This window comes from Ruegeria sp. YKSF57, assembly GCF_059612585.1.
In genome coordinates this window covers 1-86,826 of record NZ_JBXWQW010000018.1, presented here as the reverse complement: position 1 = coordinate 86,826, position 86,826 = coordinate 1, and the positions used below count along the sequence as shown (strand labels likewise).

Annotated in this window: 84 protein-coding genes and 1 pseudogene; 30 read left to right on the top strand and 55 right to left on the bottom strand. The window is 60.6% G+C overall.

Annotation, left to right across the window (positions count from 1 at the left end):
- From AC2FLX_RS09585 to AC2FLX_RS09565, 5 genes and pseudogenes are all read left to right on the top strand, one after another.
- A pseudogene (locus tag AC2FLX_RS09585) lies at positions 1-195 on the top strand (hypothetical protein); the annotation flags it as partial.
- Positions 182-931: a 5-oxoprolinase subunit B family protein gene (locus AC2FLX_RS09580; RefSeq protein WP_480749380.1), complete on the top strand. Its 750-nt coding sequence runs from the start codon at positions 182-184 to the stop codon at positions 929-931. The pseudogene AC2FLX_RS09585 and the gene AC2FLX_RS09580, both read left to right, overlap by 14 nt.
- Complete coding sequence (locus AC2FLX_RS09575; RefSeq protein ID WP_480749381.1) at positions 928-1,926, top strand: 5-oxoprolinase subunit C family protein; 999 nt, start codon at positions 928-930, stop codon at positions 1,924-1,926. The genes AC2FLX_RS09580 and AC2FLX_RS09575 overlap by 4 nt, the downstream gene beginning before the upstream one ends.
- Positions 1,927-1,937: 11 nt before the next feature.
- The gene (locus tag AC2FLX_RS09570; protein ID WP_480749382.1) at positions 1,938-2,699 is read left to right on the top strand and encodes a LamB/YcsF family protein; all 762 of its coding nucleotides are present in this window, start codon (positions 1,938-1,940) and stop codon (positions 2,697-2,699) included.
- Between the two features lie 119 nt (positions 2,700-2,818).
- Positions 2,819-3,133 carry a hypothetical protein gene (locus AC2FLX_RS09565; RefSeq protein WP_496810053.1) on the top strand — a complete coding sequence of 105 codons (315 nt, stop codon included), beginning with the start codon at positions 2,819-2,821 and terminating at the stop codon, positions 3,131-3,133.
- 105 nt (positions 3,134-3,238) lie between these two features.
- On the opposite strand, the gene AC2FLX_RS09560 is transcribed toward AC2FLX_RS09565, so the two are convergent.
- From AC2FLX_RS09560 to AC2FLX_RS09550, 3 genes are read right to left on the bottom strand one after another with little or no spacing between them, the layout of a single operon-like run.
- Positions 3,239-4,639 carry a D-alanyl-D-alanine carboxypeptidase family protein gene (locus tag AC2FLX_RS09560; RefSeq protein WP_496810054.1) on the bottom strand — a complete coding sequence of 467 codons (1,401 nt, stop codon included), beginning with the start codon at positions 4,637-4,639 and terminating at the stop codon, positions 3,239-3,241.
- A complete protein-coding gene (locus AC2FLX_RS09555; protein WP_496810081.1) occupies positions 4,551-4,919 on the bottom strand; it encodes a hypothetical protein in 369 nt (122 codons plus the stop codon). The genes AC2FLX_RS09560 and AC2FLX_RS09555 overlap by 89 nt, the downstream gene beginning before the upstream one ends.
- Positions 4,920-4,925: 6 nt before the next feature.
- On the bottom strand, positions 4,926-5,627 hold the full coding sequence (locus AC2FLX_RS09550) for an HAD family hydrolase (protein WP_480749384.1): 702 nt from the start codon (positions 5,625-5,627) through the stop codon (positions 4,926-4,928).
- 91 nt (positions 5,628-5,718) lie between these two features.
- Between AC2FLX_RS09550 and clpS the strand changes: the two genes are divergently transcribed.
- From clpS to hemF, 4 genes are all read left to right on the top strand, one after another.
- The gene (gene clpS, locus AC2FLX_RS09545; protein ID WP_480749385.1) at positions 5,719-6,060 is read left to right on the top strand and encodes an ATP-dependent Clp protease adapter ClpS; all 342 of its coding nucleotides are present in this window, start codon (positions 5,719-5,721) and stop codon (positions 6,058-6,060) included.
- A gap of 85 nt (positions 6,061-6,145) precedes the next feature.
- The gene (locus tag AC2FLX_RS09540) at positions 6,146-7,111 is read left to right on the top strand and encodes a class I SAM-dependent methyltransferase (RefSeq protein ID WP_496810055.1); all 966 of its coding nucleotides are present in this window, start codon (positions 6,146-6,148) and stop codon (positions 7,109-7,111) included.
- Between the two features lie 37 nt (positions 7,112-7,148).
- A complete protein-coding gene (locus tag AC2FLX_RS09535; protein WP_480749387.1) occupies positions 7,149-7,949 on the top strand; it encodes an SDR family NAD(P)-dependent oxidoreductase in 801 nt (266 codons plus the stop codon).
- Between the two features lie 5 nt (positions 7,950-7,954).
- On the top strand, positions 7,955-8,839 hold the full coding sequence (hemF, locus tag AC2FLX_RS09530) for an oxygen-dependent coproporphyrinogen oxidase (RefSeq protein WP_496810056.1): 885 nt from the start codon (positions 7,955-7,957) through the stop codon (positions 8,837-8,839).
- A gap of 3 nt (positions 8,840-8,842) precedes the next feature.
- On the opposite strand, the gene AC2FLX_RS09525 is transcribed toward hemF, so the two are convergent.
- The 16 genes from AC2FLX_RS09525 to AC2FLX_RS09450 form a co-directional block, all read right to left on the bottom strand.
- On the bottom strand, positions 8,843-9,256 hold the full coding sequence (locus AC2FLX_RS09525; protein WP_480749389.1) for a hypothetical protein: 414 nt from the start codon (positions 9,254-9,256) through the stop codon (positions 8,843-8,845).
- Between the two features lie 103 nt (positions 9,257-9,359).
- Positions 9,360-10,463, bottom strand: coding sequence for a molybdenum ABC transporter ATP-binding protein (gene modC / locus AC2FLX_RS09520; protein ID WP_480749390.1), 1,104 nt, complete (start codon positions 10,461-10,463; stop codon positions 9,360-9,362).
- The gene (modB, locus tag AC2FLX_RS09515) at positions 10,460-11,152 is read right to left on the bottom strand and encodes a molybdate ABC transporter permease subunit (protein WP_480749391.1); all 693 of its coding nucleotides are present in this window, start codon (positions 11,150-11,152) and stop codon (positions 10,460-10,462) included. The genes modC and modB overlap by 4 nt, the downstream gene beginning before the upstream one ends.
- Before the next feature lie 4 nt (positions 11,153-11,156).
- Entirely contained in the window at positions 11,157-11,936 is a 780-nt protein-coding gene (gene modA, locus AC2FLX_RS09510) for a molybdate ABC transporter substrate-binding protein (RefSeq protein WP_496810057.1), read from the bottom strand.
- 60 nt (positions 11,937-11,996) lie between these two features.
- Positions 11,997-12,368 (bottom strand): winged helix-turn-helix domain-containing protein, encoded by a 372-nt coding sequence (locus tag AC2FLX_RS09505; protein WP_480749393.1) that lies wholly within the window; start codon positions 12,366-12,368, stop codon positions 11,997-11,999.
- A 137-nt stretch (positions 12,369-12,505) separates the two neighbouring features.
- On the bottom strand, positions 12,506-13,609 hold the full coding sequence (locus tag AC2FLX_RS09500) for an alpha-hydroxy acid oxidase (RefSeq protein ID WP_496810058.1): 1,104 nt from the start codon (positions 13,607-13,609) through the stop codon (positions 12,506-12,508).
- Positions 13,609-14,163: a sulfopyruvate decarboxylase subunit beta gene (gene comE, locus AC2FLX_RS09495; protein ID WP_480749395.1), complete on the bottom strand. Its 555-nt coding sequence runs from the start codon at positions 14,161-14,163 to the stop codon at positions 13,609-13,611. Before comE ends, AC2FLX_RS09500 begins: the two co-directional genes overlap by 1 nt.
- Complete coding sequence (gene comD, locus AC2FLX_RS09490) at positions 14,160-14,666, bottom strand: sulfopyruvate decarboxylase subunit alpha (protein WP_480749396.1); 507 nt, start codon at positions 14,664-14,666, stop codon at positions 14,160-14,162. Before comD ends, comE begins: the two co-directional genes overlap by 4 nt.
- A 49-nt stretch (positions 14,667-14,715) precedes the next feature.
- Positions 14,716-15,126 carry a universal stress protein gene (locus AC2FLX_RS09485; protein WP_480749397.1) on the bottom strand — a complete coding sequence of 137 codons (411 nt, stop codon included), beginning with the start codon at positions 15,124-15,126 and terminating at the stop codon, positions 14,716-14,718.
- 23 nt (positions 15,127-15,149) lie between these two features.
- On the bottom strand, positions 15,150-16,130 hold the full coding sequence (locus tag AC2FLX_RS09480; RefSeq protein ID WP_480749398.1) for an alcohol dehydrogenase catalytic domain-containing protein: 981 nt from the start codon (positions 16,128-16,130) through the stop codon (positions 15,150-15,152).
- Positions 16,127-16,888, bottom strand: coding sequence for an SDR family NAD(P)-dependent oxidoreductase (locus tag AC2FLX_RS09475; RefSeq protein WP_496810059.1), 762 nt, complete (start codon positions 16,886-16,888; stop codon positions 16,127-16,129). Before AC2FLX_RS09475 ends, AC2FLX_RS09480 begins: the two co-directional genes overlap by 4 nt.
- The gene (gene hisD / locus AC2FLX_RS09470) at positions 16,881-18,188 is read right to left on the bottom strand and encodes a histidinol dehydrogenase (RefSeq protein WP_496810060.1); all 1,308 of its coding nucleotides are present in this window, start codon (positions 18,186-18,188) and stop codon (positions 16,881-16,883) included. Before hisD ends, AC2FLX_RS09475 begins: the two co-directional genes overlap by 8 nt.
- Positions 18,189-18,200: 12 nt before the next feature.
- On the bottom strand, positions 18,201-19,529 hold the full coding sequence (locus AC2FLX_RS09465; protein WP_480749401.1) for a TRAP transporter large permease: 1,329 nt from the start codon (positions 19,527-19,529) through the stop codon (positions 18,201-18,203).
- Positions 19,530-19,540: 11 nt separating this feature from the next.
- Positions 19,541-20,053: a TRAP transporter small permease gene (locus AC2FLX_RS09460; RefSeq protein WP_480749402.1), complete on the bottom strand. Its 513-nt coding sequence runs from the start codon at positions 20,051-20,053 to the stop codon at positions 19,541-19,543.
- Between the two features lie 110 nt (positions 20,054-20,163).
- Positions 20,164-21,309, bottom strand: a complete 1,146-nt coding sequence (locus AC2FLX_RS09455) for a TRAP transporter substrate-binding protein (RefSeq protein WP_496810061.1) — start codon at positions 21,307-21,309, stop codon at positions 20,164-20,166.
- A 34-nt stretch (positions 21,310-21,343) separates the two neighbouring features.
- Complete coding sequence (locus AC2FLX_RS09450) at positions 21,344-21,529, bottom strand: hypothetical protein (RefSeq protein ID WP_480749404.1); 186 nt, start codon at positions 21,527-21,529, stop codon at positions 21,344-21,346.
- A gap of 135 nt (positions 21,530-21,664) precedes the next feature.
- Here AC2FLX_RS09450 and AC2FLX_RS09445 point away from each other — a divergent pair, with 135 nt between their 5' ends.
- On the top strand, positions 21,665-22,684 hold the full coding sequence (locus tag AC2FLX_RS09445; RefSeq protein ID WP_496744229.1) for a LacI family DNA-binding transcriptional regulator: 1,020 nt from the start codon (positions 21,665-21,667) through the stop codon (positions 22,682-22,684).
- A 461-nt stretch (positions 22,685-23,145) separates the two neighbouring features.
- Here AC2FLX_RS09445 and AC2FLX_RS09440 read toward each other — a convergent pair whose 3' ends face one another.
- Genes AC2FLX_RS09440 through AC2FLX_RS09425 form a run of 4 tightly spaced genes read right to left on the bottom strand, consistent with a single transcriptional unit; the run spans position 23,146 to position 29,397 of the window.
- Positions 23,146-24,135, bottom strand: coding sequence for a C45 family autoproteolytic acyltransferase/hydrolase (locus AC2FLX_RS09440; RefSeq protein ID WP_480749407.1), 990 nt, complete (start codon positions 24,133-24,135; stop codon positions 23,146-23,148).
- A gap of 5 nt (positions 24,136-24,140) precedes the next feature.
- Positions 24,141-25,592, bottom strand: a complete 1,452-nt coding sequence (locus AC2FLX_RS09435) for a biotin carboxylase (protein ID WP_480749408.1) — start codon at positions 25,590-25,592, stop codon at positions 24,141-24,143.
- A gap of 40 nt (positions 25,593-25,632) precedes the next feature.
- Positions 25,633-28,371, bottom strand: a complete 2,739-nt coding sequence (locus AC2FLX_RS09430) for an aminotransferase class I/II-fold pyridoxal phosphate-dependent enzyme (protein ID WP_496810080.1) — start codon at positions 28,369-28,371, stop codon at positions 25,633-25,635.
- 57 nt (positions 28,372-28,428) lie between these two features.
- Positions 28,429-29,397, bottom strand: a complete 969-nt coding sequence (locus tag AC2FLX_RS09425) for a carbon-nitrogen hydrolase family protein (RefSeq protein ID WP_480749409.1) — start codon at positions 29,395-29,397, stop codon at positions 28,429-28,431.
- Between the two features lie 307 nt (positions 29,398-29,704).
- On the opposite strand from AC2FLX_RS09425, the gene AC2FLX_RS09420 reads away from it, so the two are divergent.
- Both AC2FLX_RS09420 and AC2FLX_RS09415 read left to right on the top strand, forming a co-directional pair.
- Entirely contained in the window at positions 29,705-30,475 is a 771-nt protein-coding gene (locus tag AC2FLX_RS09420) for an SDR family NAD(P)-dependent oxidoreductase (protein WP_496810062.1), read from the top strand.
- 90 nt (positions 30,476-30,565) lie between these two features.
- Complete coding sequence (locus tag AC2FLX_RS09415) at positions 30,566-32,410, top strand: adenylate/guanylate cyclase domain-containing protein (RefSeq protein WP_496810063.1); 1,845 nt, start codon at positions 30,566-30,568, stop codon at positions 32,408-32,410.
- A 61-nt stretch (positions 32,411-32,471) separates the two neighbouring features.
- Here the strand turns inward: AC2FLX_RS09415 and AC2FLX_RS09410 are convergent, their stop codons facing one another.
- Positions 32,472-35,681 carry an AAA family ATPase gene (locus AC2FLX_RS09410; RefSeq protein WP_496810064.1) on the bottom strand — a complete coding sequence of 1,070 codons (3,210 nt, stop codon included), beginning with the start codon at positions 35,679-35,681 and terminating at the stop codon, positions 32,472-32,474.
- A 180-nt stretch (positions 35,682-35,861) separates the two neighbouring features.
- Between AC2FLX_RS09410 and AC2FLX_RS09405 the strand changes: the two genes are divergently transcribed.
- Positions 35,862-36,257, top strand: coding sequence for a DUF1348 family protein (locus tag AC2FLX_RS09405; RefSeq protein WP_496810065.1), 396 nt, complete (start codon positions 35,862-35,864; stop codon positions 36,255-36,257).
- Between the two features lie 103 nt (positions 36,258-36,360).
- Here AC2FLX_RS09405 and AC2FLX_RS09400 read toward each other — a convergent pair whose 3' ends face one another.
- From AC2FLX_RS09400 to AC2FLX_RS09360, 9 genes are all read right to left on the bottom strand, one after another.
- Complete coding sequence (locus tag AC2FLX_RS09400; RefSeq protein ID WP_496810066.1) at positions 36,361-37,851, bottom strand: M81 family metallopeptidase; 1,491 nt, start codon at positions 37,849-37,851, stop codon at positions 36,361-36,363.
- A complete protein-coding gene (locus tag AC2FLX_RS09395; RefSeq protein WP_496810067.1) occupies positions 37,848-39,497 on the bottom strand; it encodes an amidohydrolase in 1,650 nt (549 codons plus the stop codon). Before AC2FLX_RS09395 ends, AC2FLX_RS09400 begins: the two co-directional genes overlap by 4 nt.
- A 12-nt stretch (positions 39,498-39,509) precedes the next feature.
- A complete protein-coding gene (locus AC2FLX_RS09390; protein ID WP_496810068.1) occupies positions 39,510-40,310 on the bottom strand; it encodes an SDR family NAD(P)-dependent oxidoreductase in 801 nt (266 codons plus the stop codon).
- Positions 40,307-41,245, bottom strand: a complete 939-nt coding sequence (locus tag AC2FLX_RS09385) for an ABC transporter ATP-binding protein (protein WP_496810069.1) — start codon at positions 41,243-41,245, stop codon at positions 40,307-40,309. The genes AC2FLX_RS09390 and AC2FLX_RS09385 overlap by 4 nt, the downstream gene beginning before the upstream one ends.
- The gene (locus tag AC2FLX_RS09380; protein ID WP_496744219.1) at positions 41,242-42,222 is read right to left on the bottom strand and encodes an ABC transporter ATP-binding protein; all 981 of its coding nucleotides are present in this window, start codon (positions 42,220-42,222) and stop codon (positions 41,242-41,244) included. The genes AC2FLX_RS09385 and AC2FLX_RS09380 overlap by 4 nt, the downstream gene beginning before the upstream one ends.
- The gene (locus tag AC2FLX_RS09375) at positions 42,219-43,076 is read right to left on the bottom strand and encodes an ABC transporter permease (protein ID WP_480749419.1); all 858 of its coding nucleotides are present in this window, start codon (positions 43,074-43,076) and stop codon (positions 42,219-42,221) included. The genes AC2FLX_RS09380 and AC2FLX_RS09375 overlap by 4 nt, the downstream gene beginning before the upstream one ends.
- A gap of 10 nt (positions 43,077-43,086) precedes the next feature.
- A complete protein-coding gene (locus AC2FLX_RS09370) occupies positions 43,087-44,025 on the bottom strand; it encodes an ABC transporter permease (protein ID WP_496810070.1) in 939 nt (312 codons plus the stop codon).
- Positions 44,026-44,112: 87 nt separating this feature from the next.
- The gene (locus tag AC2FLX_RS09365; protein WP_496810071.1) at positions 44,113-45,675 is read right to left on the bottom strand and encodes an ABC transporter substrate-binding protein; all 1,563 of its coding nucleotides are present in this window, start codon (positions 45,673-45,675) and stop codon (positions 44,113-44,115) included.
- Between the two features lie 28 nt (positions 45,676-45,703).
- The gene (locus AC2FLX_RS09360; protein WP_496810072.1) at positions 45,704-47,680 is read right to left on the bottom strand and encodes a CocE/NonD family hydrolase; all 1,977 of its coding nucleotides are present in this window, start codon (positions 47,678-47,680) and stop codon (positions 45,704-45,706) included.
- Between the two features lie 131 nt (positions 47,681-47,811).
- Here AC2FLX_RS09360 and AC2FLX_RS09355 point away from each other — a divergent pair, with 131 nt between their 5' ends.
- A complete protein-coding gene (locus tag AC2FLX_RS09355) occupies positions 47,812-48,612 on the top strand; it encodes a helix-turn-helix transcriptional regulator (RefSeq protein WP_480749423.1) in 801 nt (266 codons plus the stop codon).
- A 367-nt stretch (positions 48,613-48,979) separates the two neighbouring features.
- Here AC2FLX_RS09355 and AC2FLX_RS09350 read toward each other — a convergent pair whose 3' ends face one another.
- A complete protein-coding gene (locus AC2FLX_RS09350; RefSeq protein ID WP_496744211.1) occupies positions 48,980-49,471 on the bottom strand; it encodes an RNA pyrophosphohydrolase in 492 nt (163 codons plus the stop codon).
- Positions 49,472-49,608: 137 nt separating this feature from the next.
- On the opposite strand from AC2FLX_RS09350, the gene AC2FLX_RS09345 reads away from it, so the two are divergent.
- Positions 49,609-51,636 (top strand): 2,4-dienoyl-CoA reductase FMN-binding domain-containing protein, encoded by a 2,028-nt coding sequence (locus AC2FLX_RS09345; protein WP_496810073.1) that lies wholly within the window; start codon positions 49,609-49,611, stop codon positions 51,634-51,636.
- A gap of 172 nt (positions 51,637-51,808) precedes the next feature.
- On the opposite strand, the gene AC2FLX_RS09340 is transcribed toward AC2FLX_RS09345, so the two are convergent.
- From AC2FLX_RS09340 to meaB, 7 genes are all read right to left on the bottom strand, one after another.
- Positions 51,809-52,180: a YybH family protein gene (locus AC2FLX_RS09340; protein ID WP_496810074.1), complete on the bottom strand. Its 372-nt coding sequence runs from the start codon at positions 52,178-52,180 to the stop codon at positions 51,809-51,811.
- Positions 52,181-52,389: 209 nt separating this feature from the next.
- Positions 52,390-52,830, bottom strand: coding sequence for a copper chaperone PCu(A)C (locus AC2FLX_RS09335; protein WP_496810075.1), 441 nt, complete (start codon positions 52,828-52,830; stop codon positions 52,390-52,392).
- Between the two features lie 51 nt (positions 52,831-52,881).
- On the bottom strand, positions 52,882-53,241 hold the full coding sequence (locus AC2FLX_RS09330) for a hypothetical protein (RefSeq protein WP_480749428.1): 360 nt from the start codon (positions 53,239-53,241) through the stop codon (positions 52,882-52,884).
- An 85-nt stretch (positions 53,242-53,326) separates the two neighbouring features.
- The gene (locus tag AC2FLX_RS09325; RefSeq protein ID WP_496810076.1) at positions 53,327-53,755 is read right to left on the bottom strand and encodes a CBS domain-containing protein; all 429 of its coding nucleotides are present in this window, start codon (positions 53,753-53,755) and stop codon (positions 53,327-53,329) included.
- A 151-nt stretch (positions 53,756-53,906) separates the two neighbouring features.
- Positions 53,907-54,563, bottom strand: coding sequence for a pyridoxamine 5'-phosphate oxidase family protein (locus AC2FLX_RS09320; RefSeq protein WP_496810077.1), 657 nt, complete (start codon positions 54,561-54,563; stop codon positions 53,907-53,909).
- A 123-nt stretch (positions 54,564-54,686) separates the two neighbouring features.
- Complete coding sequence (rpmB, locus tag AC2FLX_RS09315) at positions 54,687-54,974, bottom strand: 50S ribosomal protein L28 (protein WP_480599182.1); 288 nt, start codon at positions 54,972-54,974, stop codon at positions 54,687-54,689.
- Positions 54,975-55,210: 236 nt separating this feature from the next.
- The gene (meaB, locus tag AC2FLX_RS09310; RefSeq protein WP_496810078.1) at positions 55,211-56,188 is read right to left on the bottom strand and encodes a methylmalonyl Co-A mutase-associated GTPase MeaB; all 978 of its coding nucleotides are present in this window, start codon (positions 56,186-56,188) and stop codon (positions 55,211-55,213) included.
- Positions 56,189-56,313: 125 nt separating this feature from the next.
- On the opposite strand from meaB, the gene hrpB reads away from it, so the two are divergent.
- The gene (gene hrpB, locus AC2FLX_RS09305; protein WP_496875417.1) at positions 56,314-58,761 is read left to right on the top strand and encodes an ATP-dependent helicase HrpB; all 2,448 of its coding nucleotides are present in this window, start codon (positions 56,314-56,316) and stop codon (positions 58,759-58,761) included.
- A 47-nt stretch (positions 58,762-58,808) separates the two neighbouring features.
- Here the strand turns inward: hrpB and AC2FLX_RS09300 are convergent, their stop codons facing one another.
- Positions 58,809-60,419 (bottom strand): GMC family oxidoreductase, encoded by a 1,611-nt coding sequence (locus tag AC2FLX_RS09300; protein ID WP_480749433.1) that lies wholly within the window; start codon positions 60,417-60,419, stop codon positions 58,809-58,811.
- 125 nt (positions 60,420-60,544) lie between these two features.
- Between AC2FLX_RS09300 and AC2FLX_RS09295 the strand changes: the two genes are divergently transcribed.
- Positions 60,545-61,459 (top strand): alpha/beta fold hydrolase, encoded by a 915-nt coding sequence (locus AC2FLX_RS09295; protein WP_496811416.1) that lies wholly within the window; start codon positions 60,545-60,547, stop codon positions 61,457-61,459.
- Between the two features lie 39 nt (positions 61,460-61,498).
- Here the strand turns inward: AC2FLX_RS09295 and AC2FLX_RS09290 are convergent, their stop codons facing one another.
- The gene (locus AC2FLX_RS09290) at positions 61,499-62,308 is read right to left on the bottom strand and encodes a class I SAM-dependent methyltransferase (RefSeq protein WP_496744196.1); all 810 of its coding nucleotides are present in this window, start codon (positions 62,306-62,308) and stop codon (positions 61,499-61,501) included.
- Between the two features lie 168 nt (positions 62,309-62,476).
- Between AC2FLX_RS09290 and AC2FLX_RS09285 the strand changes: the two genes are divergently transcribed.
- Together AC2FLX_RS09285 and AC2FLX_RS09280 are read left to right on the top strand one after the other, a co-directional pair.
- Complete coding sequence (locus AC2FLX_RS09285) at positions 62,477-63,235, top strand: hypothetical protein (protein WP_496811417.1); 759 nt, start codon at positions 62,477-62,479, stop codon at positions 63,233-63,235.
- A 161-nt stretch (positions 63,236-63,396) separates the two neighbouring features.
- Complete coding sequence (locus AC2FLX_RS09280) at positions 63,397-63,831, top strand: GNAT family N-acetyltransferase (RefSeq protein ID WP_496811418.1); 435 nt, start codon at positions 63,397-63,399, stop codon at positions 63,829-63,831.
- Positions 63,832-63,926: 95 nt separating this feature from the next.
- Here the strand turns inward: AC2FLX_RS09280 and gnd are convergent, their stop codons facing one another.
- Positions 63,927-65,324, bottom strand: a complete 1,398-nt coding sequence (gnd, locus tag AC2FLX_RS09275; protein ID WP_496811419.1) for an NADP-dependent phosphogluconate dehydrogenase — start codon at positions 65,322-65,324, stop codon at positions 63,927-63,929.
- Positions 65,325-65,486: 162 nt separating this feature from the next.
- Here gnd and AC2FLX_RS09270 point away from each other — a divergent pair, with 162 nt between their 5' ends.
- Together AC2FLX_RS09270 and AC2FLX_RS09265 are read left to right on the top strand one after the other, a co-directional pair.
- Positions 65,487-65,945 carry an NUDIX hydrolase gene (locus tag AC2FLX_RS09270; protein WP_480749439.1) on the top strand — a complete coding sequence of 153 codons (459 nt, stop codon included), beginning with the start codon at positions 65,487-65,489 and terminating at the stop codon, positions 65,943-65,945.
- A 92-nt stretch (positions 65,946-66,037) separates the two neighbouring features.
- On the top strand, positions 66,038-67,516 hold the full coding sequence (locus AC2FLX_RS09265; protein WP_480749440.1) for an inorganic phosphate transporter: 1,479 nt from the start codon (positions 66,038-66,040) through the stop codon (positions 67,514-67,516).
- A 21-nt stretch (positions 67,517-67,537) separates the two neighbouring features.
- Here the strand turns inward: AC2FLX_RS09265 and AC2FLX_RS09260 are convergent, their stop codons facing one another.
- The 4 genes from AC2FLX_RS09260 to AC2FLX_RS09245 form a co-directional block, all read right to left on the bottom strand.
- On the bottom strand, positions 67,538-68,866 hold the full coding sequence (locus tag AC2FLX_RS09260; RefSeq protein WP_496811420.1) for a metal-dependent hydrolase family protein: 1,329 nt from the start codon (positions 68,864-68,866) through the stop codon (positions 67,538-67,540).
- Positions 68,867-68,987: 121 nt separating this feature from the next.
- The gene (locus tag AC2FLX_RS09255; protein WP_496875416.1) at positions 68,988-69,989 is read right to left on the bottom strand and encodes a helix-turn-helix transcriptional regulator; all 1,002 of its coding nucleotides are present in this window, start codon (positions 69,987-69,989) and stop codon (positions 68,988-68,990) included.
- A gap of 217 nt (positions 69,990-70,206) precedes the next feature.
- A complete protein-coding gene (locus tag AC2FLX_RS09250; protein ID WP_496744186.1) occupies positions 70,207-71,202 on the bottom strand; it encodes a 2-dehydropantoate 2-reductase in 996 nt (331 codons plus the stop codon).
- Between the two features lie 62 nt (positions 71,203-71,264).
- The gene (locus AC2FLX_RS09245) at positions 71,265-72,242 is read right to left on the bottom strand and encodes a sterol desaturase family protein (RefSeq protein ID WP_496744184.1); all 978 of its coding nucleotides are present in this window, start codon (positions 72,240-72,242) and stop codon (positions 71,265-71,267) included.
- A gap of 103 nt (positions 72,243-72,345) precedes the next feature.
- Here AC2FLX_RS09245 and AC2FLX_RS09240 point away from each other — a divergent pair, with 103 nt between their 5' ends.
- Positions 72,346-73,323 (top strand): LysR family transcriptional regulator, encoded by a 978-nt coding sequence (locus AC2FLX_RS09240; protein WP_480749445.1) that lies wholly within the window; start codon positions 72,346-72,348, stop codon positions 73,321-73,323.
- Here AC2FLX_RS09240 and argF read toward each other — a convergent pair.
- The 3 genes from argF to AC2FLX_RS09225 form a co-directional block, all read right to left on the bottom strand.
- Complete coding sequence (argF, locus tag AC2FLX_RS09235; RefSeq protein WP_496744182.1) at positions 73,298-74,224, bottom strand: ornithine carbamoyltransferase; 927 nt, start codon at positions 74,222-74,224, stop codon at positions 73,298-73,300. The two genes, AC2FLX_RS09240 and argF, sit on opposite strands and share 26 nt — an antisense overlap.
- A gap of 76 nt (positions 74,225-74,300) precedes the next feature.
- Positions 74,301-75,488, bottom strand: coding sequence for an aspartate aminotransferase family protein (locus tag AC2FLX_RS09230; RefSeq protein ID WP_496875415.1), 1,188 nt, complete (start codon positions 75,486-75,488; stop codon positions 74,301-74,303).
- A 242-nt stretch (positions 75,489-75,730) separates the two neighbouring features.
- On the bottom strand, positions 75,731-75,991 hold the full coding sequence (locus AC2FLX_RS09225; RefSeq protein WP_209598147.1) for a zinc ribbon domain-containing protein: 261 nt from the start codon (positions 75,989-75,991) through the stop codon (positions 75,731-75,733).
- Positions 75,992-76,065: 74 nt separating this feature from the next.
- Between AC2FLX_RS09225 and AC2FLX_RS09220 the strand changes: the two genes are divergently transcribed.
- The 3 genes from AC2FLX_RS09220 to AC2FLX_RS09210 all read left to right on the top strand — a co-directional run bounded on the left by AC2FLX_RS09220 (position 76,066) and on the right by AC2FLX_RS09210 (position 78,734).
- Positions 76,066-76,431, top strand: coding sequence for a MerR family transcriptional regulator (locus AC2FLX_RS09220; RefSeq protein WP_480749448.1), 366 nt, complete (start codon positions 76,066-76,068; stop codon positions 76,429-76,431).
- A gap of 52 nt (positions 76,432-76,483) precedes the next feature.
- On the top strand, positions 76,484-77,362 hold the full coding sequence (locus AC2FLX_RS09215) for a DMT family transporter (protein ID WP_496810487.1): 879 nt from the start codon (positions 76,484-76,486) through the stop codon (positions 77,360-77,362).
- Positions 77,363-77,492: 130 nt separating this feature from the next.
- A complete protein-coding gene (locus AC2FLX_RS09210) occupies positions 77,493-78,734 on the top strand; it encodes an MFS transporter (RefSeq protein WP_480749450.1) in 1,242 nt (413 codons plus the stop codon).
- On the opposite strand, the gene AC2FLX_RS09205 is transcribed toward AC2FLX_RS09210, so the two are convergent.
- Positions 78,731-79,534 carry an ABC transporter permease gene (locus tag AC2FLX_RS09205; protein WP_496810491.1) on the bottom strand — a complete coding sequence of 268 codons (804 nt, stop codon included), beginning with the start codon at positions 79,532-79,534 and terminating at the stop codon, positions 78,731-78,733. The genes AC2FLX_RS09210 and AC2FLX_RS09205 overlap by 4 nt on opposite strands.
- Before the next feature lie 129 nt (positions 79,535-79,663).
- Here AC2FLX_RS09205 and AC2FLX_RS09200 point away from each other — a divergent pair, with 129 nt between their 5' ends.
- On the top strand, positions 79,664-80,239 hold the full coding sequence (locus tag AC2FLX_RS09200; protein WP_480749451.1) for a GcrA family cell cycle regulator: 576 nt from the start codon (positions 79,664-79,666) through the stop codon (positions 80,237-80,239).
- Positions 80,240-80,498: 259 nt separating this feature from the next.
- On the opposite strand, the gene AC2FLX_RS09195 is transcribed toward AC2FLX_RS09200, so the two are convergent.
- Complete coding sequence (locus AC2FLX_RS09195; protein ID WP_480749452.1) at positions 80,499-81,014, bottom strand: YHS domain-containing (seleno)protein; 516 nt, start codon at positions 81,012-81,014, stop codon at positions 80,499-80,501.
- 246 nt (positions 81,015-81,260) lie between these two features.
- On the opposite strand from AC2FLX_RS09195, the gene yghU reads away from it, so the two are divergent.
- Positions 81,261-82,139 (top strand): glutathione-dependent disulfide-bond oxidoreductase, encoded by an 879-nt coding sequence (gene yghU / locus AC2FLX_RS09190; RefSeq protein WP_480749453.1) that lies wholly within the window; start codon positions 81,261-81,263, stop codon positions 82,137-82,139.
- Positions 82,140-82,187: 48 nt separating this feature from the next.
- Here yghU and AC2FLX_RS09185 read toward each other — a convergent pair whose 3' ends face one another.
- A complete protein-coding gene (locus AC2FLX_RS09185) occupies positions 82,188-82,976 on the bottom strand; it encodes an SseB family protein (protein WP_480749454.1) in 789 nt (262 codons plus the stop codon).
- Positions 82,969-83,559, bottom strand: coding sequence for a uracil-DNA glycosylase family protein (locus AC2FLX_RS09180; RefSeq protein WP_496744171.1), 591 nt, complete (start codon positions 83,557-83,559; stop codon positions 82,969-82,971). The genes AC2FLX_RS09185 and AC2FLX_RS09180 overlap by 8 nt, the downstream gene beginning before the upstream one ends.
- A 227-nt stretch (positions 83,560-83,786) precedes the next feature.
- Between AC2FLX_RS09180 and AC2FLX_RS09175 the strand changes: the two genes are divergently transcribed.
- From AC2FLX_RS09175 to kdsA, 3 genes are all read left to right on the top strand, one after another.
- Positions 83,787-84,446 carry an ABC transporter ATP-binding protein gene (locus AC2FLX_RS09175; RefSeq protein ID WP_480749456.1) on the top strand — a complete coding sequence of 220 codons (660 nt, stop codon included), beginning with the start codon at positions 83,787-83,789 and terminating at the stop codon, positions 84,444-84,446.
- Positions 84,424-86,001, top strand: coding sequence for a KpsE/RkpR family capsule polysaccharide export protein (locus AC2FLX_RS09170; protein ID WP_480749457.1), 1,578 nt, complete (start codon positions 84,424-84,426; stop codon positions 85,999-86,001). The genes AC2FLX_RS09175 and AC2FLX_RS09170 overlap by 23 nt, the downstream gene beginning before the upstream one ends.
- Positions 86,002-86,006: 5 nt before the next feature.
- A partial coding sequence (kdsA, locus tag AC2FLX_RS09165; RefSeq protein WP_496875414.1) for a 3-deoxy-8-phosphooctulonate synthase occupies positions 86,007-86,826 on the top strand: 820 nt, incomplete at its 3' end.

The following is an 86,826-nucleotide window of genomic DNA, read 5'->3' as shown; positions in this document are numbered from 1 at the left end:
TTTACCGTTCTACGCCTGCTTGGTCGCCCCGATGCGGTTCCAACGGCGATCATCGCGGGAAACCGGAACTTTGCCCTGTTCTTTGTAGCCCTGCCTCCGGAAACCACCGATCCGCTGCTGATCTTTCTTGGATGCTATCAATTCCCCATGTATTTGACGCCGACCCTGTTGCGGAGGCTTTATGACCCACGCTGATCCTTTCCCCGTGATCCGGAACGTCGGACTGGACGGCATGCTTGTCACCTTTGCCGACACCATGACCGAGCCGTCGAACCGCGCGGCGCTCGCCTTTCGCGGCGCGGTGGAAGACGCCGGCTGGGAGGGGGTGATCGAAACCTCAACCTCGCTGGCCTCGACCTATGTTCGGTTCGATTTCTCGCGGCTGCCCCATACCGAGATGGAACGGTGTCTGCGCGATCTGCTGGCCTCGCGCGACTGGTACGCCGCGCCCCTGCCTGCCGGACGCAAGTTGTGGCGGGTGCCCACCGTTTATGGCACGGAACTGGCCCCGCAACTGGACGAAGCCGCCGCCGCCGCCGGGTTGCCCGTTACAGAGGCCATTCGCCGCCTCAGCCAGACACGCGTGCGCGTCCTGACCATCGGATTTGCACCGGGCCAGCCCTATCTTGGCCCGCTGGGGCCCGAGTTTAACATCCCCCGCTTAAAGGAACTGACCCCGATGGTTCCCGAAGGGGCGCTGGTTCTGGCCATTTCGCAGTTCGTATTGTTTTCGGGGCCGACCCCGACAGGGTGGCGGCATATCGGGCAAACCGCGTTTCGGTGTTTCCGGCCCGAAATTGAGCAGAGCTTTGCCCTCAATCCCGGCGACGAGATGGTGTTTGAATCGGTTCCCCGCGACGAGCTGGAACACATCTGCGCGCATAACGAGGATGGTACAGGCGGCTCAACGGCAGAGGAGATCCCAGCATGAGCCTGATCGTCCGCCGTATCGGCCCTGCTTGCACGGTTCAGGATCAGGGGCGCGACGGGTTCCTTGATCAGGGCTTGTCGCGCTCGGGCGCCGCGGACCTGCTGGCCCTGCACGAAGGGGCCGCACTTTTGGGTCAACCGGCTGCGCTGGCGGCACTGGAGATGGCGGGGATGGGCGGCGAGTTCGAGGCGTTGGAGGACATCCGCATCGCCCTGACCGGCGCGCCGATGCAGGCCAGCATCGACGGCAGTCCGGCGATGTGGAATGCCTCGCACCTGCTGGCCAAGGGGCAACGGTTGACTTTGGGGGCTGTACTCAAGGGTGGTTATGGTTACCTGCATTTGGGCGGCGGCATCGCAACTGAACCGTTCCTGGGATCACGCGCCACACATCTGACTGCCAAAATCGGCAGGGCTGTTGAAACCGGGGACACATTGCCCGGTGGGCCTGACGCGGGTATCACGGGTATGAAACTGGTGCCCGCCGAGCGGTTTTCGGGCGGTGCGCTGCGCATCGTGCCCAGCTTTCAGACCGCGCTTTTCGATCCGGAGACTTTGGCCCGGTTCGAACAGACCGAATTCCGGCGCGGCCCGCGCGCCAACAGGATGGGTATGCAACTGGACAGTGACGGCGAGGGGTTCGCGGCGCAGGGGCAGCTCAACATTCTGTCCGAAGTCATCACCCCGGGTGATATCCAGATGACCGGATCGGGAAACCCTTTCATCCTGCTCCCTGAATGCCAGACCACCGGCGGTTATCCCCGCATCGCCACGGTCGTGCCCTGCGACCTGCCTCGCGCGGCTCAGACACCGGCAGGTGGCAAGATCAGGTTCCAGTTCGTGACACTGGACGAGGCGACGGCCCTTCAAACCGCTTTTGTCAAGGATCTGGCGGGGCTGTCCCGACGGGTCGAACCACTGGTCCGCGACCCGCATGACATTGCCGACCTTCTGTCCTACCAATTGATCAGCGGAGTTGTTTCCGCGACCGACTGAGGAGACTGCCGATGAACCGCGTCGATCTGAACGCCGATATGGGAGAAAGCTTTGGCCCTTGGAAAATGGGCGATGACGACAGCCTTTTGAAAATCATCACCTCGGCCAATATCGCCTGCGGGTTTCACGCGGGCGACCCGGACGTGATGGCAATGACCATGCGGCTTGCTGCGGACAACGATGTGGGGATCGGCGCCCATCCCGGCTTTCCCGATCTGCAGGGGTTCGGGAGGCGCAACATGAAGGTGCCGCACAGCTCGCTGCGCAATCTGGTTCGCTATCAGTTGGGCGCGGCACAAGGTATGGCAAGAGCCGTTGGCACCAGCGTCAGACACCTGAAACTGCACGGGGCGCTGGCCAACATGTGTTCAGCCGATCAGGACATGGCGCGCGCCTGTTATGAGGGCGCACTGGATGTGAACCCGGACATCATCATCATGGTTTTGGCGGCAACCCAGCAGGAAGCAGCCGTGCGCGAACTGGGCTGCAATTGGGTAGGCGAAATCTTTGCCGACCGGGCCTATAACGACGACGGCACACTGGTGGATCGTTCCCTTCCCGGAGCCGTCATTCACGACCCCGAGATCGCCGGGCCACGCATTCTGAACATGGTGCGCGAAGGGGCGATCATCACCGAAAACGGCAAGCGGCTGGAAGCCTCGATCGACACGATCTGCCTGCACGGCGACGGGCCGACAGCGGTTCAGATCGCCAAATCTGTACGTTCCAGTCTGATTGACGGTGGCATCAAGGTAAGCAAGTTCGAGCGTTAGATAGTTGGGCGGTTGGCCAAAACGCAAAACCCTTTGGCGTCTGTTCACAAGCGCGGGCCCAGGCCGCGCTCCATCTATCCGGTGCAGCCGAACAGGCCGCCTGACCCTGGAGGAAATCAATGAACGTCAAAGCCACGCTCGACCAGCCAACCGCGAAATTCCAGCCCGGCAAGACCGTGTTGATCTGCCAAGCGCGCCACCTGCGCAGAAAACTGGCCTTGGTGAAACTGTCGCCATCGGATGCCGGACGTCTGGCCGAAGGTGATACCATTACCCTCATGATCGATCCCACGGACAACGAGGCCTTGGCAACTGAAATGCGCGACCTGACGTCGTGCTGGCGCATCGTGATGATCGAAACCCGTCCTGAGGGACCATTCGCTTATTGCATGCCGCAAGGCCCGTCATTCGGGCGGCCAATGTTATTGATCTGACAATCGGGCGTTAAGAAACGCGGCCCGTTTTCGCTGCGCAATCCAATAAAAAGCGGCTGCGGTTGAGAGCGCAGCCGTCCAGTACCCGTGAGCGAGCGCCAGACCTTAGGATGGTCCGATCATGAAACAGGTGACATTGCGGGCTTTGAGGCGACGGCAGGCCAGATCAGCCTGTTCGCGTGTCATGCCCTGGAAAGTGGCATCATACCCGCGCGACCCTTGATTGACTTTGCGCAGGGTACCGTCGAGCGTGGTCATTTCCGCCAACGCCGTTCTCAGCAGGATTTTCTCTGCCTCGTACCGGCTGGGATAGCGCCCGACATTGATACCCCACAGATGGCCGCCGGACGTGGACAGGCGAGTGACAATTTCTTGTTCGGGCTCCGGCTCGGGGGCCGGTGACGCGGATGCCAGCACCAGTTCTTTTGGGCGTCCCACGGGCCGGGTATCGGTAACCTCGGCGACGGTTTGTGCAGCCGTCGATCCGACTTCGGCAATCGCAGCCTCGATACTTTCCTGGATCAAAGTGCCGTTCTCGGCCGCATTTTCAGCGATGGCGCTGGCAAGCAGCACTGGCTGGGCACCGGAACGAGAAAGCGGGCGAAGGCTCTTTTCGGGGGCGCCAACCAGCCGGATCGTCTTGGTCACGCCGTCGCTGATACCGGTGTTCCCGGCATAGACCGGACGTGCGGGTTTGCGGATCGGCGCGCGCGAAGGCGCCTTGCGGAATCCCAGATCCAAAAGCTCTGCCACCTTGGCATTGCGCGAGGCGCTGGAATTGCCGCCAAAAACCGTGGCGATGATGCGCTCATCCCCGCGTTTGGCCGAAGCCACAAGATTGAAACCTGCCGCGCGGGTGTATCCGGTCTTGATCCCGTCCGCGCCCTTGTAGGCTGCCAGCAGTTTCCGGTTGGTGTTGGGGACGGTCTTGATCCCCGCATTCGTGGATTGGCGCGAGAACAGGTTGTAATACTGTGGATAGTCATACAGCAGGTGCCGCCCCAGGGTTGTCATGTCGCGGGCACTGGACAGGTGCCCTGCCTCGGTCAAACCATGTGCGTTCTTGAAGGTCGTACGCGTCATTCCCATCGACTTGGCGGTGCGCGTCATGCGGCGGGCAAAAGCGGACTCGGACCCGCTGAGCGTGACACCGATCGCCGTCGCGGCGTCATTGGCCGATTTCACCGCAGCCGCGCGGATAAGATAACGAAACGCAATCTTCTGTCCGGTCCGCAATCCAAGCTTCGACGGCGGTTCTGCCGCCGCCTCGGACGGAACAGTCACCATGGTATCCAGGGTAATCTCGCCGTTCCGCACCGCTTCGAACGCGATGTAGAGCGTCATCATTTTTGTCAGAGAGGCAGGATGCAGTCGGGCATCGGCGTTTTTGGAATGCAGGACTTCGCCCGTTCGGGCATCAATGACCATTGCCGCGTAAGGCGCCGCCACCGCGTGAAGCGGCAGCATCAATAGCAGCCACAAAAATGCTAGAAGATATAGCCCCATACGGGCCGGACTTGTCCGCCGAACCTGCACGATCTTTGCCTCTGTCTGCCTCGCGCCGCCGGATTTTCCGGTCAGCAAAATTCATTTTTATTGCCTCAAGCGTAACACAGGGTTTTGTTGATTGAAACCGAAAGCGCCATATTTGCATGATCAATTTCTTGAAACCCCCGACCTGCATATAGTGGCGGGACTTACAAAAGCGCCCCATATCTGGTGTATCTTCGACCTGTCGACGATAATCGCCCCTTAAAATTTGAAAGATGAGGCGCTTTTGCAACAAGCGCAACTAGTCCAGAGAACGCACCAGATCCGCCAAATCGCCCAGATCAGAAATCTCGCGAAACCGGTTGTGATCGTCGGGTGCGTCGGCTTGTTCCACCTCCCACACCAACCCGTGCGGTACAAATACCCCCCATCCCCCGGCTTCGATCGCAGGCAGAACATCCGACCGCATGGAGTTGCCCACCATCATCGATTGCGCCGCGCCATCGCCATGACGGGCAAAAATACCGTGATAGATGTCAGGCGTTTTTTCCGAAACGATCTCGACAAAGTTGAACAACTCCCCCAATCCCGACTGCGCCAGCTTGCGTTCCTGATCAATCAGGTCGCCCTTGGTGATCAGCACGACCTTGTGCGTTTCCGCAACGGCCTCGACTGCCTCGCGCGCATGAGGCAACAACTCGATGGGGTGCGCCAGCATCTCCTGCCCCGCTTCGATCAACTGGCGGATCACCGAGGCAGGTACACGGTCTTGCGTCACCTCGATGGCGGTTTCGATCATCGACAGGGTAAAGCCTTTGATTCCGTAGCCATAGTGCCTGATGTTGCGTCGTTCCGCGGCCAACAGCCGTTCCATCAGGTGATCTTTCTCGGCGTGATCAGCCAGCAGTTCAGCGAAATGCGACTGGGTCAGCTGAAAGAACCGTTCGTTGTGCCACAATGTGTCGTCGGCATCGAACCCGACAGTCGTGAGCATTTGTCCCATGCCAATTTGCCTGCTTTCTCTTTTCCAAAGCTGCGCTAAGGTTATATAAGCTCCCAATTGAATCGAAGGCTGAATCGGAATTTCGAAAGTAATGGTGATCGAACCCCTGTTGATGTCGGACAAATCGGACGAGGATGGAAGCACCTCGATCCTTGTGCAGACGCGCCCAAAAACCAAGCGTCCGCCGCTCTACAAGGTTCTGCTGCTGAATGACGATTACACGCCGATGGAATTCGTGGTGCATGTGCTGGAACGCTTCTTTGGTATGAGCCATGCGCAGGCGTTCGAGATCATGCTTACCGTCCACAAGAAAGGCGTGGCCGTTGTCGGGGTGTTCAGCCACGAGATTGCGGAAACCAAGGTCGGGCAAGTGATGGATTTCGCCCGACGCCACCAGCACCCGCTTCAATGCACGATGGAAAAAGAGGATTGAACCGGTTGACTGGCCGTGACTGCGCCTGCCTCTGTCAATTGCGAAACCGCAATCCATCCCTCTGACACACGACTTGGAATCCTGAATGTCGCCACGCGTTTCACTTGCCCTCGACGCCGGACTGACCCTGTCCGAAAACGTATCAGCCCTGTTGCCCACGCCTGAACATGATCTGTCAGACCTGCCCGGCCAGGCCGAAGTGGTGCAGCCGTTCAAGCCGTTCCACGATCATTTCGCGGCACTGGGGTTTCATGCAGTACCCGCTTCGGACACTCCCTGTACCGATGCGATCCTGTTTCTGCCGCGCGCCAAGGCGCAGGCCAGGGCGATGGTGCAACAGGCGTGCACAAGGGCCGCGGGAACCGTTGTCATCGACGGCGGCAAGACCGATGGCGTGGACGGCCTGTACAAGGATATTCGCAAGAGGGTCGATGTTCGGGGGCCGATCTCCAAGGCGCATGGCAAGATTTTCTGGTTCAAATCCGATGCCGACGCATTTTCCGACTGGGCCGCGCCGGAACACCAGCAGGCCGACGGGTTTGTGACCGCGCCCGGCGTCTTTTCCGCCGATGGCATTGATCCCGCGTCCGAGTTGCTTTTGGCCGCCCTGCCCGCAAAACTGGGCCGCCATGTCGCGGACTTTGGGGCGGGTTGGGGGTACCTGTCGGCGCAGATTCTTAAGGACGAACGTATCGAAAAGCTAGATCTGGTCGAGGCCGATCACCTCGCGCTGAGCTGCGCACGGGAAAACGTGCCGGATGCCCGTGCCCGATTTCATTGGGCCGACGCCGTCACATGGAAATCCGCCGAGCCGCTGGATGCGGTCGTCATGAACCCGCCGTTTCACACCTCCCGGGCCGCCGACCCGTCGCTGGGCAAGGGATTCATTCAGTCCGCCGCCCGCAACCTGGGCAAGTCTGGGCACCTGTGGATGGTCGCCAACCGCCACCTGCCGTATGAGGCCACGCTTGGCGATTCCTTCGCATCCGTGGAAGAAGCGTCGGGAGACAACCGTTTCAAAGTGCTTCACGCCTCTCGCCCTCGCCGGTGATCCCGGTTAACGTGCGCCGCAACTCAGGAGGAACCGGATGTCCTTTTCCATCGCAGGCAAAACCGCAATCGTCACCGGGGGCGCAAATGGCATCGGCCTTGCCATAGGCAGACACTTTGCCGAGGCCGGGGCAAATGTCATGTTCGCGGACATGGACGAGGCCGGATTGGCCAACGAATTGGGAGAGCAGGGCGAAGACAGCAATATCAGGTATTTCGCCGGAGATCTGCGCGAGAAACTGACCATCGCCAATCTGCTGTCGGCGACCATCGACGCCTTTGATCAGGTGGACATCCTAGTCAACGGCGCGCGGCAGGTTCTGCCGACCGATCCCCTGGACCCCGAGGATGACACGGTGCGCGAGTTGCTGAATCAGAATCTCATGCCGGCGATGCGGCTCACCCAGATGGTCGCAAACCGGATGATCAAGCAGACAGAAAAGGACAATGAAAGCCCGGCCGGATCGATCATCAACCTGTCTTCGGTCGCTGCACGCAGGACACATCCCAACCTTCTGGCTTACTCGGTTTCTACCGCGGCCCTCGATCAGCTGACCCGCTCGCTGGCGGTCTCTCTCGCCCCCAAGCGCATCCGCGTGAACGCCATCGCAATCGGCTCGGTGATGAGTGCGTCGCTGCGAACTACCTTGAAGGACAACCGCGAATTCCGTCTGGATATCGAACGGCATACCCCTCTGGCCCGCATCGCGGCGCCGACCGAGTTAACCGAAGCCGCGCAATTTCTGGCCTCGGAAGCCTCCGGTTTCATGACCGGCCAGATCCTGACCGTCGATGGCGGGCGCACCCTTCTCGATTCCGTTGCGGCCCCGGCTCATTGATACCGATGTTCGATACAGAAAAATCCACCGCCTCCGCCTGGTTCCGTCAACTGCGCGACGAAATCGTCGCCGCCTTTGAACAACTGGAAGACAATCATGACTCCGGCCCGTTTTCGGACGCTGACCCGGGTCGCTTCGAAGTCACGGAAACCAAACGCCACTCAGACGACGGAACGGATGCCGGCGGCGGGCTGATGTCGGTCATGCGCGGTGGGCGCGTGTTTGAGAAAGTGGGTGTCAACGTCTCGACGGTGTATGGCACCTTGGGCGAACGCGCGCAGAGCGCCATGGCCGCACGCAAGGGCATTCCGGGGATGAAGGACGATCCGCGCTTCTGGGCCTCGGGTGTCAGCCTTGTCGCGCATATGCAGAACCCGCATGTTCCGGCGGTGCACATGAACACCCGCATGTTCTGGACACCGCATGCCTGGTGGTTCGGCGGCGGGTCCGACCTGAACCCCTGCATCGAGTATGACGAAGATACCGCACATTTCCACGGCACCCAGAAATCCTTCCTCGACCCGCATGGCGTGGGCCACTATCCACGCCTCAAGGACTGGGCGGACGAGTACTTCTATATCCCGCACCGCAAGCGCGCGCGGGGTGTCGGCGGTATCTTCATGGATGATTATTGCACCGACGACTGGCAGGCCGATTTGGCCCTGACACAGGATATCGGCCGGGCTTTTCTACCTGCCTTCGTGCCTCTGGTGGAGAAGCGCAGGGTGCAGGGTTTCACCGACGCAGACAAGAACATCCAACTGATTCACCGCGGGCTTTATGCGGAATACAACCTGGTTTACGACCGCGGCACCAAGTTCGGGCTGGAAACCGGCCATGATCCCGATGCCGTGCTGATGAGCTTGCCACCGCTGGCAAAATGGGTCTGAGCGTTACCGCAGCCACAAATCGTCGGTAAGGTTGTCGTAGCAGTATCCCTGCGCCATCGATGCGGACAGGTTGTCGCCCACGCGCTTGACGGTCAGGGAATAGCCCGGCGTCGTATCCGCGCCCTCCGGGGCCTGCAGCGAGAACTGAACGCCTTTCTTGCCCGGCTGCGACACCGACGGCCCGACCGCATTCCACAAATAGATGCGCTCGTTACCCTTCAGCCTGAGTACCCGGATGCCGTAATCACCCGCACCGCACCAGTAATCCCTTGGGGCCGAGCCGAAGTAATTGACGACTTCGAACACGCCATTGCCGATCGGCGTGACCTCGGATCGGTTCCAGGCGCGGAATGCCAACGCCATTCCCGGGGCTACAATCAGGGCGGTCAGAACGCCCACCTTAACCAACTGTTTCATCCGTATCTCCAGTTTCAATACCCGTGATCCATGAAAAGCATAGCGCATTGTTTCGCGCCGCCCACACTGAAACACGCAAGTGTCAAGTCTCGACACCGCGACTTCAATCTGCACCTTTCAGGATACGCCCTCCCACATCTTCCGGGGCAATCGCCACAGTTTTGATGATTGCATGGCATTCGCTCCCAACTCCTAGCCCAAGGGCCGCCACGGATCGCCGTGTGACACGGGCAAGCACTGTCCCGGCATCGGTCGCGACCGAAACGATTGCCCCCGGCCCTTCACCCGCGCGGATACCCGTGACCGTGCCGGGCAGTACATTGAGCGCCGACAATCCCTCTGGCTTGTGGTTGGCCAGGATCACCTCTTGCGCCGCAATCCGAACTCGCAGGCTTTCGCCGATCCTGTGCGGGATGCGCGGCAGAAACAGGCGGTTCTCACCAGCCTGCAGCTCGGTCAACCCGTCATCATGATGTGTCACGACATTGGCTTGCAGGATTGCCCCGACGGCGCGAATACCCGCAGGCGCGACCGCCGGGTCGGACAGGACTTCGGATGCGGGGCCATGCCGGGCGACACGCCCGTCTTGCAACGCGACCACCGAAGTCGCCAGACGCGCCACTTCGGCGGCAGAGTGGGTGACATACAGAATCGGGATTGAAACCTCGTCCCTGAGCCGTTCGAAATAGGGCAGGATTTCCGCCTTGCGCGCGTCGTCCAGCGCCGCCAACGGCTCATCCGCCAGGATCAGCCGGGGGCCGGCCAACAGGGCACGCCCGATGGCAACGCGCTGCTTCTCGCCCCCGGACAGGTCCGTTGGCCTGCGATCCAGCAGGTGGCCGACACCAAGCATCCCGACCACCTTGTCCTCGCTTTCAAATCGGGTTCCGCGCGGGGCAAACCAGCGACCGTAGGCCAGGTTCTGGCGCACGGTGAGATGCGGAAACAGTCGGCCTTCCTGAAATATATAGCCAAGCCTGCGCCGGTGTGGCGACAGCCACCGCTTCTGTTGCGTGTCAAACAGAACCCAGTCACCCACCGCAACCCGACCCATCTCTGGCCTCAACAACCCGGCCACCGCGTTGACAACCGTGGTCTTGCCCGACCCCGACCGCCCGAACAGAACCGTGACGCCGGGCGGCGCATCAAAGGAAACGTCCAGTTCCATCTCGGGTAACTGGTGCCGGATATGCACCGACAACGTCATGTTCCGGCCACCCGCGCCGCCGCACGCCTGCCGACATATTCCGACAACAGCAAGGCGCCCATCGCGATCCCGATGGAAACCAGCACAAGCCGCGTTGCCGCAGGCTCGCCACCTGGCACCTGCAGAAAGGCGTAAACAGCCGATGGCAACGTCTGGGTCTGGCCGGGGATGTTCGACACAAAGGTGATGGTTGCGCCAAATTCCCCCATCGCCTTGGCAAAGGCCAGTATCGCCCCCGCAATGATACCCGGAAAGATCATCGGCAGCGTCACCGTGGCGAACACCATAAACCGGTTGGCGCCCAGCGTTGCCCCGGCCTGTTCCAGCTTGGGGTCGACCGCCTCGATCGACAGACGGATGGCGCGCACCATCAGCGGAAAGGCCATGATCCCCGCCGCCAGCGCCGCCCCGGTCCAACGAAAGGCAAAGACGATACCGATCTGTTGCAAGGCGCTGCCCAGCGGCCCTTGAGTGCCGAACGTCAACAACAGCAGATACCCCGTGACCACCGGCGGCAGGATCAGCGGCAGGTGAACCAGACCGTTGACGATGTGCCGCCCGGGAAACCGCCACCGGGCAAGAGCATAGGCCACGAATATTCCCAACGGCAAAGCCACCGCCGTCGCCCAAAGCGACACTTTGAGCGACAGTATCAGCGCAGTCCATTCCTGTGGACCCAGCCAACCCATATTCCTAACCCTCCAGCAGGGCGAACCCCTGCGCGACAAAGATGCGGCGAGCTTCGTCCCGCCGCAGATAAGCAAGGAACCTTCGGGCAGCGTCCGAGCATTTTGCAGTCACCGCAGCCGGATAGACGATTTGTGGATGTGAAGCGGCAGGAAAGTGGCCCAGAACCTGAACCCGATCGTCCGCTGCGGCGTCAGTCGCATAGACCACGCCCAAAGGCGCTGCGCCCACCGCCACCAGCGCCAACGCGGCCCGAACATTGTCGGATTGCGCTATACGGTCTGCGACGCCGTCCCACAAACCAAGATACTGCAGCGCCGCCTTGCCATAGACGCCTGCGGGCACCGCGTCCACCAAAGCCATTGCTAGGTGTCCGCCCGCCAACTGATCGCCCAAAGGATAGTCCGGTCCGATCTCGACGGGCGGTTCGCCGGTCGGTGGCCCGATCAGAACAAGACTGTTGCCCAACAGATCCACCCGGGTTTCCGGGTCGATGAACCCTTCCACCTCTAATAAGTCCATCCAGGCGACATTGGCCGAAAGAAAGACCTGTGCCGGGGCGCCAAGCTGTATCTGGCGCGCCAGAACCGAGGACCCTGCAAAAGAGAGGGTAATCGTATGTCCACTTTGCGCCGAATACTCTGCCGCGATGTCATCCAAAGCTGACTTGAGACTGGCCGCTGCAAAAACCAGAACCTCCTCGCCGCGCGCTGGGATGGCCAGCGAAGCGCATATTCCAAGCGCCGCGATCCAGGTTCGGCAAACGCGAGAGAAAGTCGTGTTCATAGGTCAAAAACTCGTTATGTTTTTTCGGGAATATCGGAGCTTCATCTGCATGGGCAACCCCTATTTTTCCACCTCCCGTTCGCGCAGCATCTCGCACAGCTTTTCGATATGTGGATGCGCGGCCTGCCGCGCATCGTGTTCGAGCGCGCGATAGGCAGCCAGGACCTTACGCCCCGTCTGCGTCAGCTCGGCCCCGCCACGATTGGCCCCACCGCGCGTGCTTAGCACGACAGGTTCGGCAAACATCGCATTCATAGTCTCAACCAGTTGCCAGGCCCGCTTGTAGCTCATACTCATTTCGCGCCCCGCCGCCGCAATGGACCCGGTGCACGCGATATGTTCCAGCAATTCCGCCTTGCCAGGTCCGATCATCTCGTCCGGGCTGAACACGACGCGCAATCGGAAGCGGGGATCGGGAAAGCGGTTTGTCATAGCGCGATTGTGCTTGGACAGGGTGCAGAGTTCAACGGTACATCTGACTATGAACCCGGTGGCGGTCAATCATATGCGCAATGGCTGCCGACACGCCTGCTGATCCACGCTGTCGCGGTTTTCCGAATACCGCAACGTCACGCAATACAGCTTTGATCGACTTCAGTGATCGCGCATCGGCCGATTTGCGCCAATGTCTGGTGAAGCTCAGCCTGAAGCACAGCTGCAAACTGCTTGAGACCAGATTCGCCGCTGGCCGCGATTGCATAAAGCAGGGGCCGTCCGAAGAAAACGAAATCCGCGCCCGAAGCATAGGCTTTGACAATGTCTTCTCCCGACCGCAGGCCGCTATCGAAGAACAGCGGGAACTCCGACCCGATGGCCTCGCGAATTTCGCGCAACGCGTCAAGTGCACCCGGCGCGCTTTCCATCTGTCGGCCGCCGTGGTTGGAAACCTGTACCGCATCGACGCCTTCGTTCCGCAATCGCAAGGCATCTTCGGGGTCCATCACACCCTTGACCACCAGATTGCCCTGCCATTCCTGACGCAACCGCCTCAGATAGTCCCAATCGGCCGCCGCACGGCTGGCGTCCCGGTCAAAAGTCCCGAAAGGTCCGCCAAAATTCGCCAGTTCCGGACGGCCCTTGAAAAGGGTGCTCAGCGACCAGCGCGGATGCAGCGCAAAATCGATGAATTGGCGCGGACCCAGACGGAAGGGCATCTTGAACCCATTGCGCAGATCCTTGGGCCGCCGCCCCACCTCAGGCACGTCCACGGTCAGAACCAGCGTCTGGTAACCCGCAGCGCGCGCACGAGGGATCAGACGCCAGGAATCTTCGCCATAGTACAATTGCAGCCAGGCCTGCCCTTGCGCCTGTTCCTGGATCTGTTCGAGGCTGGTCGAGGCCAGCGTTGAAACCACATGCGGTATGCGCAGTCGCGCAGCCAACCGGGCCAGCATCAGATCCGCCCCATGCCCAGCCAGATTGCACATGCCCATTGGACTGATCCCGAAGGCTTGCCCGCACTCCTTATCTAGGACCACGTGATTCAGACTTCGTCGCTGCACGTTGCGAAGCACTCGCGGGCGTAACTGAACCCGGTCCAGCGCCGCGCGATTGCGCCGCGCGCCCTGCTCTTGGCCTGCGGCACCGTCGATATAATCGAACACCATCCAAGGCAGCCCTCGGCGTGCCAACCGGCGCGCGTCTTCGGCGCAATGGATGGCGTTTGTCGCCATCAGGCCTGAACGGCCTTCATGAAACGGTCGCGGATGACCACCGGGTCCATGGTGATGACAGGCATCTTGGCGTTGCCACTTTCGCATTTGCACACGATGACGGTCTTGCGCCCGGCATCCAGAGCCTGCTGCAACACTGCTCCGGTCTCTTCCGCGCGGCACTCGATCACGGTCTCGCACCCCGCCTCGCGGGCCATTCCCGCCAGCGAGGTCCGCTGCCCGGCATAGGTCGGCTGATCCCCGGTCGAGCCATAGGACCCGTTGTCGATGATCAGCAGGATATAGTTGTCGGCCTGATGGTTACCGATGGTGGGCAACGTGCCCAGATTGGTCAGAACCGATCCGTCACCGTCGATCACGATCACCGGCTTGGGCTGCGCCAGTGCCAGCCCGAACCCGATCGACGAGGCCAGACCCATCGTGCCAAGCATGTAGAAATTGGTCGGCTGGTCGTCGATGGCGTGCAACTCCTGGCTGGGGATGCCGATATTGCAGATCACTAGATGGTCACGAATGATCGGGGCGATTTCCCGCAGAATTTCAGAACGGATCATTGGTCGCCGTAGCCTCCCCAGAAATTGGCGTCGGTCAGGACCGCCACCGGCTTGTTGCACATGAAGGTGTATTTCAGGATGTTGTCCAGTTCCCCAACATCCCGCTGATTGTGGAAATGGTAGGTGGGGATGTTAAGTTGCGCCAGAAGCGCCTTGGTATGCACGGCCATCTCGACCTGGCAGGCCACCGGCTCGCGCAACTCGCCGCGATAGGAGATCAGCATCGGCAGGGGCATCCGATAGTACTGGATCAGCGTGGCCAGCGTGTTGATGGTTACGCCAATCGCGGTGTTCTGCATGATGATGGCCGGACGCTTGCCGCCCATCCAGGCACCGGCACACAACCCCATGCCCTCGTCTTCCTTGTTCGAGGGGATGTGTAGGATATCATCGCGCCGATCGATTTCGGCAATGACCCCGGCCAGTTGCTTGCACGGCACCGTGGTGACGAACGAAATGTCGTTCGCGACCAGAGTATCGGTGATCTGTTTGTCTATGTTCATATCCGAGTTCTAGATCCTGAATGATGCGCCCTGGGCGCGATTGACGGGTTTAGGATTGGCGGTGCACATGCACGGCACAGGGTGCATGCCGAACGACGCGCGATGCGGTCGAGCCCAGAAAATAGTCGCTGAGCCCCGGTTTGTGCGAGCCTACAATGATACAGTCGATCTCGTTTTCGGTGGCATAATCGATGATGGCACGAGCCGAATGCCCCCTGACAATAACGGGATGAACGCCGTCAAGGCCCTCGACCTTGTCCACAAGCAGGTTGCGCGCATGGCGAAACGCCTCTTCGACCACGGATTTGTCCAGATAGCTGCTGACGGAACCCTGCGGCGCTTCATAGACATGCAATGCAATGATCTCACCACTTCCGCCGGAAAGGGCCTGGGCCACTTCCAGCGTGTGCTGCGAGATGCCGTGATCCAGCGCCATCGGGACAAGAACTTTTTTGTACATGGTTGCCTCCATTGTTGCCGGGTCTACGCCCACGGTGTCAGGACGATCTTTGGTGCGGCGACCGTACCGGCACGCAAATCGCGAAACGCTTGCGCCCCATCTGACAACGCCCGTTCTTCAAACCAGTCGAGTTGCCCAAGGCGCCCATCAAAGATCGCCTGCGCGGTCTGGCGAAAATCCTCGCTCGTATAGGTATAAGTGCCGATGAAGGTTATTTCCTGCAAGGTCATTCGGCGCACATCCAGCCCGCCCGTGTCCTCGCCCAGCCCGACATGCACGATCACCCCTCCCGGCGCAACGCGGGCTGACGCGCTGTCTCGGGTCGCCGCATATCCGACAGCGTCTATGACAAGCGGAAACGAACCGATCACACTGTCTACCAGTTTCAGTGACCGAAGCTGTTCCAGAAACCCTCGCCTGTGCGCATTCGGTTCGACAATGGTCACGTCATCAACCCCGATCGCCTTGAGCGCCAATGCCGCCGCAACGCCAATGGCCCCGCCACCAATTACCAGCGCACGCCTGTCCATCGCAGGATGCAGGGCCTCAACCCCCAACCTGACCGCATGCCAACTCACTGCGAGCGGCTCGGCCAGCGCGGCCCGGGATAACGGCACGTCATCCGGCACCTTGATCAGATTGGCCTCCGGCATGGTGACATATTGCGCAAACGCCCCCTCACGCGGGGGCATCGAGATGATTTGACGTTCCGGGCACAGATTTTCGCGACCAGACACGCAGGCAAGGCAACGGCCACAGACCACAAGCGGATTGATCGTCACGCGCGTCCCGTCCATGGTCCCGCCGACGACAACTCCCGCCGCCTCGTGCCCCAATATCAGCGGCGCCGGACGCCGGGCGTCGTGACCGAGATACGCATGCATGTCCGAGCCACAGATGCCGACGGCCTCGACCCGGATCAGGTGCTCGCCCAGGACGGGAACGGCATCGGGCACTTCCTCATAAGCCAGCCGTTCTACACCCTCGTAAACCAGCGCTTTCATTTTGCCGTGAACCCCCCGTCGACCATCAAAACCTGCCCCGTGACATAGTCAGACGCCCTTGAGCACAAAAACAGGATTGGACCGTCGATATCCTCCAACCGCCCATTGCGCCGGATGCAGGTTTGCGCGGCATTGCGGGCAGCCCGTTCGGGATCGTCGAATACGGCTTGCGTCAGTTCCGTCGGAAAGAACCCCGGCCCGATTGCGTTGGCGGTGATGCCGAAAGGCGACCATGCCTCGGCCATGGCCCGTGTCAGCTGGCCGATCCCGGCTTTGGTCGCGCCATAGGCGATGCCGCCCGGAAAGGCCCTCGTGGTCTGCAACGACGCGAAGTTCACGATGCGGCCCCAGCCGCGTTCCTTCATTACAGGCACCATCGCCCGGCTCAGAAAGAACGGCGCGCTGAGGTTCAGTGCAAGGGTCGCATCCCAACCTTCGTCCGTGACCTCATCGGCGGCTTCGCGCGAATTCAACCCGGCCGCGTGGACAATGATGTCCGGCGCGCCGAACGGGGCGGATATCCGTTCGACCAGCGCGTCTGTCGCGGCCCGGTCGACCACATCCCCGACCATTGTGGCGACGCTGTCGCCAACCTCGTCACGCAGCTGCGCCAAGGCCCCGGCGCGTCGAGCGACGCCGATTACCCGAGCCCCGGCGGCGGCCAGAACAATCACCGCCCTCCGCCCCAGACCCGAGCTTGCGCCGGTGACGCAGGCAACCCGTCCCGTCAGGTCAAAAAGCGCGCGCGGATCATCCATCGGCGGTCAGATCGAACTGTTCGTCGGGAAAATACTTGGCAAGTCGCACATCGGCAGCCCGTGCATGCCCCTCCATCCCCTCCAGGCGGGAGATGCGGGCAGTGGCCAACGCAATCGGCTTGGACCCCTCACGCGTCGCCCGCTGCCATGTCACGATCTTCATGTATTTGTGCACGCTCAGCCCGCCAGTATAGCTCGCAGCGCCAGACGTGGGCAGCACATGGTTGGTGCCCGTGGCCTTGTCGCCGTAGGACACGGTGGTTTCCTCGCCCAGAAACAGCGAGCCATAGCAGGTCAGGCGGTTCAACCACCAATCCAGATCATCGGCCTGTACCGTCAGATGTTCGGGCGCATATTCGTCGGAACAGGCGGCCATTTCCTCGCGGTCCGAACAGACGATTACTTCGGCATAGTCACGCCACGCAGCAAAGGCATTGTCACGGTTCAGCTCAGGAAGATCGTCGATCAATGCCGGAACCAGTTCCATGACCTTCTGCGCCAGGTCCCGGTCATCGGTCACCAGCCAGACGGGTGAGTTGTATCCATGTTCGGCCTGGCTGACCAAATCGGTTGCAACCACATGCGCATCCGAGGTCGAGTCCGCCAAAATCAGACTGTCGGTGGGACCGGCGATCATGTCGATACCGACCTTGCCATAGAGAATGCGCTTGGCTTCGGCCACGAACTGGTTGCCCGGGCCCACAAGGATATTGGCACGCGGCAGGCCGAACAAACCATAAGTCATGGCGGCCACGCCCTGCACGCCGCCCATGGCTAGAATGCTGTCGGCCCCGCAGATATGCGCGGCATAGACGATCGCCGGGGCGACACCCTCGCCCGGGCGCGGAGGCGAACAGGCGGTGATATGCCGGCACCCGGCCACCTTGGCCGTGGTCACGGTCATGATGGCGCTGGCGACGTGGCTGTATCGCCCGCCGGGCACGTAGCAGCCGGCCGCATCCACCGGGATCGCTTTCTGGCCGGCGACAAATCCCGGCACGATCTCCATCTGCACATCTGACACGGTCGCTTTTTGCGTTTCCGCGAAGCGGCGCACATTGTCATGGGCAAACCGGATATCCGCCTTGAGCTTTTCGGGAACCCGCGCGCAGGCGGCCTCGATCTCTGCCGCACTCATCAGGACGTTGCCGTCATACTTGTCGAACTTGGCGGCGTATTCCTGCGCCTTGGCATCTCTGCCCGCCTCGATGTCGGCAAGGATGGTCTTGACCGTGTCATGCACCTCCGTCGCATGCGATTGCGCCGTCAGGGTCGCCTTTTTCAGATAGTCACGAGGCATATTCAGCAGATCCTATTGGTAGATTTCAGGAAGCAATGTAGTCGAAACCGCCGGAACATAAGCGATCAGAATGACCACGATCAGCATGGTAAGAACGAAGGGCACGGCACGGGCGGCGATCTTGAGGATCGACTCGCCGGTTATGCCCGAGACGACGAACAGGTTCAGACCCAAAGGCGGCGTGATGAACCCGACACCCAGCGCGGTAATCATCATGATGCAGAACTGAATTTCGTTCATTCCGATATTGTCCGCCAACGGTTTCAGGATGGGCGCGAGGATCACGATATTCGGCGTCGTCTCCATGACGCAACCGGCAGCAATCAGGATGCCGATCATCAGAAGGATCAAAAGATAGGGGTCATCGGTCAACGACGTGATCGAGGCGACAAAGCCCTGCGGCACACCCATGATAGCAAGCGCTTCGGCCAATGGGGCCGAAAACGCAATGATCGGCAGGATCACCCCGTTCACCTTGGCCGAACTGACCAACATCGACGGGAAATCAGCCAGCGTCAGCGTACGCAGGATGAAACCCATGATAATGGTGACGACCACGGCGGTCGCTCCGGCCTCGGTCGGCGTCAGGCGACCCGAGAAGATGCCGTAGAAGATAATCCCCGGCACGATGAAGGCGTACCAACCTGACCTGAGAGCCTTGCCCAGATTGGCCAGCCACTCGCCCATGGTCATCAACCCGCCCCCTTCATAGGCGTATAGGCGGTTCATGATGATGTTGGTGATCAGGATAGACACCAGAATGGCAAGACCGGGAATGAGCGCGGCCAGAAACAGGGTCGATGCGGAAATCCCCAGCACAAGGCCGATGATGATATAGGCAATGGACGGCGGGATCAGAATGCCGGTACAGGCCCCTGCGGCAACCAGCGCACACGCATAGGGGCGCGGATAGCCGCTTTCGACCAACCGGTTGATGGTCATGCGGCCCACGGCGGCTGCACCCGCCGCGTCAGAGCCCGAGATGGCGGCAAACATGCCGCAGACCAGAACCGTGGCCGAGCCGAAACCACCCTTGGCGAAACAGGTCAGCGCCTCGGCCACGTCCAGAAACTTGCGTGACAACCCGGTCCTGACCAGTACGTCACCGGTCAGGATGAACAGCGGAACGGCGGTCAGCGCAAACGCGTCGATGCCGGTGAACAGGCTCTCGCCAACAAGGCTGAGCGGCAAGTCACCTGACATCACCAGCATCACGATTGCCGCCGAACCAATCGCGGCCCAGACCGGTACGGCCAAGGCGATGAGGCCGACAAACATGATAACCGGCAGATAGAAATCCCAGCCCAGTTCGACGGATTGATTGAGGGAATTCCAAAGCATCGCAGGTCTCCTCAATCAAACAGCTTGTCGCCTTCAAAGACGGGGGTGCCGTCTCGAAGGGATTTCACGTCGCGCATCAGGGATTGGATCAGCCGCCAGATCATCAGCGCAAAACCGGTTGGAACCGCCATCAGGAACCAGACCTTTGACACGCGCAGGCCATCGGTCACCGATCCGAACTTGGCAGACACGTGAACGGCCTCGTAAGACCAGTATAGCGCGATCACGGCGACGACGAACATCACCAGATCGCCAAATATATACAGCAACGCTTTGGGGCGCGGCCCGAGATAGTGCATGACCACGTCAATGCGGATATGCGCCCGCTCCTTGACGGCGGCAGCCGCGCCAATCCAGGCAAGATAGATGAAGGAATAGCGAACGATTTCCTCGCCCCAGATCGAAGAGAACGCGAAAATCTCGCGCCGCAGAACCTCGATGGCCATCGTGATCACCAGCATCACATAGAACACAAGCAGCAGCCAGCGTTCTGCATTTCGGTCTAAGTTCTGAAGAACGGTCATTTTCCCCTCGGCGTCAAAACGGTCACGCGCAGGCATTCTGCAAGACGTTGCTGTGGGCCACGCTTTTGAAGCTCTCGGCGGACACCCGTTCGGTGCCCGCCGAATTTGTATCAGGCGTCGTGAACGTAGTATTTGCCCTGTGTACCAGCCGCTTCGACCAGCTTTTCAAAGGCATCCATCGACCCCGCCAATTCCGTCTTGAACGGATCCCAATCGGCGTTCTGATAGCCGCCGGCATCCTGCCATTCCGCCAATTGATCTGCGCTGAGCGAGTGGAACTCGACTCCGGCCTTGTTCAACTCGGACATGGCAAAGGCCCGCGCCGAGGGAACCTTGGACAGGTTCTGGTGGCTGGTCATCTCCGACCCCCACATGATGCCTTCCTGCACATCGGCAGGCATCGAGTTGAACCATTCCAGGTTACAGGAATAGACCTGACTGTCCGGCACTGCCTGTGTAAAGGTCACATGGCTCAGAATGTCCTTGAAACCAAAAACATACAGCGCCCCAACGGACGGATCGAGCGCATCCGCGACACCCTGCTTGATGGCCGAAGGTGTTTCGCCCCACGCAACCGGGGTCGGGTTGGCGCCTACCATCCGGTAGTATTGTTGCAGCATCTTCGACCCCGGCACGCGGAACTTGATGCCGCTCATGTCACCCGGGGTCATGACTGCGTTACCGCCCTGACGCACCGCGACGACACGCGGGTCGATCACCACATAGAACAGTGCCTTGAACCCGGCCGCCTCGACCTTGGGGTGAACTTCGTTCTTCCATGTGTCGGAATGCACCAGATTGGTAAAGCGCTGGTTCGAACCGCACAAATAAGGCATGTTGATCAGATCGACGGTCGAGGCAAAGGGCGCGAAGTTCGACAACGAATGCTGCGCCGCCTGAATCGTGCCGCCCTGCACCTTTTGCACCAGCGCGCCGCCCGCGCCCAACTGGCCGCCGGGTGCCAGTTTGACATACACCTTGCCGTTCGTCGCGTTCTGGATGTTCTCTTTGAGGTCCAGTTGCATGATCGGATAGCTGCGCGAGGCTCCCAGCACATAGGCTGTTGCCACGGTCATGACGTGATCGGCCGCATTTTCCCGCTCGCGCTCCTCTTTCGCGGTCTGCGCGGCCGCTTCGGATGACCAAAGCACCCCACCGGCACCTGCGACCAGCGCGGCGGTAAAAGCGCCGCTGGCACTAAGTTTCAGGAAATTGCGGCGCTCTGCGGATGCAAGCTCGTTTCTGTCGTTGTTCATATTATGCCCTCCCATTGGAAAATTCGGCCCCATCTCAACCGCCATTCTTGGCGTCGCGGTCGGCCTCCTTCTTCAGAATTGCGACAACGAACAGGATCGACGCCGCGAACAGAACCAACATCTCCCCTACATCCCCAAGAAATGCGCTGCCCGCAAAAGCACCCAAAGCCACGTTCGCAAAATAGATGGCAAACACGATAATGGACGCTGCAAGAAACATTTCCCGGTCTCCCTGTAGAATCGGCTCTTACCTATTTGTAAGCGCTTACATGACAAATGCAAGCGCTTACATTGTGACTTCCATCCACTCATCAAACCGTCTAGACTTTGGCAAAAGCGAATTGTGAGTTCGAGAATGACAAAACTTCGGTCCGCGCCGACCCTGGATGATGTAGCCAGGAAAGCGGGCGTTTCGACTGCGACCGTGTCGAGGTGCCTCAACGATCCGCAACGCGTCGTCGAGGCGACGCGCAAACGCGTCATGTCGGCGGTCGAGGTCTTGGGATACACACCGAATTTTGCCGCACGCGTCATGGCGGCTAAGAGGTCGTTCACGATCGGCGCGATCATTCCCACGATGGAAAACGCGATCTTTGCTAGGGGGCTGCAGGCGTTTCAGGAAGAGATTCACCAGCGCGGCTATACCCTGCTTGTTGCAAGTTCCGCCTACAAACCCGAGGTCGAGGAAGAGCAGATCAGAAATCTGGTCGCCCGTGGCGCTGATGGGCTGTTGCTCATCGGCCATGATCGCGACCCACGCATCTACGACTATCTCGACCGTCAGAAGGTCCCCGCGATGGTCGCCTGGTCCTTCATTCCGGGCAAGCGTGTTCCTTCCATCGGATTTGACAATCGCGAAGCGATGATGGCACTGGCGAACGCGGTGATCGGTCAGGGGCACACGCGCCTGGCGACGATTTCGGCCATCAGTAAAGGCAACGACCGCGCCCGGTTGAGGATCGAGGGCATCAGGGACGCCTTGACAAAAAACGGCCTGTCCCCCGACGCATTGTCGATCATCGAAACACCATACGAAATCGAAAATGGGGCCGCAGCCTTCAGCAGGTTGATGTCCCGCGCCCCACGCCCGACAGCAGTCTTGTGCGGTAACGACGTTCTTGCCGTAGGCGCGCTGCGCCAAGCCGAAAAGATGGGCCTGCGTGTGCCCGAAGATATATCGATCACCGGGTTCGACGATATCGAGTTGGCCCGGATTGTTCATCCGGGCCTTACGACATTGCATGTCCCGCATCGCGAGATGGGTCGTAGGGCAGCGATCGAGTTGATCAACATGATCGAAACCGCAGCGCCTGGCCAATCCATCCAGCTTCAAACCGAAATCGTGACCCGCGGTTCGCTGTCCCGGCCAATGTGACCCACGTGGGATTGACGGGGCCCTGCCCGGTTTGTCCCAGCCCGGGCGCGTGCCGCATCCGGCGCGCTGGGCAGTTCGGCATTCCCTTTTTCGCAACCCGCCTGAAAGTCGGGTAGCTTGCTGTTGGTCATGCCCGCGCTGTCCGTGCAAGGAATGCCATGGCGTTGCCCCATCTGCGCGCTGACGGCCATCCGCACGCCCAGTTCGGCGCGGCCACCCGAACAGCGCGGGATGACCGGGGTGCAGCAGATTGACATAAACCAGCTCGGCCAGAGCCTCGGCAGTTTGCTGCGCTGTGCCGGTCCTTCTTCAGAGTGTATCTTCTTAAGAGACAGGGTTCGCGCAACGGTTGACAGTAAAAGTTCCTGCAAGGCAATGGCAGGGTTTGACAAACAGCTTGGACGGGGTGGATCGGTCACCTTGCACCTGACCCGAAATGGAGCGTCAGCTCAAGGCGATTGTCAAGTTGCCGACTGCAAAACATCGGGATAGTCGACCCCGAGTTGACCTGTTTCAAACCGGTTCAGGTTCTTGCGCCACGTCCGGTCCGGCCAGATCAGTTCCACGGACAGATCGCAGGGGTGATAGGCGGCTGTGTAGAGGGTGCCAAATCCCCTGTTGAATGCCAGCGAATACAGCGGGGGCTTGAGGAACGACCCGATGAACTTCTCTTTCGTTTCCGGATGCAGCGTCAACCGCTGAAGCAGAAACCGCTCCCGTTCGACTGAGGCCGTCAAACGCGCGTGGCTGGACCATTCAACGCGCTCCTGATGGTTGGTGGCGACTGCCACTCTGGTAATGATGGTGGGGCGATCTGGAGCAAGGTAGGCGGTAAAGTAATTCCTGTCGCGATCCAGAACCGTCACGTTGTAGGTCATGTGACAGGGAACCCGCGTCAGAACCTCTTTTGCCTCATCGATGGTCGAGCAAACTTGCAAAAGGTATCTGAGGATGAGGGGCACGCCAAAGCCGTCGCCAACAGCACGGCGTCCGCCAAAGGTCAGCGAAACGGTGAGGCCCGCGTCGTTGATCCCGTCGAGCAGACCGAACAGCCCATCCGAAGTGCCCATCACCTGACGCCCGTTCCAGACGGTTTTGAGAAATACCCCGTCAAATGCCGACGGGTTGTAATCGTAGTTGCGGACCAAGAGCGGTTCCTTGCCCTGCCAGATCGCCTGACTGCAACCGGCCAGATAGCGTGGCGGGCAATAGAAACTCAGGAACCGCGATTCCAGATCACCGCCCCCAGCGGCAGCGCACAACCGGTCGTAGAGTCCGACGATTTCGGGCATGTGAGTTTGCAAGGCCCGGCGGCATTCCGCATAGGTGGGGCGACCGGACAGGCCTTCGCCCGCCCACCAATTGAGATAGGCCTTTCTGTATTCGGAAAAGAGCCCGGTCAGTTTCTGGCCGGGCTGTGTTTCCTCCACGGCGCGGAATGTCAGTTTCATGCGCCCTACATAATCTTAAATGCCGGATCCTCAAAGGCCTGCGCAGAGGGCAGCGGGCGGGCGGAATAGGCGTTCTTGATTCCGTCGATCCAGCGCTTCGATTTCTCGGTCAGTTTGAAGCCTTTGGTCATCGAGCGCCCCCTGGTCACAAGGATGCCGAGATCCGCGCCCTCATAGCGGTAATCGCCCACATTCGAGATACGCAGGAAGAACGCTTCATCCTCGCTTTCGACCGCGCGGCGGTGGTAATCGAACCGATTGAACACGACCTGACCGTCCGGCAGCATCTTGTAAATGCCGGATTGGGGGGCATGGGTGACAATATCCACGGTGTCCTCGGTATGCTTGATCACCATCTGTGACCAGGAATCGATCATGTCTGGATCCGCCCAGCGGGCGTTCAATTCCTCCACGTCCAGCTTGAACGGTTTTTTCGAGAACTCGAGCAGATGGAAGATGAACAGTGGCGCATCCGCATGGGCAAAGGCCGCGTGGTTGGTCATCGAAGAGGCGCCGGTGATGCGCGGGTTCAGCTCGCCCAGCCAGATGTCGCCTGTTTTCTTGTCGATCAGGAAGTCCAGTTCGAAATAGCCGCGATAGCCTTCCTTGCGCAGCTGTTCGCCGAACTTGAAGGTCAGCTCGCGCGCCTTCTCGCGGGTTTTTGGCGGGAAGGCGGTGGAGAAGATTTCGTTGCCGCACCAGCCGCCTCGATAGGGCGTCAGTTCCTTGAACCCGACAAGCTCGGTCATCAGTGGGCCGACGATGGTGCCTTCGGCGGTGCAGCACGCTTCGATCGCCGAGCCGCGGCAGTCGATCCGCTTCATGATCTTGATTTCGCCCTGGCCGACGATCTCATGCTCGTGCTTGCGAAAATCGGCCTCGGACTTGATAAAGAATGTGGTGTGGCCTGAATCCCCGAACGCGCTTTGCAGCACCAGATCGTCGCCCAGATCCGCCTTCTTGCAGATCTTCTTGAGGTGGTCGTAGCTGTCCACCCTGGACAGTGTGTTGGGCACCGAGGGGACGCCGGCCTTGTTGCCGACACGGACGGTTTCGATCTTGTTGTCCATCTTGGTGCGCAGTTTTGCCTTGGGAAACCAGACCTCACCGCCGATTTCCTTGGCAAGTTTCTCGGTTTTCTCGTCGAACATCAGGAACACGAATTTCGGCTTGCCGCCGCGTGATTTGACGTAGTCGATGACTTCCTTGTGCTGCAGCAGGTAGTTGTTGATATCCTCGATCGACTGGAACTCGTCATGCGGCAGTTCTGACGGAACCAGCACGTTCGGGTGACGGCCGTCGAAACAGTCCATGTAACAGATGTATTTGAAATTCTTCACCCACTCATCAAGCCCAAGAAGATTGAAATTGGTTGCTGAGACAAAATAGATCGGGTCCGAATTGGTGTGAAAGTACCGGCGGATTTCCGAAATATTGTTCAGAACTTTCTTCGGCATGTGTCTTCTCCCCTTTGAAATTATTGTTTTGGGCCGACTGTTATTTCTTGACTGATTGCAGAGCCTCTTTGGTGAACACCCGCAGGCCCAGATCGGCGCGGTAGCCATGGATTTCGCTGACATCCAGCGCCCGCATGAATGACAGGATTTCCGGGCTGATGACCTGACCCGGCACCAGTATCGGAAAGCCGGGCGGATAGGGTATGATGAAGCTTGACGACACCAGTTCCTCGCCGGATTCCAGGCGCTTCAACAGGGTGTCGTCGGTCGGGATGTAATCGCAGTTGTCCTCGTTATAGGCGAGGAAGAAGGCAGTACGGATGTCGCCTTCGGGCGTATCCTTGCCTGTGCGGAACGCGTCGTGGAAACGGCTGAAATCCGGTAGCGGCGGGACATGCTCGACCAACGCTGCCACCCGGTTTTCGAACGAGCGCCGCTCCATCTTGGACGCGTCATCAAGCAACTCGTCCAGATCGTTTGCAATCTCGACCAGTACCTCGATCAGATAGGCGACCGAAGAACGTGTGGTGCCGATATTGGTCATGAACAGCACCGTATTGCGGGACGTCTTGTTGATCTGGATCCCGTATTTGTCCATCAAGATCTTGGTCTTGAACGTATCGCCGTCCCATCCGGTTCCGCCGACGGCCAGAGTGATGCGCGTCGGGTCCAGTACGAACTCGTCCTGGCTCCACATATTCCAGGTGTCGGCCCATCCGTGATCCGGGTCGTAATAGGCTTCCACTCCGCTTTCGCGAAACCGCTCGGGGATCATGTCGCCGGCAGTCAGGATGCGAAAATACTTGTTCAGGAGCGGATTGTCGGAGATTGCGCGGCGGATCGACATCGCGGTTTCGATCTGCTTCTGAACGAACTCGAACCCCTCCAGTTCGACCTGCCGCCGCCCGACATCCAGCGAGGCGATGATCTGGTAGTTCGGCGAGGTCGAGGTGTGGGTCATGTAGGCTTCGTGAAAGGACTGTTCGACCTCGCCCTTGAAGTCCTGATCGTTGACATGGATCATCGAGCCCTGACGGAGCGATGTCAGCGTTTTGTGGGTCGATTGGGTGGCATAGACCCGGACCCGCGCATCGGGCGGCGGTACAAGACGCGTATCGAGCAATTGATCTTCGGTTGCGCCTTTGAGCGCTTGCTGCTGCGCTTCCCATGCGTCGGCGGTTTCCTGACTGCGCAACGTTTGTCTGAGCGTGTTGGCAACCCCCATTGCCGTGCGTTGGCGGTAGGTGGGGTCAAAGCGCGCAAAGCCAAACCAGGCCTCGTCCCAAAGAAAGATCAGGTCTTTCTTGATTGCGAGGCATTCTTCCATGACGCGTTGCACGTTATAGACCACGCCGTCAAATGTGCAGTTGGTCAGCAACACCATTCTGACCTGATCCAGCTTTCCGGCGGCCTTGAGTTGCAGGAGGGTGTGTTTGATTTCCCGCAGCGGTACCGCGCCGTACATCGAGTGCTCATGCAGCGGGTAGCTGTCCATGTAGACAACGTTGGCCCCAGCCAGAACCATGCCGTAATGGTGCGATTTGTGGCAGTCGCGGTCGACCAGCACGATGTCGCCGGGCCGGACTACCGACTGCACCACGATCTTGTTGCAGGTCGAGGTGCCGTTGGTGGCAAAGAATGTATGTTTCGCCCCGAATGCCCGCGCCGCCATGTCCTGCGCTTCCTTGATCGGGCCGCGTGGCTCGAGCAGGCTGTCGAGGCCGCCGGAGGTCGCGGAAGTTTCGGCAAGGAAGATGTTCGAGCCGTAAAACGCCCCCATGTCCTGAATCCAGTGCGAGCGGCTGATCGACTTGCCACGGCTGATCGGCATGGCATGGAACACGCCCGTGGGCTGTTTGGAATACTCTTTCAACGCGGTGAAAAAGGGCGTCTTGTAACGGCGGTCCACCCCCCGCAGGATATTGAGGTGCAGCTCCTGAAAATCTTCCTGATTGTAGAACACGCGGCGGCACCGGCCGAGGTCCAGACCGGCAATATCCTCGGCTGACCGGTCGGTGACCAGATAGGCATCCAGTTCGGGGCGAATTTTCTCGATCAGCCGGCAGGCCTCGGGACCGTATTCATGTGGCTCGATCTCGTCCACGGCTTCGCCTTCGCTGACGCGAGTCAGGTATTGGCTGAGAATCGGCAACTCATTCTTGGACTTGAGCGACAACCCCGGACGTACCACCACGGCCTGAACATTGTGGTTGAACAGAACGCCAATCAGCGCGTCTTCGAGCGAGGGTACGATCACTGGCTCGTAAATGAACTGATCTTCGACACGGCGCATGCGCTGCAGGTTCTGCCGCAGGAACCGTTCCTGAGGTTCGGACACGTCATCTACGATCAGAACCTCGAAATAGGGACGCCCCAGCGCCCGTGCTTCGGGGGCCAGCGAAGCTTCATCCTCGTAATCCTCATTGTCGATCTCGTCAGAAGACAATGGAATCGAGCGACGCCGGTAGGCGCCCGACGTCAGCGCCCTGGCGATGCGCCGGACTGATACGGACAGATCGTCAGAATTGCCATGCAGCAGAAGCCTGCGCAGGTGATCGAATGCGTGTATGCCGGGAAAGGCCCAGTATCGTTCGACCGGTGCAAGGACATCCAGCAGATGCTCTGCGGTGTTCATGAGCTTCTGGTTTTGGCGGCCCTCTTTGCGGTGTCGGACGAGGCCTTCGGCGGCCTCCCGCAATGCGCTCCACCTGTCCGCGCGCAGTTGGGTCGCGCTGTAGTAATCCCGGATCGACGGCAGCTTCTTCTTCCGCGAGTGCAAGTTCAAAACCTGCCTCCTTTTCTGTCGCGTCAGGACCTGCGCCGCCTTCCAGTCCGGTTAATCTGAACCCGTCTTTCCAGGAAAGACGGTAAAATTATGCGGCGAACGTAAGTTCTGCTCCAAATTCTCCAGGGAGCTTCTGGGGTCGGAGGTCTGAAGCCCGCGTGATGACCCTTGTCCGGGGGTTTCCAGCGGCCCTAGTGTCTTGAGATATGCGTCTGCGCCGCTGGTGCGGTCGTAGACGGTGAATTCGGCTTCGCGGTCGCGGAAGCTTTTTAATACCTGACCAAGCCCCTTGAGACCGGTTTCACGCTGACGCCGCACCTGGTCGAGGTCTATTTCGATGGGGAACATATCCTCTTGTCCCGCAGATTGGTGCAGTACGGTTGCCGAGGGGTCGACCACCAGAGAGCGCCCGACACCGCCCGCGCTGAGCCCGTTGACGTCGAAGACATAACATTGGAATTGCGCCGCCGTGGCGCGGGCAATGGACAGTTCCGCCTCCCGGTCGGTGGTGCCGGTCAGCACCGGATGCAACAGCACCTCGACACCCTGACTTGTCAGTTGCCGTGTGGTTTCGGGAAACCAGATATCATAGCAGATCGACAAGCCGAAGCGGCCTACCTCTGGAACATCGAACACACAGAATTCGGTTCCGGCGGAAATTCCGGTCTCATACGGACGGAATGGGAACATCTTGGAGTATTTGGCGACGATTTCGCCTTGGGGGTTGATCACGACGGAGGTGTTGAAGATCCGGCCGTCCTCGGCTTTTTCGAACATCGATCCGGGGATCAGCCAGATACCAAACCGATGCGCGTCTTCCTGAAACTGTGACAAGGCATCGTTCGGAAACGGCTGCGCAAAACGGTCCAGCGGGCCGTAAGGTGCCAATTCGGAAAACAGCACCATCTGCGTCCAGGGGAAACGAGCCATCAGGATTTCAATTCGGTGACGCATGGCCTCTACATTCGAGTGAAGCGCGGCGACATGCATCTGAACACCAGCAATGGCGAAAGGTGTCATATGGGGAGAAACTCCAAAATAATCTGTTAATCCCAGTCTATGACCCCTTTTTTGCATTGGCTAGAGCGTTTCTCAGATCCAATCCATCGGTGCCGCTTGGTCATTATTTGGGCTTCTGCGGGGATCGCCTTGCAAGTTCTGTTTCAAGGCTGGGTGCGCCCCCGACCGCCGGAATGATTGAATGTAAGTGTCTTGTGGCCTCGCCTGATGCGCCATTGCCGCAATCGTCCGCCGATAATTTTCACTGACAGTCCTGTCAAATACTGTGGTAAATTTGCCTGACGGCAGTGTATCGGAGGGAAACCACATGGGCCGGTTTGATGGCAGCGTCGTGCTGGTTACCGGCGCGGCAAGCGGGATCGGTTTGGCGACCGCTGTCGAGTTTGCGGCAGAAGGCGCGGTCCTTGTCGCTACCGACATCAACAAGGATGGCTTGGAAAAGGCGCTTGCCGACAGCGTTTCTGCAGGTCTGCCAATCGAGACGCTATGGCAGGACACCACCGACCCCGACGGCTGGGATGCCCTGATCAAGGACGTGATCAGCCGCCACGGACACCTGGATGTTCTTTTCAACAATGCCGGCGGTGGCCACATGGTCAGGATCGACGAAACGACTCTGGAACAGTGGCGACACGTCACAGCGGTCAATTTCGATGGCGTGTTCTTCGGGATGCAGGCCGCAATTCGTGCAATGAGAGACCGCGGAGGCGCAATCATCAACAACTCGTCCATCGCCGCTTTGATCGGGGAACCGCTGCTTGCCGCCTACAGCGCGACAAAGGGCGGGGTGAGGGCCGCGACCAAGGCCGCTGCCGTCGATTGCGCCCGTCGCGGTTGGCCGATCCGCATCAATTCAATTCATGCCGGCTATACCGATACGCCGTTGGTGCATTCAGCGGTTGCAAGCCTCGGTGACGATGCCGAGGCATTCGTCGCCGCAACCATCGCCAAGATACCGATGGGTCGGCTGGCCCAGCCCCGCGAGATTGCGCGTGCCGTCTTGTTCCTTGCCAGCGACGACGCCTCGTACATGACGGATGCCGAGTTGGTCGTGGATGGCGGGTTTGTCGCCGAGTAGGCATGTCGGATCGTCCCGGGCGCCCAGGGAGCAAGATTTCGTCGTGCGAATTTGCCTCTGGCGGACGACACAGACCTGAGGAGGGCCGGAATGCGCGAGCGAATGTTCACAATTCGGCGCACCGAGCGTTTCGACGCACCGGTTGATGCCCTGTGGAACGCGGTTGCGGACACCGAAAGACTGAACATTGTCGCCGGCACGGGGTTTACTCCCTACGTCGCCGAGGACGCGATCGGATCGGACGGTCGGACCCTGAGGCGCTGTTCGAAGCGCATGGGCCCATTCGTTTTACGGTGGGAGGAACGGTTCGGTCAGTGGGTCGACAGGCGCTTTGTCGAGATGGAGCGGTTTTTCTTCAACGGCCCCTACAAGGAATTGTCGGTCAGGATCAGTTTTTCGGGGGAAGGCACAGATGCGCAGGTGGATTTCGATTACACCGCCCGATGGGACAATTTATTGGGAGAGGCCCTGTTCCGATTGGGGTTTCTTCACTTGATCACTCGGGAATTGCCAGCTGCGACGCACAAGCTGATGTTGGAGCCATTAAAAGTGGACGCAATTGCAGAGCGCCGGGCCGCAGCCGCGAAAGCCACGGCCGAGGCACCGCCAGAAAGGCTCGCGACGATCAAACAGCACCTTGAAGATCAGCAGGCACATACGCATGGGCTGACTTCGCGATTGATGAAGTACCTCGACAGTTCTGATCCTATCGAGGTTCGCCGCATGCGCCCGCTGGCATTGGCGAAGGCTTGGGGCGCGCGCCCGTCTGACGTGGTCGACCTGATGCTGGCAGCGCATCGGGCCGGTCTGCTGGCACTGCGCTGGGAGGTCATGTGTCCGCGGTGCCGTGGTGGAAAATCGCAAAGCCTGCTGCTTTCGAACGTACCGCGGGAGGTGCATTGCACCTCTTGCAACATCGACTATGAGCGCGACTTTGCCCGGAATGTCGAGTTGGTGTTCGCGCCATCGCCCTGGTATCAGGTGCCGGCGACCGAAGCATTCTGCATTCAATCCGCCGTGGCCACTTCGCACGTCAAGATTCAATGCGATGTTGGTGCGCTTGGCGAACGAACCGAACAGGTCATTTTGCGGAACGGGCGTTACCGCATACGCACGATCGAGCCGGGGCCGATGACGGAAATAGAGATCTTCGGCGGCGTGATTCCGGAGATAGTGTTCGAAGAAGACCGGTTGATACTAGGCGACCCAGCTCCGCAAGGGTTCGTTCACGCCATCAACAAATGTGAGAATCCTCGTTGCCTGGTGATCGAGACGACCGAGTGGTCCAGAAACGCGCTGTCGGTGCCAACCGTGATCGGCATGCGGGCATTTCGCGAGTTGTGCCCGGAGCAATTGCTCCGCCCTGGCGACGAGGTGGAGATCGGCTGGACCGGCATCCTGTTTACAGACCTGAAAGGCTCGACCGCCCTGTTCGAGCAGGTTGGTGACAGCCGTGCCTATGCGATGGTTCGCAACCATTTTGCCTTTCTCGAAGAACGAATTGCGCGTCATGACGGTGCGTTGGTCAAGACCATTGGTGATGCGGTGATGGCGACATTTCCGAGTGGCGAGGCCGCGCTTTGCGCGGCGCTCGACATGCAGGACGAGGTAGGAATATTCAATCGCAACCACGATCTGACGCCAATTGAACTCAAGATCGGGGTGCACGAGGGCACATGCGTCGCCGTCACCTCAAATGGTGTATTGGATTATTTTGGCGCTGCCGTGAATTTAGCCGCGCGATTGCAGGCGCAGGCAGATGGCGGAGAGATCGTTTTGTCGATGGCGATCTCGGCTTCGGGTGAGGCACCCGCCCATCTTGCGGCTCGCAGCGCGACAGAAGATCGGGCCTTGCTGGGCGGTTTTGCGGAACCGGTGCGGTTCGTTCGGGTAAAAGGAACAGGGGCTGCAGATAGTTCGGATGCAAGAGGTTAGGCGTTGTATTGCCATATGATTTTCGCGCCAAGCTTTCGAAACGTTGTGAACGAGCAGTCAGTCAGACATCCGCGTGATTGATTTCAATCCCGTGTATCTCCGACGATTTCGCCACGCGCATAGTCAGGGCTTGGGCCTGCTGCGCGCAGGCTACAGAGGCAGCCTGTTGAAATGCCGTTTTGGCGGCGGCGTTTTCCCCACTGGCCATCAGGATTTCGCCTTGGATCCGGCGAAGTTCGGCCTCGGCCCAGCGTTCCCCGGTTGCTTCCTGCTCGCGCAGGGCGCGGTCGACCGAGCGCATTGCGGCAGTGAGATCACCAGACCTCAGCAGCGCTTTTGCCTGTTCGCTCAGGTACAGCGAGACCCAGAGCCAGCAGCCTGTCATCCGGTATTCCTCAAGAGCGACATCCAGCCGCTTGGCAGCGTCCGGTTCATCCGTCATGCAAGCGAGAACAGCATCGTGGATGGTCACGTAACTCTTCCATAGCGCCATGTCGTGATCTTCGGCCAGACGCCTCATTTCGTCGTTGATCTCGCGGGCGCGTGCGACATTTTCGGTCCAGATTGCCAGGGTGACAGAATGCAGGCCTGCATAGCAGATCGTGTTTGCATGTTTGAGTTTCCGCGCACGGGCCAATGACCGATTGGCCGTGTTCCACGCCTCGGCCTCGTCCCCGCACATCCATTGTGCCAGCAGCATGTAACACCATATCTGTACGCCGGGGTCTTGTGCAAATCTGGTCGAGAAATCCACGATTTCGGCCGACTCGTACAAGGCGAAAGCCGCATTCAAGTCTTCGAGCGCCTCGGGTGACCGGCCCATGGCGATGAGGGTCGCGGCCCGCATCCGGCGCGAAATCAGCCCCGGGATGGGGTCGGTTTCATCGGCCATGTCCGTGACCAAACGCGACACCAGATCGAAAGCAAGGTGCAGATCGTTGCCGATATAAGGGGCGATCCATTTGCCATAATAGATTGCAACTTTCAGCTCGGGGTCGGAGGTTGCCCCGATACGCTCCAGCGCCCGAGAAAATGCATCGCCTGCTTCCTTGGACGCGTATCCATCCTTGGCGATGTGGACCTGCGCAAGCTGTACCAGCAAGGCCAGTTCCTTTTCCCGCCATTCGGGCTTGTCCAGAAGCCCCGAAACCAGCTCGAGCGCGGTTCGCAACTGATTGCCTGCTTCGATATAGGCTGGGCGAGCTTGTGCTTTCTTTGCGGCTTCGCCCCACAAGAGAACGGCTTTTTCCGTCAACCCTGCTTCGGTTGCGTGGTGTGCAATCAGTTCGGCTGGCGCGGTCGGGTCGGTTTCGAACAGGTCGACGAGCCGGTGATGAATTTCCAGACGCCGCCGTTTCAACAGGCTTTCATACGCGACGTCACGCACCAGCGCGTGTTTGAAGACATAAGTTGCATCGGGTGGTGTTCCCCGCCGGAACACAAGCTCGCTGCGTTCGAGCTGTCCCAATGCGTCGTCCAGCATCCGGTCGTCGACGCGCGCGATCTTGGCCAGCGCCGCACGCTCGAAACTGCGGCCGATACAGGCCGCCATCTGGGCAATTTCCTTGACGGGCTGCAACCGGTCGATCCGCGCCATAAGGGAATCGTGCAGCGTTGCGGGGATAGTGACCCGGTTCAAAGGACCGGCAAGTTCGAAGCTGTGTTCGTTTTCAATCAGATCACCGGACTCAAGGATGGTCTTGGTGAGTTCCTCGATGAACAGCGGCACGCCGTCGGTCCGGTTAATGATTTCCGCGACCAGTTCGTCGGGCAGAGTCTTGCCGCCGGTGATCTTGGCCAGAACCCCTTCGATCTGGTCCGAACCCAGGCGGTTGAGCGTCAGGTTTGACATGATCGGATGACCGCCGAAGCCATGCCGGAACGTGGGACGCGCGGTGATAAGGATCATCACACGTTCGCCTGCGATGCGGTCCAGACACGCCTCGATCATCGCCAGCGTCGAAGCATCGCTCCAATGCGCGTCTTCGACGACCAGCAGGACCGGCCTTTCCCGTGCCAAGGCCTGCATTTCGCGCGAGGTTTCTTCCATGATCCGGAGCCGGAGCTGTTGCGGAGACATATCCGAGATGCTGTCAGCGGATACGGCTTCAACTTGCAAAAGCTCGGCGATGATCCCAGGATCGGCTACGCGAAGCTGTTGGTGCAGCTTGCCAATCTTGTCCTCGGTCGTGTCGGTTTCGCGCAGACCCATCGCATGGGACAGCTGCCGGATGACCGGATAGAAGCTGGAATCCGTGTGATAGGGCGAGCAGTGGTAATTGATCCGATAGTGGTCTTGCTGGCGGATCTCATCGACAACAGCCCGCGTGAGCCGCGACTTTCCGATACCCGCTTCGCCGATCAGGACAGTGACCTGCCCTTCGCCAGAGACCGCGCGATGCCAGCGTTCCATGATCAGTCCAAGCTCGTGGTTGCGGCCGATCATGGGAAGGATAGGGGCGAGGTCCTCGGCCTCGAACCGGCTTTCGAGACTGCGCTCGACCGTCACTTGCCAGGCCGAGACCGGCGCATCCAGCCCTTTGATGCTGAACTGGCCCAACGTCTCGGTCTCGAAAGTGTCTTGAATCAGATGCCGGGTTTCATCCGAGACCAGAATCTGGCCCGGTTCGGCAAGCGTTTGAAGACGTGCCGCAAGGTTGGGAGTATCGCCAACGACAGTTTCCTCCTGCGCCGAGCCTTCGCCGATAAGGTCGCCCACAACGACCATTCCGGTCGCCACGCCGGCGCGCGCCGCCATCGCCTGACCATCCGGTGCGCGCATTTCTGCGACAGAACGTACCGTCGCCAAGGCAGAACGTGTAGCGCGTTTCGCATCGTCTTCATGTGCGACCGGCCAGCCGAAATAGCACAGCACTCCATCACCCATGTACTTTGCGACGTGACCTTCGTAGCGGGTAACGATGCCTGCCACGGTGTTCTGGTAGCGCTTGATGACATCACTCAAATCTTCGGGGTCCAGCCGCGCCGACAGTGCGGTCGAGCCGACGAGGTCGATGAACAAGGTCGTCAGGTGGCGCCGTTCCGCGTCGCGCGGGACGTTCGCGGGGGAAATTGCGACGGGTTGGGGATCGGTCGCATCCGCATCGAAGGCTGCGCGCAATCGTTTTCGCGCACCAAGGGACAGGCCGATCTCGCGCATATCCTCGTCGGTGAGATCGAACAGAATGTCCAGATCAATCTCGTTTTCGACCAGAGACGCTTCGAGATTCGCAAGGTTTCTTTGCGCCAGCCATTCTCCGAGTTTCGACATCCGGGTCCGCAACCCTTTCCTTTGGTTCTGCAATGCCAGTTTTTCCGATCATGTTCGATTGGGCAATGATTATTGCCCACCCACAGGCACGTTTGAGCAATGGCCCTGCCGTTTCGTCTGTGGACAGGGAAATGTAATGGCGTCTAGGTTGCCACGGGTAATCATTGGGGGAGGAACACGATGGGAGTGGATGAGACCACGTTCGAAAAGATGACCGAGGCGTACACTGCCGCGTGGAATTCGGGCGATCCACAAGCGGTTGCCGGTCACTATGCCCCGGGCAAAGGGATCACGATTAATCGAGGCGACAACCAGTTCGGACGCGAGGCGATGATTGCAATGGCGAGCGGGTTCATGGCGTCTTTTTCTGATCTGAAGCTGACGCGGGATTTCTTTCGGGTTGCGGGCGATCATGCAGTCTTTGGCTGGACGCTGGAGGGGCATCATTCGGAAACCGGCAACTATGTGAAAGCAAGTGGCTGGGAGGAATGGGAACTGGATGAGAACAGCGTCATCACCAATTCCCTGGGTTGGTTCGATGCCCTCGACTATGATCGCCAGGTTTCAGGGGAATAGTCGAAAATAATAGGAATCGACCGAAAATCCGCGTTTGCATAGGCCCGGCACGCGACGCTCGGGTTCTTCGAGATGCACCCGCCTGTCCACAGATTGTGGATGATCATGCCACGCGGGGGGTTGTCCGTTTGCCGGCGGGAAGGTTCCGATAGGGGACTTGCTCCAGGTCACACAGGAATGCGCCGGGGGCGGCAACGGGGTATGTCGCGCTGGCGATGGGATCGAACGCGGCGCGGTAGTGCACGGTGCTTTTGACGCAGATCAGCGCATAGCCGGTCGGGTCCAGCCCCAGATGGGTGAAATGCGCGAGATCGAGGCACTGGTTGCGCACCGAGGTCACGACCAGATCGACATCGACGCCGGTTCCGATCAGTTTCAAGGCGGCGGTCTTGCCCAAAGTGGCAATGCCGCCCCCGTACATTTTCCCCGTATACCGGCAAGTTCCGTCGCTGAGGGCGAGAACCTGAAACTCGGCCTCGACGGGGGATTGTCCAGCAAGACCGGATTTGCCGCCCAAGGCGGCACGGAGGCGAGCGCCTGTGCCTGCTGCATGGGCCGCTGCAGCCACTTCGGGGTCGTGGAACAGACCCATCAGAACGCCTCTCGCCCCGGCCCCGACCAGCGCCTTCAGCAGGCCGGTGGTGTCCGAGGTGCCGCCCGCTCCGGGATTATCCTGAACATCGGCCAGAACGATCGGCTTGTTCGGGGCCTGTCGCACCAGAGCCGCGGCCGCGTCGAGCGAAAGCATGGTGATGGCGATCTGGGGTTCGCAGGTTTCGAACAGCGTCAGGATTTCATCTGCGGCACGGTCGGCATGCCGGGCGGTTGCGGCATAGGTCACGCAGGAGGGGCCGGTGTCGGGGATGTCGGCGGCAGTGAAGCCGAGGGCGATGTCGGCCGAAACGCCGCGACCGGTCAGCTGCGGCAGGATATCGTAGATCCGGTCAAACGGTGCGGCGCCTGTGTACTGCGCGTGCAACGGAATCAGATAGGGGATCTGGCGGAAGGATTTGAACGGCCTTTCGCCTGCCAGCATGCGTTGCAGCATCGGCAGGCAGCGCGCGCCGGTTTCGGCCATGTCGAGATGCGGATAGGTCCGGTAGATCGCGAGGTAATCGGCGATCTCGACCATTTCGGGCGAGATGTTGGCGTGCAGGTCGAGGCTGGCGATCAGAGGGGTGTTCGGGCCCACCAAATCGCGCACGCGGCGCAGCACTTCGCCTTCGCCATCAGCGAGACTTTCTGTGACCATCGCGCCATGCAGGTCGAGATAGACCGCATCCAGCGGCCCTGACGCGCGCAGGCCATCCAGCAGCATGCCACAAATCGTTTCAAACGCGTGGTCGGTGACATGGGCCGAAGGTTCGGCGGCGCACCACAGGATCGGGGCAAGTTCCATTCCGGCGCCTTGGGCGGCGGTGGCAAAGCCCGCGATGGGCAGGTTCATGCCCCGCGTCCGCGAAACAACATGGGGGCCGTGCAGCATTTCGGGCCAGGAATCGGCCATCTGGAATTCGGCAAGGCCGGCCCTGGTCACACCAAAGCAGTTGGTTTCGTGTTGAAATCCGGCAATTGCGATGCGGGGTCTGGTCATTGGGCGCCCGTGAGTTCCGGCTCGGACGCGGTTTTGCGAAACACGGTCTGGCCCCGTCGAATGGTCTGGATGACGCGAGTGTTGTTCAGTTGATCTGGTTCGATGAGCGGATTGCGGTCGAGTATGGCGAAATCGGCGATTTTGCCCGGTTCGATCGAGCCGCGCACATCTTCCTTGAACACCTGCCAGGCGGCGTCGATGGTCTGGGCGCGCAGGGCTGACAGGACGCTTGTCTTTTGGCCGTCGCCCAGCACCCTGCCGCCGGATGTCAGCCGGTTCACTGCGCAATGGGCCAGATGGATCGGTCGCGTGGGTGTAACGGAGGCGTCGTTGTGGATGGTGTAGCGGACGCCAAAGCGTTCGGCAGAGGCCGCAGGCGATATCCGATCTGCGCGGTCTGGTCCCAGGAACGTGTCGTAATGGCGGTCGCCCCAGAAATGAACATGGGCGGAGAAAAAGCTGACGGTGATCCCGAGGCGGGCCATCTGCTGCAACTGGTCGTCGCGCAGGGTCTGGCCGTGAATGATCGTGTGACGGTGATCAGCGCGCGGGTGATCGGCAAGCGCCCCTTCGACGGCGGTGATGAACATGCCCGCCCCGGCATCGCCGTTGCAATGGCAATGGATCTGAAAGCCCATGCCATGCAGTTTGGCAACCTGCGCGTCGAGATCGGCTTGCGTCGTATACGGCATGCCGCAAGGGTTTTGTGGGTCGAGAGGTGTGTGGTATGGCGCGCTCAGATACGCGGTTTGCAATTGAAAGGCCCCGTCAGCGAACAGCTTGCGCGCACCAAGGGTGAAATGGGGATTACCGGGCCAGATCAGCGGCTCGGGTCCCTGGCTGAGGGCCGGTTCCAGTTCGCCGATCGGTAGCAGTTCCAGGTCGATGCCGGGATCGGTTTCGGCGGGCAGGCTGGCGAAGTGTTCGAGCAACTCACGCGAAGCCCAGGCGTTCTGGGCATAGGTGACGCCGTGGGCGAGGTATTCGTCGCGGCAAGCGGCAAAGCCCTGCCAGAATCGGTCGCGGTCAATCAGGAAGTTTGTGTCCCCCATTTCGCGCATCGCCGACAGCCCTTCGACGAGTCCGGTCAGCGTGCCGGTTTCGGGGTCGCGGCCAAAGCGCCCGCCGAGGGGGTCGGGCGTGTCACGGTTCACGCCGTGCAGTTTCAGCGCCAGAGAGTTCGCCGCCCCGTTATGTCCGGAGGCGTGGAGAACCCACACCGGATGCGTCAGCGATACGTCGTCAAGTTCATGCCGCGTTGGCATGCGGGTTTCGGCGATGGCGGTATTGTCGAACAGAACGCCCATGACCCATTCGCCGTCCGGCGATTGCGCCGCCTTGGCACGCAGCTTGGCAAGGGCCGTAGACATGTCGGCACAATCCCCGCGCGGGGGGGAGGCCAGATCGACGCGGAAGAGTTTGATGAAGCCGGGATCGGGAAAATGCCCGTGCGGGTCAATGAAGGCCGGGATCAGGGTTTGCCCCTGCAGATCGTGTTCCAGCGTTCCAGCGGGCATCCGGGCGCGCAGGTCTGCTTCGGCTCCGACAGCGCGGATTGTTTCGCCCACGGTCAGCGCCGCCTCGGGGCTGGAATTCCCGGCGTCCATCGTAAGGATCAGGCCGTTGAAATAGAGTGTGGATGTCATCGCGGTCCCGGTTCAGTCATTTCCGTCTTGGCGTGCGCGCAGGACGTGTCCCCGCCTCTCAAGCAGGGGGCGGGAAGGATAGTCGATCAGCGTCAGGCCACCATCAACAACCAGCGTCTGGCCGGTGATGAAACTGGCGTCGTCCGATGCCAGAAAGGCCACGGCGCCGGCGATTTCCGCCCCCGTGCCCATGCGGTTGAGGAGCGACGGCGGCAAATCCCAGTTGCCGTCCGTGTTGCCTGACGCGCGGGCCGTCACTTCGGTTTCGATCCAGCCGGGACTGACCGCGTTGATCCGTACAGGCGCGGCTTCGGCGGCAAAGGCACGGGTCAGCGCCTCGACCCCGGCCTTGGCGACACCGTAAAGGCCCCAGTTGCCATGCAGGGAAGAGGTGGAGGAGATGTTGACCACCGATCCACCCGAGGCGCGCAAAAGCGGCAGGCAATGGGCGGTCATCAGGTAAGCGCTGTCCTGATTGGCGCCCCGGACCCGGTTCCAGCGGGTGCCAGGACTGTCGCCCGGATCATGTTCGGTCCGCAGGCTGCCAAGGCCTGCATTGTTGACCAGAACGTCGAGCCGCGACAGCCCTGAAACAAGATCGGTCACCGCGTCTTCGTGCGATAGGTCCACAGACAGGAACCGGCAGGTCCACCCCGTCGCGACGAGCTTATCCGCCGCCGCATCGCCCTTGGCCTGGTCGCGTCCGACAAGAATCAGCTTTGCGCCCTCCTGCGCGAAGCGTTGGGCGATGGCAAAACCGATGCCGGTATGGCCGCCGGTCACCAGAACCGTTTTGCTGGCGAACCGTTTCATGCCGCTTGTCCGGGCTGCAACGGGGCTAGACAACGCAGGCCGTGGCCGTTTTCGACTTCCCATACCGGGGTTTGGGTGCAGATCGCTTGCGCGAACGGGCAGCGCTCGCGAAACTCGCAACCCGAGGGTCGGTTGAGCAGGCTGGGTGGCTCGCCCTTGAGGGCGATGCGTTCGAGACGCGCGTCTGGGTCCGGTTCGGGGTTGGCGCTCAGCAGGCAGCGGGTATAGGGGTGGCGCGGGTTGTGGAAGATCGCCTCGGTGGAGCCCTCCTCGACAAGACGGCCCAGATACATGATGCCCATGCGGTCGGCCACGTGGCGCACCACGTTGAGATTGTGGGTGATGATCACCATCGCCAGCCCCAGCCGTTCGCGCAGGTCGTTGAGCAGGTTCAAAAGCTCGCCCTGCACCGACACGTCCAGACCGGCAGTGGGTTCGTCGGCAAGGATCAGCCGGGGTTCCAACGCCAGCGCGCGCGCGACGCCGACGCGACGCGCCTGACCGCCCGACAGCTGATAGGGGTATCGGTCGGCGAAATGGGCGGGCAGGTTCACCATTTCCAGCAGGCGTTTTGCCTCGGCATCCAGATCGCGGTCCTTCAGGCCCTGAATGCGGTAGGGTTCGGTGATAAGGCTGCCGATGGTCAGGCGCGGTGACAGGGACCCGACCGGGTCCTGGAACATCATGGCGATATCCTTGCGCAACGGGCGCAGGGCGCGTTCGGACGCGCCCCGGATTTCCTGCCCGTCGAACCTGACCGAGCCTTCCTGCGCCGGGGCCAGCCCGGCAATGGCGCGGATCACGGTTGTCTTGCCCGAACCGCTTTCCCCCACAAGCGCATAAGTTTCACCCGCCTCCACTGCAAAGCTGACCCCGGCCAGAACGTTGACGGGGCCATAGCTGGTTTTTAGGTCGCGAACGTCCAACAGGCTCATGACATCGCCTCCTCGTGGTTCAGCCAGCAGGCGGCGTGATGACCCTGACGCAACTGTTCCAGAGGCGGTATCTGGGTGGCGCAGTGCGGCATCGCCTGATCGCAGCGGTCGCGGAAGATGCAGCCGTCGGGCAGGTTGGCCAGATCGGGCACTTCGCCCGGGATGGTGGGCAGGACTCGGGCGCGTTCCTTGATATGGCCCGGATCGCAGTCGATCAGCCGTCGGGTGTAGGGGTGTTTGGGATTGTGGAAGATTTCGCGCACATCGCCGCTTTCCACGACTGCACCAGCGTACATCACCACCACTCGGTCGCAGAGCTCCGCAATGACGCCAAGGTGGTGCGAGATGAACAGGATGGCACAGTTGAATTCGCGTTGCAGTTCCTGCAGGCGTTCGATGATCTGCACTTCGAGTGTGGCATCCAACGCGGTTGTCGGTTCGTCCGCGATCAGCAGGTCGGGTTCGGACATCAGCGCCATGGCGATGGCGATGCGCTGTCGCATACCGCCCGAGAATTCATGCGGGAACTGGTTCAGTCGCGCCTCGGGGTCGGGGATGCCCACCGCGCCCAGCATCCCGGCGGCGCGGGCGCGTTTTTCGGCCCTGGGCGCGTTTGATCGGTGCTGGATGTCCACCATCTGCTGGCCGATGCTGAGCACGGGGTTGTGCGTTTGCATCGGGTCCTGAAACACTATGGAGATATCCGCGCCGCGCAAATTGCGCATCTTGCGTTCGGGCAGGGCCAGAAGGTTCTGGCCCTTGAACCGCACTTCGCCCTGTCGGAACCGGGTGTTGGGTGCGGTCAGGCGCAGGATCGAGGAGATCAGGGTTGATTTGCCACAGCCGCTCTCGCCCACGATGCCCACGATCTCTCCCTCGCGGACATCGAAGGTGATGTCGCGCAGGGCTTTCAGGTCGCCGCGGGCAGTTTCGTAATCGACGCTGAGGCGGTCGATTTCCAGAAGGGTCTCGGTCATCGTTGTTTCCTCAGTTTCGGATCGACCACGTCACGCAGGGACTCGCCCAGGAAGGTGAAGCCGAGCGTGGCCAGGATGATCGGCAGGCCGCCACCCACCACCAGCCAGGGTGTCTGCCGGATCAGCGAATAGCCGTCTTTCAGCAGCGCGCCCCAGCTGGGGGTCGGCGGCTTGACGCCAAGGCCCAGGAAGGAGAGGCCAGCTTCAAGCGCGATCACGGTGGGGATGTCCATTGCGGCCAGTACGGCCAGTACACCAACGATATTGGGCAGCATGTGAACGCCCAGAATGCGGCTCATGCTGGCGCCCATCGAACGTTCGGCAAGGATGAATTCGGAGTTACGCAGGGTCAGCGTCTGGGTACGGGCCACCCGGCCATAGGTGGGGATCGAGGTGGCCATAACCACGAAAACCACGGTTTGCAGGCTGGGCCCGATCAACGCCACCACGGCCAGTGCGAACATCACTGTCGGGAAGGACCGAATGGTGTCGAAGAAAAGCATCAGGATATTGTCGAGCCATTTCGGCCCGTAGCCTGCGATCATGCCCAGTGTCAGGCCGATGGCCATGGCACCGAACACCGCCGGAAGCGCCACCTTGAGCGCGACCTGCCCACCCATGATCACGCGGGAAAACGTGTCGCGGCCCAACTGATCGGTGCCGAGTGGATGGGCCAGTGACGGCCCCTGAAGCCGCGCCTGAATGTCCATCGCAACCGGGTCATAGGGTACGATCCAGGCGGCGAAGACGGCGCAGAACACGATGGTGCCGACGATGATCAGCCCCATCAGGCCAAGCGGGTCGCGCGCGACGCCGTGGATGATCTGGCCCAGTTCGGAACGGGATTTGGTCATGTCACGCTCCTTACTTGGCCGTGCGGGCGCGGGGGTCGAGCCAGGCGTTGACCAGGTCGGCCAGTGCCGTGGACGCTACGAACAGCGCGGTTGAGATAAGCACCGACCCCATCACGATCGGATAGTTGCGGGTAGTGATCGAGTCGATTACCAGCTTGCCCAGACCGGGGCGGGCAAAGACGATCTCGGCAAAGACGGCGGAGGAGAGCAGGAAGCCCATGCCGACGCCGATCACGGTCACGACCGGCAGGATGGCGATGCGCAGCGCATAGACCATGACCACGCGCCGTTCGTTGATGCCAAATGCACGGGCAGTACGGACGTGGTTCTCTCCCATCACCTCGAGCATCGAGGCGCGCACCAGCCGGGCGATATAGCCCACCCAACTGAGCCCGATGGCGAAGGCAGGCAGAACCAGGTGATCGAGGCGATCCCAGAAACCTTCACCCGCGCCGATGGCGGGAAACCATTGCAGATGAACCGCAAAGACCAAAAGCGACAACAGCGCCACCACAAAGGCGGGCGCGGCCACGAAACTGACCGAAACGGCGGCGGCGACACGGTCGATCAGCGTATTGGGATGTGCCGCGGCATAGGCGCCAAGCGCGATGCCAAGGGCCGCCGACCAGGTGATCGAGGCGAAGATCAGCCAAAGTGTGTGCGGCAGTTGCTCGAATACAATGTCCGTCACCGAGCGCCCGGAAAAGACGTCGATACCCAGATCGCCCTGAAGGAGGTTGCCATAGAAGATGGCGAGCTGTTTCCAGATCGGCTGATCCAGCGCCAGTTCGGCGGTCAGGCGGGCCTGAAGTTCGGGCGTGGCGCGCGGCCCCAGCATGATCTGGACGGGGTCGCCGGGAACGGCGCGGATCATCAAGAACATGACGGTGACCGCCACGAACAAGATGAGCAACGCCAGCCCGAAGCGACGGGTTGCGAAATTCAGCATGGCCGCATGGCTCCTTTGGCTTGTGCGGTCGATTGCCGCTCCCGGCCACCACGAAATCGCATGGCCGGGACCGATTGGCGAAACAGGTTACGACTTGCCAAAGTACCGCAGTAGCGCCAAACCGTCGGGGCGCAGCGCCGGGGCAACGCCTGCCGAATGGATCACCGGTGTTGCCTCGTGGGTCAGGAAGCGATAGGCGCCGCTTTCCTCCATCAGATCCTGCGCACGCTGGTACATCGCCGCGCGTTTGGCGTTGTCAGTTTCCTGATAGGCCGAGTTGTGGATCTGGTCGAACTCTTCGTTCTTGAACCGCTCCCAGTTCCAGATGCCGGCCTGTTCCGTGGTGAACCAGGCGGTGGCATAATAGGGATCCGGCGTCATCGAGAAGCGGTTCAGAACCAGTTGCAGGTCTTCGTTGTCGCCGCTGGCCCAGAAGGCCCCGGATTCCAGCACGTTGACCTCAACCGTGATGCCAATCTGTGCCAGCGTGGCCTGAATGACCTGCGCGGCGGTGGTGAAGGTGGTCTTGTTCAGCGTGTCGAGTTTGAGCGTGACGTTGGTTTCACCGGATTCAGCCAACAGCTCGGCTGCTTTGGCGAAATCGGCCTGCGGCGGCACCAGAGATTTCTCGCGATGCCCGGCAAGGCCCGGTGCGATGATGCCAGTTGATGGCTCGACCGCGCCGAAATAGGCCGCCTGCAGAACGGTGGGCACGTCGATGGCATGCTGTATCGCTTGACGCAGTTTCGGATTCTGCAGTTTGGGATGATCCAGATTCATGCCCAGCCACGCATAGTAGAGCGACGGGTATTCCAGAAGGGTTCCGCCATTCGGCACACCAGCGCGATAGCGCTCGACCGAGCCCAGAGATACACGGGTGAAGTCCAGCTCGCCTGCCTCGAACGCGATCTCGGCAGTGTTCTCGTCGTCGATCGGATAGATCTCGATCGTATCCCAGACCGGCGCATCGCCCTTCCAGTCGGGATTGCGCTTGAGAACGGTCTTTTCCTTGGGCGACCAGCTGGCCCGCAGATAGGGACCGGATTCCGCCACCGGGTCGGCGCCGATGCGGCCGCCTGCGGCTTCGGTCGCCGCCTTGGAGACGATGTTGCCGGTGATATAGGGCAGTGCGATGGTCCAGAGCGGGGCGAAGGGTTCGTTCAGAACGATGGTGCCTTCGCGCTCTCCGGTCACTTCGACATGGCTGAGCGGCCCCATGTCGGGCTTGTTGGGGCTTTCGGTGGTGTCATCGACGATGCGTTCAAAGCTGAATTTCACATCTTCGGCAGTCATCGCGCCATGGCCGTTGGTAAAGCCGATGTCGTCGCGCAGGGCGAACTTGATATGTGTCGGGTCGACCTGTTCGATCATCGCGGCGGCGTCCAGTTGCCAGTCCCATTCGCGGCCCGGCTTGTACTGGATCAGCTTGTTGTAGATGGCGGCGTGTACCTCTTCCTCGACCACGCCAACGCTGTGCGCGGGGTCCATGTTCTGCGCGTCACCATAGGAGCGCACGCGCAAGACACCGTCAGCGGCGGCAAAGGCCGGTTGTGCCCATCCCATTGGCAAGGCCGTGGCCGCACCCAGCGCTGTCGCGCCTTTCAGAAATCCACGACGGCCCACTGCCGCCTTGGTCCATTCGATCTTCATGGTATCCTCCCTTGGATCAGATCTTGGGTCAAAGAAGCCCGCGTGGAACGGTTTCGGACCATTCCTTTGTCAGGACTTCGGAGTCGTTCGCGCCTTCGGTGGCGCGCAGGTTCCGGCGCAGGTGAAACATGTCGCCGTCACAGGTCATGCAGCTTTCGGTCTCGATGGCAACTTGCCAGTCGCCGCGTTCAAAGGTAAAACGCCACTCTGCCTTGAACTCGGCCGAGGCGGGGTCGTCGGGGTGTATGCCGTAGTGCATAGTAACATGACTGCCGACGATCAGCCCGTGATAAGGGTCGCGTGCCTTGCCGTAATCGTCGAAGGTGTCCAGAACCACCCGCCCCTCCTTGGTGACGTGGCGGTTCGACGTGCCGGATGGCGGGCGCAACTGCTCGGCTACGAGCACCGGGAACGCCTGCGCAGTAGTGGGATTGGCGGGCTCGATTTCCTGCATGACTTGCCGCACGGGCAGGTGCAGGGTGCAGTTTTGCAGATGCAGTGACACGCGGGTCGTCCGTGGTGAAGGCCAGACGATCGGCCAGTAGGACGTTGACAGCGACAGCCGCAGGATGTGGCCCTCCCGCAGGTGGTGGGCGCATTCGTTCAACTCGACCTCGGCCTCGTAAATCCGACCGGGCACCAGTGGCTCGGGCGTTTCGTGGCTGTTGTAATGGCACAGGTTGAGCGGACGATAGGTAATCCGCTGTGACACGCCCTCGGGCGAGACATCACACAGCCGTGCCACCAGCTGCGCCACGGGCTTGTCGACGGAAAATGCGAACTTCAGGCACGGTCGACCCAGCAGTTCCAGCGGGGCGTCTAGCGGCGCGGTATCAAAGCAGGTCGACAAGGCATCGTCAGGGGTCTGATCTTCTGCCAGTTCGTTGTCGATTCGCATGCCGGGGCAGAAATATCCCGCCGCTTGTCCAGTGTGGGCGGGAGAAGCAACATCAACCGTGCCTGCTGTAGGGACGTCGGCAAAGCCGCCGGGGGCAAGGTGCAGGACGCGATCCTTCACGTTTGGCGAGGGCCAGATCGCCTCGGCGATCCAGCGGCCCGTGCGCGGCTTGTTTTCCTTGGTCGGGTTGAAATGTTCCTGCATGAAGGTGCGGTAGTCTGGCAGGTCTTCGGCGCCGTTCTGTTCCCGCTTCAGCCAGCGGTCGAACCAGCCAATCACCTCGGAATGGAAATCCGCCGGGTCGAGCTTGGAGATATGGGGATAGCGATGCTCCCACGGGCCGATGATGGCTTTGGCGGGCACGGTCAGATTGGCCGCAAGAGCGGGCGGTGCGTTCACGTAGGCGTCGGCCCAACCGGTGATGGCGAGGGTCGGGGCTTGAATGGCGGACCAGTCCTCGCATACCGAACCGTGTATCCAGAACGCGTCGCGGGTGGGGTGGCGCAACCAGTCAACTGAAGAAAAAGGCACGTTTTCGAGCCGCGCGATCCAGTCCTCGCGCCAGTCAGGGCGAAGGTCCGGGTCTGCTGGTCGGGTGAGATAGGCGAACATCTGACTGCCCCAATTGGCATTGTCACTCAGCAAACAACCACCCATGAAATGGATGTCATCGGCATAGCGGTCCACTGTCGAGGCCACGCTGACCACCGCCTTGAGCGGTTCGGGGTGGCGAAAGGCCAATTGCAGCCCGTTGAAGCCACCCCAAGAAATGCCAATCATGCCGATATTGCCGTCGCACCAATCCTGCGCCGCGATCCAGGCCAGTACCGCTTCGCCGTCGCTGAGTTCCTGTTCGGAATACTCATCGTCAAACCGGCCTTGGCTGTCGCCGGTTCCGGCTATGTCGACCCGTACACAGGCATATCCGGCCTCGGCAAATACCCGGTGAGTGGTCTCGTCCCGGGGCGCGGTGCCGTCGCGTTTGCGATAGGGCAGATATTCGAGGATCGCAGGCGCAGGGGCCGCATCGGGCAGCCAGAGCCGGGCGGCCAGCCGGCGACCGTCAGGCAGGGTGATCCAGGTATTTTCGGTGACACTGATCGACATGTTGGCCTTTGGATTCGGAAACTTGATGTGCAAGAAGATGACGTGTTCTCGAAAGAAAGAAATTGTGCGATTTTGCGCGATGTGATGCATATTGAAGTGAAATAGCGTCAGGTAGCGAAAGAATTTGCAGCATGTCAGAAAGTTTTTCCCGAAATCTTCGCCAGCTTTGCGCCGAGCATGGCAGCATCTCGCAGATCTGCCGCGACATCGGGCTGAACCGTCAGCAGTTCAACCGCTATCTGAACGGGTCGAGCATGCCTTCGGCGCACAACCTCCGCCGTATCGCCCGCCACTTTGACATGACCGAGGCACAGCTATTTGCCGCCGCACCGGAGTTTGAAGCGCTTTTGACGCAGTCGTCGCCCGGTCAGGTGGCCTCGCCGTCCAAGACGTTTCTGGAACCATTCCGCGATCAGCAAAAGAATCTCAAACGCTATCTGGGATTCTATCACTCGTTCTTTCGTACCCCGTCCTGGGATGGGGTAATCTTTTGCTCCTTGATCCGGCTGAGCGAACGGGATGGGCTGATCACTATCCGGTCGCATGAAAACGCCACCTCGCCCGACAAAAGCATACGGCAGCTTTCACGCTATGAAGGGCTTGTCACTCTGAGGGGGAACCGGATTTTTGTGACCGAACACGAAAGGGCGCGCGAGGGCAGTGTTGCGCAGACGATACTTTATTCGGCGCACCGGCAGCAACTCAAATACCTGCGCGGTATGACTATGGGGGTCGCGTGGCGCCCCTATCCACGGCCCTATGCGGCCAAAACGATCTGGAAACGGCTACCCGAAAGGGTAACCGCGCGCGAGGCGCTTGCGGCCTGCGGGGTTTATTCCGTTTCAAGCTCGTGGATCGACCCGACGGTTCGCACCTATCTCGATTCCTCGGACAAGGATATGCCTGACCTGCCAGATAGTGTGCTGGTCTGACGGCCCGGTTCCGGTCCGGCGATCCCCGGCAAACTCATCAAGCTTTCGCGTGGGATGGCTCAATAGCACCCTCAGCACAAAGAAAGAAACCTAAAAACTTGCTCCCGAAAAGAGTTTAATCAAAGAACCGCATTCTAGGAGACTAACCTATCATCAATCCATCGAGATGACAGTCTCGTCCCGCAGTTTTCGGTTTTCGGTATCGCGGCGAAAGTGCGGCATTGAAGCGGATTTCGAAGCTGGCTGGTAATGCCTGGTTTGCATATCTTGGCTGCAACCGCCAAGTATTGCTGCGGCGGCAATTGCCGCAGTTGCACATATCCGGATTGCCTGCAAAGCAGCCCGTTTTTAACAACACCCCAAGCGATTATAACTTGCCCAAGTGGCTGGAAAAAGCCTCGACCACGCGCTCATACACATCGCGCTTGAAGGGTACGATTTCGGCGATCAGCTGGTCGGGTTTTTGCCATTTCCAGCGGGTAAATTCAGGGTGGTCGGTTTCGATGTTGATCTGATCGTCAGCGCCGGTGAAGCGCAACAGGAACCATTTCTGTTCCTGCCCGCGATAGCGGCCTTTCCAGATATGGGGCACGATGTCATGGGGCAGGTCATAGGGCAGCCAGCCCTTGGTTTCGGCGATGATTTCGACCAGATCAGCTGTGACCCCGGTTTCTTCCCACAGCTCGCGCAGGGCTGCGACGCGGGGATCTTCGCCCTTGTCCACACCGCCCTGCGGCATTTGCCAGGCGTCCGCGTGGCGGTCGTTGCGCTGTCCCACGAAGATCTTGCCCTCGGCATTCATCAGCATCAGCCCGACGCAGGGGCGATAGGGCAGTTTGGCGATTTCTTCGGGGGTCATGCGCGGCCTCATCGGGTTGTTCCGCCCACCTCTAGCAATCACCGACGCCAAGGCAAAGAGGGTGACGTGGGGTTTCGCGTGACAAAGTTGACGCGAACGTCAATCTAGCGGGCAAATTCAGGAGGGAGAGTTCCGCCATGACTGCGTACCCGAATATGCTAGCCCCGCTGGATCTGGGCTTTACCACGTTGAAAAACCGCGTGCTGATGGGCTCGATGCATACGGGGCTTGAGGAGACCGGCGATTGGAACCGGGTGGCCGAGTTTTACGCCAACCGGGCGCGGGGCGGCGTGGCCTTGATGGTGACGGGTGGGATTGGTCCGAACCCTGAAGGCTCGGTCCTGCCGGGGGCCTCGATGATGGTGAGCGACAAGGACGTGGCGCACCATTCCATCGTGACGCAGCGCGTACATGACGCGGGCGGCAAGATCGCGATGCAGATCCTGCACGCGGGGCGTTATGCCTATGGGCCGAAATGCGTGGCACCCAGCCCGGTGAAATCGCCGATCTCTCCGTTCCCGCCTACTGAGCTGGATGAAGAGGGCATCGAGAAGCAGATCAGCGATATCGTCAACGCCGCCGTACTGGCGCAAAAGGCAGGCTATGACGGGGTCGAGATCATGGGGTCGGAAGGGTACTTCCTGAACCAGTTCCTTGTGACCCATACCAACAAGCGTACCGACCGCTGGGGCGGGTCTTATGAGAACCGGATGCGTCTGCCGATCGAAGTTGTGCGCCGCACGCGCAAGGCGGTGGGCACCGATTTCATCATCATCTACCGGCTGTCGATGATCGATCTGGTACCCAACGGCTCGACCCATGACGAGGTGGTGCAACTGGCGCAGGAGATCGAAAAGGCCGGAGCCACGATCATCAACACCGGCATTGGCTGGCACGAGGCGCGGATTCCCACGATTGCCACCAGCGTGCCGCGCGCGGCCTTTGCCTGGGTGACCAAGAAGTTGATGGGCAAGGTGGGGATACCGGTGATCACGTCGAACCGGATCAACGCCCCCGAGGTGGCCGAAGAGGTTCTGTCGACCGGTTGCGCCGACATGGTCTCGCTTGCTCGCCCGATGCTGGCGGATGCGGATTTCGTGGCCAAGGCGATTGCGGGTGAGGCCGCGAAGATCGCGCCTTGCATTGCCTGCAATCAGGCCTGTCTGGATCACACGTTCAGCGGCAAGCTGACCTCGTGCCTCGTGAACCCGCGCGCATGTCATGAGACCAAACTGGTGATTGAACCGGCCAAAACGCGCAAATCCATTGCCATTGTGGGCGCAGGCCCTGCCGGTTTGTCGACCGCAATGATCGCGGCCCAGCGCGGCCACGATGTTACCCTGTTCGACCGCGCTGATGAGGTCGGCGGGCAGCTGAACATGGCCAAGCAGGTGCCGGGGAAGGAAGAATTCTGGGGCCTTGTCGACTGGTACCGCACCATGATGGATGATCTGGGCGTGAAGGTGGTACTGAACCGCGAGGTAGGCGCAGACGACCTGACCGGCTTTGACGAGGTGGTCGTCGCCACCGGTGTCAGCCCGCGTGATCCGCAGATACCGGGGCAGGATCGGGACAACGTGCTGAGTTACATCGACGTGTTGCGCGGCAAGGCCGTGGTTGGCAAGTCTGCTGCCGTGATCGGGGCCGGTGGTATCGGTTTTGATGTGTCCGAGTTCCTGTTGGAAGAGGGTCACAGCGCCACGACCGACCTGCCCTTGTGGATGAAGGAATGGGGCGTGACGGACCCGGCTGAACACCGTGCGGGGTTGGCGCCCGATGGGCCGCAACCCAGCGCGCCCGCGCGTCAGGTCACCTTGTTGCAGCGCAAGAAACAGGCGCATGGAAAGGGTCTTGGCAAAACCACCGGCTGGATTCACCGGGCAACACTGAAGATGAAGAACGTCAATTTCGTGGGCGGCGTGAATTATGAGCGCATCGACGATGACGGTCTGCATGTCAGCTTTGGCGAAGAGCGCGCGGACCCGACGGTGATTGCGGCCGACACCATAGTGCTGTGTGCCGGTCAGGTGTCCGAACGGTCACTGGCGGACGCGCTGATCGAGCAGGGTATCACCCCACATGTGATCGGGGGTGCGGATGTCGCCGCCGAGTTGGACGCCAAACGCGCGATCAATCAGGGCACGCGGCTGGCGGCTACATTCTAGCAACTGTAATTCTCAAGATTTTCGCAGATCGTTTTCGGGACGCGGAAAAGCCAAATAAGGTCATCATCACAGCAGTCGCTAGAAAGCTGGTCACAATCGTGAACGCACTCCTCAAATCTCAGCAAAACCGGTCGGCTCAGGCCGCTTGGGAAATACAGTTGCTAGAAACGCTTTACGGCCGGTCGCTGTTGAAGATAGAGACGGCGACCTTCCAGGTACCATCGGGCTGGCGTTTCAGGACGTTGACGAACTTGCCCTCTTCGGGCGGGGTTGCACCGATGACGGCGTAGGTTCCGATCTGATAGGCCATGTCGCCCTCGACACCGTATTCGATCAGCGCATTGGTATGGGTGCCACCGTCGGAGACTTCCATCCGCGAGCGGTAGACTTCCTCGAACGCGGCGCGGCCGCGGATCATGGGCTGACCGGGCGCCAGCAGGACAACATCCTCGGTAAAGAACGCGGCGCAGGCCGCGGCGTCACCCCGGTTGAAGGCGTCGTTATACGCCGCGTCGAAGTCTTCGAGTAACTTTTTTATGTCCATGGTCAAAACCCTCAATCACCAATCCCGGCGCGTGGGCGCAATAGCTGCGGCACCGCTTTACAGCCCCATCGTAACACGAAACGCGCGGCCACCAGGCCGGCTGTATGCGATTGCCGAAGGGCGCAACGGCAACAGGCCGGGGATACCCGGCCTGACGCATTGACGAGGGCCGCAGCGCGGTGCGAAGACAGGCGCTGCCGCCTGCCGGATCAGCGGTTCAGATCGACGGGGATCTCGACCTCGATCTCGCCGGCGTTTTCAAAGATCAGCGTGACCGGGATCGTTGCGCCCTGCTCGAAGGGAGCCTTGATCCCCATGAACATCACATGGTCGCCGCCGCGCTGCAGATTGTGGGCCTCGTTCGCGGGAATGACGAAACCTTCTTCGATATGGACCATCTGGGCCACGCCTTCGGAGTTGATCTGGTGAGTGTGCAGCTCGACGCGGCCGGCCACGCCCGATTTCGCGTCAATCAGACGGTCATCGGCATCAGACTGGTTCGTGATGGTCATGAATGCGGCCCCGGCCTTGGCATTCTTGCCTGACGAGCGGGCATAGGCGTCTTCGATCACGATCGCGCCGTCGGCCAGCGCGGCACCGGCCAGGGTCAGGGTTGCAACTGCGGTAAGCAGGGTGGATTTGAGCGACATGGCGTCTCTCCCATTGTCTTGATTGTCTGTATTGCGAGTTGAATGCGAAAATCAGACAACAAGTGGAGGCGCGCGCGCGGCGGCGTGCAGATGCGGTACAGGAGCGTTCAGATCTATTGCGTAAAGGGCTGCGGGCCGGTCGTGATCCGGTGCGGCGGGCAGCGGTGACTGGTCCAGCAGAACCGCACCCAAAAGGGTCAGGGCATAGTCGGGGCAGTAATGCGGCGGTTTCGTCGGCTGGCCCTGTTCGTCCATGTAGACCATGACCGGGCCAGTGCCGGTGCACAGTTCCATCTGGCCCATAGCGGCGCTCATCCCGCGCGAAACGGCAAGGCTTTGGCCAGTGAGGACCAGCAGCAGCGACAACACAAGCGCCAGATATGGGCGGAACGGATGGTTCATTTGAGTCATTGCATACGCCTTGCGGACGCGGTGCTTCAAGCGCATTGCGCGACCCTGCGACAGCAGGGCGCTGGGGCCCCTGGCGGACGCAGGGTCAACCACTGATATAGCGTTCCAGTTGTTCGATCACGAATTGCTGGTCGCTGATGATGCTTTTGACCAGATCGCCCATCGACACAATACCCACAAGTTGCCCCTGATCCATCACCGGCAAATGGCGCACGCGCAGGTCGGTCATAACCGCCATCGCCTCCTGCACGGTCTGGTCGGGCGGCGCGTAGGAGACCCGGGTCGCCATGACATCACCCACCCGTGTTTTCGGAGAGGAGCGGCCTTTGAGGAACACTTCGCGCGCATAGTGGCGTTCGGTGAAAATCCCCATCAACTTGCCGCCCTGCACTACCACGATTGCACCGACATCGGCGTCGGCCATTTTCTGGATGGCATCCAGAACCGTCGCGGTCGGATGAATTGTCAGAACCTTCTGACTTTTGGAATTGAGCAATTGCTGAAGTGTCGGCATGGTCCTCTACCTCGCTCAGTAGATGGTGACCTGATGAAAAATCATTGCCACAAACCGTAAAAAAAACAATGATTCAGATCAATTAATGCCCATTCTTTTCAATCTTTTGTACACGCAATAAGAGACCGGAACTCCGCCACAGGAGATGGGCCTACTCCAGACCTTTCCAGAATTTCCGCCGATACTCGGTTTCGGTGGTTGTCTCGCCGCTTGCCGCCGCTTTCTTGCGGTCCGGTTCCGGCAGCAGCTCCTGCAGGTAATCGACGCGTTTCCAGTCAGGGACGGGCGTTTCGACGCCGGGCCGTGGCACGAAATCCGAAGCCTGTTGACGCTGGTAGCGGTGGATATAGCGGGGGCAGTTTGTAAAGATGTTTTCCAGATCGACCCGCACCACCATAAGCGCCCCGGGATAGGTGTCGAACAAGGTCGATGACGTCGACCCTTGTGCCCGCCCGTGCAGGCGCAGGCGGCGGGGCTGCTCGAAATCGATGAACAGCATGCCGACTCTGGCGGTATCGGCGATGTTTCCGGCCGAATAGAACATACCGTTGCCGTCATAGATCGGAAAACACAGGGTGCGGTCGTCGAGGATGCGTACGAAGCCGGGTGCGCCGCCCTTGTATGAAACCGAGGGAAAACCGGCGTGGTCGATGGTGGACAGGAAAAAGAAGTCGCTGGCCGTGATGAACCTGCGGTCCATCGGGGCCAGTGCCGAGCGCATGACCCTGTCGTGCAGCGCATCGGCCAGTCTTCGGGTTTCGAACTTGTCCTGCAGATGCCGGTGGGCGCTGGAATAGAACTCTGCCATGAGCGGTCTCCCTTCGGAGGCACATCCTAGCAGATTTGCAGTTGTCCGTCGCGCGGACAGCACACAAGAAAAAACCCCGTACCGGCACAGTACGGGGTTTCAAAATCCGACTTTCGAAAGCGATCAGGCCGAGGCTTGGGCCTTGGCGATCTCTTTTTTGACTTTCAGCGCGTTGGCGGACAGGTCTTCGTCCTTGGCCTTGGCCAGGAACGCGTCCAGACCACCGCGATGATCAACCGAGCGCAGAGCGGAAGCCGAGATGCGCAGCTTGACGCCACGGCCTAGGGTTTCCGACTGCAGCGTAACATCGTTAAGGTTGGGTAGAAAACGACGCTTGGTTTTATTGTTGGCGTGGCTGACATTGTTGCCAGTCATCGGGCCTTTTCCGGTCAGTTCGCAACGGCGCGACATGGTTACATCCTTTGTTTCTGGTGGCAGGGCATCCGGCCTTCTGCCAAATCACAAGGGGCGCAACCCGAAGTCGCGCCCGAAAACTGGTTGGATGCGTTTAGGAGGAATCGCCGGAAGGGTCAAGATGGCGGATGCGGAATCTTTCAAGAAGCTTGCGAAGTTTGCAAGGTTCGGCGGAATGGCCCGTGCCGGGCCATGCCTAAGGCTTGAGCATCTGAAAAAAGATGAAGTGGGGGTCAGGTCCCCGAGAGCGTTGCCAGCATGCGTTCGGCGGCGGCGGCGGGGCTGAGCGTCCCCTGCGCCACTTCGTTGTTGAGCCGTATCATGTTGGCCCGGGCCTCGGCGGTGTCGAGGCGCGCAAGCAGGGCATGGCGCACTTCCTGATCGAACCAGTAGCGGGCCTGTGCGGAGCGATTGGCATCCCAGTGGCTGTTTTCCTTGCGCCAGTCGACCAGCGCCTGCATTTCAACCCATGCCTCGGCCAGCCCCTGTTCTTCGACCGCCGAGACCATCAGAGCCTTGGGAAAACCGGCCGGATCCTGCGGGCGTTTGCGCAGCAGCCGCAGCGCGCCGGCATAATCGGCGCAGGTTCGGATCGCGGTTTCCCTAAGGGCACCGTCTGCCTTGTTGACGAGAATCAAGTCGGCCATTTCCATGATGCCGCGCTTGACGCCCTGCAACTCGTCGCCACCGGCGGGCGCCAGCAGCAGCAGGAACAGGTCGGACATTTCTGAAACCACGGTTTCGGACTGGCCGACGCCCACGGTTTCGATCAGGATCACATCAAAGCTTGCCGCCTCGCAGAGCGCCACCGCCTCGCGCGTGCGGCGGGCGACGCCGCCCAGGTGGGTCTGGCTGGGGGATGGTCGGATAAACGCATTCCGCTCGCGGCTGAGGCGCTCCATCCGGGTCTTGTCGCCGAGGATCGAGCCGCCGGATCGGGCCGAGCTGGGATCGACTGCAAGCACGGCAACGCGCAGCCCCTGCCCGGTCAGCAGCATGCCGAAGGATTCGATGAAGGTGGATTTGCCCACCCCCGGCGTGCCGGACAGACCGATGCGCAGGGCCTGACGACCGGCGGGGGCAAGATATTCGAGCAGTTCGGTCGCCTGTGCGCGGTGGTCGGGGCGCTTGCTTTCGACCAGGGTGATCGCGCGCGCCAGCGCCCGGCGGTCGCCGGTCAGTACCTTGTCGCCAAGCTCTGCGATGTTCATGCGCGCCCCCTTCCCGGAATTTTGCCCTTGATGACGTAGCGGGACGGGGTTTGTCCAGTATCGGAAGCGGCGGGATTTGCCGCAGGCGAACTGGACGCCGGTCTGTGCTTTGGCGATAAGGCGGCATGGACCAATTGCCGATAGATGATGCCCTGCCCGATCTGATTGCCGCGCTGAAAGCGCGCGGGCGGGCGGTGTTGCAGGCTCCGCCGGGGGCAGGCAAGACCACAAAAGTGCCACTGGCGATGCTGGAGGCAGGGCTGTGCGAGGGCCGCATCGTGATGCTGGAACCGCGCAGGCTGGCGGCGCGGGCCGCCGCCGAGCGCATGGCCGAGACGCTGGGGGAACGCGCGGGCGAGACCGTGGGGTATCGCGTTCGGGGCGATGCCAGGGTGTCCGGGGCGACGCGGATCGAGGTCGTGACCGAAGGCATCCTGACCCGGATGCTACAATCCGAACCGGACCTGCCCGGCGTGAGCGCGGTGATTTTTGACGAGTTTCACGAACGCTCCCTGAATGCCGATCTGGGACTGGCGCTGTGTCTGGAAGTGGCGGGCGCGCTGCGGGACGACCTGATCCTGCTGGCGATGTCGGCAACCTTGGATGCCGAACCGGTGGCGGTGCTGATGGATGCGCCGTTGGTCAGTTCCGAGGGGCGGAGTTATCCGGTGGAGACACGCTGGCTGGAGCGTCCGCTGGGGCCGCAGGCGCGGCGTCTGGACGCGCTGGCCGATCTGGTCGTCCGGGCCGAGCGGGAGACACGCGGGACAGGCGGCGGGATGCTGGTGTTTCTGCCAGGCGAGGGCGAGATCCGTCGGACCGAGGCGGCGCTGGCGAAACGATTGCCCGAAAGTTGCGTGCTGCGCCCCCTGTTCGGCGCGATGCCCTTTGCCGCGCAGCGGGCGGCGATTGCGCCGGTGTCGGCGGGGCGCAAGGTGGTACTGGCGACCTCGATCGCGGAAACCTCGCTGACCATTCCCGACATCCGGGTGGTGATCGATATGGGCCAGGCCCGGCGGGCGCGGTTCGATCCGGGCGCGGGACTGTCACGGCTGGTGACCGAGCGGGTGACGCGGGCAGAGGCGACCCAGCGGGCGGGTCGCGCGGGCCGGGTGGCCGAAGGTGTGTGTTACCGGCTGTGGTCCAGGGGCGAGGACGGGGCGCTGGCCGCCTTTCCACCTGCCGAGATCGAGGCGGCGGACCTGACCGGACTGGCGCTGGAGCTGGCGCTATGGGGGGCCGAGCCGACAGAATTGGCCTTTCTGACGCAGCCGCCCAATGAGGTGATGGCCGAGGCGCGGGCGTTGCTTGCGATGCTGGGCGCGCTGGATGGCAAGGGACGGATCACCGATCACGGGCGGGCGCTGGCCGCCCTGCCCCTGCACCCGCGTCTGGGGCATATGCTGGTGACGGCGGGGGGCGAGGCAGCACCTTTGGCGGCGCTGATGGCCGAACGTGATCCGCTGAAGGGCGCGCCGGTGGATCTGAGCCTGCGGCTGGAGGCATTGCGGGATGCAAAGACGTTTCAGCGCAACCGGCCCTATGCGCTGCACATGAGTGTGCTGGAGCGAGTGCGGGCCGAGGCGAAGCGGCTGCGCGGGCAGACGAAATCCTCTGACGAGCGGATGAGCGTCGCGGCCATGGCGGCGCTGGCCTATCCCGACCGTATCGGGCAGCGGCGCAAGGGGGGCACACCCAGGTTCGTTCTGTCGGGCGGCAAAGGCACCGTGTTGGAGGCCGGAGACGGGCTGGCAGGGGTGCCGTATCTTGTGGCAATCGATACCGATGGCAATCCGCGCGAAGCCCGGGTTCGGCTGGCCGCCCAGATCTCGGAACGGGACATCCGGGAGCTGTTTGGTGAGCAGATTGTCTGGGTGGACGTCTGCGAATGGTCAAGGCGCGACCGCAGGGTGGTGGCGCGGCAACAGGAGCGCTTCGGCGCGATCACGCTGGAGGACCGGGTCTGGAAAGACGCGCCCGACGCGGCGGTGGCGGCGGCGATGCTGGACGGGGTGCGCGATCTGGGCTTGCGGCTGGAAGGCGCGGCCGCGCGTCTCGCCGCGCGGGTGGAACTGGTGCGGGAAAACGGTGCCGATCTGCCGGATTTTTCCGAACAGGGGCTGCTGGCAAGTCTGGAGGAGTGGTTGTTGCCGATGCTGTCCGGCGTGCGCAGCGCCGAAGAATGGAAGCGGTTCGACCTGCTGCCCGCGCTCAGGACCGCACTGAGCTGGGAGCAGTTGCAGGATCTGGACCGCCGCGCGCCGGGGTCCTTTACCACGCCGCTGGGGCGGAAAGTGCCGATCGACTATGGTGGCGCGGTGCCGGAGATTTCGGTGCGGTTGCAGGAGTTGTTCGGGGTCACGCAGCACCCGGTGATCGGGGGCGAGCCTTTGAAGATCACGCTTTTGTCGCCGGCGCGGCGACCGATCCAGATTACCCGCGATCTGCCGGGATTCTGGGCCGGGTCCTATGCGGACGTGCGCAAGGACATGCGAGCGCAATACCCCAAACATCCCTGGCCGGAGGACCCCACAGCAGCCGACCCGACATTGCGGGCAAAGCCGCGGTCATAGGTGGCTCTGCCCCCGGCGCGGCGAGCCGCGCCTCCCCCGGAGTATCCTCAAAAAGATGAAGTGCGGATCATGTCGGCGGCTTTCTCGGCGATCATGATGACCGGGGAGGCGGTATTGCCGCTGACGATTTTCGGCATGATCGAGGCGTCGATCACGCGCAGACCCGAAAGGCCGTGGACGCGCAGATCTGGTGCGGTGACGGCCATCGGGTCGGCGCCCATCCTGCAGGTTCCGACCGGGTGGAAAATCGTGGTGGCGATGTTTCCGGCCTCGCGCAGAAGGTCGGCATCGGTGGCGATTTCCGGACCCGGCAGGAATTCCTGTGGGCAGTAAGGTTGCAGCGCCCGCGCGGTCATGATCCGGCGCGTCTGTTTGACGGCGGCGACAGCGACCTGTTTGTCGCGCTCGGCGCTGAGGTAGTTGAGGCGGATATGCGGCTGCGGGTCGGGCTGGCTGGTGGTGATGTGGCTGTGGCCCACGCTTTCGGGGCGCAGATTGCAGACCGAGACAGTGATGGCCGGAAACGGGTGCAGAGGGTCGCCGAGCCTGTCCGTGGAGAGCGGCTGGACATGGTATTCGAGATCGGGCGTGGCGAGCGCGGGGTCGGATTTGGTGAAGAGGCCGAACTGGCTAGGCGCCATGCTGAGCGGGCCGGAGCGGGAAAGTGCGTATTTCAGGCCGATACCGATGCGACCCAGCACAGAGTTGGCCGTTTCGTTCAGGGTTTGAGTGCCCGAGACCTTGAACACGGTGCGGATCTGCAGGTGGTCCTGCAGGTTCTCACCCACTCCCGGCAGGTCAAGAATGGGCGTGATACCCAGGGCAGAAAGGCGGTCGGGCTGGCCGATGCCGGACAGCTCCAACAGCTTGGGCGAGTTGATGGCACCCGCGGCGAGCAGCACCTCGGCCCGGGCAGTAACGGTCAGGAGGCGGCCTTTGTAGCGAAAGACGACGCCGGTGACGCGGCGGCCATCCAGGATCAGCCGGTCGGTTGTCGCATGGGTCAGCACCCGCAGGTTGGGGCGTTTTAACGCCGGGCGCAGGAAGGCCTTGGTGGTGTTCCAGCGGACCCCGTTTTTCTGGTTCACCTCGAAGAAACCCGAGCCTTCGTTGTTGCCGGAATTGAAATCCGGGGTGGGGCCGTAGCCGAATTCCTGCGCACCCTCCTGAAAGGCGCGCAGGATGTCCCAGCTGACGCGCTGGGTGGTCACCTTCCACTCGCCCCCTGCCCCGTGGAGATTGGTCTCGCCCTTGTGGTGATCCTCGGATTTGCGGAAATAGGGCAGCACGTCGTCCCAGCCCCAACCCGTATTGCCCATCTGCCGCCAGCCGTCGTAATCGGCGGCCTGCCCGCGCATGTAGATCATGCCGTTGATCGAGGTGCAGCCGCCCAGAACCTTGCCGCGTGGATAGACCAGCGAGCGACCGTTCAGCCCTGGTTCCTCGGCTGTCTTCATCATCCAGTCGACGCGGGGATTGCCGATGCAATAGAGGTAACCCACGGGGATATGCACCCAGTGATAGAGGTCGTTGCCGCCCGCTTCGAGCAACAACACCCGAGTATCGGGATTTTCGCTCAGGCGGTTGGCGAGCACGCAGCCGGCGGTACCTCCACCGACGATCACATAGTCATAGTCCCCTGTCAGCTGTTCGGTCATGGTGCTCTCTCCTTACCCGCCAGCTTGCCGATTGGGGCGGGGGATGCAATGGGGGTGTTCGGGCATTTTCCGGTAACCTTCGCAGACAGCCGTGGTCACGATTAAAGACGCGTGCGGTTTGTGCTATGCTTACGGACATGCTCAACTTGACCTCGGTCCAATCGGTGGAGGTGAACGGCACCGTTCTTGCTGCCTTGGAAAAAGGTGGCGGCGACCCGTTGGTGCTTGTGCATGGCAGCGCGTCGGATTTGCGAACATGGTCCCATCAGATAGATGTTTTTCCGCAACGCTTTCGCACCATCGCCTATAGCCGCCGCTTTCACGCGCCCAACGCGCCAATACCGTCAGATGCGCCCGATCCCATTCAAGCCCATGTCGATGATCTTGCCGCTCTGGTCAGAGCAATGGATGCCGGGCCTGCGCATGTCGTCGGGCATTCCTGGGGCGCGCTTGTTTCACTTTTGGCCGCCGAGCAAGTACCAGCGCTGTTTCGCAGTCTCATCCTGATTGAACCGCCAGCGATTTCGATGCACGTGAGCATTCCGCCGACGGCAAATCAATTGATCCGGCTTCTGGTTTCGGAGCCCCGGCTTGCCTTCGCAATCATGAAATTCGGTGCACGAACCGTCGGCCCTTCGGAAAAGGCTTTTCGCAGGGGGGAGGACAAGCTGGCTGTTGAAATCTTTGCCCGAGGGGTGCTGGGCGAGCGGTATTTCGAAGCCTTGTCGGAGGAACGTTTTGCGCAGGTCTGGGACAATCGGGGGCCTGACCGCGCACTGGCCCTGTATCAGGGGTTCCCTGATCTGTGTGGAAAGACATTCCAGAATGTCCGTGTTCCCGTGCTTCTGATTGGCGGCACCGACAGCCCACCGCTTTTCAAGCTGCTTCTTGACGGGCTGTTCCATTGCCTTTCGGATGCGCGGATCAAAATGATCGAGAACGCATCGCACATCGTTCATGAGGACGCGCCCGAGGCTTTGAATGCATTTATTTTGGAGTTCCTTGACGAAGTCGGACAAGGGCCTATCGCGCCCGCTTGAGCGGGAGATGGAATGGGCGTGTTTTCCGACGCGGAATTCTCAGGAAGGTTTTGTTCCCGAGACGACAAAACTCGGCATTGGGATAGCGACCGCTCCGTCGCGTTCAAACTTGAGAATGCCCTCGGTGACGTCGGATTCGATTGCCTTCACGGCTTGGGGTGTTTGCTGGTCCATGATGATGGGCGTTCGAACGCTGAATTGCAGGAACTCGGACCAGAAGCCGCTTGATTGACCATGGTAACAACTTGGAACGTCGATGACTTGTATATCTTCAAAACCTGTGACCATCAGTGCTTTTGCGCACAGATCGCGGTCGGAATAGGCGAATGCGTCTGGTGACGGCGGGACTTCGCTCATGTCCGCGTGCCGCAAGACCGCTCCGAAAACCGTGGCGAACAATGCGGAGTCTTTCGGCGAGCACCACTGGCTGAAGGCGTAGCGCCCGCCCGGTCGGATGACACGGAAGGCTTCGGAAAATGCTTTCGTTGGGTCCGTGAAGTGAAAGACGCCAAAGTTGCAGATTGCGGCGTCATAGCTTTCGTCTTGTGCATCGAGCGCAAGCGCGTCTCCCTCCCGGAAAGGCACGTGTGGAAAGCGTCGGGCTGCGGTTCGGACCATGGAAGGCGCAAAATCAACGCCTTCGGCATGCGCCCCGATTGCGTCGGCGGCGCCCGCGGCGAAACCCGGCCCGGTGCAGATGTCGAGCACTTTCAGACCGACGCGCGCGCGAATGGCGCTGAGCAGGGCGGGGATTGCCTGGGTCGTGACACGCGCGGTCAGGGTTTCGTAATTCTCGGCCCGCTTGTCCCAGCCGTCCAGTTCCTGTTTGCGAAATTCCTCGAATGCCATGGCCCCCTCCGGTTTACTGCCAAAGCATAACACGAAAATTGCGCGAAAGGCCGGTAACGCCAAAGAAACCAACCGGCCGCTCAACGTTTTAGAGTGCGCCGTTTGTTTTGCGGCCACAAAGCATGTACTCTGGATTGACTTGGCGCTGCTTCCTTCAGGAGGTGCACAATGTTAGTCAGGCGTTTCGTTATCTTTCTGGTCCTGCTTCTGAGCGCGTTACCGTCTCAATCGCGGGCAGAAACACCGCTGGGGTCAACGATTTCCGAGGAAGTCTTTCTGTATTTGAAGGTTAGTTCCGAGGCGGCTCAGGGTTTGTTGCCTGAGGGCTGGACGCTGGCCCCCTGGACAAAAGGCGCTTGGGCGGGGGCCAACCTGCTGATTATCCTGGGTGAAACGCATTCCGATCTGAATCCCGAAGGAAAGCCGCGGCGGGATACCGGCTATCTCAACATGCGGCTGTTTACATGGGGTCGCAACGAAGCGGTCAAGTGGCGTATCTTCAACGCGGGCCGGTTTGCCACCGACGATCTGACCCCAAGTTCGACCACCCGCGTTAGCATGGTCAACATGCGCCGTTCGGTATCGCGGGTTACTGAAAGTCGTGGTCATGCTGCGGTCACCGACCATTGGGAAATCGACGCCGAAAGCGGGACGCTCAGGCTAGAAATGTCATACTCGGGGCTGGCACCGCGATATTCGACGCAGCAAGGGAAGGTGGTTGATCCGGATGCCCCGGAAGGAGACCCGGTCGGTTTTCGGATCAAGCAGATTTCCTATATGATACAGGGGCTGAACCACCCTAACAGTGTTTCGTCCGTTGATCTGGAAAATTCGATCCCGGATCTGTTGCCGCTTTTGGATGGGAACGAAGAAATCCTCTCTATCCGGATATTGCCGGTGAAATTCACCGAGCGTTTTGGGCCCTGAGCCTGCTGGCGGAGCAAAGGAAACTCTCATCGTCGTGTGCATCATAGCAGAACCGGTGTTAAGATCGACCTGCCCCACATGTGCGGGAGTAGAGAGTTATGAACATTTGCGAAGCACGATCGCAGGCTGAGATCAACCACGCGGCAAGTCTCATGTGAGGTTTGTATGAAGCGAACAAGGTTCTCTACCACGACGATCTGGAAACCATCGAAGAGTACTACCGGGGGTCGTGGTTTTTTCAGCGCTCACCACAACTTCCGGCTGTGTACCTTCCGCCGCAAGGAAATGTCCTTGTTGCTTATTTGGGCAGCAAACCGGCGGGAACGGTGGCGACCTATCGAATGGATGATGAAAACTGTGAGCTGAAATCGATGTTCGTTGCTCCTGCTTTCAGAAAAAGCGGTGTTGCACATGCCCTTTGCGAGGCGGTGATCAAGCTGGCCAGAGAACAAGGATATCTCAACGTCAGGCTAACAACCGGGGAGCGTCAATTGCCAGCCCGACGCCTGTATGAACGGCTGGGGTTCAGGATGGTCGCGCCCTGGGACGTCAATCCGCCCGAAGGCTACGATTACTTTGAGTTGGGCATCGGTTAGGGTTGTGATCTGATCGGGTCGATCTCTGCAACCTGACCGGAGCGGCTTGGGGTAGACTTTCTTTCGACGGTGCTGAACTCTTCAGTTTATCCCGCCTATCCCCACTCGCCATGCGTTTCCCCCGGGCGATCGGTGCGCTCGAACCCGTGATGGCCGAAGAAATCGCGTTGTGCCTGGATCAGGTTGGCGGTACCGGTGGCCTGGCGGATGCTGTCGTACCAGCCGAGCGCGGAGGAGAGCGCGGGAACCGGCAGGCCCGAGGTGATTGATTGCGCCACGATAGCCCGGAGGCCTTGCAACGCGGGGGCGAGAAGGTCCGGTACGGCCGGGGCGAGGAAGGCTGGGCGTTCGGGCTTTTCACGCAGGGCCGGGGCGAGGTCGTCGAGCAGGGATGAGCGGATTATGCAGCCCGCGCGCCAGATCTCGGCGATGCGGGCAAGATCAAGCGACCAGCCGTATTCGGCCGAGGCGGCGCGAAGGATGTCGAAGCCCTGAAGATGTGCCAGAATGCGGCCTGCATAAAGTGCCTGCGTCAGCAAATCTGGATCGGGAGTCGACACTGTGCAATCTGCGGGCGGCAAATGCGCGGCGGCGGCCAGCCGGGCGGGTTTGGCGGACGACCAAGCGCGGGCGCCGACGGCGGCCTCGATAACCGAGGCGGACTGGCCCAGTTTCAGCGCCTCAATCACTGTCCAGCGCCCTGTGCCTTTCTGACCGGCCCGATCGCGGATCATGTCGACCATCGGACGGCCCGAGAGCGGATCGGTGGTTAGCAGGACGCGAGCGGTGGCCTCGACCAGGAACGAGGCAAGCGGGCCGGTTTCCCAACGCCGGAACAGCGCGCCGATGCGCGGTGCCTCCCACCCTGCCCCGTCGCGCAGTAGGCCGTAGATTTCGGCAATCATCTGCATGTCGGCATATTCGATGCCGTTGTGCACAGTCTTGACGAAATGCCCCGCGCCGTCAGGGCCAAGATGCGCGACACAGGGATCACCGTCGAACTTGGCGGCAATCGGTTCCAGCAACGGTCGCAGGTGGTGCCAGCTGTGATCCGAGCCGCCCACCATCATCGAAGGACCGTGGCGCGCGCCCTCCTCTCCGCCGGAAACGCCCATGCCGACGAAGTGCAGCCCCGTTCCCGCAAACTCTGCCGAGCGGCGGCGGCTGTCGTTGAAATCGGCGTTGCCAGCATCGATCAGGGTATCGCCGGACGACAGAAGCGGGCGGATGGCATCGATCATGGCATCAACCGGCGCGCCCGACGGGATCATCAGCAGAATCAGGCGCGGGGTTTCGAGCTGCGCGACAAACTTTGCCAGGGTTGGGGCCGTGCTGATCCTGTCGGCCAATGGCCCGGCCCGGGTCACGAATGGATCGATCCAGTCCACCTCGCGATTTGTGACGCAGATGGGGATGCCATTTTCGGCAAAGTTCAGGGCCAATGCGCTGCCCATCGTTCCCAGACCGTAGACCCCGATCCTTGCCTTGCCCATGCCTGTCCCCGTGCTGTTTGACCGGCGCAGAATGCGATATGGCGGAAACCGGCGCAACCCGGTGACGGTTGTGGATAAATTCTGCGCCTCCCGTTGAATCCGACCGCGAAACCTTTATTTGAAGCGGCATCGATTTATCAGCGCGAACACGAAATCGGTCCGATGAACAAACGGTTACGGAAAGCTTGGGAAGAGGTCGTGCGACCTCTGGTCCGGCGCCCCGACGGGGTGCAGGTTGCGGCGCTGTGCACGCGGCCCACCAAGCGCGGCGACGAGGTTCTGCTGATCACCAGCCGGGGATCGGGCCGCTGGATCGTGCCCAAGGGCTGGCCCATCGACGGGCTGGACGGGCCGGAAAGCGCACTTCGCGAGGCGTGGGAAGAGGCCGGCGTGCGCAAGGCGAATGTCTGGCAAGACCCGGTGGGACGGTATTCCTATGACAAGGTGCTGGATGACGGGTCGTCGCAGACCGTCCGGACCAGCGTCTACCGGTTGCTGGTCGACAGCCTGTCAGACGAATACCCCGAGGCGCATGAGCGCAAGCGGAAATGGATGTCTCCGGCAGATGCCGCCAACCGGGTGAACGAACCCGAACTGCAGGCCATTCTGCGTCAATTGTAGCGCATTCACGAAGGTTTTTTGACGTTTCTCTTGCGAGTCGGGGGGCAAGCGACTAGTCGCGGGCGCGACGTGACACCTGCTGCCGAAAGATCATGACCGATTCACCGACACCAACCCGCTGGAAATCCCTCGATAAGGACCTCAAGCGCATCTCGCGTGTGGAGGCGGCCACGAGCTATGTCTCGCGTCCGCTGGTTGCGCCGGGCATATCGCTGGCCTTCATCGTGCTTGCGGGTCTGGTGGCGTCAGTTTTTTTTGGCGGTGTCAGTGGCAACGTCATTGTCATCGCGGCGGCGGCGTTCGGGGCCTATATGGCCATCAACATCGGCGCAAATGACGTGGCCAACAACATGGGGCCTGCGGTGGGCGCCAATGCCCTGACCATGGGCGGGGCCATCGCCATTGCAGCAATCGCCGAAAGCGCGGGCGCCTTGCTGGCGGGCGGTGACGTGGTGTCGACCATTTCCAAGGGCATTATCGATCCGGCATCGGTCGAGGATACCCAGGTCTTTATCTGGGCGATGATGGCGGCGCTGATATCCTCGGCCCTGTGGGTGAACCTGGCCACATGGGTTGGTGCACCGGTATCGACCACGCATTCGGTCGTGGGCGGCGTGATGGGGGCCGGCGTCGCAGCGGCGGGCCTGTCGGCGGTCAGCTGGTCGACGATGGGCACGATTGCGGCAAGCTGGGTGATCTCGCCGGTGCTGGGCGGTGCGATCGCGGCGTTGTTTCTCGCGCTGATCAAGCACAAGATCCAGTATCAGGACGACAAGATCGCCGCCGCGCGCCGCTGGGTCCCGATACTCGTGGCGGTCATGGCGGGCGCTTTCTCCTCTTACCTTGCGGTCAAGGGACTGAAAAAGATCGTCAAGATCGATCTGGAATACGCCCTGTTGATCGGTCTTGTCGCCGCGGTTGCGTCCTGGGCCATCACCGTGCCGCTGGTGCGGCGCAAATCCGAGGGCATGGAGAACCGCACCAAGTCGGTCAAGACGCTGTTCGGCCTACCGTTGGTCATTTCGGCGGCGCTGTTGAGCTTTGCCCATGGTGCCAATGACGTCGCCAATGCGGTCGGTCCGCTGGCGGCCATCGTGCACGCGACCGAGTTCGGCAGCTTTTCCGCCAAGGTATCGATCCCGAGCTGGGTGATGGTGATCGGGGCGTTCGGCATCTCGTTCGGCCTGTTCCTGTTCGGCCCCAAGCTGATCCGCATGGTTGGCAGCCAGATCACCAAGCTGAACCCGATGCGCGCCTATTGCGTGGCATTGTCCGCCGCCATCACGGTAATTGTCGCAAGCTGGCTGGGCCTGCCGGTCAGTTCCACCCATATCGCGGTGGGCGGTGTCTTTGGCGTAGGATTCTATCGCGAATGGCATTCCGATCGCCGGCGGCGGAACTCGGCCAGCCAGACACCGGCCGAGTTGCGTCTGGCGCGTGAAGAACGCCAGCGCCGCAAGCTGGTGCGGCGGTCGCATTTCATGACCATCGTTGCCGCTTGGGTGATCACTGTGCCTGCCGCCGCACTCATGTCGGCGGTGATCTTCCTGATCCTGAACACGCTGGTTTGATCTGAGTCGTCTGTTGGCAGTTCAGTTCAGCGTGTTCTTGTGGATCACTCCGTCTTTCATGATGATCCTGAGGTTCTCGTGGTTCGTCACCGCGCTCAGGTCCTCGAGTGGGTTGCCATCCACAAGCAGTAGATCGGCATATCCACCTTCGGCGACTGTGCCCAGGGTGCCTTCCTGATAGGGATTGCGCATATCGCCGCTGAAGGCGAACAGTTCCCCGGCCGTGCTGGTCGCCATGCGCAGAATTTCCACCGGCTTGTACCAGGGTAGAAGGCGTTCCATCATTTTTGCCTGCTCCTCGAACATTTCGGCAGGGACAAAGAACAAATCGGTACCGTAGGTCACCTTGAGGTTCGGAATTTCCTTGGCCCATTGATAAACATTGGCGGCACCCTCGCAGACCTGAGCCAGCTTGGCGTTCGAGAAATCGTCCAACTGCGGTTCGTTGCAGACGGTAAAGGGCTGGGTGCTGTGGAACACGCCCTCTTCCGCCATGCGCTGCAAGATTTCCTTGGTCAGAAGCTGGCCGTGGCCGACATCCTTGACACCTGCGTTGATCGCCCGCTCGATGGCGCTGGGGTGATAGGCGTGTACGGTGACATAGGTGCCCCAATCGGCAGCTGTATCGACAGCGGCCTTGATTTCCTCAAACGTGAACTGGTTACCCAACAGAGGGTCCGCCGGCGAGCTGTAGCCGCCACCGGCCATCACCTTGATGTGCGAAGCCCCAAATTTCAGGTTCTCGCGCACCGCCGCAAGTACTGCAGGCACCCCATCGACCAGGAAGCCGTGACCCTGCTTGTAGGGGGCTGCCAGATCGCCGCCAAAGCTGGGGTTCGCCTGATTTGGAAAGCGGAAATCGCCGTGTCCGGCAGTTTGGCTGATCGCACCACCGGCCGGATAAATCCGCGGCCCCGGAACCAGCCCCTCGTCGATGGCTTTTTTCAGCCTGAATGTGTTTCCGCCCATGTCCCGGATCGAGGTGAAGCCGCGCATCAGCATAGCTTCGGCGTCGATGGTCGAGTGAATGTAGTTGTAGCCTTCGAGGCCAACCAGGAAATTCACCTGGCTGAGCGAGCCGAAGGCAATGTGGGTATGTGTATCGGACAAGCCCGGCATCAGCGTGCGCCCCCCGCCGTCGATCACCGTGGCCCCGGCGGCATCGATTGCCTCGGTCGAAAACTTTCTGATCAGGTTTCCTTCGACAAGCACGTTGGCATTTTCAATCCTGGTGTCGCTGACCCCGTCAAACACATGTACATTCGTGAAAAGAACTTGTCCGGCATCCTCTTGCGCGGATGCCAGCGATGCGGTCGCTGCTGCAATAACTGAAAGAACCAAGCATTTCATTAGCATCTCCTGTTGGTAGAGAATTTGCGCCATCAAACGAGACGTTTCGTTCACTGTGCTACGTTGGCTGGTATTTGTATTGACATTTCGCGCCACTGAAGTGGCAAACCATTCCGACAAGTCAATGCGTGTAGAGGCCTTGCCATGCGCCCGGGGCGATACCCATTGTCCTGCTGAATGCACGGGTAAAGCTTGATTGTTCTGAGTAGCCCAAGGCCGTACTGATATCGGCCAGCGACAGGCTGCGGTCGCGCAACATATCCATCGCCAACCGGGTTCTTTCCTGCGTCAACAATGCCGAAAACGTCAGGCCGTTTCCCTTGAGCTTGCGTTGCAGGGTGCGCGGACTGACTTCGAGGATTGCCGAAAACTCTGCCAAGTTTTGGACTTGCCCGTCAAGAAGATAGGGCCTCAGCACTTCGCCCAATGTTCGCGACGGCTGCGATTTCGCCGTCTCATACAAATGCCCCGGACCCGGTGGGGTCGAGGTGACTGCAGCAAATCTGCGCGAAAGGAGCGCCCCGGGAAACCTGACCTCGAGTTGAGGACAACCGCATGACACCCGGGTTCCCGGCAATAGTCTGTCGATTTCCGCAGGGCTGGCCCATGTTGACATCACGGCCACGGAGTCAGGCGCGAAATCCGGGCCAAGTACACTGCGCATGATCTGAACGATGATCCACACACAGTTCCAGTCCGAATAGTTCAACCACGTCGAATTTGGCCGCGGATCCGCCACCGTTATGATGACGACCGCTGTCTGGTTCCGGATCTGAATTGCGCCGCATCTGGTGGGGTTGACGATGTTCAGGGCGACAAAAAAACGCAACAGCGCCTGCCAGACGGATAGCGCCCCGGCGACCCAGCTTTTGAAGGGGTCTTCGAAAGCTTCGAACTTTTGTTCGGACGAGGCGTAAAAACCCAGGTTTGCGAATCCCTCACGCCTTCCGAGATCGTGCAGAACTCGGTAAGTACGTGGCGAATACAATCTGACGTCGGGACGCTCAAGCGCGAGTGTCGGCAAACCGTTTCGGGCGAAGGCGTGTTCGACATTCAACCCGGCCCGGGACAATGCCCGAATATGGGGAATAATCCTTGCGGACCGTGTCGATTGCATAATCATCGTAAACGCAACTCTGAATACGAAAAAGGCATACTTCGTCGTTGTCTGATCGCAGCCGACCTTGTCGTACGGCACGATTGGCAGGCCGGATCGACCAATTTTGCATTAAGATGTCCGTATTTGCCAGTATTTTGGCACGGGACGAACCGACGGCCCATAGGACACCCAGATCACCCACACCTATAACCGAAATGCCAAGGCATTTGAGTGCTGGATTTCAATTCACCGCCGCAATCCACGCAGAGTCGAGACCGGGGTTGCGGTTGCCCGATCGTGAGGCGTCGCGGATCAGCGTGGCGACCCTGTTGCAGATCGGGGTCGGGACGGAATGCACTTCGCCCAGCCGGATGATCTCGCCCTGCAGGCTGTCGATTTCGGTTGGGCGCCCCGCCTTGAGGTCATATGCCATCGACGTGCGCGCGCTGGGGTCGATGGTCAGCATCTGCGCGGCGATCCGGGTAAAGACCGGCGTGGGCAGGCGCAGGATATGAGGCACCATCCAGGCAGGCACCGGCGTGTGCGAAGCCACCTCGATGCGGGCGGCTTTCAGCACGCCCAGCGCCTCGGCCATCTGGTCGGCCATCAGCCGCCGCCACTCCCGGTCCAGCAACTGTTCGCGCAGGGTCAGCCCGGACAGGGCGTTGAGCGCGTTGTTGAGGTTGATCACCAGCTTGCCCCATTGCACCGCTTCGATCCGAGTGGTCTCGACAATCGGCAGGTATGGCACCGACAACTTCCAGGCCAAATCGCCCGGACCGCCCTTTATCATGATATCGCCCGATGTCGCCCGATGCCAGGTCGCCGGGCCGGTGGGGACCACGTTGAACGGCACCATCGCGGGGCGGATATCCCGTTTGGGCAAATGCGCGCGGAGCATCCGGGCATTTGCAAGACCGTTCTGGAAGGACAGCACCGGGGTGATGGCCAGCGCGTATTGGCCGATCAGGTCCGCCATCTCTTGGGTTGCGCCGCTTTTCACGGTGACGATAACGGCATCGGCCAGCGCCATGCAGGCGGGATCCGTCGTCAGGGTAAGACGGTCGACCGGGACGGTCAGCTTGAGTCCCGAGAAATCGGTGACCGTGAGACCGTGCTCTTCGATCCGGTCGAGGATGCGCGAACGGCCCAGCAGCGTGACGTCATGGCCACTTGCCGCCAGCAATCCGCCGCAAAAACAGCCGATGCTGCCCGCGCCCGCGATGGTTATGTGCATGCCCCCGTGTCCCCCTTTCCCCGGCGCTATCATTGGGTGAATCCGGCGCCAAGGCAACGGGGCTATTGCGAGCGGCGCTGGCGGCGGTCTTTTAGGCGGGTGTGGGCTTCGGGTGTACCGTCATGGAAGGTGCCGAACCAGAGGTCCCATGGCATTTCCAGATTGCCATAGTTCACCTCAAAGTAGCGGTGGTGCATCTGGTGGTGGAAGGTACCCAGCGCCAAAGTTTTGCGATCGCGCACCAACAGGCTTTCGAAACCGGTATGCGAACTGGCTGCCGTCAGGCCCTGATGGAACAGGTGGAACAGGACGTGCATGGGGTGCGACGGTACGATCAGGTGGATCACAACGGAGGAGAAAAAGAATAGTGCCTCGACAGGGTGCATGGACAGACCGGACCACGGACCAACATTGACGTTGCGATGATGCAGAGCATGCGCCAGCCGATAGAGCGGCCCCCAATGCAACACCCTATGAATCCAGTAGAAGTGGAACGAAATCCAGACCGGTGTCAGCAGCAGGATCAACACGAAGAGAAAGGGGTGGTCTGACGGCATGAACACCGGCAGCCAGCCGCGCGCCATGCCATGCAATATTGCCACTTCCCAGAGCGTCCAGCAGCCGACACCGCTAGTCAGGCTCCAGAACATGTTGTCATGTATCTGATTGGAAAAGCTGAACTGCCGCCCCTTGTCCGACAGCGGGCGCGGGTCGAATTTCAGGCGGTCACCCTGCAGTTTGCGACCGAAGAAGAACAGGTGCAGCCCGCCAGCAACCAGCAGCATCAGCCCGATGTTGCGCAGCCAGATGAGCGCAATCCAATCCGGTGACAGGGTGACCATACGGTCAAGCGAAGGCGTCAGCCAGATCCAGCTGATCATGGCCAGCGCCAGCACGATCACGTTCTCGGCGACGCCAAGCCACCGCGCGGTAACCCAGCGCACCATGCGGCGCGGGTCAGGCGGCCATGAAAAGAATGGAGAAACCAGAATTGGCGTTTCCGGAATGTGAGCCCATCCGGGCAACTGCGGTTTGGTCATCGGAGGCTCCGTACGGATGCAGCACACCGTGACAGCTTTGACTTCCCATGAAAAACAGAAAATATTGGAGAATAAGAACAGAAAAATCGAATTGGGCCTGGATATGGATGAATTGCGCCTGTCGTTGCGCATGCTGCGGTCTTTCATGGTTGCGGTCGAAACCGGATCAATCGCCGGCGCGGCAGAGGTATTGAATCTGGCACCATCGGCAGTTGCCGCTGCGCTGGACCGGGTTGAGGCCGAGTTCGGCACAACGCTGGTCCGGCGCGCACGGGCCCGGGGCATAGCGCCAACCCCGGCTGGTCAGGCGCTGGCTGCGCGGGTGCGTGGGCTGATTGAGAGCTATGGCGACGTCATGCATGAAGGGTACGCGTTGGGTCATGCGCTACAGGGCAAATTGCATATCGGTTATTACGCCCCCACCGCGCCCGCGTTTCTGCCAGCCATTCTGAACCCACTGCTGGCAAGGCACCCGAATATCACGCTTGATTTGCGTGAATGCGACAACATCACCGCGCAAACCGGTTTGCTGGAGGGCAGGCTGGATATCAGCATCTTTGCCGGAGACGAGTTGCTGGCCGGTGTGGAAACGCGTCCGCTGCTGGATTTGCCGCCCTACGTGCTGCTGCCCGAGGGCCATGCCCTGGCCGCAGACGCAGAGATCGATCCGCAAGCTTTGACGGGACAGCCGATGGTGGTGTTGGATCTGCCGCTTGCAGGCCCTTATGTGCGTGGTTTGCTACGGCGGGCCGGGATAGAGCCGCACATCGCTGCCACGGCCAGCACGCTGGAAATGGTGCGGGCGCTGGTCGGGGCCGGGTTGGGTATCGCCGTATTGAACATGCGCCCCAAAACGATGCTGAGCTATGCAGGTGATCCGCTGGTTGCGCGACCGCTGGGCGGCGGTCTGCCCGGTTTGCATCTGGTTTCGGGGAGGGCCGAAGGTCCTCCGCGCAAGGTGGTTCAGGTAATAGAGACGGCGCTGCACGACTGGTTCGCAGGGCCGGAGGCGCAGGCATTGGTTATGCCCGGCGCGACGGCCGGGCAATCCCCGATCACTGCTCCAGACACCAGCGCATGATGGCCTTTTGCGCGTGCAGGCGATTCTCGGCCTCATCGAAGATGACCGAGTTCGGCCCGTCCATGACCTCGGAGGTTGCTTCTTCCTCACGATGTGCGGGCAGGCAGTGCATGAACAGCGCGTCAGGTTTGGCATGTGACATGAGTTCCGCGTTGACCTGATAGGGGCGCAGCATGTTGTGACGACGTTCCTTGGCGGATTGACTGTCATGCATCGAAACCCAGGTGTCGGCAACCACCAGATCAGCGCCCTCGACCGCTTTGTGCGGGTCCCGTTCGATGACGACTCTGGAACCCTTCTGTCGGGCAAAACCCATGAACTCTTCTTCAGGGTCAAGCTGGGCCGGGCCGCTGAAGGTCAGATCGAAGCCGAATTGACCGGCGGCGTGCAGGAACGAGGCGCAGACATTGTTGCCATCGCCGGTCCAGACCACTTTCTTGCCCGCGATGGGGCCGCGGTGTTCCTCGAACGTCAAAACATCGGCCATGATCTGGCAGGGATGGGTGCGATCGGTCAGGCCGTTGATGACGGGCACGTCGGAATATTCGGCCATCTCGGTCAGGATGGTCTCATCAAAGGTGCGGATCATGATCATGTCGACATAGCGCGACAGCACACGGGCCGTATCGGCAATGGTTTCGCCGTGACCCAGCTGCATGTCCTTACCTGACAGCACCATGGTCTGGCCGCCCATCTGGCGCACGCCAACGTCAAAGGACACGCGCGTCCGGGTGGAGGGCTTTTCGAAGATCAGCGCGACCATGCGGTCTTTCAGCGGCTGTTCGTCATCAGGGGCGGCCTTGGGACGGCCCAGACGCGCCTGTTTCATCGCGCCCGCCTGATCGATCATGGACCGCAACGCGGTGGCATCGGTTTTGTGGATGTCGAGAAAATGGTTCATATCGCTTCGCTTTTGGCTGGTCGGGCGGTGGGGGCCTTGCCCCCACACCCCCGGAGTATTTGGGAAAAGATGAAGCTCAGGCAGTTGCGAGCTGTGTTTCGATCTGATTGGCGGCCTTTTCGAGGCGGATCATGGCCTGGGCGATGTCATCCTCGGTCAGGGTCAGGGGCGGCAGCAGGCGGATGACGTTGTCGGCGGCGGGGACGGTGATGACCAGATTGTCATAGCCCGCATTGACCACATCTATATTTGGCGCCTTGCATTTCAGGCCGAGCATCAGGCCCGATCCGCGCACCTCTTCGAAGACCTCGGGGTGATCGGCGACCAGGCCTTCGAGTTTCTGGCGCAACAGGCCGGCCTTGCGGTTGACACCTTCGAGAAAGGCGGGTGTGGCGACCTGATCGATCACCGCACAGCCCACGGCGCAGCCCAGCGGGTTGCCGCCATAGGTGGAGCCATGCGTGCCTGCGGTCATACCGGACGCCGCATCTTCGGTTGCCAGCACAGCGCCGAGGGGGAAACCACCGCCGATGCCTTTGGCGACCATCATGATATCCGGGGTGATCCCGGCCCATTCATGGGCGAAGAGCCTGCCGGTCCGACCGACGCCGCATTGCACCTCGTCCAGGATCAGCAGCAGACTGTGTTCGTCGCAAATGGCACGCAGGGCCTTGAGTTCGGCATCGGGTACGGGGCGGATGCCACCCTCGCCCTGTATCGGTTCGATCAGGATGGCTGCGGTATTTTCCGTGATGGCGTCGGTGACACCGTCGAGATCGCCAAAGGTGACGTGGACAAAGCCCGGCAAAAGCGGGCCAAAGCCTTTGGTCATCTTCTCGGACCCGGCCGCAGCGATGCCCGCCGACGACCGGCCATGGAAGGAGCCGTCGAAGGTGATGATCTCAACCCGTTCGGGCTGGTCTTTGTCATAGAAATACTTGCGGGCCATTTTCACGGCCAGTTCACAGGCTTCGGTACCGGAATTCGTAAAGAAAACCGTATCCGCAAAGGTGTGTTCGACCAGCTTGTCTGCCAGTGCCTGCTGTTGCGGGATGTTGTAGAGGTTCGAGACATGCCACAGCGCATGGGCTTGTTCCGTCAGGGCGGCCACCAGCGCCGGATGGGCGTGGCCCAGCGCGTTCACCGCGATCCCTGCGCCGAGGTCGAGAAAACGTCGGCCATCCGCCTCGGTCAGCCAGGCGCCTTCGCCCTTTACAAATGACAAGGGCGCGCGGTTATAGGTCGGCAGAACGGACGGGATCATGGGATCATCCTTTTCGGGTCGTTTGAGCCTCGTGAGTGATACACGAAGGCCCGGTTCGTCAACAGATTTGGTGAGATTTGTGCCAATTTGGCAGGCACATGGGATCAAACAGGCCGATTACGCAGAGAGGCGTCGGCGTCGGAGCAGCTGGATATGTGCGCGTTTGATCATGGCCGCTCTATAGCCGCGAAAAGACTGCCTGAAAACCCTATTATTGCCGCCGGGTCAAAATTGCCGTCGGATCATCCCGCCGAGCGCCAGCGGTCGAGCTTGCCCATGCCGCGGGTGAAAGCCCAGGCAAGGATGCGGGGCATGCCTTTGGCGACAAGGGCATCGACGCAATGAGACTGGAACTCTTCCAGCGATGCGTCGGGATGGCGGAACGCACCGTTTTCGTAACACAGCGAGCAGTAACGCGTGCTTCGCCCGCCGTCAGCTTCGGACCCGCCGCCCTGGGGATCTTTTGACAGCGGCATGCCGCAACTTTGGCATTTGGGACCCATGGTGCTTGTCCTTGCAGATAATGACTGTCTGACATAGGATCAAAACCATGGAGTTGAGTCAACGGTTTTGAAACATGCGGATCGGGGAACTTGCGCGGCGCAGCGGGCTGAGCCGTGACACGCTGAGGTTTTATGAACGGCAGGGGTTGATCCGGTCAGGCCCGGGTCCGGACAACACCAACAGCTATCGCGACTATCCCGAAGACGCGCTGATCACGCTGGAGCAAATTGCCGATGCACAGGCGGCAGGCATTAGCATTGCAGAACTGGTCATGTTGCTGGGGCAGTTGGACGCCGCCGATCCCGACAGCTTTGACGGCGAGGCGTTTTTGCAGGACCGGATTGACGAGGTCGAAGCACGGATCGCACGGGCAGAGCGTTTTTTGGACAGCCTCAAACAAGCCAAGGCGGCGCTGGCGGCCCCACCGGTTTTGCGCTGAGCGCTGAATTGCGTCTTGCCAAGGCCCCTTTTTTGGCGCACCGCTTTCGCCCATGTTCACCCCGAAGGCGCAAAATCCTGCTTTGGCCGCAGGGCTGATCTTTGTCGCGACCGCCTTTATCGCGGCGACGACGCTGTTGGCCAAGGCCTTGGGGACGGATACACTCGGGCCTCCCTTGCACGCGATGCAGATCAGTCACGGGCGGTTTCTGTTCGCTTTTCTGGTTATCGTTATGGCGGTGGCGGCGTTCCGCCCACACCTGACGCGGCCCCATTGGAGGCTGCATCTGGGCCGGACGAGTTTCGGCTGGGCCGGTGTGACGCTGATGTTTGCTTCGGTCGCCTACATTCCGATGGCGGACGCCACCGCGATTTCCTTTCTCAACCCGGTATTCGGCATGGTGCTGGCAATCCCACTTTTGGGCGAGCGGGTTGGCCCGTGGCGCTGGCTGGCGGCAGGTGTCGCGCTTATCGGGGCACTGGTTCTGCTGCGCCCTACGCCGGCGAGTTTTCAGCCTGCGGCTCTGCTAGCGCTGACGGCAGCGGCAGTGATTGGAATGGAGCTGATTTTCATCAAAAAGCTGGCGGGGCGCGAGATCGCGTTGCAGGTTCTGCTGATCAACAACGCGATGGGCCTGACCATTGCGTCGGTGGCCGTGCTATTCGTCTGGCACGAACCCACGCCCGCCCAATGGGCGGCGCTGGCGGGCGTTGGCGTTTTGATGGCTTGTGCGCAATTCTGTTTCGTCAATGGTATGGCGCGTGCCGATGCCTCTTTCGTGGCGCCGATCAGCTATGCCACGCTGATCTTTGCTGCGTGTTATGACTTTGCTGCCTTTTCTGTCGTTCCCGATCTGGTCACGGTCACGGGGGCCGCGATCATCCTGATAAGCGCGCTTATCCTGGTCTGGCGAGAAGCGAGACGCCGCTAAGCTTATGTTCCACGCAACCCAGTAAAATTCCCGAAATCCGGGTCCATGCGCGACGCCCATGTCGCAATTGTTGATGAAGCAATGGTGCAATCCGGCAATTTTGGCGCTTGTTGGTTAGAAAGATTGCCACATGCACGAAAGACGCATTCCCGAGTGGGTTCGCCACGCTCCTGCCCCATCCGTTCGCGATTTCGGCATCCTTGCCGGTCTCGAAGCGGTTGTGCGCGGCATTCTGATCTCGGTCTTTCCCCTGGTGCTGTACCGGGCGCTGCAGGATGCGGCACAGGTCTCGTTTCTGTATTTCCTGGTTGGCATCGCCTCGCTGTCCGCAGGTCTGATGGTACCTTTTGCCATCCGTTTCATCCCGCGCCGCTGGGCCTATACGGGCGGTACGCTACTCTATGTCACCGGGGCCGGTCTTGCCATTCAGGGCACGCCTGAAACCGTCATGGCGGCGCTGGCCTGCAATACGGTGGCCGCAGTTGTCACCTTCATCTGCTTCAACGCCTATGTGCTGGACTATATCGATCGGATCGAGCTGGGAAGATGCGAAACGAGCCGGATGTTCTATAGCGCTTTGGGCTGGACAGCCGGGCCGATGGCCGGGGTGCTATTGATGGAGGTCTGGCCACCTGCCCCGTTTGTCATAAGCGGTACGGCAGCGATCCTGATGCTGGCGGTGTTTTGGTGGCTGAGGCTGGGCAACGGCAAGCTGATCGCAAAAGCGCGCGGTCCGGCACGAAATCCACTGGCCTTTCTGCCGCGCTTTTTCGCGCAGCCGCGGCTGGTTGCCGGGTACATGTTTGCCATGATCCGGTCCTGCGGCTGGTGGATTTATGTGGTCTATCTGCCAATCTTTGCCATCGAAAACGGGTTAGGTGAGCAGCTGGGCGGCATCCTGTTGTCGCTGACCAACGCCATGCTGTTTGCAGCGCCGCTGATCCTGCGCTGGGTGCAGGGGCGGTCGCTGCGCAGCGCGGTCCGTATCGGGTTTCTGGCCTGCGCGGCCTGTTTCGCCGGGGCGGGCGTGTTGTCGGGCTGGCCCGTCGTGTCGGTAACCAGTTTGGTCCTCGGCTCGGTTTGGTTGATCGTGCTGGATATCTGTGCCGGACTGCCATTCCTGCTGGCAGTCAAACCGTCCGAGCGCACCGAGATGTCGGCGATCTATTCCAGTTATCGCGATGTCTCGGGCATTCTGACACCTGGCGTTGCCTCGGTGGTCTTGCTGGTAGCACCGGTTGCGGGCGTTTTTGCCGCCGGTGGTCTTGCGCTGTTCGGTGCCTGGCAGGTCGCGGCGCGCCTGCATCCCAGGCTTGGACGACCGCGCATAGCGTTGCTGCCGGGTACGCTGGCCGAGCCGGAAACCGCCTAGGATTTGAGCCGGTATCCGGTTCTGATCATCTGCCATGTCACGCAACAAACCGCGACAGTCGCCAGCGTGCAGATCACCAGACCCACAAAAGGAGAGCTGTCGGAAACGCCGATCATCCCGAAGCGCAGCCCGTCAATAAGGTAAAAAACCGGATTGGCATGGGACAGCCGGTTCAGTACCGGCGGCAGCGCTTCGACCGAGTAGAAGGTGCCGGACAAGAAGGCCAGCGGCGTAACGATGAAGTTGGTGATCGCCGCCATCTGGTCGAACTTGTTGGCAAAGATCCCGGCAAATAGGCCAAGTGCACCCATGAAGGCGCCGCCGAGGATGACAAAGGCAAGGGCGACGAGCGGATGGTACGGAATCATTCCCAGCACCAGCGCCAATGCGATGCTGACGGCCAGCGCAATCAGGACGCCGCGGGCAACGCCCCCGGCAAGATAGCCCAGCAGAATTTCCAGCGGCGAGAGCGGCGGCATCAGCGTGTCGACGATATTGCCCTGCACCTTGGCTATCACCATTGACGACGAGGTGTTGGCAAAGGCGTTCTGGATCACCGTCATCATCATAATGCCTGGAGCCAGGAAGGTCAGGAATGGCACTCCCATCACATCGGGGCGCCCGGGCCCGATTGCGATGTTGAAGATCAGCAGGAACAGCCCGGCGGTCACCAGTGGCGCCAGCAAGGTCTGGGTCCAAACCGCGAGAAATCGCTGCACTTCGCGCTGCGCCAGCGTATAGAGACCGATCCAGTTGCAGCGGCCAAAGCGTGGTGCGCCCCGATCGACGAAATTCTGCATCATCCGCCCCTCATCCGATTCGAAGACAGCTTGTAACTCGGCGCACAGTGATTAGAATAGGGGCCTATGACGAATTCCGAAGGCGGCCGCGATCAAGGGGGCCGCTTTCCCGCTTTTGAAAGGCAACCCATGTCCTGGACTGACGAGCGTGTAGAGCTGCTCAAGAAAATGTGGGGCGAAGGCCAGTCGGCCAGCCAGATCGCCAAGGAATTAGGTGGGGTCACCCGCAACGCGGTAATCGGCAAGGTGCATCGTCTGGGCCTGTCGAACCGCACTACGGGCGCAGCTGCGGCCAAACCGGAACCCAAGGAAAAACCGACCCCCGCCCCGAAAGCCGAAGCAAAACCGAAACCCGCCCCCAAGACCGAACCGGCGCGCCCAGCCCCGGCGCCTGCGGTCGAGACCAAACCGGCCACACCGCCGCGCCGCCAGATCATCCCGGCGGGCCAACCGCTGCCGCCGCAACCTTCGGCCAATGAAATCAGCCCCGAAGCACTGGCCAAGGTCAACGAGATCGAAAAAAAGGCCAAGAAGCTGACACTGATGGAATTGACCGAGCGGACTTGCAAATGGCCCGTCGGCGATCCGGCGACCGAGGATTTCTGGTTCTGCGGCCTGCCTGTGGAACAGGGAAAACCCTATTGCGAGGCGCATGTGGGCGTGGCCTTTCAGCCAATGAGCGCCCGCCGCGACAGGCGGCGCTGAAACCTTTCCACAACCAGACAATGAACTACTCCGGTTTTCGGCGTGGTTTTGTTGCAGGGCATTACTGAACAGGAAGGTTGCTTGAACGCGTCGCGCCCCTTTTGGGGAAATCAGGGGCGCTGCCCCTCTTGCCCTGCGGGCAATTCACCCCCGGGGTATTTGGGACTAGAATGAAACAGACGCAGCCTGACTGAGTTGCAGACATAAAAAGCCCGGGCAGTACGCCCGGGCGTACACTCGTTACTCACATTCAGCCGATTTACTTGGTCGGAGCGCTGGAGGTGAAATTCGGGATCACATTGGTCGATGCGGCATCGGGCTCGATGCCCGGCCAGTTCCCCTGGGCCAGATTGATGTTGCCGGGGATATCCTCTTCCCAGAAACCGACAACGTTCTTGGTGATGTTGAGATAAAGCTTGTCATCCACGATGCGCCACAGGTTCGGGTTGCCCGGAACCTTGCCGCCGCGCGACACGCCATAGGCGCAATGGCCGTCGTATTGCGGCGCGAAATGTTCTGGATTTGAAAGAAACTTTTCGCGATTCTCCTCGGAGACGAAAGCCCAGGTGGCGCCGTTGTATTCGGCGGTGAAGGCGGCGTTGCCCTTGACGCCTTCGGGCTGCGCCTGACCGACGGCCGATTGCGCCAGATCGCGATAGGCGACGACATCATAGCCGGACGCGGCGTAGCCGGTTCCGTCAACATATTGCGGGCCGGCATAGGCAGGAATGGCAAAGGCGGCCGTGGCGGCCAGCGCAGCAAGAAGACGTTTCATCAAATCGGTCCTTTCGGTTTTCCAATGCGCCGTGTGGCGGCGTCGGTTGATCTGCGAGGACAATATGCATTTCGGGCCGGGAACGAAGAGGGCCTCGCGGCTCTGTGACGGGCAAAGAAGTTTCGTGAGCTGAAATCGGGATATGTTACAGCTTTTTTATTCCACCTCTGGGGGTAGACATAGAAAAATGAAATATTAACTGAGCAAGAGGCACCCGGTGGCACGAACAACTCGAAGAGGCGCAGAATGAGCGATCTAACCAGCTATACTCCCCCGAAGATCTGGGTGTGGGACCGGGAAAACGGCGGGCAATTCGCCAATATCAACCGTCCCATAGCCGGCGCGACCCATGACCAGGACCTGCCGGTAGGCAAACATCCGATACAGCTTTACTCGCTGGCCACACCGAACGGGGTGAAGGTGACGGTCATGCTTGAAGAGCTTCTGGAGCAGGGGCACGAAGGCGCCGAGTACGATGCGTGGCTGATCCAGATCGGGGACGGCGACCAGTTCAGTTCGGGCTTTGTCGAGATCAATCCGAATTCAAAGATCCCTGCGCTCGTCGACCGGTCCGGGGATGAACCGGTGCGGGTATTCGAGAGCGGTTCGATCCTGTTTCATCTGGCCGAAAAATTCGGGGCTTTCCTGCCTGCAAGCGGCCCGGCGCGCACCGAGGTGATGAACTGGCTGTTCTGGCAGATGGGCAGCGCGCCCTATCTGGGCGGCGGCTTTGGTCATTTCTACGCCTATGCGCCGGAGAAATGGGAATATCCGATCAACCGCTTTGCCATGGAGGTCAAACGGCAGTTGGATGTGCTGGATCGGGAGTTGGCGAACAAGACCTATATCGCTGGTGAAGACTATTCGATTGCGGACATGGCGATCTGGCCCTGGTACGGACAACTGGTGCTGGGCCGAAACTATGGCGCGGCCGAATTTCTGGATGCGGAAAGCTATGAGAACGTGATGCGCTGGTCCAGGCAGATCGATGCCCGCCCGGCGGTGAGCCGGGGCCGCATGGTCAACAAGACATCAGGCGAGCCGAAGTTCCAGTTGCGCGAGCGGCACGCGGCGTCGGATTTCGAAACCCGCACGCAGGACAAGCTGGAGGACGCGGCGGAATAACCGCCCGACCGCTGCTGGAAGCGCCCAGTTGTTATGATGCGCCGAGCGTTACTTGAGGATCGGCGGCTTGGACGGGTCGCTGCCCGGTGCCGGACGCAGAGGCTGCGGCGTCTCGGGCTGAGTCAGATCAAAACACAAGCCCGTCTTCGCCAGCTTTTCAACAGCGCTGTCAGAGGCGGAGAAGAACCCGACATCCATTGTCCCAGCCTCGATGCCGGAAAAGGTCAAAGCCTCGGAGGCGGCCTTGGCCAAAGCCCCCTCCGCGCCATCTACAGCACCGACAAAGGCCAGAAGGTGCCCGCGGGTGCCAGTTTCGTCTTCGGTCCCGACCAGATACGCGCGTTGGACCAACCCGGCCGCAGTCGCAAGCTTGACGTCGAGCGCCTGGATCAGGACATCCGGCAAGCCCTTCGGGGCGAGAAACCGAGTGATTCGCGCCGATACCTCGTCGGGTTCGTGGCCGAGCGCATCGCTGAGCCACGCCAGCGCTTCGGCCGGGATCAGGATCGAGGATGGGGCAACTTCGAGGTTCAGACCCAGACCGATACCCTGCCCCGCCAGCATCGACGACAGCACCCGTCCCGACAATGCCGCATAGGGGGCGGGACGCCCGGCGAATTGCGCCAGCCTGTCCTCGCGGTCGAAAGCCAGCACGAAGCGGCCATCCGCCACGTCGAAAAGCTCGGGCGAGATGTTTTCACCCTGCGCCTCTTTGGTCAGCATCAGAAACAGTTCGCTGTCGGCCAACCTTTCATAGAAGCGCAAACGGGCGGCGTCGCTGTCGGGGGTGGCCTCGATTGCCGCATGAGCGACGTCCAGGGCAGTTGTTTCAGTCATTCAGAACCTCCTGCACCCGGGCGCGCAGCACCGGCAGCAGCTCTGCCTCGAACCACGGGTGTTTCCTGAGCCATGCCGTATTGCGCCAGGACGGGTGAGGCAAGGCAAAGACCCGCGGCGCATGGTCTCGCCAATTGCGAACGGTCTCGGTGACGGGGGCGCGGGCACGCAGGTGGTATTTGTGGGCGTGGCCGCCAACCAGAACGGTCAGAGGCATCTCTCCCAACTCGTCGATGACTCGGTCGTGCCAGGTGCGGCGACAGATCGGCGGTGGCGGCAGGTCTGCATTGCGGGCATCGTACCCGGGAAAGCAGAACGCCATCGGAACCACGGCAACGCGGGACAGGTCGTAAAAGATATCCTCGTTCAGCCCAAGCCAGTCGCGCAGCCGGTCACCAGAGGGATCGGTGAAGGGGCGGCCCGACGCATGGACCCGTGCGCCCGGAGCCTGCCCCGCGATCAGGATGCGCGCACCGGGACGGAACCAGACAACCGGGCGCGGCAGATGCGCGGTTGCCGTTGCCGCGAACTTGTCGGCACACAGGCGACAGGCGCTGATTTCCCGGGCCACGGTCGATGTCATTGCAGTGTCTCCCCGATCGGGGCGACTTGTGCCGTCTGGCCCCGTAATGCTAGAGGCAGGTCAATGCCCGACCGCACAATTGGCCGGACGCATCAATCCCACGTTGATCATTTGTTTCACATTTCGACATAATGTGGCCAAGATAAAAGTGTACCCGGCATGCGGCCTGCACTGGCAGGGTCCGCGCCCACCGACAAAAACAGAGGCCACCCAGCGGCAGACGCACGATGCTAGAATTCGAGAATGTCAGCAAATCCTTCTGGACGGGCACCCAGCGTAAGGTGATCCTCGACCGCGTTTCCTTTCGGGTCGAGCTGGGAAAATCTCTGGGCATTCTGGCCCCCAATGGTACAGGCAAGACGACGCTGATCAACATGATGGCGGGGCTGGAAAAACCGGACGAGGGTATTATCCGCCGCGAATGCAACATCTCGTTCCCGCTCGGATTCATGGGCGGCGTAATCGGACGCATCTCGGCCATGGAGAACGCCCGCTATATCGCCAGGCTGTATGGAATGGACCCGGATTATGTCGAGGCTTATTGCCGGTGGCTGTGCGATCTGGGCGAGTATTTTGACCAGCCACTTGGCACTTATTCCTCGGGCATGCGGTCACGGTTCACATTTGCGTTGATGCTGGCATTGGATTTCGACATGTATTTGATCGATGAGGGGATGCCCGCAACAACGGATGTGGAGTTCAACAAGAAAGCAGGGTCGATCCTGCAGGAACGGTTGCGCACGACAACCATCGTGATCGTGTCGCACAGCCCGCAGATTCTCGAGAAATTTGCGCATCAGGCTGCCGTCCTGATGGACGGTAAGCTTTATCACTTTGAAACCTTGGAAGAGGCAACGCAGCTTTATGACTACCAAACCCAAGGCTAGGAAATATCGCATCCGGCGCGATCAGGCATCCGGCGCAGGTGAGGACGGACACGAAACCGGTCAGCTTTCACCAGCCGAGCGGATTCGCCGTGCATTGGGCCAGCACGAACCCGAGACGCAGGTGGGTGAAGAACTGGAGGCCATCAAGCGCGAGGGGCTGACCGGGCGACAGTTGCGCGTAGCAAGGCGTCTGGCGCAAAAGCACAAACTGCCCGCAACATCGGATTATGACGCGGTGCGTTTGCTGCGGCAGAAAGGGATCGACCCGACTAGCCGAACCAACGTGCTGGATCTGGTGGTTACGCAAACCCAGTCCGACGATGAACAACCACGCGACCGGATACAGCTGCCGCAAACCATCCGCGAGCGGCGCGAGACCCTGCCCTCGACCGAACTCAGCCCGTCGCAACGTCGCGAGATGGAGATCGGCAAGATTCAGCGCGATATTGCTCGGCGTCGCCGCAGAAAGATGTTCGGCCTTATGGCCCGTCTGGCGATGTTCGTCATATTGCCCACCGCGCTGGTCGGAACCTATTTTTATCGCTACGCCACGCCGATGTATTCGACCAAGTCCGAATTTGTCATCCTGCAAGCCGACGGAGCACTGGGCAGCGTTGGCAGCCTGTTTGCAGGCACCCAGTTCGCCACCAGCCAGGATTCGATCTCGGTCCAGTCATTCCTGGAATCGAAAGAAGCAATGCTGCTTTTGGATCGCGACGTCGGGTTCAAGTCACAGTTCCAGCAACCCTGGATCGACGAGATACAACGCCTGCCTGGCGATGCCAGCAACGAGGCGGCCTACAAGATCTACAAGCGATCAGTGAAACTTGGCTATGACCCGACCGAGGGTGTCATCCGGATGGAAGTGATCGCCCCTGATCCGCTGGTGGCCACGGAGTATTCCGAAAAACTGATCTCGTATGCCGAAGAACGGGTGAACGACCTGTCCGAACAGAAGCGCGAGGACCAGATGAAGGACGCGCGCGACAGTTTCGAAATGGCGCAGGCGGAACGTCGAAACGCGCAGGAGGCACTGGTCCAATTGCAGCAGGAAGGTGCGATACTGGATCCGGCCAGCGTGATTGCCAGCCTGCGCGCGCGGATCGACCAGGTCGAGGTGCAGTTGCAGGACAAGGAGCTTGAACTGGCCGCATTGCTGGACAACGCCCGCCCGAACAAGGCCAAAGTCGACGGTGCCCAGGCTGATATCCAAAGACTGGAAGCGGTGCTGGCATCGCTCAATGCCGAGATGCTCGACGCCTCGAACGGCGAGAACTCGCTGGCACAGCTGAACGTTCGCATTCAGATGGCACAGGCCGACCTGGCGTCACGGGATCTGATTCTGCAAACAGCATTGCAGCAAATGGAAACCACCCGGATCGAGGCCAACCGTCAGGTGCGCTATCTGACGGTGTTCGTAAACCCCGTGCCCAGCGATGATCCCAGCTATCCACGCAAGTTCGAAAATACGATTTTGGCATTTCTGGTTTTTGCTGGTATCTACCTCATGATCTCGCTTACCGCGTCGATCCTTCGTGAACAGGTATCCTCGTAAGACTCATGAAACATGTAAAAATCGCCGATCTGACAGTGGGCAACGACCTTCCGCTCACCATCATCGCGGGCCCGTGCCAGCTTGAAACCGCCGATCACGCGCAGATGATCGCAGGGCAGATGAAAGAAGCCTGCGAAGCCGCTGGCGCGCAGTACGTTTTCAAAGCCAGCTATGACAAGGCGAACCGGACCTCGCTGTCTGGAAAACGCGGCATGGGCATTGATGCGGGGTTGCAGGTTCTGGATGGTATCCGCAAGACGATGGGCATACCGGTCCTGACCGATGTTCATACCGAAGCGCAGTGTGCCATCGCCGCCGAGGCGGTAGACGTCCTGCAGATCCCAGCGTTTTTGTGCCGCCAGACGGATATGCTGCTGGCTGCGGGTAATACGGGCGCAGTGGTCAATGTAAAAAAGGGTCAGTTTCTTGCGCCGTGGGAGATGCCGAATATAGTCGAAAAGATCGAAAGCACTGGCAATACCAACATCCTGCTGACCGAACGTGGCACTTCGTTCGGCTATAACACGCTGGTGGCTGATATGCGCTCCCTGCCACAAATGGCCCAGACCGGGTATCCGGTGGTGATGGATGCGACCCATTCGGTGCAACAACCCGGCGGGCGCGGCGGTTCGTCCGGCGGCCAACGTGAGTTTGCGCCTGTGATGGCGCGGGCGGCGGTATCGCTGGGAATCGGCGCAGTGTTCATCGAAACCCATCAGGACCCGGACAACGCGCCGTCGGACGGGCCGAACATGATCCCTCTGGATCAAATGCCGCAACTGATTGCCACCCTGATGCGCTTTGATACGCTGGCCAAAGCCAACC

Excerpts from the sequence above, each read along its gene's own strand:
- AC2FLX_RS09575 (WP_480749381.1), top strand. The coding sequence starts at position 928 with ATGAGCCTGATCGTCCGCCGTATCGGCCCTGCTTGCACGGTTCAGGAT.
- AC2FLX_RS09225 (WP_209598147.1), bottom strand. The coding sequence starts at position 75,991 with ATGGGTCCCAAATGCCAAAGTTGCGGCATGCCGCTGTCAAAAGATCCC.
- AC2FLX_RS09405 (WP_496810065.1), top strand. The coding sequence starts at position 35,862 with ATGGGAGTGGATGAGACCACGTTCGAAAAGATGACCGAGGCGTACACT.
- AC2FLX_RS09210 (WP_480749450.1), top strand. The coding sequence starts at position 77,493 with ATGCACGAAAGACGCATTCCCGAGTGGGTTCGCCACGCTCCTGCCCCA.
- comD (WP_480749396.1), bottom strand. The coding sequence starts at position 14,666 with ATGAACATAGACAAACAGATCACCGATACTCTGGTCGCGAACGACATT.
- AC2FLX_RS09285 (WP_496811417.1), top strand. The coding sequence starts at position 62,477 with ATGTTAGTCAGGCGTTTCGTTATCTTTCTGGTCCTGCTTCTGAGCGCG.
- AC2FLX_RS09450 (WP_480749404.1), bottom strand. The coding sequence starts at position 21,529 with ATGTTTCTTGCAGCGTCCATTATCGTGTTTGCCATCTATTTTGCGAAC.
- AC2FLX_RS09435 (WP_480749408.1), bottom strand. The coding sequence starts at position 25,592 with ATGCCGAAGAAAGTTCTGAACAATATTTCGGAAATCCGCCGGTACTTT.
- AC2FLX_RS09380 (WP_496744219.1), bottom strand. The coding sequence starts at position 42,222 with ATGACCGAGACCCTTCTGGAAATCGACCGCCTCAGCGTCGATTACGAA.
- hemF (WP_496810056.1), top strand. The coding sequence starts at position 7,955 with ATGTTCGATACAGAAAAATCCACCGCCTCCGCCTGGTTCCGTCAACTG.
- AC2FLX_RS09485 (WP_480749397.1), bottom strand. The coding sequence starts at position 15,126 with ATGTACAAAAAAGTTCTTGTCCCGATGGCGCTGGATCACGGCATCTCG.
- AC2FLX_RS09230 (WP_496875415.1), bottom strand. The coding sequence starts at position 75,488 with ATGATCCCGTCCGTTCTGCCGACCTATAACCGCGCGCCCTTGTCATTT.
- AC2FLX_RS09180 (WP_496744171.1), bottom strand. The coding sequence starts at position 83,559 with ATGACATCGACCGTGGCCCGGGAAATCAGCGCCTGTCGCCTGTGTGCC.
- AC2FLX_RS09475 (WP_496810059.1), bottom strand. The coding sequence starts at position 16,888 with ATGGATGATCCGCGCGCGCTTTTTGACCTGACGGGACGGGTTGCCTGC.
- AC2FLX_RS09205 (WP_496810491.1), bottom strand. The coding sequence starts at position 79,534 with ATGCAGAATTTCGTCGATCGGGGCGCACCACGCTTTGGCCGCTGCAAC.
- AC2FLX_RS09175 (WP_480749456.1), top strand. The coding sequence starts at position 83,787 with ATGCTAGAATTCGAGAATGTCAGCAAATCCTTCTGGACGGGCACCCAG.
- comE (WP_480749395.1), bottom strand. The coding sequence starts at position 14,163 with ATGATCCGTTCTGAAATTCTGCGGGAAATCGCCCCGATCATTCGTGAC.
- rpmB (WP_480599182.1), bottom strand. The coding sequence starts at position 54,974 with ATGTCGCGCCGTTGCGAACTGACCGGAAAAGGCCCGATGACTGGCAAC.
- AC2FLX_RS09265 (WP_480749440.1), top strand. The coding sequence starts at position 66,038 with ATGACCGATTCACCGACACCAACCCGCTGGAAATCCCTCGATAAGGAC.
- AC2FLX_RS09340 (WP_496810074.1), bottom strand. The coding sequence starts at position 52,180 with ATGGACATAAAAAAGTTACTCGAAGACTTCGACGCGGCGTATAACGAC.
- AC2FLX_RS09355 (WP_480749423.1), top strand. The coding sequence starts at position 47,812 with ATGTCAGAAAGTTTTTCCCGAAATCTTCGCCAGCTTTGCGCCGAGCAT.
- AC2FLX_RS09465 (WP_480749401.1), bottom strand. The coding sequence starts at position 19,529 with ATGCTTTGGAATTCCCTCAATCAATCCGTCGAACTGGGCTGGGATTTC.
- AC2FLX_RS09320 (WP_496810077.1), bottom strand. The coding sequence starts at position 54,563 with ATGGCAGAGTTCTATTCCAGCGCCCACCGGCATCTGCAGGACAAGTTC.
- AC2FLX_RS09455 (WP_496810061.1), bottom strand. The coding sequence starts at position 21,309 with ATGAACAACGACAGAAACGAGCTTGCATCCGCAGAGCGCCGCAATTTC.
- clpS (WP_480749385.1), top strand. The coding sequence starts at position 5,719 with ATGGTGATCGAACCCCTGTTGATGTCGGACAAATCGGACGAGGATGGA.
- AC2FLX_RS09260 (WP_496811420.1), bottom strand. The coding sequence starts at position 68,866 with ATGAAATGCTTGGTTCTTTCAGTTATTGCAGCAGCGACCGCATCGCTG.
- AC2FLX_RS09375 (WP_480749419.1), bottom strand. The coding sequence starts at position 43,076 with ATGACCAAATCCCGTTCCGAACTGGGCCAGATCATCCACGGCGTCGCG.
- AC2FLX_RS09420 (WP_496810062.1), top strand. The coding sequence starts at position 29,705 with ATGGGCCGGTTTGATGGCAGCGTCGTGCTGGTTACCGGCGCGGCAAGC.
- AC2FLX_RS09580 (WP_480749380.1), top strand. The coding sequence starts at position 182 with ATGACCCACGCTGATCCTTTCCCCGTGATCCGGAACGTCGGACTGGAC.
- modB (WP_480749391.1), bottom strand. The coding sequence starts at position 11,152 with ATGGGTTGGCTGGGTCCACAGGAATGGACTGCGCTGATACTGTCGCTC.
- modA (WP_496810057.1), bottom strand. The coding sequence starts at position 11,936 with ATGAACACGACTTTCTCTCGCGTTTGCCGAACCTGGATCGCGGCGCTT.
- AC2FLX_RS09415 (WP_496810063.1), top strand. The coding sequence starts at position 30,566 with ATGCGCGAGCGAATGTTCACAATTCGGCGCACCGAGCGTTTCGACGCA.
- AC2FLX_RS09525 (WP_480749389.1), bottom strand. The coding sequence starts at position 9,256 with ATGAAACAGTTGGTTAAGGTGGGCGTTCTGACCGCCCTGATTGTAGCC.
- AC2FLX_RS09445 (WP_496744229.1), top strand. The coding sequence starts at position 21,665 with ATGACAAAACTTCGGTCCGCGCCGACCCTGGATGATGTAGCCAGGAAA.
- gnd (WP_496811419.1), bottom strand. The coding sequence starts at position 65,324 with ATGGGCAAGGCAAGGATCGGGGTCTACGGTCTGGGAACGATGGGCAGC.
- hrpB (WP_496875417.1), top strand. The coding sequence starts at position 56,314 with ATGGACCAATTGCCGATAGATGATGCCCTGCCCGATCTGATTGCCGCG.
- AC2FLX_RS09540 (WP_496810055.1), top strand. The coding sequence starts at position 6,146 with ATGTCGCCACGCGTTTCACTTGCCCTCGACGCCGGACTGACCCTGTCC.
- AC2FLX_RS09550 (WP_480749384.1), bottom strand. The coding sequence starts at position 5,627 with ATGGGACAAATGCTCACGACTGTCGGGTTCGATGCCGACGACACATTG.
- AC2FLX_RS09385 (WP_496810069.1), bottom strand. The coding sequence starts at position 41,245 with ATGAGCCTGTTGGACGTTCGCGACCTAAAAACCAGCTATGGCCCCGTC.
- argF (WP_496744182.1), bottom strand. The coding sequence starts at position 74,224 with ATGAACCATTTTCTCGACATCCACAAAACCGATGCCACCGCGTTGCGG.
- modC (WP_480749390.1), bottom strand. The coding sequence starts at position 10,463 with ATGACGTTGTCGGTGCATATCCGGCACCAGTTACCCGAGATGGAACTG.
- AC2FLX_RS09440 (WP_480749407.1), bottom strand. The coding sequence starts at position 24,135 with ATGAAACTGACATTCCGCGCCGTGGAGGAAACACAGCCCGGCCAGAAA.
- AC2FLX_RS09250 (WP_496744186.1), bottom strand. The coding sequence starts at position 71,202 with ATGCACATAACCATCGCGGGCGCGGGCAGCATCGGCTGTTTTTGCGGC.
- AC2FLX_RS09570 (WP_480749382.1), top strand. The coding sequence starts at position 1,938 with ATGAACCGCGTCGATCTGAACGCCGATATGGGAGAAAGCTTTGGCCCT.
- AC2FLX_RS09330 (WP_480749428.1), bottom strand. The coding sequence starts at position 53,241 with ATGACTCAAATGAACCATCCGTTCCGCCCATATCTGGCGCTTGTGTTG.
- AC2FLX_RS09560 (WP_496810054.1), bottom strand. The coding sequence starts at position 4,639 with ATGGGGCTATATCTTCTAGCATTTTTGTGGCTGCTATTGATGCTGCCG.
- AC2FLX_RS09240 (WP_480749445.1), top strand. The coding sequence starts at position 72,346 with ATGGATGAATTGCGCCTGTCGTTGCGCATGCTGCGGTCTTTCATGGTT.
- AC2FLX_RS09400 (WP_496810066.1), bottom strand. The coding sequence starts at position 37,851 with ATGACCAGACCCCGCATCGCAATTGCCGGATTTCAACACGAAACCAAC.
- AC2FLX_RS09360 (WP_496810072.1), bottom strand. The coding sequence starts at position 47,680 with ATGTCGATCAGTGTCACCGAAAATACCTGGATCACCCTGCCTGACGGT.
- AC2FLX_RS09200 (WP_480749451.1), top strand. The coding sequence starts at position 79,664 with ATGTCCTGGACTGACGAGCGTGTAGAGCTGCTCAAGAAAATGTGGGGC.
- hisD (WP_496810060.1), bottom strand. The coding sequence starts at position 18,188 with ATGCCTCGTGACTATCTGAAAAAGGCGACCCTGACGGCGCAATCGCAT.
- AC2FLX_RS09425 (WP_480749409.1), bottom strand. The coding sequence starts at position 29,397 with ATGACACCTTTCGCCATTGCTGGTGTTCAGATGCATGTCGCCGCGCTT.
- AC2FLX_RS09215 (WP_496810487.1), top strand. The coding sequence starts at position 76,484 with ATGTTCACCCCGAAGGCGCAAAATCCTGCTTTGGCCGCAGGGCTGATC.
- AC2FLX_RS09295 (WP_496811416.1), top strand. The coding sequence starts at position 60,545 with ATGCTTACGGACATGCTCAACTTGACCTCGGTCCAATCGGTGGAGGTG.
- AC2FLX_RS09255 (WP_496875416.1), bottom strand. The coding sequence starts at position 69,989 with ATGATTATGCAATCGACACGGTCCGCAAGGATTATTCCCCATATTCGG.
- AC2FLX_RS09480 (WP_480749398.1), bottom strand. The coding sequence starts at position 16,130 with ATGAAAGCGCTGGTTTACGAGGGTGTAGAACGGCTGGCTTATGAGGAA.
- AC2FLX_RS09565 (WP_496810053.1), top strand. The coding sequence starts at position 2,819 with ATGAACGTCAAAGCCACGCTCGACCAGCCAACCGCGAAATTCCAGCCC.
- AC2FLX_RS09185 (WP_480749454.1), bottom strand. The coding sequence starts at position 82,976 with ATGACTGAAACAACTGCCCTGGACGTCGCTCATGCGGCAATCGAGGCC.
- AC2FLX_RS09245 (WP_496744184.1), bottom strand. The coding sequence starts at position 72,242 with ATGACCAAACCGCAGTTGCCCGGATGGGCTCACATTCCGGAAACGCCA.
- AC2FLX_RS09410 (WP_496810064.1), bottom strand. The coding sequence starts at position 35,681 with ATGTCGAAACTCGGAGAATGGCTGGCGCAAAGAAACCTTGCGAATCTC.
- AC2FLX_RS09350 (WP_496744211.1), bottom strand. The coding sequence starts at position 49,471 with ATGACCCCCGAAGAAATCGCCAAACTGCCCTATCGCCCCTGCGTCGGG.
- AC2FLX_RS09300 (WP_480749433.1), bottom strand. The coding sequence starts at position 60,419 with ATGACCGAACAGCTGACAGGGGACTATGACTATGTGATCGTCGGTGGA.
- AC2FLX_RS09345 (WP_496810073.1), top strand. The coding sequence starts at position 49,609 with ATGACTGCGTACCCGAATATGCTAGCCCCGCTGGATCTGGGCTTTACC.
- AC2FLX_RS09505 (WP_480749393.1), bottom strand. The coding sequence starts at position 12,368 with ATGACAAACCGCTTTCCCGATCCCCGCTTCCGATTGCGCGTCGTGTTC.
- AC2FLX_RS09500 (WP_496810058.1), bottom strand. The coding sequence starts at position 13,609 with ATGGCGACAAACGCCATCCATTGCGCCGAAGACGCGCGCCGGTTGGCA.
- AC2FLX_RS09220 (WP_480749448.1), top strand. The coding sequence starts at position 76,066 with ATGCGGATCGGGGAACTTGCGCGGCGCAGCGGGCTGAGCCGTGACACG.
- meaB (WP_496810078.1), bottom strand. The coding sequence starts at position 56,188 with ATGAACATCGCAGAGCTTGGCGACAAGGTACTGACCGGCGACCGCCGG.
- AC2FLX_RS09290 (WP_496744196.1), bottom strand. The coding sequence starts at position 62,308 with ATGGCATTCGAGGAATTTCGCAAACAGGAACTGGACGGCTGGGACAAG.
- AC2FLX_RS09370 (WP_496810070.1), bottom strand. The coding sequence starts at position 44,025 with ATGCTGAATTTCGCAACCCGTCGCTTCGGGCTGGCGTTGCTCATCTTG.
- AC2FLX_RS09460 (WP_480749402.1), bottom strand. The coding sequence starts at position 20,053 with ATGACCGTTCTTCAGAACTTAGACCGAAATGCAGAACGCTGGCTGCTG.
- AC2FLX_RS09390 (WP_496810068.1), bottom strand. The coding sequence starts at position 40,310 with ATGAAACGGTTCGCCAGCAAAACGGTTCTGGTGACCGGCGGCCATACC.
- AC2FLX_RS09170 (WP_480749457.1), top strand. The coding sequence starts at position 84,424 with ATGACTACCAAACCCAAGGCTAGGAAATATCGCATCCGGCGCGATCAG.
- AC2FLX_RS09335 (WP_496810075.1), bottom strand. The coding sequence starts at position 52,830 with ATGTCGCTCAAATCCACCCTGCTTACCGCAGTTGCAACCCTGACCCTG.
- AC2FLX_RS09270 (WP_480749439.1), top strand. The coding sequence starts at position 65,487 with ATGAACAAACGGTTACGGAAAGCTTGGGAAGAGGTCGTGCGACCTCTG.
- AC2FLX_RS09325 (WP_496810076.1), bottom strand. The coding sequence starts at position 53,755 with ATGCCGACACTTCAGCAATTGCTCAATTCCAAAAGTCAGAAGGTTCTG.
- AC2FLX_RS09365 (WP_496810071.1), bottom strand. The coding sequence starts at position 45,675 with ATGAAGATCGAATGGACCAAGGCGGCAGTGGGCCGTCGTGGATTTCTG.
- AC2FLX_RS09195 (WP_480749452.1), bottom strand. The coding sequence starts at position 81,014 with ATGAAACGTCTTCTTGCTGCGCTGGCCGCCACGGCCGCCTTTGCCATT.
- AC2FLX_RS09535 (WP_480749387.1), top strand. The coding sequence starts at position 7,149 with ATGTCCTTTTCCATCGCAGGCAAAACCGCAATCGTCACCGGGGGCGCA.
- AC2FLX_RS09395 (WP_496810067.1), bottom strand. The coding sequence starts at position 39,497 with ATGACATCCACACTCTATTTCAACGGCCTGATCCTTACGATGGACGCC.
- yghU (WP_480749453.1), top strand. The coding sequence starts at position 81,261 with ATGAGCGATCTAACCAGCTATACTCCCCCGAAGATCTGGGTGTGGGAC.